Origin of the sequence: Geobacillus jurassicus NBRC 107829 (assembly GCF_001544315.1) — a bacterium.
Lineage (GTDB): Bacteria > Bacillota > Bacilli > Bacillales > Anoxybacillaceae > Geobacillus > Geobacillus jurassicus.
The window spans coordinates 1-115,343 of sequence record NZ_BCQG01000001.1; the positions used below are offsets into that span (position 1 = coordinate 1).

At 54.6% G+C, this 115,343-nt stretch carries 107 protein-coding genes, 8 pseudogenes, 1 riboswitch and 2 other annotated features (1 of these 118 running past the window's edge); of the genes and pseudogenes, 19 read left to right on the plus strand and 96 right to left on the minus strand.

The window, feature by feature from the left end; translation table 11 throughout:
* Window positions 1-8: 8 nt before the first annotated feature.
* The 13 genes from trxA to zapA all read right to left on the minus strand — a co-directional run bounded on the left by trxA (window position 9) and on the right by zapA (window position 12,570).
* Window positions 9-326: a thioredoxin gene (gene trxA / locus GJ1_RS00005; protein ID WP_066226748.1), complete on the minus strand. Its 318-nt coding sequence runs from the start codon at window positions 324-326 to the stop codon at window positions 9-11.
* 153 nt (window positions 327-479) lie between these two features.
* Window positions 480-1,457, minus strand: a complete 978-nt coding sequence (locus tag GJ1_RS00010; protein ID WP_011232160.1) for an electron transfer flavoprotein subunit alpha/FixB family protein — start codon at window positions 1,455-1,457, stop codon at window positions 480-482.
* A 66-nt stretch (window positions 1,458-1,523) separates the two neighbouring features.
* Window positions 1,524-2,300 carry an electron transfer flavoprotein subunit beta/FixA family protein gene (locus GJ1_RS00015; RefSeq protein WP_066226750.1) on the minus strand — a complete coding sequence of 259 codons (777 nt, stop codon included), beginning with the start codon at window positions 2,298-2,300 and terminating at the stop codon, window positions 1,524-1,526.
* 57 nt (window positions 2,301-2,357) lie between these two features.
* Window positions 2,358-3,131, minus strand: coding sequence for an enoyl-CoA hydratase (locus GJ1_RS00020; protein WP_066226751.1), 774 nt, complete (start codon window positions 3,129-3,131; stop codon window positions 2,358-2,360).
* A 25-nt stretch (window positions 3,132-3,156) separates the two neighbouring features.
* On the minus strand, window positions 3,157-3,744 hold the full coding sequence (gene fadR / locus GJ1_RS00025) for a fatty acid metabolism transcriptional regulator FadR (protein WP_066226753.1): 588 nt from the start codon (window positions 3,742-3,744) through the stop codon (window positions 3,157-3,159).
* Window positions 3,745-3,803: 59 nt separating this feature from the next.
* Window positions 3,804-5,504: a long-chain-fatty-acid--CoA ligase gene (locus GJ1_RS00030; protein WP_066226757.1), complete on the minus strand. Its 1,701-nt coding sequence runs from the start codon at window positions 5,502-5,504 to the stop codon at window positions 3,804-3,806.
* A 208-nt stretch (window positions 5,505-5,712) separates the two neighbouring features.
* Window positions 5,713-6,768, minus strand: coding sequence for an RNA-guided endonuclease TnpB family protein (locus tag GJ1_RS00035; protein ID WP_066226760.1), 1,056 nt, complete (start codon window positions 6,766-6,768; stop codon window positions 5,713-5,715).
* Between the two features lie 262 nt (window positions 6,769-7,030).
* A complete protein-coding gene (locus GJ1_RS18500; RefSeq protein WP_167346067.1) occupies window positions 7,031-7,195 on the minus strand; it encodes a hypothetical protein in 165 nt (54 codons plus the stop codon).
* A 13-nt stretch (window positions 7,196-7,208) separates the two neighbouring features.
* The gene (locus GJ1_RS00040; protein WP_066227082.1) at window positions 7,209-7,616 is read right to left on the minus strand and encodes a DUF350 domain-containing protein; all 408 of its coding nucleotides are present in this window, start codon (window positions 7,614-7,616) and stop codon (window positions 7,209-7,211) included.
* Between the two features lie 14 nt (window positions 7,617-7,630).
* On the minus strand, window positions 7,631-9,976 hold the full coding sequence (locus tag GJ1_RS00045) for an endonuclease MutS2 (protein ID WP_373278003.1): 2,346 nt from the start codon (window positions 9,974-9,976) through the stop codon (window positions 7,631-7,633).
* Between the two features lie 20 nt (window positions 9,977-9,996).
* Complete coding sequence (polX, locus tag GJ1_RS00050; protein ID WP_066226766.1) at window positions 9,997-11,721, minus strand: DNA polymerase/3'-5' exonuclease PolX; 1,725 nt, start codon at window positions 11,719-11,721, stop codon at window positions 9,997-9,999.
* A gap of 41 nt (window positions 11,722-11,762) precedes the next feature.
* Entirely contained in the window at window positions 11,763-12,302 is a 540-nt protein-coding gene (locus tag GJ1_RS00055) for a CvpA family protein (protein ID WP_066227087.1), read from the minus strand.
* A complete protein-coding gene (zapA, locus tag GJ1_RS00060) occupies window positions 12,295-12,570 on the minus strand; it encodes a cell division protein ZapA (RefSeq protein ID WP_083509901.1) in 276 nt (91 codons plus the stop codon). The genes GJ1_RS00055 and zapA overlap by 8 nt, the downstream gene beginning before the upstream one ends.
* 111 nt (window positions 12,571-12,681) lie before the next feature.
* Here zapA and rnhC point away from each other — a divergent pair, with 111 nt between their 5' ends.
* Both rnhC and GJ1_RS00070 read left to right on the plus strand, forming a co-directional pair.
* Entirely contained in the window at window positions 12,682-13,635 is a 954-nt protein-coding gene (gene rnhC, locus GJ1_RS00065; protein ID WP_066226771.1) for a ribonuclease HIII, read from the plus strand.
* Window positions 13,632-14,045: an Rpn family recombination-promoting nuclease/putative transposase gene (locus GJ1_RS00070; RefSeq protein WP_066226774.1), complete on the plus strand. Its 414-nt coding sequence runs from the start codon at window positions 13,632-13,634 to the stop codon at window positions 14,043-14,045. The genes rnhC and GJ1_RS00070 overlap by 4 nt, the downstream gene beginning before the upstream one ends.
* A gap of 221 nt (window positions 14,046-14,266) precedes the next feature.
* On the opposite strand, the pseudogene GJ1_RS00075 reads toward GJ1_RS00070, so the two are convergent.
* Window positions 14,267-15,234: pseudogene (locus GJ1_RS00075) on the minus strand (aldo/keto reductase).
* 373 nt (window positions 15,235-15,607) lie between these two features.
* On the opposite strand from GJ1_RS00075, the gene GJ1_RS00080 reads away from it, so the two are divergent.
* Window positions 15,608-16,156: a TetR/AcrR family transcriptional regulator gene (locus GJ1_RS00080; protein WP_066226777.1), complete on the plus strand. Its 549-nt coding sequence runs from the start codon at window positions 15,608-15,610 to the stop codon at window positions 16,154-16,156.
* Window positions 16,157-16,253: 97 nt separating this feature from the next.
* Here GJ1_RS00080 and GJ1_RS00085 read toward each other — a convergent pair whose 3' ends face one another.
* The 6 genes from GJ1_RS00085 to GJ1_RS00105 form a co-directional block, all read right to left on the minus strand.
* On the minus strand, window positions 16,254-16,625 hold the full coding sequence (locus tag GJ1_RS00085) for a DUF2255 family protein (RefSeq protein WP_066226780.1): 372 nt from the start codon (window positions 16,623-16,625) through the stop codon (window positions 16,254-16,256).
* Between the two features lie 10 nt (window positions 16,626-16,635).
* Window positions 16,636-17,049 carry a (R)-mandelonitrile lyase gene (locus tag GJ1_RS00090; RefSeq protein WP_174520084.1) on the minus strand — a complete coding sequence of 138 codons (414 nt, stop codon included), beginning with the start codon at window positions 17,047-17,049 and terminating at the stop codon, window positions 16,636-16,638.
* A 261-nt stretch (window positions 17,050-17,310) separates the two neighbouring features.
* A complete protein-coding gene (locus GJ1_RS00095) occupies window positions 17,311-17,976 on the minus strand; it encodes a type 1 glutamine amidotransferase domain-containing protein (RefSeq protein ID WP_066226783.1) in 666 nt (221 codons plus the stop codon).
* A gap of 131 nt (window positions 17,977-18,107) precedes the next feature.
* The gene (locus GJ1_RS18210; RefSeq protein WP_157068335.1) at window positions 18,108-18,275 is read right to left on the minus strand and encodes a hypothetical protein; all 168 of its coding nucleotides are present in this window, start codon (window positions 18,273-18,275) and stop codon (window positions 18,108-18,110) included.
* 209 nt (window positions 18,276-18,484) lie between these two features.
* On the minus strand, window positions 18,485-21,649 hold the full coding sequence (locus GJ1_RS00100; protein WP_066226786.1) for an MMPL family transporter: 3,165 nt from the start codon (window positions 21,647-21,649) through the stop codon (window positions 18,485-18,487).
* Entirely contained in the window at window positions 21,646-22,098 is a 453-nt protein-coding gene (locus GJ1_RS00105; protein WP_066226788.1) for a MarR family winged helix-turn-helix transcriptional regulator, read from the minus strand. Before GJ1_RS00105 ends, GJ1_RS00100 begins: the two co-directional genes overlap by 4 nt.
* A gap of 278 nt (window positions 22,099-22,376) precedes the next feature.
* On the opposite strand from GJ1_RS00105, the pseudogene GJ1_RS00110 reads away from it, so the two are divergent.
* A pseudogene (locus tag GJ1_RS00110) lies at window positions 22,377-23,656 on the plus strand (alkaline phosphatase).
* Between the two features lie 111 nt (window positions 23,657-23,767).
* Here the strand turns inward: GJ1_RS00110 and GJ1_RS00115 are convergent.
* The 4 genes from GJ1_RS00115 to modA form a co-directional block, all read right to left on the minus strand.
* On the minus strand, window positions 23,768-24,079 hold the full coding sequence (locus GJ1_RS00115; RefSeq protein WP_066226791.1) for a contact-dependent growth inhibition system immunity protein: 312 nt from the start codon (window positions 24,077-24,079) through the stop codon (window positions 23,768-23,770).
* 84 nt (window positions 24,080-24,163) lie between these two features.
* Window positions 24,164-24,514 (minus strand): fluoride efflux transporter CrcB, encoded by a 351-nt coding sequence (gene crcB / locus GJ1_RS00120; protein WP_066226794.1) that lies wholly within the window; start codon window positions 24,512-24,514, stop codon window positions 24,164-24,166.
* Complete coding sequence (locus tag GJ1_RS00125) at window positions 24,514-24,903, minus strand: fluoride efflux transporter FluC (protein ID WP_066226797.1); 390 nt, start codon at window positions 24,901-24,903, stop codon at window positions 24,514-24,516. Before GJ1_RS00125 ends, crcB begins: the two co-directional genes overlap by 1 nt.
* Before the next feature lie 45 nt (window positions 24,904-24,948).
* Window positions 24,949-25,011: riboswitch (Fluoride riboswitch) on the minus strand.
* 48 nt (window positions 25,012-25,059) lie between these two features.
* Window positions 25,060-25,851 carry a molybdate ABC transporter substrate-binding protein gene (gene modA / locus GJ1_RS00130; RefSeq protein ID WP_066226800.1) on the minus strand — a complete coding sequence of 264 codons (792 nt, stop codon included), beginning with the start codon at window positions 25,849-25,851 and terminating at the stop codon, window positions 25,060-25,062.
* 137 nt (window positions 25,852-25,988) lie between these two features.
* Between modA and GJ1_RS00135 the strand changes: the two genes are divergently transcribed.
* Window positions 25,989-26,912: a substrate-binding domain-containing protein gene (locus GJ1_RS00135; RefSeq protein WP_066226802.1), complete on the plus strand. Its 924-nt coding sequence runs from the start codon at window positions 25,989-25,991 to the stop codon at window positions 26,910-26,912.
* Window positions 26,913-27,213: 301 nt separating this feature from the next.
* Here GJ1_RS00135 and pheT read toward each other — a convergent pair whose 3' ends face one another.
* From pheT to GJ1_RS00165, 6 genes are all read right to left on the minus strand, one after another.
* Window positions 27,214-29,628 (minus strand): phenylalanine--tRNA ligase subunit beta, encoded by a 2,415-nt coding sequence (gene pheT / locus GJ1_RS00140; RefSeq protein WP_066226805.1) that lies wholly within the window; start codon window positions 29,626-29,628, stop codon window positions 27,214-27,216.
* 21 nt (window positions 29,629-29,649) lie between these two features.
* Window positions 29,650-30,684 carry a phenylalanine--tRNA ligase subunit alpha gene (gene pheS / locus GJ1_RS00145; protein ID WP_066226808.1) on the minus strand — a complete coding sequence of 345 codons (1,035 nt, stop codon included), beginning with the start codon at window positions 30,682-30,684 and terminating at the stop codon, window positions 29,650-29,652.
* A 40-nt stretch (window positions 30,685-30,724) separates the two neighbouring features.
* Window positions 30,725-30,962 (minus strand) — a binding site (T-box leader).
* Window positions 30,963-31,016: 54 nt separating this feature from the next.
* Window positions 31,017-31,388 carry a hypothetical protein gene (locus GJ1_RS00150; protein WP_066226812.1) on the minus strand — a complete coding sequence of 124 codons (372 nt, stop codon included), beginning with the start codon at window positions 31,386-31,388 and terminating at the stop codon, window positions 31,017-31,019.
* A gap of 41 nt (window positions 31,389-31,429) precedes the next feature.
* Entirely contained in the window at window positions 31,430-32,185 is a 756-nt protein-coding gene (locus tag GJ1_RS00155; protein ID WP_066226815.1) for a TrmH family RNA methyltransferase, read from the minus strand.
* Complete coding sequence (msrA, locus tag GJ1_RS00160; RefSeq protein WP_066226817.1) at window positions 32,182-32,706, minus strand: peptide-methionine (S)-S-oxide reductase MsrA; 525 nt, start codon at window positions 32,704-32,706, stop codon at window positions 32,182-32,184. Before msrA ends, GJ1_RS00155 begins: the two co-directional genes overlap by 4 nt.
* Before the next feature lie 134 nt (window positions 32,707-32,840).
* Window positions 32,841-33,584 carry an HI0074 family nucleotidyltransferase substrate-binding subunit gene (locus GJ1_RS00165; protein ID WP_066227092.1) on the minus strand — a complete coding sequence of 248 codons (744 nt, stop codon included), beginning with the start codon at window positions 33,582-33,584 and terminating at the stop codon, window positions 32,841-32,843.
* 127 nt (window positions 33,585-33,711) lie between these two features.
* Between GJ1_RS00165 and sspI the strand changes: the two genes are divergently transcribed.
* Window positions 33,712-33,921 carry a small acid-soluble spore protein SspI gene (sspI, locus tag GJ1_RS00170; protein ID WP_015375579.1) on the plus strand — a complete coding sequence of 70 codons (210 nt, stop codon included), beginning with the start codon at window positions 33,712-33,714 and terminating at the stop codon, window positions 33,919-33,921.
* A 31-nt stretch (window positions 33,922-33,952) separates the two neighbouring features.
* Here the strand turns inward: sspI and GJ1_RS00175 are convergent, their stop codons facing one another.
* The 25 genes and pseudogenes from GJ1_RS00175 to GJ1_RS00295 all read right to left on the minus strand — a co-directional run bounded on the left by GJ1_RS00175 (window position 33,953) and on the right by GJ1_RS00295 (window position 59,265).
* Window positions 33,953-35,038, minus strand: coding sequence for a M42 family metallopeptidase (locus tag GJ1_RS00175; protein WP_066226820.1), 1,086 nt, complete (start codon window positions 35,036-35,038; stop codon window positions 33,953-33,955).
* 88 nt (window positions 35,039-35,126) lie between these two features.
* On the minus strand, window positions 35,127-35,612 hold the full coding sequence (locus GJ1_RS00180; RefSeq protein WP_066226823.1) for a dUTP diphosphatase: 486 nt from the start codon (window positions 35,610-35,612) through the stop codon (window positions 35,127-35,129).
* 15 nt (window positions 35,613-35,627) lie between these two features.
* A pseudogene (locus GJ1_RS00185) lies at window positions 35,628-35,875 on the minus strand (DUF1294 domain-containing protein).
* Between the two features lie 58 nt (window positions 35,876-35,933).
* On the minus strand, window positions 35,934-36,293 hold the full coding sequence (rplT, locus tag GJ1_RS00190; RefSeq protein ID WP_011887944.1) for a 50S ribosomal protein L20: 360 nt from the start codon (window positions 36,291-36,293) through the stop codon (window positions 35,934-35,936).
* Window positions 36,294-36,318: 25 nt separating this feature from the next.
* Window positions 36,319-36,519 carry a 50S ribosomal protein L35 gene (gene rpmI, locus GJ1_RS00195; protein ID WP_011232191.1) on the minus strand — a complete coding sequence of 67 codons (201 nt, stop codon included), beginning with the start codon at window positions 36,517-36,519 and terminating at the stop codon, window positions 36,319-36,321.
* A 12-nt stretch (window positions 36,520-36,531) separates the two neighbouring features.
* Window positions 36,532-37,053 (minus strand): translation initiation factor IF-3, encoded by a 522-nt coding sequence (infC, locus tag GJ1_RS00200; protein WP_074044349.1) that lies wholly within the window; start codon window positions 37,051-37,053, stop codon window positions 36,532-36,534.
* A 55-nt stretch (window positions 37,054-37,108) separates the two neighbouring features.
* Window positions 37,109-37,242 (minus strand) — a sequence feature (ribosomal protein L20 leader region).
* A gap of 256 nt (window positions 37,243-37,498) precedes the next feature.
* A complete protein-coding gene (gene thrS, locus GJ1_RS00205) occupies window positions 37,499-39,454 on the minus strand; it encodes a threonine--tRNA ligase (RefSeq protein ID WP_066226827.1) in 1,956 nt (651 codons plus the stop codon).
* A gap of 320 nt (window positions 39,455-39,774) precedes the next feature.
* A complete protein-coding gene (ytxC, locus tag GJ1_RS00210; protein WP_066226830.1) occupies window positions 39,775-40,650 on the minus strand; it encodes a putative sporulation protein YtxC in 876 nt (291 codons plus the stop codon).
* A gap of 193 nt (window positions 40,651-40,843) precedes the next feature.
* Window positions 40,844-41,776, minus strand: a complete 933-nt coding sequence (gene dnaI, locus GJ1_RS00215) for a primosomal protein DnaI (RefSeq protein ID WP_066226832.1) — start codon at window positions 41,774-41,776, stop codon at window positions 40,844-40,846.
* A gap of 11 nt (window positions 41,777-41,787) precedes the next feature.
* A complete protein-coding gene (locus GJ1_RS00220) occupies window positions 41,788-43,173 on the minus strand; it encodes a replication initiation and membrane attachment family protein (RefSeq protein ID WP_066227095.1) in 1,386 nt (461 codons plus the stop codon).
* Window positions 43,174-43,277: 104 nt separating this feature from the next.
* Window positions 43,278-43,739 (minus strand): transcriptional regulator NrdR, encoded by a 462-nt coding sequence (nrdR, locus tag GJ1_RS00225; protein WP_013144522.1) that lies wholly within the window; start codon window positions 43,737-43,739, stop codon window positions 43,278-43,280.
* 67 nt (window positions 43,740-43,806) lie between these two features.
* Complete coding sequence (locus tag GJ1_RS00230; RefSeq protein WP_066226834.1) at window positions 43,807-44,205, minus strand: aminotransferase class IV; 399 nt, start codon at window positions 44,203-44,205, stop codon at window positions 43,807-43,809.
* 126 nt (window positions 44,206-44,331) lie between these two features.
* Window positions 44,332-44,706 carry an adenosylmethionine decarboxylase gene (speD, locus tag GJ1_RS00235; RefSeq protein ID WP_011232199.1) on the minus strand — a complete coding sequence of 125 codons (375 nt, stop codon included), beginning with the start codon at window positions 44,704-44,706 and terminating at the stop codon, window positions 44,332-44,334.
* 329 nt (window positions 44,707-45,035) lie between these two features.
* Window positions 45,036-46,064: a glyceraldehyde-3-phosphate dehydrogenase gene (locus GJ1_RS00240; protein WP_066226837.1), complete on the minus strand. Its 1,029-nt coding sequence runs from the start codon at window positions 46,062-46,064 to the stop codon at window positions 45,036-45,038.
* A 116-nt stretch (window positions 46,065-46,180) separates the two neighbouring features.
* Window positions 46,181-46,786, minus strand: coding sequence for a dephospho-CoA kinase (coaE, locus tag GJ1_RS00245; RefSeq protein WP_066226842.1), 606 nt, complete (start codon window positions 46,784-46,786; stop codon window positions 46,181-46,183).
* A 27-nt stretch (window positions 46,787-46,813) separates the two neighbouring features.
* Window positions 46,814-47,638, minus strand: a complete 825-nt coding sequence (gene mutM / locus GJ1_RS00250) for a DNA-formamidopyrimidine glycosylase (protein WP_066226844.1) — start codon at window positions 47,636-47,638, stop codon at window positions 46,814-46,816.
* Window positions 47,639-47,763: 125 nt separating this feature from the next.
* Entirely contained in the window at window positions 47,764-50,400 is a 2,637-nt protein-coding gene (gene polA / locus GJ1_RS00255; RefSeq protein WP_066226848.1) for a DNA polymerase I, read from the minus strand.
* A gap of 64 nt (window positions 50,401-50,464) precedes the next feature.
* Window positions 50,465-52,213: a two-component system histidine kinase PnpS gene (pnpS, locus tag GJ1_RS00260; RefSeq protein WP_066226851.1), complete on the minus strand. Its 1,749-nt coding sequence runs from the start codon at window positions 52,211-52,213 to the stop codon at window positions 50,465-50,467.
* Window positions 52,206-52,913: a response regulator transcription factor gene (locus tag GJ1_RS00265; protein ID WP_066226855.1), complete on the minus strand. Its 708-nt coding sequence runs from the start codon at window positions 52,911-52,913 to the stop codon at window positions 52,206-52,208. Before GJ1_RS00265 ends, pnpS begins: the two co-directional genes overlap by 8 nt.
* A gap of 204 nt (window positions 52,914-53,117) precedes the next feature.
* The gene (locus GJ1_RS00270; RefSeq protein WP_066226858.1) at window positions 53,118-53,585 is read right to left on the minus strand and encodes a MaoC/PaaZ C-terminal domain-containing protein; all 468 of its coding nucleotides are present in this window, start codon (window positions 53,583-53,585) and stop codon (window positions 53,118-53,120) included.
* A gap of 157 nt (window positions 53,586-53,742) precedes the next feature.
* A pseudogene (locus tag GJ1_RS00275) lies at window positions 53,743-54,813 on the minus strand (RNA-guided endonuclease InsQ/TnpB family protein).
* A gap of 145 nt (window positions 54,814-54,958) precedes the next feature.
* The gene (mdh, locus tag GJ1_RS00280) at window positions 54,959-55,897 is read right to left on the minus strand and encodes a malate dehydrogenase (RefSeq protein WP_066226861.1); all 939 of its coding nucleotides are present in this window, start codon (window positions 55,895-55,897) and stop codon (window positions 54,959-54,961) included.
* Between the two features lie 26 nt (window positions 55,898-55,923).
* A complete protein-coding gene (gene icd / locus GJ1_RS00285) occupies window positions 55,924-57,195 on the minus strand; it encodes an NADP-dependent isocitrate dehydrogenase (protein WP_066226867.1) in 1,272 nt (423 codons plus the stop codon).
* A 71-nt stretch (window positions 57,196-57,266) separates the two neighbouring features.
* Entirely contained in the window at window positions 57,267-58,385 is a 1,119-nt protein-coding gene (citZ, locus tag GJ1_RS00290) for a citrate synthase (RefSeq protein WP_066226870.1), read from the minus strand.
* Window positions 58,386-58,809: 424 nt separating this feature from the next.
* Window positions 58,810-59,265, minus strand: coding sequence for a DUF441 domain-containing protein (locus GJ1_RS00295; RefSeq protein ID WP_066226875.1), 456 nt, complete (start codon window positions 59,263-59,265; stop codon window positions 58,810-58,812).
* A 93-nt stretch (window positions 59,266-59,358) separates the two neighbouring features.
* On the opposite strand from GJ1_RS00295, the gene ytvI reads away from it, so the two are divergent.
* The gene (gene ytvI / locus GJ1_RS00300; RefSeq protein WP_066226878.1) at window positions 59,359-60,477 is read left to right on the plus strand and encodes a sporulation integral membrane protein YtvI; all 1,119 of its coding nucleotides are present in this window, start codon (window positions 59,359-59,361) and stop codon (window positions 60,475-60,477) included.
* 42 nt (window positions 60,478-60,519) lie between these two features.
* Here the strand turns inward: ytvI and pyk are convergent, their stop codons facing one another.
* From pyk to dnaE, 6 genes are all read right to left on the minus strand, one after another.
* Window positions 60,520-62,283 carry a pyruvate kinase gene (gene pyk, locus GJ1_RS00305; RefSeq protein WP_066227098.1) on the minus strand — a complete coding sequence of 588 codons (1,764 nt, stop codon included), beginning with the start codon at window positions 62,281-62,283 and terminating at the stop codon, window positions 60,520-60,522.
* A gap of 27 nt (window positions 62,284-62,310) precedes the next feature.
* Window positions 62,311-63,270 carry a 6-phosphofructokinase gene (gene pfkA / locus GJ1_RS00310; RefSeq protein WP_066226883.1) on the minus strand — a complete coding sequence of 320 codons (960 nt, stop codon included), beginning with the start codon at window positions 63,268-63,270 and terminating at the stop codon, window positions 62,311-62,313.
* 182 nt (window positions 63,271-63,452) lie between these two features.
* Window positions 63,453-64,430: an acetyl-CoA carboxylase carboxyl transferase subunit alpha gene (accA, locus tag GJ1_RS00315; RefSeq protein WP_011232215.1), complete on the minus strand. Its 978-nt coding sequence runs from the start codon at window positions 64,428-64,430 to the stop codon at window positions 63,453-63,455.
* Window positions 64,415-65,287, minus strand: coding sequence for an acetyl-CoA carboxylase, carboxyltransferase subunit beta (gene accD, locus GJ1_RS00320; protein WP_066226886.1), 873 nt, complete (start codon window positions 65,285-65,287; stop codon window positions 64,415-64,417). The genes accA and accD overlap by 16 nt, the downstream gene beginning before the upstream one ends.
* A 39-nt stretch (window positions 65,288-65,326) precedes the next feature.
* Entirely contained in the window at window positions 65,327-65,965 is a 639-nt protein-coding gene (locus tag GJ1_RS00325) for a FadR/GntR family transcriptional regulator (RefSeq protein WP_066226889.1), read from the minus strand.
* A 105-nt stretch (window positions 65,966-66,070) separates the two neighbouring features.
* Window positions 66,071-69,343, minus strand: coding sequence for a DNA polymerase III subunit alpha (gene dnaE, locus GJ1_RS00330; RefSeq protein ID WP_083509902.1), 3,273 nt, complete (start codon window positions 69,341-69,343; stop codon window positions 66,071-66,073).
* Window positions 69,344-69,461: 118 nt separating this feature from the next.
* Here dnaE and ytrH point away from each other — a divergent pair, with 118 nt between their 5' ends.
* Window positions 69,462-69,803: a sporulation membrane protein YtrH gene (gene ytrH, locus GJ1_RS00335; RefSeq protein ID WP_008880866.1), complete on the plus strand. Its 342-nt coding sequence runs from the start codon at window positions 69,462-69,464 to the stop codon at window positions 69,801-69,803.
* On the plus strand, window positions 69,800-70,303 hold the full coding sequence (ytrI, locus tag GJ1_RS00340) for a sporulation membrane protein YtrI (protein WP_066226892.1): 504 nt from the start codon (window positions 69,800-69,802) through the stop codon (window positions 70,301-70,303). The genes ytrH and ytrI overlap by 4 nt, the downstream gene beginning before the upstream one ends.
* Window positions 70,304-70,454: 151 nt before the next feature.
* On the opposite strand, the gene GJ1_RS00345 is transcribed toward ytrI, so the two are convergent.
* Complete coding sequence (locus tag GJ1_RS00345) at window positions 70,455-71,402, minus strand: DHH family phosphoesterase (protein ID WP_066226894.1); 948 nt, start codon at window positions 71,400-71,402, stop codon at window positions 70,455-70,457.
* A gap of 100 nt (window positions 71,403-71,502) precedes the next feature.
* Here GJ1_RS00345 and GJ1_RS00350 point away from each other — a divergent pair, with 100 nt between their 5' ends.
* The gene (locus GJ1_RS00350) at window positions 71,503-71,811 is read left to right on the plus strand and encodes a YtpI family protein (protein WP_066226897.1); all 309 of its coding nucleotides are present in this window, start codon (window positions 71,503-71,505) and stop codon (window positions 71,809-71,811) included.
* A 146-nt stretch (window positions 71,812-71,957) separates the two neighbouring features.
* Here GJ1_RS00350 and GJ1_RS00355 read toward each other — a convergent pair whose 3' ends face one another.
* Together GJ1_RS00355 and GJ1_RS00360 are read right to left on the minus strand one after the other, a co-directional pair.
* Window positions 71,958-73,265, minus strand: a complete 1,308-nt coding sequence (locus GJ1_RS00355) for a CBS domain-containing protein (RefSeq protein ID WP_066226899.1) — start codon at window positions 73,263-73,265, stop codon at window positions 71,958-71,960.
* Between the two features lie 115 nt (window positions 73,266-73,380).
* Window positions 73,381-74,061, minus strand: a pseudogene (locus GJ1_RS00360) (metal-dependent hydrolase).
* Between the two features lie 140 nt (window positions 74,062-74,201).
* Here GJ1_RS00360 and GJ1_RS00365 point away from each other — a divergent pair.
* A complete protein-coding gene (locus tag GJ1_RS00365; protein ID WP_066226904.1) occupies window positions 74,202-75,296 on the plus strand; it encodes a M24 family metallopeptidase in 1,095 nt (364 codons plus the stop codon).
* Window positions 75,297-75,358: 62 nt separating this feature from the next.
* On the opposite strand, the gene GJ1_RS00370 is transcribed toward GJ1_RS00365, so the two are convergent.
* The 4 genes from GJ1_RS00370 to GJ1_RS18505 all read right to left on the minus strand — a co-directional run bounded on the left by GJ1_RS00370 (window position 75,359) and on the right by GJ1_RS18505 (window position 79,148).
* On the minus strand, window positions 75,359-76,510 hold the full coding sequence (locus GJ1_RS00370) for an RNA-guided endonuclease TnpB family protein (RefSeq protein WP_245629310.1): 1,152 nt from the start codon (window positions 76,508-76,510) through the stop codon (window positions 75,359-75,361).
* 433 nt (window positions 76,511-76,943) lie between these two features.
* Window positions 76,944-78,059 (minus strand): alanine dehydrogenase, encoded by a 1,116-nt coding sequence (gene ald / locus GJ1_RS00375; RefSeq protein ID WP_066226907.1) that lies wholly within the window; start codon window positions 78,057-78,059, stop codon window positions 76,944-76,946.
* Between the two features lie 86 nt (window positions 78,060-78,145).
* Window positions 78,146-78,910 carry an SDR family oxidoreductase gene (locus GJ1_RS00380; protein ID WP_044736373.1) on the minus strand — a complete coding sequence of 255 codons (765 nt, stop codon included), beginning with the start codon at window positions 78,908-78,910 and terminating at the stop codon, window positions 78,146-78,148.
* A 97-nt stretch (window positions 78,911-79,007) separates the two neighbouring features.
* Complete coding sequence (locus tag GJ1_RS18505) at window positions 79,008-79,148, minus strand: hypothetical protein (RefSeq protein WP_167346068.1); 141 nt, start codon at window positions 79,146-79,148, stop codon at window positions 79,008-79,010.
* 112 nt (window positions 79,149-79,260) lie between these two features.
* Between GJ1_RS18505 and GJ1_RS00385 the strand changes: the two genes are divergently transcribed.
* On the plus strand, window positions 79,261-79,707 hold the full coding sequence (locus tag GJ1_RS00385) for a universal stress protein (protein ID WP_066226910.1): 447 nt from the start codon (window positions 79,261-79,263) through the stop codon (window positions 79,705-79,707).
* An 86-nt stretch (window positions 79,708-79,793) separates the two neighbouring features.
* Here GJ1_RS00385 and argH read toward each other — a convergent pair whose 3' ends face one another.
* Both argH and GJ1_RS00395 read right to left on the minus strand, forming a co-directional pair.
* Window positions 79,794-81,173, minus strand: a complete 1,380-nt coding sequence (gene argH / locus GJ1_RS00390) for an argininosuccinate lyase (RefSeq protein WP_066226912.1) — start codon at window positions 81,171-81,173, stop codon at window positions 79,794-79,796.
* A gap of 61 nt (window positions 81,174-81,234) precedes the next feature.
* The gene (locus tag GJ1_RS00395; RefSeq protein ID WP_066226915.1) at window positions 81,235-82,455 is read right to left on the minus strand and encodes an argininosuccinate synthase; all 1,221 of its coding nucleotides are present in this window, start codon (window positions 82,453-82,455) and stop codon (window positions 81,235-81,237) included.
* 185 nt (window positions 82,456-82,640) lie between these two features.
* Between GJ1_RS00395 and GJ1_RS00400 the strand changes: the two genes are divergently transcribed.
* The 5 genes and pseudogenes from GJ1_RS00400 to GJ1_RS00420 all read left to right on the plus strand — a co-directional run bounded on the left by GJ1_RS00400 (window position 82,641) and on the right by GJ1_RS00420 (window position 87,319).
* Window positions 82,641-82,985, plus strand: coding sequence for a hypothetical protein (locus tag GJ1_RS00400; protein ID WP_066226917.1), 345 nt, complete (start codon window positions 82,641-82,643; stop codon window positions 82,983-82,985).
* Between the two features lie 805 nt (window positions 82,986-83,790).
* A pseudogene (locus GJ1_RS00405) lies at window positions 83,791-84,054 on the plus strand (DDE-type integrase/transposase/recombinase); the annotation flags it as partial.
* A 259-nt stretch (window positions 84,055-84,313) separates the two neighbouring features.
* Window positions 84,314-84,773 (plus strand): annotated as a pseudogene (locus GJ1_RS18895) (transposase family protein); the annotation flags it as partial.
* Window positions 84,756-85,483 (plus strand): annotated as a pseudogene (locus tag GJ1_RS00415) (IS4 family transposase); the annotation flags it as partial. The pseudogenes GJ1_RS18895 and GJ1_RS00415, both read left to right, overlap by 18 nt.
* Window positions 85,484-85,660: 177 nt before the next feature.
* Window positions 85,661-87,319: an acetate--CoA ligase gene (locus GJ1_RS00420; RefSeq protein WP_066226923.1), complete on the plus strand. Its 1,659-nt coding sequence runs from the start codon at window positions 85,661-85,663 to the stop codon at window positions 87,317-87,319.
* Between the two features lie 97 nt (window positions 87,320-87,416).
* Here GJ1_RS00420 and GJ1_RS00425 read toward each other — a convergent pair whose 3' ends face one another.
* Window positions 87,417-87,935: a MogA/MoaB family molybdenum cofactor biosynthesis protein gene (locus GJ1_RS00425; protein ID WP_066226926.1), complete on the minus strand. Its 519-nt coding sequence runs from the start codon at window positions 87,933-87,935 to the stop codon at window positions 87,417-87,419.
* A gap of 217 nt (window positions 87,936-88,152) precedes the next feature.
* On the opposite strand from GJ1_RS00425, the gene GJ1_RS00430 reads away from it, so the two are divergent.
* Window positions 88,153-89,661 (plus strand): response regulator transcription factor, encoded by a 1,509-nt coding sequence (locus GJ1_RS00430; RefSeq protein WP_066226929.1) that lies wholly within the window; start codon window positions 88,153-88,155, stop codon window positions 89,659-89,661.
* Window positions 89,662-89,803: 142 nt separating this feature from the next.
* Here the strand turns inward: GJ1_RS00430 and GJ1_RS00435 are convergent, their stop codons facing one another.
* The 22 genes from GJ1_RS00435 to sppA all read right to left on the minus strand — a co-directional run bounded on the left by GJ1_RS00435 (window position 89,804) and on the right by sppA (window position 111,903).
* A complete protein-coding gene (locus tag GJ1_RS00435) occupies window positions 89,804-91,039 on the minus strand; it encodes a hypothetical protein (protein WP_066226932.1) in 1,236 nt (411 codons plus the stop codon).
* A 34-nt stretch (window positions 91,040-91,073) separates the two neighbouring features.
* On the minus strand, window positions 91,074-91,988 hold the full coding sequence (locus GJ1_RS00440) for a R2-like ligand-binding oxidase (protein ID WP_066226938.1): 915 nt from the start codon (window positions 91,986-91,988) through the stop codon (window positions 91,074-91,076).
* A gap of 13 nt (window positions 91,989-92,001) precedes the next feature.
* A complete protein-coding gene (locus GJ1_RS00445; protein WP_066226940.1) occupies window positions 92,002-93,492 on the minus strand; it encodes an aldehyde dehydrogenase family protein in 1,491 nt (496 codons plus the stop codon).
* Between the two features lie 216 nt (window positions 93,493-93,708).
* Window positions 93,709-94,137, minus strand: a complete 429-nt coding sequence (locus GJ1_RS00450) for a hypothetical protein (protein ID WP_044736794.1) — start codon at window positions 94,135-94,137, stop codon at window positions 93,709-93,711.
* A gap of 170 nt (window positions 94,138-94,307) precedes the next feature.
* On the minus strand, window positions 94,308-95,414 hold the full coding sequence (locus tag GJ1_RS00455) for a Zn-dependent alcohol dehydrogenase (protein WP_066226943.1): 1,107 nt from the start codon (window positions 95,412-95,414) through the stop codon (window positions 94,308-94,310).
* Window positions 95,415-95,441: 27 nt separating this feature from the next.
* Window positions 95,442-95,768, minus strand: coding sequence for a hypothetical protein (locus GJ1_RS00460; RefSeq protein ID WP_044736796.1), 327 nt, complete (start codon window positions 95,766-95,768; stop codon window positions 95,442-95,444).
* Window positions 95,769-95,783: 15 nt separating this feature from the next.
* On the minus strand, window positions 95,784-97,529 hold the full coding sequence (locus GJ1_RS00465; RefSeq protein WP_066226946.1) for an ABC1 kinase family protein: 1,746 nt from the start codon (window positions 97,527-97,529) through the stop codon (window positions 95,784-95,786).
* 245 nt (window positions 97,530-97,774) lie between these two features.
* The gene (locus GJ1_RS00470) at window positions 97,775-98,917 is read right to left on the minus strand and encodes a thiolase family protein (RefSeq protein ID WP_066226949.1); all 1,143 of its coding nucleotides are present in this window, start codon (window positions 98,915-98,917) and stop codon (window positions 97,775-97,777) included.
* Between the two features lie 72 nt (window positions 98,918-98,989).
* Window positions 98,990-99,832 carry an SDR family NAD(P)-dependent oxidoreductase gene (locus GJ1_RS00475; protein WP_066226954.1) on the minus strand — a complete coding sequence of 281 codons (843 nt, stop codon included), beginning with the start codon at window positions 99,830-99,832 and terminating at the stop codon, window positions 98,990-98,992.
* A gap of 15 nt (window positions 99,833-99,847) precedes the next feature.
* Entirely contained in the window at window positions 99,848-100,639 is a 792-nt protein-coding gene (locus tag GJ1_RS00480) for an enoyl-CoA hydratase/isomerase family protein (RefSeq protein ID WP_066226956.1), read from the minus strand.
* Window positions 100,640-100,747: 108 nt separating this feature from the next.
* Complete coding sequence (locus GJ1_RS00485) at window positions 100,748-101,962, minus strand: acyl-CoA dehydrogenase family protein (RefSeq protein ID WP_066226959.1); 1,215 nt, start codon at window positions 101,960-101,962, stop codon at window positions 100,748-100,750.
* Window positions 101,959-103,101, minus strand: coding sequence for an acyl-CoA dehydrogenase family protein (locus GJ1_RS00490; RefSeq protein WP_066226961.1), 1,143 nt, complete (start codon window positions 103,099-103,101; stop codon window positions 101,959-101,961). Before GJ1_RS00490 ends, GJ1_RS00485 begins: the two co-directional genes overlap by 4 nt.
* A gap of 20 nt (window positions 103,102-103,121) precedes the next feature.
* Window positions 103,122-104,657 carry a class I adenylate-forming enzyme family protein gene (locus tag GJ1_RS00495; RefSeq protein ID WP_066226963.1) on the minus strand — a complete coding sequence of 512 codons (1,536 nt, stop codon included), beginning with the start codon at window positions 104,655-104,657 and terminating at the stop codon, window positions 103,122-103,124.
* 73 nt (window positions 104,658-104,730) lie between these two features.
* On the minus strand, window positions 104,731-105,075 hold the full coding sequence (locus GJ1_RS00500) for an SCP2 sterol-binding domain-containing protein (RefSeq protein ID WP_066226968.1): 345 nt from the start codon (window positions 105,073-105,075) through the stop codon (window positions 104,731-104,733).
* Window positions 105,076-105,217: 142 nt separating this feature from the next.
* Window positions 105,218-105,736, minus strand: coding sequence for a hypothetical protein (locus GJ1_RS00505; protein WP_245629312.1), 519 nt, complete (start codon window positions 105,734-105,736; stop codon window positions 105,218-105,220).
* A 213-nt stretch (window positions 105,737-105,949) separates the two neighbouring features.
* Window positions 105,950-107,164, minus strand: a complete 1,215-nt coding sequence (locus GJ1_RS00510) for an acetate kinase (RefSeq protein ID WP_066226974.1) — start codon at window positions 107,162-107,164, stop codon at window positions 105,950-105,952.
* Between the two features lie 199 nt (window positions 107,165-107,363).
* A complete protein-coding gene (locus GJ1_RS00515) occupies window positions 107,364-108,353 on the minus strand; it encodes a class I SAM-dependent methyltransferase (RefSeq protein WP_066226977.1) in 990 nt (329 codons plus the stop codon).
* 162 nt (window positions 108,354-108,515) lie between these two features.
* Window positions 108,516-109,016, minus strand: coding sequence for a thiol peroxidase (gene tpx / locus GJ1_RS00520; RefSeq protein ID WP_066226979.1), 501 nt, complete (start codon window positions 109,014-109,016; stop codon window positions 108,516-108,518).
* A 123-nt stretch (window positions 109,017-109,139) separates the two neighbouring features.
* Window positions 109,140-109,601, minus strand: coding sequence for a GerW family sporulation protein (gene ytfJ / locus GJ1_RS00525; protein ID WP_066226981.1), 462 nt, complete (start codon window positions 109,599-109,601; stop codon window positions 109,140-109,142).
* 11 nt (window positions 109,602-109,612) lie between these two features.
* Window positions 109,613-110,302, minus strand: a complete 690-nt coding sequence (locus GJ1_RS00530; protein WP_066226983.1) for a DUF2953 domain-containing protein — start codon at window positions 110,300-110,302, stop codon at window positions 109,613-109,615.
* A 109-nt stretch (window positions 110,303-110,411) separates the two neighbouring features.
* The gene (locus tag GJ1_RS00535; protein WP_066226986.1) at window positions 110,412-110,882 is read right to left on the minus strand and encodes an RDD family protein; all 471 of its coding nucleotides are present in this window, start codon (window positions 110,880-110,882) and stop codon (window positions 110,412-110,414) included.
* Between the two features lie 13 nt (window positions 110,883-110,895).
* The gene (sppA, locus tag GJ1_RS00540; RefSeq protein WP_066226989.1) at window positions 110,896-111,903 is read right to left on the minus strand and encodes a signal peptide peptidase SppA; all 1,008 of its coding nucleotides are present in this window, start codon (window positions 111,901-111,903) and stop codon (window positions 110,896-110,898) included.
* A gap of 109 nt (window positions 111,904-112,012) precedes the next feature.
* Here sppA and GJ1_RS00545 point away from each other — a divergent pair, with 109 nt between their 5' ends.
* A complete protein-coding gene (locus GJ1_RS00545) occupies window positions 112,013-112,816 on the plus strand; it encodes an NAD kinase (RefSeq protein WP_066226995.1) in 804 nt (267 codons plus the stop codon).
* Between the two features lie 139 nt (window positions 112,817-112,955).
* Here the strand turns inward: GJ1_RS00545 and mbcS are convergent, their stop codons facing one another.
* The 3 genes from mbcS to thiI form a co-directional block, all read right to left on the minus strand.
* Window positions 112,956-114,548 (minus strand): acyl-CoA synthetase MbcS, encoded by a 1,593-nt coding sequence (mbcS, locus tag GJ1_RS00550; protein WP_066226998.1) that lies wholly within the window; start codon window positions 114,546-114,548, stop codon window positions 112,956-112,958.
* Between the two features lie 139 nt (window positions 114,549-114,687).
* Complete coding sequence (locus tag GJ1_RS00555; protein WP_066227000.1) at window positions 114,688-114,891, minus strand: alpha/beta-type small acid-soluble spore protein; 204 nt, start codon at window positions 114,889-114,891, stop codon at window positions 114,688-114,690.
* An 80-nt stretch (window positions 114,892-114,971) separates the two neighbouring features.
* Window positions 114,972-115,343: the end of a tRNA uracil 4-sulfurtransferase ThiI gene (thiI, locus tag GJ1_RS00560; protein WP_066227104.1), read on the minus strand. Its footprint extends 834 nt past the window's final position; the window shows 372 of its 1,206 coding nt (coding positions 835-1,206); the start codon falls outside the window, past its right edge — the gene reads right to left on this strand; the stop codon is at window positions 114,972-114,974.

Consider the following 115,343-nt stretch of genomic DNA (forward strand, 5'->3'; position numbering starts at 1 on the left):
TTCTTTCGTTATGACACATGTTTGCCAACCAACTGAACAAGCGCCTCTTTCGGCTGATAGCCGATCGCTTTATCGACGAGTTCGCCGTTTTTGAACACGAGCAGCGTCGGAATGCTCATGACCCCGAACTTCGATGCCGTTTCTTGGTTGTCGTCGACATTGACTTTGACAATTTTCACTTTGTCGCCCATTTCACGGTCGAGCTCTTCCAACACTGGGGCGATCATGCGGCACGGTCCGCACCATGGCGCCCAGAAATCAACAAGCGTAACGCCCTCTTTCGTTTCCGCGGCGAACGTTTGGTCAGTGGCGTTGACAATCGCCATGTCCATTCCCTCCCATATTCTAAAATGCTGCAAGCAAAGTATACCATGGAATGCAAGTCGGCGCGAATGTTTTGCTTCGTTTCTACTATTCGCTTTTGCCGCGAAATTTATCCATCAAAAAACGGGCGGCGACGGCCGCCCGTTTTTCTGCCATTATGAATGCACTTTCAGTTTTTTGAACTCTTCCGTAAGGAGCGGAACGACTTCGAACAAATCGCCGACAATGCCGTAGTCCGCGACTTTGAAAATGTTCGCTTCCGGGTCTTTGTTAATGGCGACGATGACTTTCGAGTTCGACATGCCAGCCAAGTGCTGAATGGCGCCCGAGATGCCGCAGGCGATGTAAAGATCAGGCGTGACGACTTTTCCGGTTTGCCCGATTTGCAAGGAATAGTCGCAATAGCCGGCATCGCACGCCCCGCGCGAGGCGCCGACCGCGCCGCCCAACACTTCCGCGAGCTCTTTGAGCGGCTTAAAGCCTTCGGCGCTTTTGACGCCGCGGCCGCCGGCGACGATCACTTTCGCTTCCGTCAAATCGACGCCTTCCGCCGTTTTGCGGACGACTTCTTTGACAATCGCGCGCAAGTCTTTAATCTCGACGGCGAGCGCTTCCACGCTGCCTGTGCGCGACTCGTCGCGCTCAAGAGGCGCGATGTTGTTCGGACGAACCGTCGCAAAAATGATGCCGCTTGTGACGATTTTCTTTTCAAATGCTTTGCCGGAGTAGATCGGACGCGTAAAGACGATGTTGCCGCCTGCCTCTTCGACCGCGACGACGTCGGAAACGAGGCCGGCGTCGAGCTTGATGGCCAATTTCGGCGACAAGTCTTTGCCGAGCGCCGTATGGCCGAAGACGATGCCTTCCGGCTGTTCTTTGTCAATCACGGCTTTTAACGCCTGTGAATAGCCGTCTGATGTATAAAATTTCAAATTCGGATGTTCAATGACGACGACGCGGTCCGCACCGCGGTAAATGAGTTCGTTGGCATGCGCCTGCACTTGGTCGCCGACGAGCACCGAGACGACTTCCCCGCCTTCGGCGATCGTTTTGGCCGCCGCGATTGCCTCAAAGGAAACGTTTCGCAGCGATCCGTCACGTACTTCCGCCAATGTCAAGACTTTGCGTGCCATTCTTTCAGTCCCCCTATCCTTTGATTCCCCGTTGTTTTTCATCCGAACGCCGACAGCGGTTCCGGCTTATACCACTTTCGCTTCAGAACGGAGCAGCTGAACGAGTTCCTTCACTTGATCGGCGATCTCGCCTTGCAAAATTTTGCCCGCTTCGCGCTTCGGCGGCAAAAACACTTCAATCGTTTTCGTTTTTGCTTCGACATCGTCTTCGTCAAGGTCCAAGTCATCGAGCTCGAGCTCTTCAAGCGGCTTTTTCTTCGCCTTCATAATGCCCGGCAGCGACGGATAGCGCGGTTCGTTCAATCCTTGCTGGGCGGTGACAAGAAGCGGCAGGGACGTTTCGATGATTTCCTCGTCCCCCTCGACGTCGCGCACGACCGTCACTTTGCCGCCATCGACAATATCAAGCTTCGTGATCGTCGTCACGTATGGAATGCCAAGCAATTCCGCGACGCGCGGGCCGACTTGCCCAGAGCCGCCGTCAATGGCGACATTGCCGGCTAAAATCAAATCCGGGTTTTTGTCTTTCAAATACTCAGCGAGCACTTTCGCCGTCGTATATTGGTCTTGCTCTTCGACATCATCGTCGATGTTGATGAGCACCGCTTTATCGCAGCCCATGGCGAGTGCTGTGCGCAGCTCTTTTTCCGCCTCTTCGCTGCCGACGGTGATGACCGTCACTTCACCGCCATGTTTGTCGCGGACTTGAATGGCTTCTTCAATGGCGTATTCGTCGTACGGGTTGATGATGAATTCAGCGCCTTCCTCGTTAATCTTGCCATTGACGATGGAGATTTTTTCCTCAGTATCAAATGTGCGTTTCATTAATACAAAAATGTTCACGTCGTTCCCCTCCTCGAACAATTGTTGTAGTTGCCAACATTCAGACATCATTGATGATTATTTTCCTTGAAAGACGGGCGGCCGTTTTTCCAAAAACGCCTGCACGCCTTCTTTTGCATCCTCGGATACAAACACGCGGCCAAACCATTCCGCTTCCTCACGCACGGCCTCGGCAAACGATTTTTCCTTCGCGGCGTTGAGCAGTTCAATCGTCGCGCGGACGGAAAGCGGACTTTTGGCGGCGATTTTTTGTGCCAGCTGTTTGGCCTCGTCAAGAAGCTTCTCTTCCGGCACCGCCTTGTTGGCAAGCCCCCATTCGACCGCTTCAAGTCCAGTGATCGGCTCGCTCGTCCACATCATTTCCGCTGCTTTGCCAAAACCGACATAACGCACGAGCCGCTGTGTGCCGGCAAATCCCGGAATGATGCCAAGCTGCAGCTCCGGCAGGCCGAGTTTTGCCGTTTCCGCCACAATGCGGATATGGCAGCTCATCGCCAACTCAAGCCCGCCGCCTAACGCGGCGCCGTGAATGGCGGCGATGACCGGTTTGGAGAACCGCTCGATCCGTTCCATCACCAGCTGGCCGTTGCGCGACAAGCTGGACGCCTCCTCGGCAGAAGCGACGGACGTGAACTCCTTAATGTCGGCGCCGGCCGAGAAAAACCGGCCTTCGCCATGCAGCAGCACGACGCGCACTTCCGGATCCGTCTCGAGCTCATCCAAAATGGTTGAAAGCTCTTTCAAAACAGCCGATGAAAGAGCGTTCGCCGGCGGCCGCGAAAACGTCACGACCGCGACGAACTCCTCTTTCGCCAAACGAAAAAAGTCCATGAAGCCTCTCCCCTTTCTGCCTTTCCTAACGTCCGGCGGCGCACCCTTTGACCAACAGTTCATACACCGGGTCGGCGAGGGCGGCCAAGTCATACTTTTGTTCGTTCATCACCCATGTCGTCACCGTTTCATCAAGGGTGCCAAAGATCATTTGCCGAGTGAGCCGGACGTCCAAATCGCGGCGAAATTCCCCTTTTTCCATCCCCTCCATGATGATGCGGTCGATGAGCCGCAAATATCCTTTCAGCACCTCATTGATGCGATGGCGAAGCTCTTTGTTCGACTGGCGCAGCTCAAGCTGCGTCACGACCGCCATATGCGGATCGGCGGCGAGGGCGGAAAAATGAGTTTTCACCAATACATACAATTTCTTGAGAGGGCTTGAAATTCCTTCTGTCTCTTGTTCAATTTTCTCGATGAACGCCCCCATCTTTTCCTGAAAAAGCGAAATTAAAATATCCTCTTTGTTTTTAAAATAAAGGTAGATCGTGCCGTCGGCGACACCGGCCTGCTTGGCGATTTTCGACACTTGGGCTTGATGGTAGCCATGCTCGGCGATGACGACGACGGCAGCGTCAATGATTTGTTTAAACTTCGGCTTTTCCCTGCGCAATATCGATTCTCCTTTTCTTCCTTTCCATCCGTCAAATGAATGAAGCATCATTCATATTTTCATTTTACAGGCAATTCTGCTGATTTGTCAAGCTTCTTTTTCTCCTCTTCGACCAGCACGCGGCGCAAAATTTTGCCAACCGCCGTCTTCGGCAATTCACTGCGGAACTCGTAGATGCGCGGCACTTTGTAAGCAGCCAGGCGCTGGCGCATAAACGCGTCAAGCTCCTCTTCACTGCACGCCTCCCCCGGCTTTAACACGACGAACGCTTTCACCGTCTCGCCGCGGTACGGATCCGGAACGCCGATCACGGCCGCTTCCTGCACTTTCGGATGCTCGTACAGCGCTTCTTCGACTTCACGCGGGTAAATGTTGTAACCGCCGGCGATAATGACATCCTTTTTCCGGTCAACGATATAAAAATAGCCGCGCTCGTCCATATATCCGATGTCGCCAGTGTACAGCCATCCGTCCCGCAGCACTTGCTCCGTCTCTTCCGGGCGGTTCCAGTAGCCTTTCATCACTTGCGGCCCGCGCACCACGATCTCCCCGATCTCGCCGGGCTTTACTTCTTCTCCGGTCTCAAGCGAAACGATTTTCGCCTCCGTATCCGGCCACGGGACGCCGATGCTTCCTTTCACCCGCTCCCCATCCCAAAGAAAGTTGCTGTGGGTGACAGGGGACGCCTCGGTCAACCCATATCCTTCAATCAATTTTCCGCCCGTCGCCCGTTCAAACTGCTCCTGCACCTCAACCGGCAACGGAGCGGAGCCGCTGATGCAGACGTTGATCGACGACAAATCATATTTCGGCAAATCCGGATCATTCAACAAGGCGATATAGATCGTCGGCGCGCCTGGAAACATCGTCGGCCGGGTGCGCTCGATTGCTTTCAATGTTTGCTTGACATCAAAGCGCGGGAGCAGCACCATTTTGCTTGCCATCATCACGGACAAATTCATCACCGTCGTCATTCCGTACACGTGGAAAAACGGAAGCACGCCGAGCACCGTTTCTTTTCCTTTTTCGCATTTATACACCCAATGGGCGCACATGAGTGTATTTGCAATCAAGTTGCGATGCGTCAACATGGCCGCTTTCGGATGCCCCGTCGTGCCGCCTGTATATTGCAGCAGCGCCACATCTTCCACTGGATCGATGTCCACCCCGATCGGCGCCGTTTCCTTCCGGCTGACAATCGAGCGGAACAAATGAACGGTTTCGCTTTCCTCGATGCGGACGATCGGCATGTTTTGCTTCCGCTGGACAAGCGGATACAGCCATTTCTTCACCGTGGGCAAATAATCTTGCATTCTCGTGACAATCCAATGTTTGACCGGCGTTCTCCCTTTCAATCTTTCCGCCTTCGGATACAAGATATCCATCGTCACGAGCACCGAGGCGCCGCTGTCGTTCAGCTGGTATTCAAGCTCATACTCGGTGTAAAGCGGGTTCGTCTGCACGACGATGCCGCCGGCCATGAGCGTACCGTAGTAGCTGATGACCGCCTGCGGGCAGTTCGGCAGCATAATCGCCACCCGATCCCCTTTTTTCAATCCGATCGTCCGCAAATAATGTGCAAATGTCAATGCTTGCTCGTACAGCTGGCGAAACGTCATCGTCTTCCCGAGAAAGTCAATCGCCTCATGGTTTCCGAATTGTTCAGCCGTCTCCCGCAAATAATCAGAAAGCGTTTTCTCTGGATAGTCAAGCGTATGCGGAATCTCCGGCGGATAATGAGCCAACCATGGTTTTTCCATTGAAATCCCCCCTTACTTCTATTTTATTTTATTTATTTTACTATTTTTGACACTCCACACGCCTAAAGGGCGTGGGATTCTTGGGTCGTTCGCGTCCTCATCCATTTCTGGTTCAGACAACGCCCAAGTTTAGGGGTGTGTCATCACCCCGTCCCATCGGGTTAAGATGTACCCCAATGGGCGGCGCACCTGTGACCAGTGCGCTAGGTTAGGCGGCGAAGCCCGAAATCGCTTTGGCGATGTTGATCGCGCCATTCAGATCGGCATGAATCGTATATCCGCATTTTTGGCATTGGAAGTGGATGCCGTTCCGGTTTCCTTTATCTCGATAGCCACAACGACAAGTTTGACTGGTGTAGGTGGGATTCACCCGCTCGACCCGAATGCCCGCCATTTCCGCCTTATAGGCAATCATCGTTTGCAATTGATGGAACGCCCAAGAATGAAGGCTTCGTCCCGCTTCTTTGGCCGATGCTGTCCGTTTCCGAATCCCCGCCAAATCTTCCATCCGAATCACGCCAACACCGTTGGCAAGGGCAAAACGGACGATTTGACGGCTGATTTTATGGTTCATATCCTTCATCCAGCGGGACTCTTTACGGCCGATTTTGCGAATCATATGAAGCTTCTTGGCTTTGCCCAACGTTCGCCGCAAAGCCGCATATCGTCGGCGCACAAAGGCGCATTGGTTCCCTTTGAAAAACAACGATTTCGTCCCTACGCTGGCAACGGCGATATAGCGAAGCCCAACGTCAACCCCCATCACCTTTGTTTCGTGTCGCGGCTTGACTTCAAATGTGATCGCGATCGCCAAGCACCATTTCTTTCGCTTTTTGTAGAGCTTAGCCGCCCCTTGTTTGGCGGTTCCATTGATCAGCCGATTCAGCCATGCTTCTTGATAGGGGCGCGTGACGACAGGCACGCCAATTCGTTTCTCCAGTGTGGGGAAGGAAACCGTGTAGAACTCTCCCTTTCGCTCGACGTTCCAATTTTGACTGTTGAAGCAACACCATAATGTTTTAAACCTTTTTGCCTTCTGATGTTTCCTTTGAGACTTGACATCTCGAATCGTCTGATTCACGACGGCAGAAGGGAACCGCTGCGACGAAAACTCTTTAAACAGTTTGCTCGTCGCTTGATTCAGCTTGGGATGATTCAACAGCCAATTCGCAAAGGCAGTATTCACTTCTGTCATCCGTTCATACATGTCTTGTTTGACTTTCGTTGGGTTGTGCAGTTCCAGCCTTAGTGTGATCGTGGGCATGGATTCACCCCCTTTTCTTTTGAGATTCCACATAGCGTTCAGTTGTTTTTGTTCTTCGATATTGTTGTTCCATATATCAATTATATCCGTTTAACGATTATACTGCGACACTTAAAAATAAAAATGGCTGCTCGAAGCAATCCGATTAAGGATTACCGAGCAACGCCGTCTTTCATCCCACGATTGAAACCGTGGGCTTTCAGACGTTTTTTTCTGTAATTTTTCATCAAGAAAAAAAGAACGCCGGGCTTGAACCCGAGCGTTACCAAAACCAGTACACCAAACCAATAAAGAAAAAGCACGCGCAGATGACAAACAAGATTTTCGCCAGCACATCGACCGACCGGTTGCGCACCGCCATATAGACGATGCCGCTGACCAAAAGCAGCCCGACCGCGATCAACAACCATTTCACTACTGCGTTCATTCGTTGTTCCCCTTTACTGAATGCCTTCTCCGATGACAAACGACAAGCCGACGGAAATGGACAGAGAAATGAAGCCGACCGCCCGGTTGTCATTGGCAATTTCGTCATCAATATTAAACTTGGGCGTCAAAAATTCGTAAATAAAGTACGCGGCGAGAAGAAGCAAAAACCCGTACAGCCCCCAGCCGATCATCGACAGCAACGATTCATGACGGGCAAGCGCGTAGCGGAAAATATTGGCGATGCCAAAAATTTTCCCGCCCGTCGCCATCGCCACCGCCACATTGCCTTTTTGAATTTCCTCCCAATTTTTGTATTTCGTCACCAACTCAAATACAGCTAAAAAGACAACGATGCACAACACGGCAACGCTGAAATTGGCCGCCGTTTTCACCATGTCGTGCTCCCAAAACGACGCCATTGCCATCGCCCCCATCATTTCAGTTCCACGATCGTCACCCCGGTGCCGCCTTCATTCGCCTCCCCGAATCGGAAGCTTTTCACCGCCCGGTGTTGTTTTAAAAACTGCTGCACTCCTTGGCGGATCGCGCCCGTCCCTTTGCCGTGAATGATCGAAACGCGCGGGTAGCCGGCGAGCACGGCATCGTCCAAGTATTTCTCAAGCCGAATGAGGGCGTCTTCGTACCGCTCTCCGCGCAAATCGAGCTCCAAGCCGACGTGGGCGTCTTTTCCTTTCACCGTCGCAATCGGCGTCACTTCTTTCGCCGGCGCGCTGCCGATGTACTCCAAATCGCGCTCATGAATTTTCATTTTCAAAATGCCGAGCTGCACTTGCCATTCGTCGTCCGACACTTTTTCGATCAAATAGCCTTTTTGGTTGAGGCTCGTCACCTTCACTTCATCGCCCGGCTGGAACGCATGGCGCGCCGCGGCCTTTTTCCGCTTCTCCACTTTCGGCATAGCGGCGGTAAGCCGCTGCTTGGCGGCGATGAGCTCGTGTTCTTTCACTTCCGCCTGCTTTTCTTTTTGCAGGCGGCGCAGCTCGTGAATGATCCGCTTGGCTTCGCGTTCGGCGGCGCGGATGATGTCCTCTGCCTTTTGTGCCGCTTCGGCAAGCCGCTCTTCTTTTTCCTCTTCCAGCGCTTCGAGCTTTTGCTCCCACTCGGCGCGCAGCCGCTCCGCTTCCTCAAGCGCGGCGCGCGCCCGCGCTTCCTCTTCCTCCGCTTGCTTTTTGCTTCGTTCCAGCGACGCAATCATGTTTTCGACGTTATGGCTTTCCGCGCTCACTTGCGCTTTCGCCCGTTCGATGATGCGTTCATTAAGCCCAAGGCGGCGCGAAATATCAAAGGCGTTGCTGCGGCCGGGGATGCCGATCAACAGTTTATACGTCGGGCGGAGCGTTTCGGTGTCAAACTCGACGCTGGCATTCACGACGCCAGGGCGGTTGTAGCCGTACGCTTTCAACTCCGGATAATGCGTCGTCGCCACCGTCCGCGCTCCGCGCCCGTGCACTTCATCCAAGATGGCGATGGCGAGCGCCGCCCCTTCCTGCGGGTCGGTGCCAGCCCCAAGCTCGTCAAACAGCACAAGGCTTTCACCATCGACATGGCGCAAAATGTCAACGATATTGACCATATGGGACGAGAACGTGCTCAAGCTTTGTTCGATCGACTGCTCGTCGCCGATATCGGCGAAAACGGAACGGAACACCGCCGCTTCCGATCCGTCGGCCGCCGGGATGAACAGCCCCGCTTGCGCCATGAGCGTCAACAAGCCGATCGTTTTCAACGCCACCGTTTTCCCGCCGGTGTTCGGCCCGGTGATGACGATCGTCGTATAGTCGCCGCCCAATTCAATATCATTGGGCACCGCCTTTTCTTGATCCAGCAGCGGATGGCGCGCCTGCAAAAAGCGGAGGTAACCGCAGCTGTTGACCGCTGGTTTTGTCGCCTGAATCCGGCGGGCGTATTTCGCCTTGGCGAACGCAAAATCAAGCGCCGCGAGCGCTTCGACCGCCCGCGCAAGCGGCTCGGCCTGCTCGGCGACTTTTGCCGAAAGTTCGCGCAAAATGCGTTCGATTTCTTGCTTTTCTTTCGCCCGCGCTTCGCGGAGCGCATTGTTCAACTCGACGACCGCCTGCGGCTCAATAAACAGCGTCGCTCCGGACGCCGACTGGTCGTGGACGATGCCGCCATAGGCGCTGCGGTATTCTTGCTTGACCGGGATGACGTATCGGTCATTGCGGATCGTAATGATGGCGTCCGACAGCCGCTTTTGCGCCGCCGGCGAGCGAATGATGCTCTCAAGCTTCTCGCGGATGCGCGCTTCCACTGCCCGAATTTGCCCGCGCAGCGTGCGAAGGCGGTCGCTCGCTGCATCGAGCACCTCGCCATGGTCGTCAATCGAGCGGCGAATGTTCTCTTCAAGCGCCGGCACCTCGACGAGCTCATCGGCATAACCGGCTAGGCGCGCCAACCCGCCGTACTCTTCATGCACATCCATAATCAACCGTTTCATCTGCCGGCTTGCGGCCGCTGTCGCCGCCACTTCAAGCAGCTCTTGTGGGCTGAGCGCGCCGCCGATCGCTGCTCGTTTCAAATGCGGGCGGATGTCGACCACCCCGTCAAGCGGCGCATAGCCGCGCATCCGCAAAACGGCGGCCGCTTCATCCGTCTCCTCAAGCCACGCCGCCACTTCCTCCAACCGAGGCGACGGTGCGAGAGCAGCGATTTTCTCGAGACCGAGCGCCGAGGACGCATGCTCAGCCAACTGCTCTTTCACTTTATCGAACTCCAAGGTGTGAAGCACTTTTTGTTGCACGTATCTGACCCCCAGCTGATTCATTTCTTTCGTTTGTCGCGCAAAAACTGTTGCAGCTTTTCAAGCGGCCATGTGTTGATGACCGTTTCCTTATGGATCCAACCTTTTCTTGCAGTCGCTGCGCCGATCGCCATATCCTCGAGCATGTCCAAATGGTGGGCGTCCGTGTTGATGGCAATGTACGCCCCCGCTTCCTGGGCTTTTTTCACGTAGGCCGCCGACAAATCGAGCCGGTTTGGGTTGGCGTTTAACTCAAGTACTGTGTTCGTCTCCGCCGCCAGCTCGATCAACCGTTCGACGTCGACGTCATAGCCGTCGCGCTGGCCGATCAGCCGCCCGGTCGGATGAGCGATGACATCGACGTACGGGTGGCGAAGCGCCGCTTCAAGCCGTTTCATGATCGTCTCGCGCGGCTGTTTGAACGCAGAGTGAATGGCGGCGATGACAAAATCAAGCTCCTTGAGCACGTCATCGTCGTAATCGAGCGTCCCGTCCGGCAAAATATCCATCTCAACGCCGGCCAAAATCGTAAAATCCGAATAGCGCGCGTTCAGCCGTTCAATTTCCTCGCGCTGGCGCCGCAATCGGTCAGGCGTCAAGCCGTTGGCGACTTTCAAAAATTGCGAATGGTCGGTAATGGCGATATAGCGGTAGCCGCGGCGGCGACACGCTTCGGCGAGCTCCTCGAGCGAACACGCGCCGTCGCTCCATGCCGAATGCATATGCAAGTCGCCTTGGATATCGTCAAAATGGACAAGTGGATCATCAGAAGAATATCGATCGACTTCCGTGCCATCTTCACGCAGCTCCGGCGGAATGTACGGCAGCCCGAAATGGGCGTAAAACGCCGCTTCATCACGGAATGTTTTCACTTCGCCTGTCGCTTCGTCTTCCACACCGTATTCGCTGATTTTCTCCCCGCGCTCTTTGGCGAGCTGGCGCATGCGCACGTTATGCTCCTTCGATCCGGTGAAATGATGAAGCGCGGTCGCAAACTCGTCCTCGCCGACGAGACGGAAATCAGCCGCGATTTCATCGTCATACTGAAAAAGAAGCGACACTTTCGTCTCCCCAGCGGCGAGCACCTCGCGGATGCGCTCAAAGCCGAGCAACCCGTCGCGCACCTCGGCCGGACGGTCGGTGGCGATGACATAATCCAAATCTTTCACCGTTTCTTTTAAGCGCCGCAAGCTGCCGGCTCGCGAGAAGCGAATCACGCCATCAAGACAAGCGAGCTGGCGTTCAATGTCCGCCGCGATCGCGAGCACCCGGGCGAGCGGCAGCCGCTCGGGGCGTTTGCCCGCCTTTTCAATGGCCGCAAGCAGCTTTTCTTCCGTTTTCGCGCCAAAACCAGGAAGCGCCCGCACTTTTCCGGCCAAGCACGCTTCTTTCAACCCGTCCATATCGACAATGCCAAGCTCCTGATGCAGCTTGGCGATTTTTTTGCCGCCAAGCCCCGGCAGTTTGAGCAAGGCAAGCAGCGTCTCTGGAACATCGCGTTTTAGCTCATTCAGCACCGACGACGAGCCGCTCTTGATAAATTCAGTGATGATCGCCGCTGTGCTTTTGCCGATGCCAGGGATGGCGGTAAAGTCGCCGATTTCCGTCAGGCTTCGTTCATCCGTTTCCAATGCGCTTGCCGCCTTGCGGAAGGCGTTCACCTTAAACGGGTTTTCCCCTTTAATCTCCATATACAACGCAATTGTCTCAAGCAGGCGGATGACCTCTTTTTTATGGACGCTCATCCCCGTCCCTCCCTTTCCCGAAAAACCGCGGCCGCGCTCCGTCAAACGCGGCCATGAATCCACCAGTTGCCAAGCATCTCCGACAACACCGGCGTATGTTTCACAATCACGGTCGCCATGAGCGAACGCTGCAGCTGTTCTTGGACGCTGTCAATCGGCACGAGCGCACCGATATACAAAAGCAAAAAGACAAGCAAATACACTTCCGCAAATCCGAGCGCCGCCCCGGCCAAGCGGTTGACGCTGCGCAACAGCGGCAGCTGGGCGACGAAATCAAGCATCGAGCCGATGATTTGGAGCACAATTTTGACGACAAAAAATAAGAGCGCAAACGAAATGGCGCGGTAATACGCATCATCTAAATGGGTGCTCTGAAACAGCAGCTTCATCGTCTCCGGATCGCCGAACGTCGGATATGGAATCCAAAGGCGCAATGTCGGTACAAGCCGCTCATAATACTTATAAGCAACGAAAAAGGCAATGAAAAACCCGGCCATATGAATGAATTGGAGAATAAAGCCGCGCTTGAGTCCGATCATCGCCCCCAGCAACAGGACAAACAGCAGCACGACATCAATCATCGCGTCCCCCATCCTTCTCCTTCTTCAGCTGTTCACGAAGCCTGTTGTATTCTTCCTTTAACTTCAAATACTCACTGGCAATATTGACGGCCGTCAAAACGGCCAGCTTCGGCACATCGAGCATCGGATTTTTCTCACTGAATTCATGCATTTTATCGTCAACGAACGCGGCCACGAGCCGGATATGGGCCGGGCTTTCCGTGCCGACGATCGTATAGTCTTGACCATAGATGCGGACGCTCACCCGCGTTTTTGGCTGCCCAGTCAAACTATTTCCCCCATTTCGCAAAATCCTACTGTTTATCATATCATGAATGCTGGTATAATGGAAAGATGCGACACAAACGGATCTAAAAGAGGATAAAGGAGAGAGCGAACGTTGTCAAACTATGTGATTCACGCGGATCCACAGTTGCTTAATGCGCTGCGCGCCCACTACCAAGACGCCTTATCCGACCGGCTTCCGGCCGGAGCTTTATTCGCCGTCAAGCGCCCGGATGTCGTGATCACCGCCTACCGCTCGGGGAAAGTGCTGTTTCAAGGGAAAGCAGCGGAGCAAGAAGCAGCAAAATGGATGGGGAAGAGGGGGGCTGATCCAGGCAAACGACAGGAGAGAGAGACCGCCTCGCCCCCATTGGAACATAGGCTCGAGAAGCTTTCTGCGATCGGTTCGGATGAAGTCGGCACCGGAGACTATTTCGGCCCGATCGTCGTCGCCGCCGCCTACGTTGATCGGTCGCATATCGCCAAAATCGCGGCGCTTGGCGTTAAAGATTCGAAGCAACTAACGGACGAGGCGATCAACAAAATCGCCCCCACCATCATGAAAACGGCGCCTTTAGCTGTCACCGTGCTTGATAACGCGGAATACAACCGCTGGCAGCGAAGCGGCATGCCGCAGACGAAAATGAAGGCGCTGCTTCATAACCGGACGCTCACCAAGCTGCTCGACGAAATCGCGCCTATCGAACCGGAAGCAATCATTATCGATCAATTTTTAGAACGTGACTCGTATTTCCGCTACCTCGCAGGGGAAGCGCGCATCGTAAGCGAGCGGGTGCATTGCCTGCCGAAAGCAGAAAGCGTGCACGTGGCGGTCGCCGCCGCCTCGATCATCGCCCGCTATGTGTTTTTAGAAGAGATGGAGCGATTATCCCGCACCGTCGGCCTTTTGCTCCCGAAAGGCGCCGGCGCCATCGTTGACGAAGCCGCGGCCCGGATCATCCGCGAGCGAGGGGAAGAGATGCTTGAGACGTGCGCCAAGCTTCATTTTGCCAATACGAAAAAGGCGCTTGACATCGCCAAGCATGGAAGAAACATCGGAGAGAAGTGAAGCAATCGCCGGAATGGCCGTGGCTGACGATGTTGTCGGCGGTGGACAGCCGAACAAAACGGATGGATGAAGAGATGTTTCGCGAATTGGAGGGAATCGCGATGACCGAGCAAGAGATTTTAGAAGCGTTAGAAGAATGGCAAAGTTTAAGCGTCGACCCTGAAAACCGCTACGCCTACGAAATGCGGCTCAAATGGCTCCTTGACCAACTCTCCAACATTCGTAGCAGTCGGGAGGAAGGACGGCAAGAGGGGTTAAAAGAGGGATTGAAAGAAGGGCTGAAAAAAGGAAGAGAAGAAGGAATCAAAGAAACGATCCGAAAAATGAGCGAAAAAGGAATGAGCATAGCACACATTGCGAATATTCTCGACATGACGGAAGAAGACGTGCGAGAACGGTTGGGCGACTAGTCTTGTTGGTTTTCAAAGAAATACCCTTGCGAATAGGCAAGGGTTTGTGTTATGCCTCATACTTTTCGCGCTTTTTTCTTTCGCCACGGTCTTGTATGAAGAAATGATAGAAACGAAAACCGGCGCCATCGCTTGAAAACACGCTGCATATGATCGTATTCCATGATTTTTCGCTACTCCAAAAGACCCGTTAGTTACTCTTTTTGGGCATCTTTTTCCCGTCATCGATGCCCAACGATTGGATGAGGCACATACGGCTCTTCCAAATAAGCCATTTCTTCCGGCGTCAACGAAACGGACAGCGCGCCGACCGCATCTTCGACATGGGACAACGATCGGCGCGGTGGACCGGTTCTTTATGCAGCAGTCAGGCTAGTGCGATTTGCGCGCGCTTCACGCCGTGTTTTTCGGCAAGCTCGGCGACGCGTTCAATAATCACCCGATCCGCTTCGGCCGTGGCGTCGTATTTCGACCATTGGATTTGGTCGGTTTCCGAACGATGCGTCTTTTCCGACGCATCGCGCGTCAATCTCCCTGACGCCAACGAGCTGTACGGGATCACGGCGATGTTTTCTTCTTTGCAAAGCGGCAACATTTCCCGCTCTTCCTCACGGTAAATGAGATTGTAATGATTCTGCATCGACACAAATTTCGTCCACCCGTGTTTTTCCGCTGTATAGTTGGCCTTCAAAAACTGCCATGCATACATCGAAGAGGCGCCGATGTACAGCGCTTTTCCCGCTTTCACCACATCGTGCAACGCTTCCATCGTTTCCTCAATGGGCGTATCGTAATCCCAACGATGAATTTGATACAGGTCGACATAATCGGTGCCCAGCCGTTTCAAACTTTTGTCAATCTCACTCATGATGGCCTTTCGAGACAGCCCTTTCCGATTTGGTCCTTCGTGCGCAGAGAAATACACTTTAGTGGCGATGACAATTTCATCTCGATTGGCATAGTCCTTCAAAGCCCGTCCTAAAATTTCCTCACTCGTTCCGTCGGAATACACATTGGCCGTATCAAAAAAGTTAATCCCTAATTCAAGCGCTTTTTTGATGATCGGACGGCTTTTCTCCTCATCAAGCACCCATGGATGAATCCAGCGATCGGCGATGCCAAAACTCATGCAGCCAAGGCAAATGCGCGAAACGTCCAAACCGGTGTTTCCGAGCTTTACATATTCCATGTGATCGTTCCTCTCTTTCCAGTGGCTTTTTTATTTTTTCAGACTGAGCGAATCTCCGCCATCGGCTCTCACAAGGCAGATAGACTCTTTGCTTTTTTGCAAACGTTTTCTAAAAACAGTGAAGACCCGACGAGCGAGAATCTTGTAAGGACTGCGCGATCATGCCATCTGTCCGCTTTTTCCTTTCCGCTCGCCTGTCGATCCCTCGCATGCCCGCCCTTCAAGATCGTGTGTCAACGACGCCTGTAAGACTCCATCTTCACGAAAAAATCAATATTGATTCATTAATCAACATATGTTAATAATGATAAAAAAGCACTTATTCTGTTCGGATACATAAGTCAGAACGAATAACAAAGGAGAGAGTGCAATCATGGCCAAAATCGACCGCCGCATTCTGAAAAGCCAAGAAGCCATCAAAAAAGCGGTCGTCGAACTAATGGCGGAAAAACCGTTTGACGACATTACAATCCAAGAGATCGCCGACCGGGCGAATGTGAATAGAGGAACGATTTATCTCCACTACACCGATAAATATGATTTATTGGACAAGCTGATCGAAGAACATATGGACAACTTGCGGCAGCTTTGCCGCGAAGCTTCCGACTTGACGTTTGAGGAAGGGAATTACATCTGGTACGAGTATTTTGAACGCCATCGTCTATTTTTCTCGACGATGTTATCGAGCAAAGGCGCCCCTCACTTCCGCAATCGGTTTTTACAGCTGGTGATCGAGGAATTCAAGCCGGAAGTCGACACGTCAAGCGGAAAAAACGAAGGGCTCGACGAAGACGTCGTCTTGCAATTTTTCGCCTCCGCCGTCGTCGGGATCGTCGAATGGTGGTTCAAACAAGGCATGCCGCTGCCGGCGCGCGTCATCGCCGAGCAGACGGGGCGGCTGTTGGACCGCAATTTTGATTAAGGCGCTACTCCGTCAAAATTTTAAATAACAAAAACCGTCATCGACGCCAGTCAGGAGGTTGGCGATCGGTGACGGTTTTCGTTTGGAAGAGAACTTCTCACCGAGGAATGATTTTCACCGTCGCCGCACGGGCGCGGCTGCTGATCATGGGAGCAAGATACGGACTTCCTTTGTACTTTTCCCGGTACGCGTCATCGATCAAGTCGTTGATCGGCCCGTCGACCGGTTCAAACGCGACTTCCTTCATCATGCCGGCTACGGTAATCCGCCCCTCTTTCTGTTTGACGGCCGCCTGATACCAACTGGAGCGTTGTCCGTTGTAGGCGCGCACATAAAGGGAATCACCGACGACCACCGACCAGATCCACGTCGGCGTCCCGTACGTTTTGCCGTCTTCACGGAACGGCGAAATGTGAAGATCATCAGCCGCGGCGATTCGGCGCAGCTCTTCGTCCGACCATCCGGCCATGTTTTCCCTCCTATTCATCCCGGCGATACTGTTCATCGCTCACTTTTTCGAGCCATTCGACCCCTTTGCCGTCCGCTACCCCTGTTAAGGCGATATGGGTCATCGCCGTCGTCGGCGTCGCGCCATGCCAATGTTTGACGCCCGGCGGAAACCAAACGACATCCCCCGCCCGAATTTCCCGAATCGGGCCGCCCCATTCCTGCACCCAACCGACGCCATACGTCACGATCAATCTCTGCCCGGTCGGATGGGTGTGCCATGCGGTGCGCGCCCCAGGTTCAAACGTGACGTACGCCGCTGAGTATGGGGCGAATTCGTTTTCTTGAAAGAGCGGATCGACGCGGACGTTTCCGGTAAAATACTCTTCCTGCCCTTTCGCCGACGGCTGGGCGCCGTTGCGGACGATCTCGATGGTTTCTCCCATTCTCGTTCTCTCCTTTCCGTTATAACTCGGGCGGCAAGCCCGAAATGGCCTGTCATTCCTCAATGATTTTGACGCCCGGCAACAAAAATCATCAACATTTGTTTATTATAATAACAAAGTTCAAATTCCAATCAATTGTGAAATCAAAGCGATTTGTTGATTAATGAACAACAATTGGAAAATCGTTCAAAAAACAAAAACAAGACGCTACCTCTCTTTTGGCGCGTCTTGTTATGGATAAACGAGTTCAGCTGATATTGTCTACGCTTGTTCTTCAAGAGCTGCGACGACTTTTTCCGCCGTGCTCCGGCTGGATTGCGGGTTTTGCCCGGTGATCAAGTTGCCGTCGCGCACCGAGAAATCGGTCCATTTCTCACCGCGGACGAAATTCGCCCCGCGCAGGCGCAAGGTGGACTCCAGCAAAAACGGCATATGGACGTCAAGCCCGACTTCGCGTTCTTCTTCGTCTGTAAACGAGGTGACCGTTTTTCCTTTCACAATCGGCGTACCGTCTTTGTATGTGGCGTTCACAAGCCCTGACGGACCATGACAGACAGCGGCGATGATGCGCCCGTCTTCGGCAAACTGCTGCAAGACGTATTGCAGCGTTTCGTTGTCCGGAAAATCGAACATCGTTCCATGTCCCCCGGGAAGGAAAATGGCGTCAAACCCGTTGGCATCGTCTTTGCTTAAGCGCGCCGTGTTTTTCAGCGCCGCTTCCGCCTCCGCCCAAGACGGATCTTTTTCGTTGATGCTGCGCGGATCAAGCGGCACATCGCCGCCTTGAATGCTCGCCACTTTCACATCATACCCTTTTTCTTTAAACACCAAATACGGTACGGCAAACTCCTCAAGCCAAAGCCCGGTTTGATGATCGTCGGTGATCGTCGTATGGTTCGTCACAACCATGAGCACTCGTTTCGTCATGCCCGCATTCCTCCTTTAGGTTCTGGTGTGTTCTCTACCACTCATCATACTTTACATTGGGCAAAAGCGGAAAAAATATGCTTGTGAAATCGAATCGCTCTTGATAAAAATAAGTGGAGGAAACGAAAACGTCATTCCTCCACTGCTTCTTTCACTCTCGCTTTGAACGCCTTTGCCTCTTCCGGCTTATAAAGATCAAGCAAATCTTTTTCTTTCGTTTTCAGTACAACTTTATCGTCACGGCGGACAGCACCATTTTTTTCATCCTCTTTTTCCTCCCCTTGGATAGATGAACCCATTAATATCTTGCATTTACGCCATTAATGTCATCCTGCTGTGGAGTATAGATGCGCGTCCGATATCGGTGAAAATGACCAGACGCGTCAAACAGAATATACGTTCCTATCGCTGGGAGGGGTGACATCCTTTCCGTTCTCCCTTCATTCCTAACATTCCTAAAAAAGAACGCCGCTTCCCCGATCTGTGGGAGCGGCGTTGGCTCGCCATCTTAACTGATTTTTTGTTGTTCCAGTCCGTCCGCTTCACTCACCGGCTGCCGGAACGGCCACCAGTTCGCGCGGCCGAACGTGCGGACCATGACTGGCACGAAGAGCGGCAGGACGACGAGGGCGTAAAGCAGAAGCCCCGTCAGCACAATCGTCGCGATTTGCAAGAGCGACAGGACGCCGGACGGATACATCGCGGCGAACGTTCCGCCTAAAATGACGGCGGCGGAGATAATGACCGTCCCCATATGGCCCATCGCCGACAGCATCGCCTCTTTCACCGGACGGCCCCGGTATTCGTTGAACCGGTCCATGAGGAAGATGCTGTAGTCGATGCCGAGCGCCAACAGCAGTACAAAGGCGAAGAACGACACCGCCCAGTTCAAACCGGCATAGCCGAGGCCGTTGACGAAAATGAGTTCGGTGACGGCCATCGATGTGTAGTATGTCAACACGAGCGACAAGATCAAATAGAGCGGCATGATAAGCGAACGGAGCAGCACCGCCAGCACGATGGCGATCCCGATTAACATGAGGACAGCTGTCCGCTTATAGTCCGCGTTCGAAATCGCCTGCAGGTCGGCGTACGTGCTTGTGACGCCGCCGACAGCGATGGTCGCGTCTTCCCATTTCGTTCCTTTCACCGCGCGTTCGGCGGCGGCGCGAATGTCATCGATGCGGCCGAGCGCCGATGTCGAATACGGGTTTTCGTTCAAAATGACATCGAACGTCACGATGCGGCGGTCTTTCGACATATACGCGTCTTTCGCTTGCGCGAACTCTTTGCTTTCAAGTGCCTCTTTCGGCATGTGCCAGCCCGCCATTTCTTTCTCCGGCGCAGATGACAAATCGGCTAAGTACGTCTCTGCCGTTCCGAGACCACCAGCCACTTTTCGAAGGCCGGACGCGCTTTGGTCCAGGCCGTCGACGAGCTGGCCGAGCTGGCCGTCAAGGGCGGAGAAATGTTCAAGCAACTGGCGCTGTCCGCTGTTCACTTTCTCAAGTCCGGCCGAGAATTGCGGCAATTTGTCCACCGCCTGTTTTTGGCCGTCGGCCGCTTTCGTCAATCCGGCTTCGAGCTCATCAAGCCCTTGGATCACTTGATCCAAGCCGCCGTTCACCGCCGCCTGGCCGGCTGCGAGTTGGGCGAACGGTTCGTTCGCTTTCGCCAAACCGGCGCGCGCCTGCTCAAGCGCCCCGTTCAACCGCGACAGGCCGTCTGCCATTTGTTTCGTCTGGCCGGACAGGGCGGCGACGGTCATTTTCGCTTGTTGGTATTGCCCATCTTGGCGGAGTTCCGGATGCGACTGCTCGACTTGCCCGAGCATCGTCTGCACGGCGGCGAGCTGATCGGCGACAGCCTTTAATCCCGCTTCGATTTGCCGGTACTGGCCGTTTAGCGCCGACAGTCCTTGTTCCGCCTGCTTGTAGCCGTCAAGCAACTGATTCGCGCCTTCCTGCAGCTTTTTCGCATTGTCGCGAAGCGTCACTAAGCCTTTTTTCAGCTCGCCGGCGCCCATCGCTCCCCGGCGCACCCCTTGTTCAATTTGGCTGAGGCCGGTTTGCAGCTGGCGCAGGCCGTCTTCAAGCCGCTCCGTTCCGGAGACGAGCTGGCCGATGCCGGATGACGCCTGCTTAAGCTGCGGAGCGGACGAGGACAACTTTTGGCTTGCCGTCTCAAGACCGGCACCGATTTTTTCGATCCCCTCTTTGCCGGCGCCAAGGCCGTTTTTCAGCTGTTTCGCCTGTTCCGTAACAAACAGCTCCTTAATCGGCTCACCCGTCGGGCGCGTCGCCGAGCGGACGCTCGCCACGCCGTCAACCGTTTCGATCTCGCGGCTAATTTTCTCAATCAACGCCAGCCCTTCTTCCGAATCAAGCGGCTCTTTGCTTTTCAATACCACTTGCGTCGGCATGGCATCTCCCGGATTGAAATGATCGGCAATGATGTCAAACGCTTTGACCGAGCGATAATGATCGCCGATCTCTTCCATGGAATCAAACGACAGCTTGCCATTGTACGTCGCCAACACCGGCACGGTCACGACGGCGACAATCGCCAGCGCCAGAAGCGGACGGGCGAACGCAAATCGGCCAGCCGCGAGCCAAAGCTGGCTTTGCCCATGCTCGAGCTTCCCCCGCACCGGCCAAAACAGCTTTTCGCCAAGCACCGCCATGAAAAACGGCACAAGCGTCACGAGCGCCACAAGCAGCACCGCCACCCCAACGGCAACGGCCGCCGCCGATTGGTACAGCTTAAACGTCGACAAACCGATCGCCGCAAAGCCGATCATGACGGCAATGCCGCTCGCTGCCACCGTTTTCCCAGCCGTCCGGTACGTGGCGACGATCGCTTCCACCCGATCACCGCGTTTCGCCAGTTCTTCTTTAAACCGGCTCAGCAACAAAATGCAGTAGTCGGTCCCGATGCCAAACAACACCGCGACTAAAAACGTTTGCGTGAACGTTGACAGCGGGAAATTCACCTGATCCACCAAAAAGGCAACGACCGACTGCGAGACGACATACGTCGCCCCGACCGCGAGCAACGGAATAAGCGGCGCCACCGGCGAGCGGAACACCGCCAGCAAGACAATTAAAATAAAGACGACGGTGATCCCTTCCGTTTTCTTCACGCCTTCCTGCGAGCTCGTCACGACATCTTCATCGATCATCCAGCCGCCGGTGAAATAATGCTCGACCTTGACGCCATCGACCGCTTTATACAGGGCGTCGGTCAATTGCTTCGCCGTCCGCCCGGCCGGGTCGATGCTTACCGAAATGAGCATCGTCGTCCCATCTTTGGAAACGAGTTCTTTTTCCAGCTCCCGGTTGGCAAACGGCGAGACGATGTTCGTTACATGAAGTTCCTCTTTTTTCTTTTCGAGCGCGTTTACCGCCCGTTCAATCTCTTTTTTATCGCCCGCCGTCAACCCGCCTTTTTTGTAAAAGACAAGCACCGCGGAGCGTTCATTTTGTTTGTTTTCCTGGCCGTTTGCCTCTTTGATCAATTTTGCCGCCAATGACGACGAGTAGCCGTCCGGCACGCTCAGCTGCCCTTTTTCGCGGACAAGCTCGCCCATGTTCGGCGCGGTCATCATGAGAACCGCCGCGATGATGATCCACGCCGCAAGCACGAACCATCTTCCTTTGATAATCGCCCTCATTTCGCTTCTTCCACCTCCTGCAGCACATGGGCCAACCGTTCATACGTGCGGATGAACGTTTCAATTTCTTCTTCAGGGAAACGAGCGATCACCTCTTCCACGAGCCGATAGACGTTTCGGTCCATTTCCGCGATCCATGCTTCCCCTTGTTCCGTCAGCGACAAAACGACGACACGCCGGTCTCTCTCATCGCGGTCGCGGCGCAGCCAACCTTTGTCGACGAGGCGGTTCGTCATCGCCGTCACCGCGCTTTTGTTCACGCCGAACATCGCCGCCAGTTCCGTCGACGTGCACGCCCCCCGCCGGCGGATATAGCGAAGCAAATAATATTGATCGTGCGTCATCTCTTCGCAAAGGCTGTCTTTGACAAGCGCCGCTCCGCGTTTCATCACAAGAAACGACACGGACAAATAGCGGTCAATCCACTCATCTATATTTCGTCCCGCCATTGATTCACCTCCGATGGTTCAATCATTGAACAATCGACCAGCTTCAGCAGTGGACGGAGGGCTGTCGTCCATTTTGTTCAACTGTTGAACTATTAGTAACGATACCAAGGAAGAAAGAAAAAGTCAACAAGGAATGTTGCCAAAGGAGAAACCATTCTGTCGTCCAATCTGAATAGAGAGGAAATTTTTTCAAAACCATTACATTGCATTCACGAACGCTTAACATCTGGCTTGTACGATAAAAATGACAAAATCATCTGAAAAGGGAGAGGAGAACGATGTTCCAATCGAAACGGCGCGCCGCCCTGCTCATTGCCGGGCTGAGCGCCGGACTGGCGCTGTACCACGCCGGACAAGATGCATGGGCCGCCCCAGCCAAGCCAACCAAACAACCCGCGGTGAAAAATGTCGTCCTTTTTGTCGGCGACGGCATGGGCACAGCCCATCGCAACGCCATTCGACTCGCCACGAAAGGGATCGCTGGAGAATTGGAAATGGACGACATGCCATACAGCGGGCTCGTCCATACGAACTCCGCCGACAGCAAATCGTTTATCACCGACTCCGCCGCGGCGGCGACCGCGATGGCGACGGGCGTGAAAACGTACAACGGCGCCATCTCCGTTGATTTGCAAGGAAAACCGGTGGAGACGATTTTGGAACAAGCGAAAAAAGTGGACAAAGCCACCGGGCTTGTCACGACCGCCAAGTGACGGACGCCACGCCGGCCGCTTTCGCCGCCCACACCGCCAATCGCTCCGCCCAAAGCGACATCGCCAAGCAATACATTGAACAAAGCCAAGTCGATGTCGTTTTAGGCGTCGGGGAAGATTACTGGTACCCCGCAGGAAATCCTGGCTATTACCCTGACCACCCGGCCGAAGATCCGGAAGAAGCAAGCAAAGGCACGCAAGGAAACTTGGTCGAACGCGCGAAACAATTAGGCTACACCTACGTCCGCACCGCCGACGAGCTCAAACAAGCATCGGGCCGCAAGCTGCTTGGACTGTTTGCCAACGAAGAAATATTCCAACAACGCCCCGAAGGAGAAGGAGATGTGTACAATCCTGTCGTGTCGCTGCCTGATATGACGAAAAAAGCGCTTGATGTGCTGCCGCAAAATAAAAAGGGCTTTTTCCTTGTTGTCGAAGAGGAAGCCATTGATGAAATGAGCCATGAAAACAACGGATCGCTCATGATCAAAGCGGGCCAGCAGCTTGACCAAGCGGTCGCCGTGGCGAAACAGTACGCCAAGCGCCATCCGGATACGCTCGTCCTCGTGCTCGCCGACCATGAATGCGGCGGCTTGACAATTGAAACGCCAGGCGGCACTGATGAGTCAGGAGACGGCAAAACGATCTCCGGTGAAGACGGTCCGTTTGCCATCGCCCGTTCTTCACAAACGTTCGCCCTTGACTGGACGACAACGAGCCACACCGCCGCCGATGTGCCGTTGACCGCCATGGGTCCGGGAGCGGAGCGATTTGTCGGCGTTTATGAAAACAAACGCATCCATGATATTCTCGAAGAGCTATTGTTTGGAAAAGGCAGAAGATGACACCATCTCCCTTTTGATCTCCGCCATTCATCGATCTCCTCACCCCTGCCAATGATCGTGGCGGGGGGATTTGTTGCATTCGTTGCCGACTATCTAGAACATTTCCCGCCATCAAGAAGACGGCTCATGATCGAGAATGCGCAGGACACGCTCAATGAACGCTTGGCCGTCATCGAATTCAATATACCGCAGACTGTTATGATGCAAAAAGACTTCGACTTTTCTGAAGGTGTCCCTGTCACCTTGATCGATGACTGTTTGCAAATCAGCCAACTCTCTTCGCAATGCGTTGACCAAGCTTTCCGGTTCACGATCGCGAAAATCGCGAATCCTATCATCAAACTCATCATCATCGATCGATTGGTTGTAGTAGCCATCAACAAAGTATCGCAACGTCTTGAACCTTTCTTCAATTTCTGCCATCTAGACCTCCTCCTCTCGATCAAAGAACAACGATCTCCTTTTCTCCCCCGATAAGAAATAGAGCCCGTTTTTCATTGTTGCCTGTCACCGCCCCGCGTGGTAACCGACCCATGCGAGCCACACTCCCAACAAGTACGTGACCGCCAAATAGACTGCAGATTTCGCCCATTGGCGTTGCTGGATCAGCTGCACGCTTTCCCATTTCAAGGTCGAAAACGTGGTGAACGCGCCCATAAAGCCGGTGCCGACAAGCAGTTTTGCGGCATCGGCGGCGCCGCTTCCAGCGAGCCAGCCGAGCAAAAAGGACCCAAGCAAGTTGACGATGAGCGTCCCGAGCGGAAAACGCGGCGAACGCCGAGCCGCCCAGCGGCTGACGATATAGCGGGCCATGGCGCCGAAAAAACCGCCGATCGCCACAAACAGCGGTGTGTACATTATCCAATCCCTTCCTTCCGTTCCGGTTGAGCGGCGGCATATCCAGCCCATGAGGCCAACAGGCCGCCAAACAGGCTGGCAGCGATATAAACAGCCGCCATGCCAAAGCGCCCTTGTTCCATCAATTCCACACATTCGACGCTGAGCGTCGAAAACGTCGTATACGAGCCGACAAAGCCGGTCGTCGCCGCTGTTTTGAGCCATGGCGGCCACGCGGGTCGGCGGGTGAAGAAGACGGTGAGCCAGCTGAGCAAAAACGAGCCTGTCCAGTTGATGAAAAGCGTCCCGAGCGGAAAGCCGCCGACGGCGGCGGCGGGAACAACCAAACCGAGGCCATAGCGGACAAGCGCGCCGATCATGCCGGCGATGCCGACAGCGAAATAGACCAATGAGGATCCCCCCTTCCAAAAATGAACAAACTCCTGCCGCTTCTATCCGCAGCAGGAGTCATCAGCCGGAAGCCGGCGGTTATGGCGAACTCCATCGCCTATTCGATTGGCATCGCCTTTATTTTACCATATATCCCCTCCCGATGGGAAGCAGATTCAACGGCTTGGTCGGAACCCGTGTTGTTCGAATATTTGGAGCGCCTGTTCGCTCGTCAAATAATCGTAAAACGCCCCCGCCTCTTTAAGATGTTGGCTTTGGTTCACGACGCCAAGCGGATAGACGATCGGGTCGTGCATGCCATCCGGAACGGCGGCGGCGATCTTGACTTTGTCCGACACGAGCGCGTCCGTCCGGTACACAAACCCGGCGTCGACGTTGCCGGTTTCAACATACGTCAACACTTGGCGGACATCTTTTGCGTAGACGAGCTTCGGTTTCACTTGCTCCCACAGCCCCGCCTTCTCCAACGTTTGTTTCGCGTACATGCCGGCCGGCACCGACTCGGGGATGCCGATCGCCACCCGTTTGGCGCGGGTGATGTCATCGAGCGACTGAATCGCCCCTTCTCCTTGTTTCGGAACGATGAGCACCAGTTCGTTGGCGAGCACGGTTTTTTCGTGTTTGGAATCGATCAGTCCTTCCTTTTTCAGTTCCTCAAACGGCTCGGCGGCCGCGGAGAAAAAGAGGTCGACCGGCGCCCCTTGGGAAATTTGTTTTTGCAAGGCGCCCGACGCGCCAAAATTATATTGGATGCGGATGTTCGGGTGCTTTCGTTCAAACGCCGTTTTCGCTTCTTCCAGCGCTTCTTGCAGACTGGCCGCGGCGGAAACCGTCAACTCTGCGTTCTCCGCCGGTTTCTTTTGATGGGCGCCCTCTTTTGGACCGGCGTCGCAGCCATACAAGCCGAACAACAAGAAAACCGCGACGAGCCATGCCATTTTTCGCATGTGGATCCCCCTTTTCTCCAACAATTTATGTTATATGTAATGATATCTAATTATAAATAACGATAAATAGTTAGGAAAGAAAAAATTTTTTCACATCTTTCTCTTTACGCTACAATGGAAGAAAGGAGGATCGAACGATGCCGGAACCGCGGTCATACACGATCGAAGAAATCGCTTCCTTATTAAAAGTGTCAAAACTAACGGTGTACGATTTAGTAAAAAAAGGGAAGCTGCCCGCCTTTCGCGTTGGGCGGCAAATGCGGGTCACTGCCGATGATCTCGAGCGGTACATCGCCGAGCAAAAAGGGGAGACAAGCACCGTTTTCCCTGCCGTTTCGCGGCCGACCGAAACCGCTTTTCGCTCCATCATCATCAGCGGTCAAGATATGGCTCTCGATTTGCTTGGCGTCCATCTCGAAAAAGGCGGCCCTTATCAATCACTTCGCACCTATACGAGCAGCCTCAACGGATTGATCGCTCTATACAAAGGACAATGTGACATCGTCAGCGTGCATTTGTTTGACGGGCAGACGGGCGAGTACAACCGTCCGTATGTTGAAAAGCTGTTGACAGGGCATGCGTACATCATGGCGAACTTGATGTGCAGGCCAATCGGGTTTTACGTACAAAAAGGAAATCCGCGCGGCATCCAAACGTGGAGCGACTTGGGAAGGAACGATGTCGTGATCGTCAACCGGGAAAAAGGAGCGGGGGCGCGCGTGCTCTTGGATGAACAGCTGCGCCTGCATGGGCTGTCGCCTTCCGCTATTCGCGGGTATGAACGGGAAGAGACGAGCCACTTAAGCGTCGCCTCAGCGGTGGCATCCGGCTTGGCTGATGTCGGCATCGGCACAGAGAAAGTGGCACGGATGGCCGGCGTCGAGTTCATCCCGCTCGTGAAGGAGCAGTATGACATCGTAATGCTGCGGACGCCGAAGAATGAACCGCTCATCTCCTCCGTCTTGGAGGTGCTTCGCTCCGATTCGTTCCGCGCCGAACTCGAAGCGCTCGGCGGATATGATGTGTCGCAAACCGGGCGCATCATGGCCGAGCGCGGCTGACAGGGCAGCACAACCGCATCTGTATCGATGCAACGAAAACGTTTACCATCTCCTTGACGGAAAAACCGCTTGTCCATTTTTTCGACTGCCAAGGCCTGCCTCCGTCACGTCTTGGCAGTCGATCAAATGCTTGGGAAAAGCGACAAATGTGAAAGCTTCAAATGGCATCTATATGTTTTGGACATCAGGCGATGATTCAGCGGAACCTTCCGAATCCCATTTCCTTGCTTCGATTCTATGCCATCCATCCAAAAAAGAAGCTGTTCCAAAAGCGAGTCGCTTTTTGGAACAGCTTTTCGTTTTACCCGCGCAAAACGGCGCCAAATTGCTTCTCGACCGCAGCGAGCACCCGCTCGTGGACGGCGGCGACTTCTTCGTCAGTGAGCGTCCGCTCTGGATCATAATAACGGAGCGAGAAGGCGATCGATTTTTTCCCGTCGGGCAGACGGTCGCCTTGGTAGACGTCAAAGAGGGAAACGTCTTTGACGAGCGGTTTCCCGGCTTCGGCGATCGCTTGCTTCAAGGCGCCGGCTTCGACGTTCTCGTCGACGACTAAGGCGATGTCGCGCACGACCGACGGGAAGCGCGGAATCGGCTCGTAGCGGATCGCTTCGCTTTCGGCGTTCAACAGCTCGGCCAAGGCGAGCTCGAAAACGTACGTTTCTTTCAAATCCCACTCTTTTTGCGTTGCCGGATGGAGCTGGCCGACAAAGCCGATGACCGTTCCGTCAAGCCAAATATCGGCCGTCCGCCCCGGATGCAAATCGGCGCGCTTCGCCGGGCGGTACGCGATGCGGTGGTCAACGCCAAGCAAGGAGAACAGGCCGTCTAAGATGCCTTTTGCGACATAAAAGTCAGCCGCTTTTTTCTCTCCTTGCCACAAATGGGTGTGCCATAAGCCGGTGATGACGCCGGCAAGCCGCTCTTTTTCCGCCGGCTGCACATTTTCTCCCTTCGATAAGTAGACAGAGCCGATTTCGTACAAGGCGACGTTCTCGACTTGGCGGGCCCGGTTGTAGCTCGCCGCTTCGAGCAAATGCGGAATCAAGCTTTGCCGAAGAACGCTCCGCTCTTCGCTCATCGGCAGCGCCAAGCGGATCGGCTCGGTCGTCTCGAGCGCAAAGCGCGCCACTTTGTCCGGGCTGGTCAACGAATACGTGATCGCTTGATACAAGCCGGCCCCTTCCAAATAGCGGCGGACGCGGCGGCGCTTCGCTTGATATGGTGTGAGATGGCCCGGTTTCGCCTCAGCCACCGGCAAGGTTGCCGGCAGATGGTCATAGCCGTACAAGCGGGCGACTTCCTCGATGATATCTTCCTCAATGGCAATGTCACGGCGGCGCGACGGGACATGGACGGTAAACGTTCCGTTGTCTTCCGTAAACGGGAATTGCAAGTTCGAAAGAATGGCGGCGACTTCCTCTTTCGTCATCGCTGTGCCGAGCACACTGTTGATGCGTTCAAGGGACACGGTTACGACAACCGGTTCCTCGCGCCACGCGTTGGCTTCGACGATGCCGCCGACGACCTCACCACCCGCATACTTGGCCATCAAAGCGGCGGCGCGCTCGAGCGCTTCTTTCGTCCGCGCCGGATCGATTCCTTTTTCAAATCGGGTGCTCGCCTCGCTGCGCAGCCCGTGGTCTTTCACCGCCTGGCGGATGACCGGGCTCGTAAAGTACGCTGCTTCGATGAAGACGGTTTTCGTGTCGCCGCGCACTTCCGAGTTCGCCCCGCCCATCACGCCCGCTAGAGCGACCGGTTCGCGGCCGTTTGTGATGACGAGGTGCTCTTCGCTCAGCTTCCGTTCGACATCATCAAGCGTGACGATCGTTTCGCCCGTTCTCGCCCGGCGGACGACGATCTCCTTCGAACCGAGGCGGTCGTAATCAAACGCATGGAGCGGCTGGCCGTATTCAAGCAAAATGTAGTTCGTGATGTCCACGACGTTGTTGTGCGGGCGAATGCCGGCAGCCATCAAGCGCGCCTGCATCCAAAGCGGCGACGGGCCGATCTGGACGTTTTTCACGATCCGCCCGGCGTACAGCGGATTGTCTCCCGGCGCCTCGACGCGGACGGAAATGTAATCACGGACATGTTCGCTGTTTTCGCTGACCGCCGCTTCCGGCAGCTTTACTTCGCGGCCGAGAATGGCGGCGACTTCATAGGCGACGCCGATCATGCTTAAGCAATCGGCGCGGTTCGGCGTTAAGGAGAGCTCCAACACCTCGTCATAAAGCCCAAGCCATTCCAATGCGTCGGCGCCGATCGGCGCATCGCTTGGGAAAACGAAAATGCCGTCGGCGTATTCTTTCGGCACAACTTTCGCCTCAACCCCTAACTCTTGGAGCGAACAAATCATGCCGTTGGACTCTTCGCCGCGCAATTTTGCCCGTTTGATTTTGAAATTGCCCGGCAGCACCGCCCCAACTTTCGCCACAGCGACTTTTTGCCCTTTGGCGACGTTCGGGGCGCCGCAAATGATTTGCACCGGCTCGCCTTCGCCTAGATCGACAAGGCATTTTCGCAGTTTATCAGCGTTCGGATGTTGTTCGCACTCGAGCACATGGCCGATGACGACTCCATTCATTCCGCGGTCTAGCGCCTCGACCCGCTCGACTTCGATGCCGCTTTTCGTGATGCGATTGGCGAGCTCTTTGGCCGTTACGCCCGTCAAATCAACGTACTCGTTCAGCCAACGGTAAGAAACGAGCATTCCCAACTCCTCCTTTTTCTGTTAGACACGCAAAAATTGCCGCAAGAATCGAAGATCATTTTGATAGAAATGACGGATGTCATCGATGCCGTACTTCAACATCGCGATCCGCTCCGGCCCCATGCCGAACGCAAAGCCGGTGTACGTTTTCGGGTCAAAGCCGGCCATCTCGAGCACGTTCGGGTGCACCATGCCGGCGCCTAAAATTTCGATCCAGCCCGTGCCTTTGCAGACGCTGCAGCCGTGCCCTTCGCAGCGGAAGCAAGAGACGTCGACTTCAACCGATGGTTCAGTGAATGGGAAAAAGCTCGGCCGGAAACGAATGTCGCGTCCTTCGCCAAACAGCTTGCGGGCAAATTCGCGCAGCGTCCCTTTTAAATCGCTCATCCGGATGTTCCGGTCAACGACAAGTCCTTCAATTTGCGTAAACTGATGCGAATGGGTCGCATCGTCGGTGTCGCGGCGGTACACTTTCCCCGGACAGATGATTTTCACCGGCCCGCGCCCGCGGTGTTTCTCCATCGTCCGCGCCTGCATCGGCGACGTATGGGTGCGAAGCAAAATCTCTTCGGTGATGTAAAACGAGTCTTGCATATCGCGCGCCGGATGCCCCTTTGGCAAGTTGAGGGCCTCAAAGTTGTAATAGTCAGTCTCCACTTCCGGCCCTTCGGCGACCGTATAGCCCATGCCGATAAACAAATCTTCAATTTCTTCAATGACGCGCGTGAGCGGATGTGGATTGCCAAGCCGCACCGGCCGGCCCGGCAGCGTCACATCGATCGCTTCGGCGGCCAATTTTCTCTCGACTTCTTCTTGCTCGAGTTTCGCTTGTTTCGCCTCGAGCGCCTGTTGGATCACCTCTCTCACTTCATTGGCCAGCGCCCCGATTTTCGGACGTTCCCCGGGCGGCAGCGCCCCCATGCCGCGCAGCACTTCGGTGATCGGCCCTTTTTTGCCTAAATAGGCGACGCGCACGTCATTCAGTGCTTTGACGTCTTTCGCCTCATCGATTCGGCGAAGCGCTTCTTGTTTCAGCTCGTACAGCCGTTCTTTCACTTGAGTCCCTCCTCTATCAAAAATAAAAAACCCGCCCCCGGTAAGGGACGAGTTGTTGCTCGCGGTACCACCCTTGTTAACAGCACAAATGTGCTGTTCGCTTCATTGCGATAACGGCACAAAGCCGGAACACCTTTACATCCCAAAAAAAGAGATGGTCCCGGTGCCAACTCGGGAGGTGAACTTCACTTGCGTCGGCCATAAAAACGCTCCCAGTCTACGGCGTTTTCTCCCTGGATGGCGAGCAGCAAGCTACTTTTCTCCGTCATCGTTGTTGTCCGTATGGGAAATTTCGCTATCCATTATACGCAAATAGGCAGGCAAAGGCAAGGTCAGGCGGAAATTTCTTTGCGCAGCTCATCGATTTCCGCTTCCTGCTCAATCGAACGGATGGCAAGGCGCTCCATAATCTTTTCCTGCCGCACTTGCCCTTCCTTGAGCGCCGCGACATCTTTTTTTACTCCAAACATGTCCTTTTTCATGGCATCCATATCTTTTTTCATCGCGTCCATATCTTTTTTCATCGCGTCCATATCCCGTTTCATCGTATCGACATCGTTTTGGATGCGGTCCACTTTGTCTTCGAGTTGTTTCACGCTTCCTTGCAGCTTGGCGATGTCCATGCGCATTTGTTCGATGTAGGCTCCTTGAACATCAAGACGCTCAAGCACCGCGTTCAACAATGCCCGCAGTTCGTCATCCATCCGTCTCCGTCCCCCTTGTCCGATTCATTTTCTTTTCTATTTTACCGCACCGCCTGCAAGGAATAAAGCAAAATTCCGGCCGCGACGGCGACGTTCAGCGACTCGGCTTGGCCATAAATCGGGATGTACACGTTCTCGGTCGTGAGACCCAGCAGTTCGGGACGGACGCCGCCTCCTTCGTTGCCGACAAGCAGGGCGAACGAAGACGATCGGGGGATGGTGCGGTAATCGACAGCGTTCTCCAAGGCGGTGCCATACACCGGAATGTCCTGCTCCTTCAAGCGCGCGATCCATTCCGCCACATCGCCTTTGACAATCGGAAGATGAAACAGCGACCCTTGCGTCGCCCGCACGACTTTCGGGTTGTACAAGTCGACGCATCCTTCACCGAGGATGACGGCATCGATGCCGGCCGCATCGGCGGTGCGAATCATCGTGCCGAGGTTGCCTGGGTCTTGCACAGCGTCAATGAGCAAAGCCGTCTTCACGCCCTTAAGCTCGTACGACAGCTGCCGGCAGACGGCGGCGATTCCTTGCGGGGTTTCCGTGCTGCTGATCGCCTTCATCACCGCTTCGGTTACGATCGTAACCGGGACGCCGGTGACATTCCAGACGGGCGGGACGTCCGTCCGCTCATCGACAATCAGCTCGACAAGCGGCGCGTTGCTTTTCACTGCCTCTTCGACGAGATGAAACCCTTCAAGCCAAAACCACCCGGTTTCGTCGCGCCCTTTTTTCGTCAACAATTTTTTCCATTGTTTGACGCGCGCGTTTTTCGGCGATTCGATCCGCTTCACCGCTTCGCCCCCCAATGTTTGGCGATAAACTCATCGCGTCCGGAGGCGGCGCGGTCTTGTTTGTAGTGCTCCGGATTTTTCTTATGGTAGTTTTGATGATACTCTTCCGCCGGGTAAAACGTCGTCGCCGGCAAAATTTTTGTCACGATCGGCTTCGAAAAACGCCCGCCTTCCTCGAGCGCCCGCTTCGACTGCTCGGCGAGCTGGCGCTGTTTTTCGTTATGGTAAAAAATCGCCGTCCGGTATTGCGGCCCGCGGTCGTGAAACTGGCCGCCGTCATCGGTCGGGTCGATTTGGCACCAATACAGCTCAAGCAGCCGCTCATACGGAAAGACGTCCGGGTCAAACGTAATTTGCACCGCTTCGTAGTGGCCGGTCGTACCCGTTTTCACTTGCTCGTACGTTGGATTTTCCACATGTCCCCCTGTATAGCCGGAGACGATGCCGTAAATGCCATCGAGCTCCTCAAACGGCGTCACCATGCACCAAAAGCAGCCGCCGGCGAATGTCGCTTTTTCCATTGTGTCGTCACCTCATGCGTCAAGTTTCTTCATTTGATTATAGCAAAAATGTGAGCCTCACGCCCAAGACCAAGCCGTGACTGCTTTCCACCATACGGCTAAGCGCCATCTCTTGTCGTCTGCCCATCAGCCGCTCATGTCGATGAGTCAAGCCGTTGTTTCATTTCGTCAAGCAAGCGGTCAAACAGCGGGATATAGTGTGTGCGAATGCGTTCGTAAATGTCCATCGCGGTTTCTTCGTCATACGTATGGGACGTCCGGTTGCGGTCTTCCAGCATGCGAAGCCATGTCTCTCCGTCTTGAATCAACCCTTCCCGAAACGCCTCGCGAATCGTTTTCCTCGGACTCGTCACTTCAGCGTATCCCTGATACTCCAAATAAAGTTTCATCCATTTCCATGCCAGTTCGTACGTGAATTCAAAACGTTGAATGGTCGCATCGACAACAAGGTCATCCGTTTGGGCGTCTCTTGCGGCACTTTGCCGGAGTTTGGAGAGCGCCCGTTCGAAATCGTAAAATCGATCCATCAGCCGGCTCATTGTGACCATCACCTTCCCGTGCTCGTTCGTTTGAAAAATCGTCTTTCCTTCTTGGTCAATATTCATTTTTAGCTGCTCGTTGTGAATTTGATTGTAATCAACAACATCGATCGTATAAATGATCGGAAGTTCATCCAAGTCCGATTGCAGGAGGTACAGCGGGCCTCCCGGTTTTCGAAATTTGATCGCCAAATCGATATCCGATCCTTCCTTATAATCGCCTCGTGCTCTTGAGCCGAACAAAATGACTTTTTCAATGACATCAGCATAACGGGAAAATAGATGGAGCAGTTGGCGAAACACCGTTCGTTCCAATCCATAGAGCGGTTTCGCGGCCATCGTCGCCATCACTCATTTCGGTCTAGTTTTTCCTCTATTATACCATATACGAGAGCCGCTCCATGTATAAATCCGCCGCCATTGGCAAAGGATAACGGTGTACAATACGGCCAACGAGGTGAGACATATGGATTTAAACTTGCGGAAGGCGATTATGCACAATGTCGCCAACAATTCGAAAGAGCAATTGGAAAATACGATCGAAGACGCGATCCAACGTGGCGAGGAAAAATATTTGCCCGGCCTCGGCGTCCTCTTTGAAGCCATTTGGACGCACGCCAATGAGCAGCAAAAAGACATGATGCTCACAACCCTCGAGCAGGCGGTTAAACAATGACAAACACCGGCCGATTCGGCCGGTGTTTCCATTAGTCAAACGTCAGTTGTTTCACTTTGTCGGCGTCAAGCCGTTTGATCACTTCGACTAATAGCTTGACCGTGTTTTCGTAGTCATCGCGGTGCAAAATGGCGGCGTGCGAGTGGATGTAGCGCGTCGGGATCGCGATCGTGAGCGACGGAACGCCAATGCCAGTTAAGTGAATGGCCCCGGCGTCCGTGCCGCCGCCTGGCATGGCGTCAAAATGGTACGGAATGTTCAGCTCTTCGGCCACTTCGATGACAAATTCGCGCAAGCCGCGGTGCGACACCATCGTCGCGTCGTACAGAACGATGTGCGGGCCGGCGCCGAGTTTGCCCATCGCCTCTTTTTCCGACACGCCCGGCGTGTCGCCGGCAATGCCGACGTCAACGGCAAACGCGATATCTGGCTGGATGAACTGGGCGGCCGTGCGCGCGCCGCGCAGCCCGACTTCCTCTTGCACCGTGCCGACGCCGTATACCGTGTTCGGATGGTCAACGCCTTTCAGCTGTTTCAGCACATCGATGGCGACCGCACAGCCGATCCGGTTGTCCCATGCTTTCGCCAGCAGCATTTTTTCGTTGTTCAATACCGTAAATTCAAAATACGGCACGATCATATCGCCCGGGCGGACGCCCCACTCCATCGCTTCCTCGCGGCTCGTCGCACCGATGTCGATGAACATATCTTTGATTTCCACCGGTTTTTTGCGCGCATCCGGCGGCAAAATGTGCGGCGGCTTCGAACCGATGACGCCGGTGATGTCCCCTTTTTTCGTCACGATCGTCACGCGCTGGGCGAGCATCACTTGGCTCCACCAGCCGCCAAGCGTCTGGAAGCGGATGAACCCTTTGTCATCGATTTGCGTCACCATAAAGCCGACCTCATCTAAGTGGCCAGCGATCATCACTTTCGGCCCGCCCGATTTCCCTTCTTTTTTCGCGATCAAGCTGCCGAGCCCATCGGTTGTCACTTCGTCGGCATATGGAGCTATGTATGTTTTCATCACATCGCGCGCTTCCCGCTCGTTGCCGGGGACGCCTTTCGCATCGGTCAGCGCTTTCAGCATCGTCAACGTTTCGTCCAGCTTGGCCATCTTTGACACTCCTTCCCGTTTTTGTCCACTTTTTATTATACTTCTAACAGTTGGCAACATTCAATCATTCGCCTTTCGAAAAAACGCGTCAGTACCGTTCATTTTGCCGCTTGTGGTTCACTTCATTTTTCCTCCGGTACGCCGCCTCGATGTCGTCGGAAGAAAACCCGAGCGCGACGCCAAGCCGCCAATATTCCGTAAACAGCGCATCGTACTCCGTCCGCTCCTTCACCGCCCCGAACCGCTCGGCGGCGCGAAACACGGCGAGAAACTGCTCGACAAGCGGCCGCGCTGCCGACGGGGCTTCCTTGCCTTCATAAAACAAGCCGCACTCAAGCCCAAGCGACAGCAAAAAATGCAAGCCGTCGACATACTCTTCAAGCACGCGTTCCGCTGGAGCCGGCGGTTTCACACTCCAAAATTTAAAACAGCGCGTCTCGTTTGCAAGTTCTCCCAGTTCGACGAGAAAGGCAAGCCGTTTGCGCTCAAACAAATCTTCATCCTCCAAGCCGTGCTCCGTTTCAATGCGCTTATCTAAAGCCTGCTGCATGTCATAAAGCAAAAGCCAGTCCATTCTCTCCTCCCCTTTCTACTGCATCCATTGCCAATAGAGGAACAGCTCCGCCGCCAATAGCGGCAAACCAAATCGAAATCGGCGGTGGCGCATTTTATGGCGGAATAGATACATTCCGGCCGCCGAACCGATGGCACCGCCAACCAACGAAAGCAGCCAAAGCGTCCGCTCGGCGATGCGAAGCCGACGGCGCTTCGCCTTATATTTGTCAAGCCCCATCACAAAAAAGCGAGAAGGTTGATCACTATCCCGTATTGTATCATATCGATCCCTTTCCTTGATAAGAAAAACGGCCACCCCAATTCAGGATGGCCATCGTTGTTACTTATTCAAGTTGGCTTTTGCCAAATCGGCGAGTTGGGCGAATGCCGCTTGGTCGTTCACCGCCAAGTCGGCGAGCATTTTCCGGTTCACTTCGACGCCCGCTAATTTCAAGCCGTGCATGAGGCGGCTGTAGGACAAGCCGTTTTGGCGGGCCGCCGCGTTGATGCGGGCAATCCACAACTTCCGGAAGTCGCGCTTCCGTTGACGGCGGTCGCGATACGCGTACATGAGCGATTTCATCACTTGTTGGTTGGCCACTCTATATAACGCGTGTTTCGCGCCGAAATAGCCTTTTGCGAGTTTTAGCACTTTTTTGCGACGTCTGCGCGTCACTGGTCCACCTTTTACGCGTGGCATAATCGTTCCCTCCTATAGTCGGTCGTTATTTCAAGTTGTCGAGCATTTGGCGGATGCGTTTGAAATCGCCAGGCGAGACGAGCGTCGCTTTGCGGAGATGACGTTTTTGTTTTTTCGTTTTATTGGCAAACAAGTGGCTCGTATACGCATGGCCGCGTTTTAATTTGCCGCTCGCCGTTTTTTTGAACCGTTTCGCCGAGCCGCGGTGAGTTTTCATTTTTGGCATCGTAGTTCCTCCTTACTTGTTGTCGTTTTTCGGTGCGAGCACTAAAAACATGTTGCGCCCGTCCATTTTCGGCGCCGTTTCGACGACGGCAATGTCGGCGCACGCTTCCGAGAAGCGGTCAAGGACGCGCTGCCCGATTTCTTTATGGGTGATCGCCCGCCCTTTAAAGCGGATCGTTGCCTTCACTTTATCGCCTTTTTCGAGAAACTTGCGCGCGTTGCGGAGCTTCGTGTTGAAATCATGCTCTTCGATCGTCGGGCTGAGGCGCACCTCTTTGACGTTGATCACTTTTTGCTTTTTGCGCGCTTCTTTTTCTTTCTTCTGCTGCTCGAAGCGGAATTTGCCGTAGTCCATGATGCGGCAAACGGGCGGTTTGGCGTTCGGTGCGACAAGCACAAGGTCCAAATTGCGTCTTGCCGCAATCTCAAGCGCTTCCTGCTTCGACTTGATGCCAAGCTGTTCGCCGTTTTGGTCGATCAAGCGCACTTCCCGGGCACGAATTTGTTCGTTGATGATAAAATCTTTGCTAATAATGAGCCACCTCCAAGGTTTTTTCCGACTGGCTTGTTTGCCGGCAGAGCCCCACTTCCAGCCAAAAAAAGCGCGGATGCACAAAGCACCCGCGCAGTACGTCCTTACACTCGCATTGACGAACTGTAACAACCTGCCAACAGCCGTCTTGGCGTCGGCCAGGTGAGAAGCGGGGTGCTTCTGCTTTTGTTACAAACAAGCAATCATTCCACTCTATACAATATACCACCTTGGCAATGGCATGTCAAGGAGCGGCTCTTGATAAACACAACGTCCTTTATTATAGCGGATTGACGTCGAATTGGCAAGAGAAAATTTTTTATCGTTCCTCGCGGCGCGAAATTCCGCTGTTTTCCCTTCTCTTGAACCGCTCATGACTTTGGCCATCGCCGTCGTTTTTTCCTTCAGTCTGCCAGTTGCACTCGAGTTTCGCCTGTTGGCTGTTTCATTATGCTTTCCCAGATCTTGTCCGTTTTTCCCGCACATCGTCAGCGAGCAAGGCAGCAAACTCATCAAGCCCCATCGTCCGGCTCTCTTTTTCGCCGTAGCGGCGGACGTTGACCGCCTGCTCGGACACTTCTTTGTCGCCGACAACAAGCATATACGGGATTTTTTGCATTTGCGCTTCGCGAATTTTATAGCCGATTTTTTCGTCCCGCTCGTCCACTTCGACGCGGAAGCCGTTTTCTTTCAGCAACCGCTGCACCTCATACGCATAATCGAGATGCGCCTCCGGCGACACCGGAATCACTTTCACTTGAACCGGGGCGAGCCATGTCGGGAACGCGCCTTTATACTCCTCGATGAGGAACGCGACAAACCGCTCCATCGTCGAGACGACGCCGCGATGGATGACAACCGGGCGATGCGGTTTGCCGTCTTCGCCGATGTACGTCAAATCAAACCGCTCAGGCAAAAGGAAGTCCAGCTGGACAGTGGAGAGCGTTTCGTCCTTGCCGAGCGCTGTGCGCACTTGCACATCGAGCTTCGGCCCGTAAAACGCCGCTTCCCCTTCTGCTTCGTAATAGTCAAGCCCAAGCTCGTCCATCGCCTCACGCAGCATGCGCTGGGCTTTCTCCCACATTTCATCGTCGTCGTAATATTTTTCTTTGTCATGCGGATCGCGGTACGACAAGCGGAACGAGTATTCCTCAATGCCAAAATCCTTGTACACTTCCAAAATCAAGTTGACGACGCGCTTAAACTCTTCTTTGATTTGGTCCGGGCGCACGAAAATGTGGGCGTCGTTGAGCGTCATGCCGCGGACGCGCTGCAGGCCGGTGAGCGCTCCAGACATTTCATAGCGGTGCATCGTGCCGAGCTCGGCGATGCGAATCGGCAGCTCGCGGTAGCTGTGCAGCTTGCTTTTGTAAATCATCATATGGTGCGGGCAGTTCATCGGACGAAGCACGAGCTGTTCGTTATCCATCTCCATCGGCGGGAACATGTTTTCTTTGTAATGATCCCAATGGCCTGATGTTTTATACAGCTCGACGCTGCCGAGCACCGGCGTGTACACATGGTCGTAGCCAAGCGCGACTTCTTTGTCGACAATGTACCGCTCAATGATGCGGCGGATCGTCGCCCCTTTCGGCAGCCAAAGCGGCAGCCCTTGTCCGACTTGTTGCGATGTCGTAAACAGCTCGAGCTCTTTGCCGAGCTTCCGATGGTCGCGCTCTTTCGCTTCTTCGAGCAGGCGCAAATAACGGTCCAAGTCTTCCTTTTTGAAAAAGGCGGTGCCATAGATGCGCTGCAGCATTTTGTTGTTGCTGTCGCCGCGCCAATAGGCGCCGGAGATGCTGAGCAGCTTGAACTCTTTGATTTTTCCGGTCGACGGCACGTGCACGCCGCGGCAAAGGTCGAAAAACTCGCCCTGCTCATAAATGGAAATCGTTTCGCCTTCCGGAATGTCGTTGATGAGCTCCAATTTCAGCTCATCGCCGATGTCTTCATACAGACGAATGGCTTCTTCGCGGCTCACTTCTTTGCGGACGATGTCCAAATTTTCTTTGACAATCTTGCGCATTTCCGCTTCGATTTTCGGGAGGTCGTCCGGCGTCAGCTTATGCTCCATGTCGATATCATAGTAAAAGCCGTTTTCAATGACCGGACCGACGCCAAGCTTGACGTTGGCATACAGCCGTTTGATCGCCTGCGCCATTAAATGGGCGGTGCTATGGCGCAAAATGTCAAGCGCCTCCGGCATGTCTTGGGTGATGATGACAAGCTCGCCGTCTTCCTGAAGCGGCGTGCGCAAATCGACGAACCGCCCGTTGAGTTTCCCGGCGATCGCTTTTTTCTTCAGCCCCGGGCTGATCGAGGCGGCGATGTCTTCCGTCGTTGTTCCGCGCGAAAACTCCTTTTCCGCCCCGTCCGGGAACGTAATGCGAATCACATCTGGCATCGGTAATCACTCCTTTGTCATGATGAAAAATAAAAAAACTCCTCCCTCACAAAGGGACGAGTTTTCGTCGTGGTTCCACCCTTCTTCCCATGGCGGCATCGCGCCATGGCTCAACAAGAATAACGGCTGTGCACCGGCGGCAACTACTGGACGTCGCGTTCGCTGCCGCAGCTCTGAGGGGGTAAGCGCATTTTTCGTGTTAGGAAGGTTCCAGCCGCTGCCTTCCCTCTCTGGAAACCGTAAAAATGCGCCCGTGTCCTCATCATTGCTTGTTTTCGTTCATTTTCATGACGACATTATAGCGAAAACAGCCAGAAAAATCAAGCTTCTCCCCCATTTCCGACGTTGGCGGCAAACGGACGGAAGAAATCGGCGCGTCGATGAAGGCGAAGCCGTTCTTGAAACACGTTTTGCAATGTTTGCACCATGCCGTCATCCGGATCATCGGTGTACAGCTCGATTTCTGCTGGTGCAAGCGACACGAGCGGCGCCAGTACGGATGAGTCGATGTACATCGGTTGGCTGACGACGAGATGGCGGTCAACCGCCTGTTTCACCTCATCGGCTGACAGCTGACGCCGCTCGCTGTCGTAAAAGATGAACTGCGGCGGATCATGCACCAAATACAGGCTCGGCCATTGCGGCGCCCGGACAGCCAAGCAGTCGCGCAGCATTTGCACAAAATTTTGATACTCCTGCTCGAGCTTGTATTCATCAATCGCCAGTTCGACATAATGCTGGAGGCGCTCCATGTACGGCTTCAGCCGGAACGTAACAAACGAGGAAAACGAAAACGACAAGCCGTCGCGCAAAAAGGAAGCGAAAGCGTCGCGCAACATCGCTGTGCGCGAGGCGGCAAACGCCGCGCTTTTCCGGTAATCGCGCCGCTCGCCGTCCAAAAACGAATGAGCGAGGGCCAAAATTTGCTGTTGCTCTTCGACGTCGCGGAAATAAAAAACATTGGCAATGATGGATAGCAGCAGCCGGTCTTCCATCACCTCTTGCATAAACGCCGTCATAGCCGGTATGATATGCGCCTCAAGCACATGCTTCTCTTCGCCGTGTATGTAAACCGCCACGGTTTTGTGTCCGTCATAAGCGGCATGAAACAGCGGACCGTCATCCGGTTGCCGGTGATGCAGCAGCCAAACGAATTTTTCCGCCTCGCTTGCCTCGTCAAAATGGATTTCGATCACCCGCTGTCCCCCCTTTGGTTTGAAAGGAATGCTTGGTTTATATATATGGGGGCAACCGGCTGTTTAGACTAAAAAAGCGCAAAACAGGCGAACAGAAACGAAACAATAACCAAGCTGTCCGACGAGCGGCGGGCGCTGGCGCGCAAAAAAACGGCGCCTGAATCAAGCGCCGTTCGTTCGTTGACGCCGACCGCTATTGCCGGCGGTTCGGCCCGGTAATTTCGATCGGATAGGCCAAATAGCGGATCCGTTCCATAATGCGCGCCGCTTTCACCTTCTCTTCTTCGCCGCGCTGCGAATACGTCAAATGGTGGGCGAGCTGCTGCATATCAAAGTTCGATGTAAAAAACGTCGGCAAGTTTTCAAACATTCGGTATTGCAAGATCGGACCGAGCACATCATCGCGCACCCAGCTTGACATCGCCTCCGCCCCGAGGTCATCGAGCATAAGCACTGGCACTTTTTTGATATAATCGAGCTTTTCGTTCATCGTCTGGTCTTGAAGAGAATGTTTCATCTCGCGAAACAGCTCTGGCACGTAGACGATCAGCGACGGGACGTTTCGCTTCGCCAGCTCGTTGGCGATCGCTCCAAGCAAATATGTTTTGCCCACCCCAAACGATCCGTGCAAATACAAGCCTTTCATTTTTTTCCCTGGCTCGTATTCCGCCACAAACCGCTCGGCAAACCGGATCGCTTTAATCCGTCCGTCGTCATTGAGATCGACGTCAGAGAGCGAAGCCCGCAAAATTTCACGCGGCATGAACATGCTTTGAATGAGCGACTCTTGCCGCTTCCTCTCGTCGTATTGCACTTTTTTCGGGCAACGGTCGTACTCAACGTCGATCCTTCCGCCGTTGATCACCAAATTTGGATGGTACCCGGGCAACATGTTTGGACACCGCTCAAGCCCCGGACATTGGCGGCAATTTCCGTGTTGCTCGATAAATTCGTACAGCTTCATCAAGCTCCCATCGACCGCATCCGCCGACAGCTGCTGCTTGTGCGCCTGCAAAAACGACTGCACGTCCGGATGCTCCAAAATGTAGCGCTTCATTTGTTCGTAGCGTTGTTTAAACCGTTGATTGCCAAGCAACCGTTGCAATAGGTGATTGACTCGTTCCATGGCTTTTCCCTCTACGATTCATCACGGTATTTTTTCAGCCGCTCCTCGAGCTCTTTACGCGCCTGTTCGACGTCAAAATCATCATCCTCCGGCTGGCTGTAGTCCATGTTCAGCCAGTCCGGAACGATTTCCGTGCGCACGACTTTGCGCACCGTCCGCGTTCCTTTTTCCTTTTCGTTCGCCCAGTTTTGGTACGTCTTCGCCTCTTCTTTCGCCAGTTCCATCGCTTCTTTCACCGTTCGCACTTTTTTGCGCGCCCAATGGCTGGCGATTTTTTCGACATATTTTTTCGATAGCTTCATATTCGTTCGCAGCATGACGTAATAAATGAGCACGTTGACAACCCCTGGAAGCAGCTGCTGCTGGAACATAATATCTTCGATCAACTGCAAATCGGCAAGCGACGGCTCAACGCCGCCTGAGATTTCCTTGAGCAGCTGGCGCGGGGAAATCGTTTCCAGCTGCTTCATCAGCTGCTCCTCTTTTGTGCGCGGTTTGACGTGCTCCATCGTCCGGTAGGCGAGCGGCTGCACTCGCTCGACAAGGCGCGGCTCGACACCGCCATGCTCAAGCTCATACCACTCGCGCGCCGCCTGGCGCAGCGCGTCAATATCAATATGGTACGCCGGGTCGATGACACCGAGAACGATTTTTTGCATCTCAAGCGGCGGGATGCCGTACAAAAACGCGAGCTTTTTGATCGCTTCTTTCACTTTCGCCGTGACAGCCCGGCGCGGCACAAGCTGTTTGGACAGCCCGGCAAAAAACAGTTCAAAGTCAAATACATCATCATCGAGTGCATACGACGCCTCATCCCGCCCAGTATGCTCGTTTCCTCCTAAAGGAACGGGTCCGTCTTCTTCACTGAAGCCAGCGACGATTTGTTCCGCGGGCACGGCCGAAAACACGTCGGAAAACGACCGCGTCACCGGAGTGAACTTCGTTTCGTCAATGAACGGACGGGCAAACACGTTGCTCAGCTGGATAAACAAGCGGCGGCCGACTTGTCGGCGCAAAAAAACGCTCAGCATCTCGTCGCGGAAAAACTGATCCGGCGCCAGCGGCGGACGCAGCTCATAAAGAAACAGCTTTGGTTCATCCACCTCTGGAGCGTGGACGTACGTGCTAAGCAGCCCAATTCCTTCGAGTTTCAACCGTTCGCTGTAAATGTCCGGCAGCCCGCACTGCATGAGCGCCATGAGCCGATGATGGGTCGCTTCTTGGCCGCCAAGCAACTCAAGCTCCCCCCAAAGCGTCATATAAAGCGCCAACGCCCGGCAGCCGATGAGCGGCTGGTAAAGCAGCGTCAGCACTTTTCGGTCCACCTCATGCAACACGTCACGGCTTTGCACGGTATAACGGTCGACGGCAATCAGCTCTTTCCAATGGTGCTGCATCGCTCCGACCTTCCATTCCACCGTATTCGTTTCAAATCGGCTCTCTCCTTTCATGCCGAAAAGACGTTGAAAAAAGGGCTTGCCGCATGCCGCCAAAGCCCTTTTTACCGCTGCCCTTTTTTGATCAACTCTTTCAGTTCTTCAATGAACACATTAATGTCTTTAAACTGCCGATAGACGGAAGCGAAACGGACATAAGCCACCTCATCGATGTGCGACAGGCGTTCCATCACCATTTCGCCGATCGTTTCGCTTTTCACTTCCGAGACGCCTTGGTTGCGCAGCTCGCGCTCGATTTCCTGCGTCACTTTTTCCAGCTCCTCGAGAGCCACCGGCCGCTTCTCGCACGCTTTGATCAAACCGCGCAAAATTTTCTCCCGGCTGAATTCTTCGCGCGTTCCCTCTTTTTTCACAACAATCAGCGGCGGCTCCTCGATCCGCTCAAACGTCGTAAACCGATAATGACACTGCTCGCACTCCCGCCGGCGGCGGATCGAACGCCCCTCTTCGACCGGGCGCGAGTCAAGCACGCGCGTGCCTTGATGATGGCATGACGGACATCGCATAGCATCCACTCCGTTTATCTTCTTATTTTCTATCATACCGGAATGGGCAGGAAGAGACAAGATACAGTTAGCTATTCAGTCCAGAACCGATATATGGCAGGCAGACGTTCAACTTCCTGTACAAATCGAGAATGACCGCCCGGCTATGCCCAAAATCAAACGGCAATAGCTTCGTGTCGGTCGTCACGGAAAAATCGACCGCCGTCTCAAACGGCCGCACGGAAATGACGGTGGCGACGATGAACAGCTTTTTGCCGCGCCGCGTTTGGGCGCAAATTTCCCCGCGCTCTTCGGAAACAGAAACGATCTCAGCGCCGGGCAGCGACGAGAGCAGCTCTTTGACGGCATCGATGACGGCGCGGTTCGTCGCTTTGTAATAATGGCTCCTTAGCTCTTCATCTTCATGATTTTCCCGCGTTTCACAATGGTTTGTGAAGGTGTATTTTAGTTTTTTCCACATGCTCATTGCCACGTCTCCCTAGCTCATTCTTTTTCTTCCATCATACCATGATTTTCGCCGCCGTTGTACCGCCGAAGGCGCAAAAAAAGGAGCGTTTTGCCTACGCTCCTTTTGGCTTCATCATTATACCAATTACAGCGCTTGCGCCTTTTTCACTTCAATCGGGCGCATGCCGCGCGGAAGTTCAATCGTTTCCCGCGTTTGCGCGCCAAGCATTTCCGCGATGTAATCGGCGGCAATCGTCGGGTCTAAATGGCCGCATGTATACACATCAATGCTCGCATAGCCGTGTTCGGGAAACGTATGAATCGTCAAATGCGATTCCGAAATAATGACGACTCCGCTTACGCCTTGCGGAGCGAATTTATGGAACGCCACTTCGCGAATCTCCGCTCCCGACTTTAACGCGGCGTCAACGAACGTTTTTTCAATAAAATCAATATCATTCAGTTTGTCAAAGTCGCATCCCCAAAGTTCCGAGATAACGTGACGACCCATCGTATCCATGAAAAGAATCCCCCTTTAACCAATTTTCTCAAACAAATAAAAAAACAAAAGGTGAGTTGCAAAATGGCATGTATAACTACCACGGGGGAAAGTTAGTCCTAAGAGGTCCTAACCCTTTAAGTAGTCACATTACCCTTGCCGTTAAGAAGTTCACGAGACATAGTATACTTTGTTTAGTTTTTTTTTGCAACAGGCTTTTTTAATTTTTTTTGCATGAAAAAGAGAAAAGCGCCCACGCCTGCGCCGCGGCCCGATCCGTTTGTGCGGATCACAGGCCGCAGCGCGGGCGGCGCGCTTTATATCGGACCGCCGCCAAGGCGGCGCGTCCGTTACGCATTGACGCTGAGACGCTCCTTCATTTTGGCTGCAACAAGATGGGCTAAATCAACGACGCGGCACGAATAGCCCCACTCATTGTCATACCAAGCGAGCACTTTCACTTTTCGCCCTTCCATGACCATCGTCGATAAGCCGTCGATAATCGCCGAATGCGGGTTCGTGTTGAAATCGATCGATACAAGCGGCTCCATCGTGAAATCTAAAATGCCTTTCAACGGACCATTGGCCGCGCGGATGAACGCCTCGTTCACTTCATCAACCGTTACATCGCGCTTCAAGTCGACGACCAAATCAACGAGCGAGACGTTCGGCGTCGGGACGCGGAGCGCCATGCCATGAAGTTTCCCTTTTAAATGCGGCAGCACCAGGCCAAGCGCTTTCGCCGCTCCCGTTGTCGTCGGGATGATCGACTGTGCGCACGAGCGGGCGCGGCGCAAATCTTTATGCGGGTTGTCGATGTTTTTTTGGTCGTTCGTATATGCGTGAACCGTCGTCATCAGCCCGTTTTCAATCCCGAACGCTTCATCGAGCACTTTGACGACTGGAGCCAAGCAGTTCGTCGTACATGAAGCGTTTGAAATGATGAAATGGCGGTCGATGTCAAGCATATGCTCGTTGACGCCGACGACGATCGTCACATCTTCATTTTTACCCGGGGCGGTTAAAATAACGCGCTTCGCCCCTGCCTCAAGGTGAAGGCTCGCCTTTTCGCGATCGTTGAATTTGCCGGTCGCTTCAATCACAATATCGATATCAAGCTCTTTCCACGGCAGCTGCTTCGGATCGCGCGAATGGAGAAGCTTCACTTTTTTGCCGTTGACCAGCAGGCCGTCTTCTAAAGCGATGACCTCACCGTCAAATTTGCCGTGGTTTGAGTCGTATTTCACTAAATGGGCTAACGTTTCCGGCGGATAGCTGGCATTCACCGCCACAATATCGAGATCAAGGGAATTAATGGCGCGCCGGAACACCATCCGTCCGATTCGTCCGAAACCGTTAATCGCCACTTTCGCCTTCATTCACTTTGTTCTCCTCTCATATATGTTATACTATTTTCTTATATTCACATAAATAGTATATCATATTTTTAGGAAATGTGGAGAACAAAATGACCAAAAGCCAACAAAAAAGACGCCTACTTTTCCAAGGCGTCCCATTGCTCCAAAATGACCAACAGCTGACGGCGTGTCTCTTCCCTCGTTCCGTTATTGTTGATGACCGCATCAGCCTGTTTGATTTTTTCCACCAGCGGCCATTGAGCGCGGATGCGGGCCCGCGCTTCTTCCTCGGTGAAACCGTTTCGCTCCATCAGCCGGCGAAGCTGGACGTCATCATCGACGTATACGACCAATATTTTATCAACCCAGGCGGTCAACCCGCTTTCAAATAAAAGCGGAATGTCCAATACGACCGTTTTCGCCCCGGAACGGACGAGCGCTTCTTTCTCCGTAAGCATTTTCCGACGCACCGCCGGGTGGACGATGTCATTTAGCTTTTTCCGTTCCTCTTCGTCGCTGAACACGATCGCCCCGAGTTTCGCTCGATCGATCTCTCCGTTTGTCTGCAAAATGTCCGGACCGAAGGCGGCGACAATTTGGCGGTAGGCGTCTTCCCCCGGTCGGACGACGGCGCGCGCCGCTTCATCTGCATCAATGACCGGAAGGCCGAGCTCGCGCATCATTGCGCTCACCGTGCTTTTGCCGCTTGCGATTCCTCCGGTCAATCCGATCGTCAACGTCATAGAACCTCTCTCCTTTTTACGCGCCGCCTAGCGCTGGCAGCGCGGGCAATAATGCGTGCCGCGGCCGGCGACGACCGTTTTTTCAATCGGCGTGCCGCATCGTTTGCACGGTTCGCCTTTGCGGCCGTACACGTACAAATGATGTTGGAACGCGCCAGCCTCGCCTTGCGTGTTCACGTACGTACGCACCGTGCTTCCCCCTTTCATGACCGCCTCGCCGATCGTCGCCACCATTTCCTCGTGCAGGCGCTCAATCTCTTCTCCAGAGAGCGAGGCGGCCGGCCGTCTAGGAAGAATACCGGCGCGAAACAGCGATTCGTCGACATAAATATTGCCAAACCCAGCCACGACCGTCTGGTCAAGGAGCAGTGCTTTCACCGGCCGTTTCGTTTTCGCCGCCCGCTCGGCCAATACAGCCGGGGAAAACGCCGGGGAAAGCGGCTCCGGCCCGAGCTCGCCAAGCGGCGGCCGGCGGTCGGCTTCCTCTTTGGCATAAACGTGCATCGTTCCAAACTTGCGCACGTCGCGGTAGCGAAGCTCGCTGCCGTCCGTGAAGCGAAACACGACGTGCGTATGCGGTTCAAGCGGCTCGAGGACAGAAGCGACGGCGTAGCGCCCTTCCATGCGCAAATGGGAAATAAGCGCATCGCGGTCAAGAAGGAATTTCAAAAATTTTCCGCGCCGCTCCACACCGCGCACCGTCTGTCCGATCATTCTTGCCGCAAACGCCTCGGGGTCTTGCGGATGGCGGATGATGTTCGGCCAAAAGACGCGCACGTCCCCAATCGTTTTGCCGACCACCAACGGCAAAAGCGTGCGGCGGATCGTTTCCACTTCCGGCAATTCCGGCATGGCTTCCCCTCCTTTCCTTCCTCCGTTTGCCCGCATCATTCCAGCGGGCTAGCCAGCCGACGCTTTCGCCTTGGCGCCGACTCATCTGCGGAAAGAAAAAACGGCTCAGGCGCCAAGGGCGTCAGTTATTTGGCGTCATACCACGTCGGGCCGTAATGGTAATCGACTTTAAGCGGCACACTGAGCGCAACGGCTTGCTCCATCACTTCCGGAACGAGCCGGCACAGCCGCTCAATCTCTTCTTTCGGCGCTTCCAAAATAAGCTCGTCATGCACTTGCAGCAAAAGGCGCGCTTGCAGCCGCTCTTCCTTCAACCTTGCGTTCAAATCGATCATCGCCTTTTTAATAATGTCAGCCGCGCTCCCTTGAATCGGCGTGTTCATCGCCGTCCGCTCGGCAAAGCTGCGAACGTTGAAGTTGCGGCTTGTGATATCCGGCAAATAGCGGCGCCGGTGCAAAAGCGTCGTCACATACCCTTTTTGTTTCGCCTCTTGCACAATGTTTTCCATATACCTCTTCACGCCCGGAAAGCTGGCGAAATAGCGTTCGATAAATTCAGCCGCCTCTTTGCGCGAAATATTTAAGTTTTGCGCCAGGCCGTAATCGCTGATTCCGTAAACGATGCCGAAGTTGACCGCCTTCGCCTGGCGGCGCATATGGGGCGTCACTTCGTCCTCGCTCACATGGAAAATATCCATCGCCGTTTTCGTGTGGATGTCCAAATCGCGGCGGAACGCTTCAATTAAGTTGTCATCTTCAGCAATATGGGCAAGAACGCGCAATTCAATTTGCGAGTAGTCGGCGGCAAAAATGAGCCAGTCGGGCTCCGACGGCACGAACGCCTGACGAATTTTCCGCCCTTCTTCCAACCGAATCGGAATGTTTTGCAAGTTCGGCTCCATCGAGCTGAGCCGTCCGGTTTGCGTCAGCGCCTGATTGAAAATCGTATGCACCTTCTTTGTATCGGAGCGCACGACTTTCAACAATCCTTCAATATACGTCGACTGCAGCTTGCCAAGCTGGCGGTAATGCAAAATGTTTTCCACGATCTCATGATAAGGCGCAAGTTTTTCAAGCACGTCCGCCGACGTCGAGTAGCCGGTTTTCGTTTTTTTCAAGACCGGCAGTTGCAGCTTTTCAAATAAAATGACGCCGAGCTGTTTCGGAGAATTGATGTTAAACTCCTGGCCGGCGAGCTCGTAAATGCGCCGCTCGACCGTACGCAGCTGCCCGGCGAGCTCTTCGCCCATCTGCTCGAGCCGCTTCGTGTCCACTTTAACCCCCAAAAATTCCATTTCCGCCAAAATCGAAGACAACGGTTGCTCGAGCTCGACGAGCAACCCGTCTTGTTCGTTGCGGCGCAGCTCATCCAAAAACGGCTGCTCAAGCGCCCAAATCGCCGCCGCCTTGCGAACGAGATGCTCGGCAAGCACTCGTTCGTCCGGCACAGCCCGCTTCGTCCCTTTGCCATACACCGCTTCATCCGGACGCACCGCTTCGTATTGTTTCATGTTGGCTGCCGCAGCCACATCATCGGCGCCTTGCGCCGGATCAAGCAAATAGGCGGCCAGCAATAAATCAAATGAAACACCGCATAACTCAATTCCTTTCCATTTTAAAGCGACGATCGCCCGTTTCGAGTCAAACATGCTTTTTTTCTTCGTTTCATCGCCAAGCCAGGCGACAAACTGCGGATCGGCGAGCGCCATCTCCGGGCGCAAGAAAAACCGTCCATGTTCGTTGACCAGAGCGATGCCAACGATCGGAGCATCGTGATAATTTTCCTCGACCACCTCAACGACAAGCGCCGCCTTGTCGGCGAGCATCTCCTCCGTAACGCGGTCAGCGACCGTGAACGTCATCTCCGCAAGCGGTTTTTCCTTTGCATCCGATGGCGAATCCATTTTCTCTAAAAACGATTGAAAGCCAAGCTCTTTAAATAAAGCGATCACTTTCTCCCGGTCTTCGCCTTGATAGGCGATATCATCAAGCGACAGCTCGACCGGAGCGTCGCGGCGAATGGCGGCCAACTGCTTGCTTAAAAGCGCCGCATCGCGGTGTTGGCGCAGCGTTTCTTTCAACTTTTCCCCTTTGATCTCGTCAATGGACGCGAGCACGTTTTCGACCGTGCCGAATTGCTTCAGCAGCTTGACCGCCGTCTTTTCCCCGATGCCCGGCACGCCGGGGATGTTGTCCGATTTGTCGCCCATCAATCCTTTCAAATCGACGATTTGTTCCGGGGTCAAACCGTATTTTTCACGAATCGTCTCCGGCGTGTACGGTTCGATATCGGTGATCCCTTTTTTCGTAATGTCCACCGTCACGCGGGGCGAGGCGAGCTGAGTTAAATCGCGGTCGCCGGAAATGACTTTTACTTCAAACCCTTCCTGCTCAGCGCGGGCGGCGAGCGTTCCGATAATATCGTCCGCTTCGTAGTTGTCGAGTTCATAGGCGGGAATGCGATACGCTTTCAGCAGCTCGCGCAACAGCGGGAACTGTTCCGACAGTTCCGGCGGCGTCTGCTGCCGTCCGCCTTTATACTCTTGAAACGTTTCATGCCGAAACGTCGTTTTCCCAGCGTCAAACGCGACAAGCATATGGGTTGGCTGCTCTTCCGCCAAAATTTTGTTCAACATCATCGTAAACCCATAGACAGCGTTCGTATGAATGCCTTTGTCGTTATGCAACAGCGGCAAGGCGAAAAAAGCGCGGTATGCCACGCTGTTGCCGTCAATTAAGACCAACTTTTTCTTCAATCTCATCCCTCCTCGAATGCTCCTTGTTCTATTGTACCATGCCCGCCGCCTGCCATAAAAAAGAGGCCGGCTACCGCTCCGGCTTCGGAAAATGAATCGTAAACACTGTGCCGCGCCCCACTTCGCTCGCTACGGTAATATATCCGTGGTGAGCCTCAACCAAATGTTTCACAATCGCAAGACCCAACCCCGTTCCGCCGGAGTCGCGGCTGCGCGCCTTGTCAACGCGGTAAAAACGTTCAAAAATACGGGGAATTTCTTTCTCTTCAATGCCGATGCCGGTGTCTTTCACATGAATCAGCACTTCTCTCTCCGTCTCTTCCGCCTCGACGGCGACCCGCCCGCGCTCTGGCGTATACGCGATGGCGTTGGCGAGCAAGTTCAGCAAAATTTGCTTCAGCCGGTTCGCATCGCCGCGGATGACCAGCCCGGGCGGTGATGCGATATGCAAGTCAATCTGTTTTTCCGACGCTTTTTGGCGAAACACAGCGGCCGCTTCAGCGATGACTTGGGCGGCGTCGACATCGCTCAGCTGAAGCTGAAACCCATGCTGCTCAATTTTTGACAAGTCCAACAGTTCCTCGACGAGCGTTTGCAGCCGTTCGCTTTCTTTCAAGATGATGGTCAAAAAATGTTCGAGCGCTTCGTCGTCTTTCATAGCGCCATCCAGCAACGTTTCGGCAAATCCTTTGATGGACGTCACCGGCGTTTTCAATTCGTGCGAAACGTTGGCGACAAAATCTTTGCGGATTTGCTCAAGCCGCTTCAGCTCCGTAATGTCGTGAAATACGACGACAATCCCTTTCCATTCGGCGTTCGTGCCGATGATCGGGGCTCCGTACACATCGAAATGTCTCCGCTCGATGCCAATCGTCAGCCGCATATGCCGGCGCATCGTCGTTTCGGTGATGAAAATATCGTCGATGAAGCGAACGACCTCGCGGTGCGGCAGCACATCGGCATACGGGCGGTACAAACAGTCAGACGGCTCGATATGAAACTGGGTTTGGAACGCCCGGTTGATGAGATGGACATGCCCGCGATGGTCAATAAACAACAAGCCGCTGCCGACGTTTTCAATGAGCGTATGAAGCCGGTCGGTCTGAATTTCCCGCGCCCGGCTCATTTCTTGCAAATGGCGGGCCAACCGGTTGATCGAGCGAACGAGCATGCCAGCTTCGTTATACTCGCCATCGGGCACCCGGGCGGCGTAATTGCCTTTTTCCAGCTCAAACGCCACTTTCGTTGCTTCTTCAATCGGCCTCATATATTGATTGGCGATTTTCCAGCCGAGGGCGATGATGACAACGAGCGCCATCCCGAGGCTGCTAGTAAGCACGCCCCAAATTTGCTCATTTACCTTTTTGAGCGAGCTCGTCGGCGTGCTTAAAATGACGTACCCGCTCCGTTCGCCGCGCCCGTACGGGGCGATGTAGTAGTACACATCGTTCGTTTTTTCGATCACGGAAAAGCGGGGGAACTGCTTTTTGCGCAAAATCGCGCGGACGATGCGCTCATGGTCCTCATCGCTGATCGCCGCCACCCGCCCGCTGTCAAACTGCATCCGCTCTTCTTTATCGAGCACGGTGACGCGCGACGACAGCTCGTCCCCCATTTCCCGCAAGTCGCTGCGAATTTGCTCGAGCGGTTCGTTTTCAAGCAAAATGGCAAGGGCTTTTGCCTCTTTTTCCATCCGTTTGTTCATCGTCTCGGCGTAAAAATCTTTCAGCAATTGCCCAAGCAAAAGCCCGAGGGCGATCAACACCGTGGCGATGAGCGTCACGAGCCAAAACAAAAGGCGGGTGCGGAAGCTATTCATGCCGCTTCGGTTCCTCCAATTTATAGCCAAGGCCGCGCACCGTTTTAATATACATCGGCTTTTTCGTATCGGTTTCGATCTTCTCGCGCAAATGGCTGATATGGACATCGACGATGCGGGTATCTCCGGCAAACTCATAGTTCCACACTGCACTGAGCAGTTGGTCGCGCGTCAACACCCGCCCTTTATGGCGCGCCAAATAAAGAAGCAACTCAAACTCTTTCGGCGTCAGCTCAAGCGGCTTGCCGCCTATGGCTGCCTCATAGCGATCTGGAAAAATTTCCAACTCGCCAACGACCAGCCGCTCGCTCGATTCAGCCGTCGGCTGGGCAAGTTCGGTGCGGCGCAAAATCGCCTTGACGCGCGCGACGACTTCTCGCGGGCTGAACGGCTTCGTCATATAGTCGTCGGCGCCAAGCTCAAGGCCAAGCACTTTGTCAAATTCATCATCGCGAGCCGTCAACATTAAAATCGGCGTCATGATTTGCTGCTGGCGAAGCCGCTTGCACACTTCAACGCCGTCAAGCTTCGGCAGCATCAAGTCCAAAATAATGAGCGCCGGCTGCTCGGACGCTACTTTAACGAGCGCCTCTTCGCCATCGTGAGCGGTCACGACGTGAAATCCGGCTTTCTCCAAATTGTACGACAAAAGAGTCACAATCGGCTGTTCGTCATCGACAACTAAAATTTTTCGTCCCATGCCGCTCCTCCATCCCGTCCAATGGTTTCTGCCTTTATGATACCACAATTGGCGCTTTGATTCGGACAAAAAAAGAAAAAAGGGGGCCCTGCGGACAGGTCGCCCGCGGGAAACGGCCCATGCGTTTTGTTGGCTTCTTTTGGCGGAAAAGCGGCATGAAACTTACCCTTCGTTTCGAAGTGGGGGACTTCTTGCAAAATGAGGTTAAAAGTTCTCGAGCACGCGCCCGTCTAAGCGCGGCAACGTATGCGGCGGGAAGACGGACAACGCCCCTTCCAGCACCGTCTCCGCACCGCGCGTCGCCATGACGGACAACATCACGCAATGGCTCGCCTCATCGACATCGGTGACTTCCAGCAAAAACTCGAGCGTTTCATAATGATAAACTGGGCGGAGAAAGCGGAGGTCCTGCCGCGTAATGTAGCTGCCTGGGCCCGGCAAATATTTGGAGACCGCGGAAGTGATCATCCCCGTCAACATGACCGGCGGAACAACCGGTTTTCCAAACGGCGTCTGCGAAGCATAATCGTGCTGGATATAGAGCGGATTGGCATCATCGGTCAGCCCGAGGTAAAGAAGCAAGTCTTTATCTTCGATGGCGGCTTGGAAAACGAGCTTTTCCCCCGCTTGAATTTCCCCGATTCTTCTCCCGAGCTTTCGCTTTTTCAACATGTTCCCACCGTTACGCAAAACTTACAAAACTCTGCAAGAAGATTGCAGAAGTTTCCGTTTGCTTCCTTATTCATCGCACCCGATTTCGCCGAAGCTACTTTCGTTTGGTGTAGTGCTCCGAAGGCTTCGCTTCCCGTGTAACTCACGGTACGGATGGTCAAGCGCCATATTGCGACAAGTTGATGCTTGCGTTTAAGTCTCTGTCCATCGTTGTTCCGCACGAATCACAGACAAACGTTCGCTCGGACAAAGACAACCTCGGTTTGACATATCCGCACGAATGACACCTCTTCGACGATGGATGCCATCTGTTCACTTCCACAAATTGAATGCCGTACTTCCCGCACTTATGCTCGATTTTTTTCTTAAACGAGTATAAGCGTTGTTGTTGAATCGATCTCGCTAAATGGCGGTTTTTCATCATCCCTTGAATGTTCAACTGCTCCATCACGATCCGAGATGGCTTGGTTCTCACCAACTCGGTCGAGACTTTTTCCTGGCAGTCGTTGCGGATATGGAAGAGGCGCCGCATCCACTTCCGAATCTTCTGTTCGAGTTTTGCGATATTGCGCGTTTTTGCGTAACGGATGGCACCTCCTTTTCTTGAATTTTGTTCATTTCATATTTCCGTGAACATTGGCGCTGCAGCCGGCGCAAACGTTTTTCGAGTTTCTTCACTCTCTCACGTTGGTTGATGTTCGGATATACCCTCCCCTCCGAACAAACCGCTAAATACTTGACATCTCAACCCCCACGGAAATGTACCAATGGACGCCATCGAATGTCACCCGTGGATTTTGATGCTTGCCGTTCGTCGGAATTTTTCCTCGTTCAGAAAGACGAATCCATCCGACTTTTTCGATATACACATGCGTGTCGGTGAATTGGATTTTTTCTGTATCTTGATAAAACGATGGCTTGCTTTGTTTTTTGCTTTTAAACCTCGGTTTATTTGCTTTCCCTTGAAAGAAACGTTTGTATGCCTTGCATGCGTCTTTGACCGCTTGTTTTGTGATGTTGTTGCTGTAGTTGATTCTCTCGTTCGTTTTAAGGCAGTAAGCCGTTTGCGCAAATCTTCGTGAGAAATGAATGTGCCGCCGTTTTTGCCGTTCGTTTCTTGTTGTTCAAGCGCCCAATTGTACGCCCAACGAGCCACCCCTGCGCAAGCAAACAGTTTCGTCCGCTGTTTGTTGTTCGGTTCAAGGCGAATTTTCCTTGCCCGAATCATCCGCCAACAGCTCCTTTACGGAGTTTCCAAGAGGTGTTTATATAAAAATTTATTACTAACAGTTCAGTCCCCTTTGCCACCAAGAAAACGCTTTCATTTGTTGCAGGCAAAAACTCGGGCGTTGGCCCGAATTTTTGCTTTGCGGTTATTCCAACACGCGCATGACGTTTTTCACCGATTCGACCGATTTGGCGAGCGCCGCTTTTTCCTCTTCGGTCAGCTCGAGCTCGATCACTTTCTCGATGCCGTTGCCGCCGAGGATCGTCGGCACGCCCAAATAAATGCCTTCATAGCCGTATTCGCCTTCAAGGTAGGCGATCGCCGGCAAAATGCGGCGCTGGTCTTTCAAAATCGCTTCAACCATTTCGGCGAGCGACGCGGCTGGCGCGTAGTAGGCGCTGCCGTTGCCGAGCAGGTTGACGATTTCGCCGCCGCCTTTGCGCGTCCGCTCAACGATGGCGTCCAAACGATCTTTCGGAATGAGTTTTTCAAGCGGAATCCCGCCGGCGTACGAGTAGCGGACGAGCGGCACCATGTCGTCGCCATGGCCGCCTAAAACAAACCCGGTGACATCTTTTACCGAAATGTTCAGCTCTTGAGCGACGAACGTGCGGAAGCGCGCCGTATCCAAGACGCCCGACTGGCCGATGACGCGGTTTTTCGGGAACCCGGACTCTTTAAACACCGTATACGTCATCGCATCGACTGGGTTCGTCAAGACGATGATATAGCAGTTCGGCGAGTATTTGACGACTTCTTTCGTCACTTGCTTCATAATTTTTTGGTTCGTCGTCACCAAATCGTCGCGGCTCATGCCTGGCTTGCGGGCGATGCCTGCCGTGATGACGACGATGTCGGAATCGGCCGTATCGGCATAGTCCGACGTACCGATGATGTTCGCGTCAAAGCCGAGCACCGGGCTCGACTCGAGCATATCGAGCGCCTTTCCTTTCGTTGGGTTTTCGAGCTGCGGAATATCGACCAGCACGATGTCGCCGAGCTCTCTTTGCGCCAAAAGGAACGCCGTCGTCGCCCCCGTGAATCCGGCGCCGATCACCGAGATTTTTTTTCGCTTCATCGCCATCGTTTGCCATCCCTTTCTTTAAAAGGTTAATCCATATTGCGGATGAGCGCATCAGCAAATTCGGAGCATTTCACTTCCGTCGCTCCTTCCATCAGGCGGGCGAAGTCATACGTAACGATTTTCGCAGCGATCGTTTTCTCCATCGCTTTGATAATCAATTTCGCTGCTTCGTTCCAGCCAAGATGCTCAAACATCATGACGCCAGACAGGATGACGGACGACGGATTGACTTTATCGAGCCCTGCGTATTTCGGCGCCGTGCCGTGCGTCGCTTCGAAAATGGCGTGGCCGGTTTCGTAGTTGATGTTCGCCCCCGGCGCGATGCCGATGCCGCCGACTTGGGCCGCAAGCGCATCGGAAATGTAGTCGCCGTTTAAGTTCATCGTCGCGATGACATCAAATTCGCGCGGGCGCGTCAAAATTTGTTGCAAGAAGATGTCGGCGATGACGTCTTTGATAATGATTTTGCCGGCCGCTTCCGCATCAGCAAGCGCTTTGTTCGCCGCTTCTTTGCCTTCCGCTTCAACGATTCGGTCGTATTGCGCCCATGTGAACACTTTGTCGGCGAATTCTTCCTCCGCCAATTCATAACCCCAGTTTTTAAACGCACCTTCGGTGAATTTCATAATGTTCCCTTTATGGACGAGCGTCACCGACTTGCGGCCGTGTTCGATCGCGTAATTGATCGCCGCGCGCACGAGCCGTTTCGTCCCTTGTTCGGAAATCGGCTTAATGCCGATGCCGGACGTTTCCGGGAAGCGGATTTTGCGCACGCCCATTTCGTTTTGCAAAAAGTCGATCACTTTTTTCACTTCCGGCGTCCCTTTGGCATATTCAATGCCAGCGTAAATGTCTTCCGTGTTTTCGCGGAAAATGACCATATCGGTATCTTCCGGACGTTTCACCGGCGACGGAACGCCTGGGAAGTAGCGGACCGGGCGCAAGCAGACAAACAGGTCAAGCTCTTGGCGGAGCGCCACGTTCAGCGAGCGGATGCCGCCGCCGACCGGCGTCGTTAACGGCCCTTTAATGGCGATTATGTATTCGCGGATCGTCGCAAGCGTTTCGTCCGGAAGCCAGTTGCCCGTCAGCTTGTACGCTTTTTCACCAGCGAGCACTTCCTTCCAGACGATTTTTTTCTCGCCTTTGTACGCTTTTTCCACCGCTGCTTCGAGCACGCGCGAAGCGGCCGCCCAAATGTCCGGACCGGTTCCATCCCCTTCAATGAACGGAATGATCGGGTTGTTCGGAACATTTAATACGCCATTGGTGACTGTAATTTTTTCCCCTTGCGTCACGTGTAAAACCCCCAATGCGATGTTTTATTGAAAAGGCGTGAAGGCTTGCCTTCACCGCCTTATTCACTTGATTAGCCGCGCTCGTCGATCGGCACGTACGCCCGTTTGCCCGGGCCGGTGTACTCGGCGCGCGGACGGATGAGACGGTTGTTGTCGTATTGCTCCAAGATGTGGGCCAACCATCCAGAGGTGCGGCTGACCGCAAAAATCGGCGTAAACAAATCATGATCGATTCCTAAACAATGGTAAACCGAGGCGGAATAAAAGTCAACGTTCGGCGGCAGCGCTTTTTCCGATGTAACGATTTCTTCAATCTTCGTCGACATTTCATACCAGTGCGGCTCGCCGACGAGTTTCGTCAATTTTTCCGACATTTTTTTCAAATGTTTGGCGCGCGGGTCGCCTTTCCGGTAGACGCGATGGCCAAAGCCCATGATCTTTTCTTTGTTGGCCAGTTTGGTGCGGATGTATGGCTCGACATTGTCGACTGTGCCGATTTCCGTCAACATTTTCATGACCGCTTCGTTCGCTCCGCCGTGAAGCGGCCCTTTCAAGGCGCCGATCGCCGCGGTGATGCCGGAATAAATATCGGACAGCGTGGCTACACAGACGCGCGCCGTAAACGTCGATGCGTTCAGCTCATGGTCGGCATGCAGCACAAGCGCCTTGTTGAACGCTTCCGTTGCGATGTCGTCCGGTTCTTTGCCGGTCAGCATGTACAAGAAGTTCGCGGCAAAGCTCAAATCTTTGCGCGGCGCAACCGGTTCCAATCCTTTGCGCACGCGGGCGAACGCCGTTACAATCGTCGGGATTTTCGCCTGCAGGCGGATCGCTTTCCGGTAGTTCGCCTCTTTCGTCATAACATCCGCCTCTTCATCATACAAGCCAAGAAGCGATACCGCGGTGCGCAAAGCAGCCATCGGGTGCACTTTGTCAATCGGATAGAGCTTGAAGTGTTCAATGATTTCGTTCGGAATTTCAGCGTTTTCCGCCAATTGCCGCGTTAATTCATCGAGCTGCTCTTTCGTCGGCAGTTCGCGATGCCAAAGCAAGTAAATGACTTCTTCAAAGGAAGCGTTTTCGGCTAAATCATCAATGTCATAACCGACATACGTCAACGTGTCATCGATGATCGAGCTGATGCTTGAAGTCGTAGCCACAACTCCTTCTAAACCGCGGGTTGCTGTCATGTTCATCTCCCCTTCTTTTCATAAGTTCCTGTCATAGCGCTCGATGGCCGGTGAGCGCCTGCTCGAAATGGAGGCAAAAACAAACGCGCGCGAAAGTGCTTACATGGCGATAACGGCCGCCGCCCCACCGCAGCGGCTGCACAATGCTTGGCCCGAAAACTCACTCACGTTTATTATTATAAACAATTCTCTGACTTTTGTCAGCTGTCATCCACGAAAAGAAACGGCTTGCAGGAACAAAAATGGAAATTCGTTCATTTAAAGGTTCATCACCAAAAGATGTACTTGACTTTTAAAGACAAACATGATAGCAATGTGGCTCAAATGAGGTGTATGGTATAAAAAGGAAAATCGCTATTTTAGTTTTCTTTCACTATCATGAACGTCTTTCTTCGTCAAGTACATTTTGTGGTGAAGAGCCCATTTAAAAATGCCCCACCATTTTCATGATCATGCAGGCGATGCCCGCCCCGATCAGCGGCCCGACTGCCACTCCGTGAAACAGCGAAACAGCAATGATGGTGCCAAACACAAGCGCCGCCGTCATATGCGGGTCATTGGCGAGCAGCGCAACTCCCTCTTTGGCGATCAAGGCGACCAAAACGCCGGATAAAAGAGCCACCCAAGCCGACAACGACTGGAGCGAGCCGACAAGCTGCTTAAAGCCGATGTCCCCGGAAGCGATGGGAGCGAGCACTGCGATCGTAATGACCGTCACCCCCCAGTTGATCCCTTTTGCCTGAATGATCGGCAGCACCTTTTGATCCAAGCCGACAAGTTTAATGGCCAACAGCACGGCGACAGCGACAAGGAGCGACTTGTTTTTCGCCAACAGGCCAAGCGCAAGCAATAGAAGCAAAAACAACACCGGTTCGTTCACGGTCGTCCGCCCTTTCCTATGAAACTTGCCTTTTTGCTTCCCCGTAAGAAAACGTGTAATATATCAATATGGAACATCGTTGGAGGTGAAACATTGTCCCGAACGTACGTTGATCGCTTTTTGCGTTTTTTTCTTGTCGTCGCCGCTGTAGTGCTTGGCATCATCGCTGCGTACTACATTTCAACGGTGACGTATCCGTTCATCATCGCCTTTTTCATCGCGCTTCTCATCAACCCGCTCGTTGATGTTTTGGAGCGGAAAGCGAGAATGCCGCGTTGGCTCGCCGTCAGCGTCACGCTCATCATTTTGTTTGCCGCCGTCGCCGGTTTGGTCACGCTTCTCGTTGCTGAGATTGTTTCGGGAACGCAATATTTGGCCAACGTCGTGCCGGAAAAATTCCAAACGTTGATCGCTTACATTGAGACGTTCGTCGCCGACCAAATCATCCCCATTTATAAAGATTTGGCCGGGCTGTTTAAAAGTTTGAGCGCAACCCAACAGGATACGATTATGCAAAACATTCAAGCTGTCGGGAAAAAAATTGGGACGACCGTTGGCGAATTTATCCAAAGCATACTGCAAAATATTCCGCAGCTTCTCGCCTGGCTGCCGAATGCGGCGACCGTGTTTATTTTCTCGCTGTTGGCGACGTTTTTCATCAGCAAAGACTGGCACCGGCTGATGCGCATGGCGCAGCAATGGCTGCCAACGAAAGCCCGCACAAGCGGAAAAACGGTGTTTCTTGATTTGAAGCGGGCGCTGTTTGGCTTTATTAAAGCACAGGCGACGCTCATTTCGATTACGACTGTCATCGTGTTGATCGGCTTGCTTATTTTGCGCGTCGATTACGCGATTACGATCGCGTTGATCATTGGATTCGTCGATATTTTGCCCTACTTAGGGACGGGAATTGTATTCGTTCCATGGATTATTTACGCAGCCGTCAGCGGCGACATTCCGTTTGCCATTGGGCTTGGCGTGCTGTATATCGTCGTGCTCGTCCAACGGCAAATTATGGAGCCGAAAGTGCTTTCCTCATCGATCGGCCTTGACCCGCTTGCGACGCTCATCGCCTTGTTTGTCGGCTTCAAGCTGCTCGGTTTTCTCGGTTTGATCGCTGGGCCGGTTGCGCTCGTCATCATCCGCACGCTCCATAGCGCGAATGTCTTTCGCGATATTTGGCGCTTTATTATCGGCAAGCCCACCTCGTAATGCAAACAGCCTTGGCGGATGCCAAGGCTGTTTGGCTTTGTCTTACAACACGCTCGCATGGCCGCGGTAGACGGCGCCAAAGCCGCCATCGACCGTGATCTCTTGCCCATCTTTAAACAAGCTTGTGGCATTTTCCACTCCGACGACGACCGGAATGCCAAGGCTTAAACCGACGACCGCGGCATGACTGGTCAGCCCGCCTTCTTCGGTGATGATGGCCGCCGCTTTTTCGATCGCTGGCATCATGTCGGCATCAGTGCTCGTCGTCACCAAAATGCCGCCATCGACCATTTTTTGACACGCTTCTTCCGCCGTTTTGGCCACAACGGCCTTGCCAAACGCCGACTTGCGGCCGATGCCTTGCCCTTTGGCGAGCAAGTCGCTAATGACGTGCACTTTCATTAAGTTCGTTGATCCCGTTTCGCCGACCGGCACGCCAGCGGTGATGACGACCAAGTCGCCGTGCTTCACCAAGCCGGAGCGCACGGCCGCATCGACCGCCACATCGAGCATTTCATCAGTTGTGTTCACATGCGGTGCTTCTTTTGTATACACGCCCCAGATGAGCGCCAACCGGCGCGAGACCGCTTCGTTCGATGTCACCGCGATGATCGGCGCTTTCGGGCGGTATTTCGCCACCATTTGCGGCGTTTTCCCGCTCACGGTCGGCGTGACGATCGCCGCTACGTCCAAATTGAGCGCCGTATGGGCAACCGATTGGCCAATGGCGTCAGTGATCGTCGTTTGGCTCTCTTTCGTGCGCTGGGACAAAATATCGCGATGTTCCAGCGCCTGCTCCGTGCGGAGCGCGATTTGGTGCATCGTTCTTACCGCTTCAACCGGATACTGGCCGGCTGCCGTTTCCCCGGAAAGCATGACGGCGTCCGTTCCGTCAAAAATGGCGTTGGCGACATCGCTCGCCTCGGCCCGCGTCGGCCGCGGATTGCGCTGCATCGAGTCGAGCATTTGCGTCGCCGTGATGACCGGCTTGCCAAGCATGTTGCACTTTTTAATGAGCATTTTTTGAATGAGAGGCACTTCCTCAGCCGGAATCTCAACGCCAAGGTCGCCGCGCGCCACCATGAGGCCATCGGCCGCTTCCAAAATTTCATCGATGTTGGCGACGCCTTCTTCATTTTCAATTTTCGCGATAATTTGAATATGCAAGGCGTCATTCGCCTCAAGCAGCTCGCGGATTTCGAGCACATCAGACGCCCGACGCACGAATGAGGCAGCGATGAAGTCAATTCCTTGGCGGATGCCAAATAAAATATCGGCTCGGTCTTTCTCGGTGATGCCCGGCAAATTGACGCGCACGCCGGGGACGTTGACCCCTTTTTTGTTTTTGAGCACGCCGCTGTTTAAGACGGTCGTGACAATTTCTCCAGCTTGCTTGTCGACCGCATTGACTTCAAGGCCGATCAACCCGTCGTCCAGCAAAATTTTCGCACCAACGGACACATCATCGATCAGCCCCGGGTAGGTGACAGAAATTTTTTCCGGCGTGCCGAGCACTTCGCTCATCGAAATGATGAGCTTTTCCCCTTCCTTCAGCTCGATGGCGCCGTTTTCCATATTGTGGGTGCGGATTTCCGGACCTTTCGTATCGAGCAAAATGGCGACCGTTTGGCCCGTCCGCCGCGCCGCCTCGCGAATGTTGGCGATGCGCCGCCCGTGTTCTTCATGATCGCCGTGCGAAAAGTTGAGGCGCGCCACGTTCATCCCCGCTTCGATCAATTGCACGAGCTTGTCCACGCTCTCGCTTGCCGGCCCGATCGTACAGACGATTTTCGTTTTCCGCTTCATCACTTCTTCTTCCTTTCCCATCGGGAATTAAATCGACAGCTCTTTCGACAATGTATACATCCGCTGATCGACCGTATGTGTTTTCGCCAACGCTTCGGCAATGTCATGATCGACGATTTGGTTGTTTTGAATGCCGACGCAGCGGCCGCCTTTGCCTTCAAGGAGCAGCTCGACCGCGCGGGCGCCGAGGCGGCTTGCGAGCACGCGGTCAAACGCCGTCGGCGATCCGCCGCGCTGCACGTGGCCAAGCACCGTCACGCGCGTCTCAAAGCCGGTCGCCTCTTGAATTTGCCGGCCGAAGTCGACACCGCTGCCGACTCCTTCAGCGACGATGATGATGCTATGCTTTTTGCCGCGTTCATGGCCGCGCTTCAAGCGGGCGATGATGTCATCCATGTCGTAGTCCGCTTCCGGAATCAAAATCGTCTCCGCCCCGCCGGCCAGCCCCGACCATAGCGCAATATCGCCGGCATGGCGGCCCATCACTTCGATGACGTACGTCCGTTCGTGCGACGTCGCCGTGTCGCGGATTTTGTCAATGGCGTCAATGACCGTATTGAGCGCTGTGTCAAAGCCGATCGTAAAGTCGGTGCCTGGAATGTCGTTGTCGATCGTCCCGGGCACGCCGACGCACGGGAAGCCGTGCTCCGTCAATTTTTTCGCCCCTTGATACGACCCGTCGCCGCCGATGACGACCAGCCCTTCAATGCCGTGCTTTTTCAGCTGTTCGATCCCTTTTTTCTGTCCTTCTTCCGTCTTAAACTCCGGGCAGCGCGCGGTGTAAAGGATCGTGCCGCCGCGATGGATGATGTCCCCGACATCCCCGACTTCCAACTTTTTGATGTTTCCGGCGATCAACCCAGCATACCCGTGGTAGATTCCATACACTTCCACCCCATGGTAAATCGCTTTGCGGACGACGGCGCGAATGGCCGCGTTCATGCCCGGCGAGTCGCCGCCGCTTGTTAACACACCAATCCGTTTCATCATTTCCACCTCATTTGCATCGAATTGCACACGTCCGACCTCATACGTCTGTCACCCTTGAACATCCCTAATGTACCATGAACAACAGTGGAACACAATATGGAAGCCTTCGCTGAAACGGCTTACACGCGCTGGTTTTTTCACACACAAAAGCTGTCTCTCAGACGGAGACAGCTTTTTCCTTATCTTGCCCGAATCGTTTCCGGCAAAAACGACACTTGGCCCATTTGTTTAAATTTTTCGTAGCGCTGCCGGACGAGCTCTTCGCCGTCAAGCGCCAACAGCTGTTTGAGCGAACGGCGCAGCACGCGGTCAATTTCTTTTGCTTGCTCGTCGGCGTTGCGATGAGCGCCGCCTTTGACTTCTGGAATGATTTCATCGATGACGCCGAGCGCCTTTAAGTCATGAGCGGTGATTTTCATCGTTTCCGCCGCCCGCTGCGCCAATGAGGCGTCTTTCCACAAAATCGCCGCCGCCCCTTCCGGCGAGATGACCGAGTACGTCGAGTTTTCAAGCATATGGATATGGTTGCCGACGCCAAGGGCAAGCGCCCCGCCGCTTCCGCCCTCTCCGATGACGATGCAGACGACAGGCACCGTGAGCCCAGCCATTTCAAACAAGTTGCGGGCGATCGCCTCGCTTTGCCCGCGCTCTTCGGCCGCTTTGCCCGGGTAGGCGCCTTTCGTGTCGATAAAGCAGATGATCGGCCTCGAAAACTTTTCTGCCTGCTTCATGAGCCGCAACGCCTTCCGGTATCCTTCCGGATGCGGCATGCCGAAGTTGCGGCGCAAGTTTTCTTTCGTATCTTTGCCGCGCTGGTGGCCGATGACCGTCACGGGGAGTCCGTCGTATTTGGCGATGCCGCCGACGATCGCCTCGTCATCGCCAAAGCAGCGGTCGCCGTGGCACTCAAGAAAATTCGTAAACAGCCGCTCGATGTAATCGAGCGTCGTCGGCCGCTGCGGATGGCGGGCGATTTGCACGCGGTCCCACGGCGTCAAATTCGCATAAATCTCGTTTTCCAGCTTGGCGAGACGCGCTTCGAGCTTTTCGATTTCCGCCGATAAATCGACGTCCGCCGTTTTCATGAACTCTTTCAACTCTTGAATTTTGCGGCGCAGCTCGACAAGCGGCTTTTCGAATTCTAATTCCGCCACCATCCCTCTTCCCCTCCTTTTCTATGAATATCCAAGACGACCGCGAGCGTTTCTTTCAGCTCGTGGCGGTGAATGACGGCATCGAGCTGCCCGTGCTTCAACAAAAACTCCGCCGTCTGGAAATCGTCCGGCAGCTCTTCGCGCACCGTCTGCTCGATGACGCGGCGGCCGGCAAAACCAATGAGCGCCCCTGGCTCGGCAAAATTATAATCCCCAAGCGACGCGAAGCTCGCCGATACGCCGCCGGTCGTCGGATGGGTCATGACGGAGATGAACAAGCCGCCGTCGTTGCTGAATCGTTTGAGCGCCGCGCTCGTTTTCGCCATTTGCATGAGGCTCAACACTCCTTCCTGCATGCGGGCGCCGCCGGAAGCAGTGAAAATGAGAAACGGCAGCTGCTGTTCGCGCGCCCGCTCGACGGCGCGGGCAATTTTTTCGCCGACAACCGAGCCCATGCTGCCCATGCGAAACGATGAATCCATGACGGCAATAACGAGCGGATGGCCGTCAAGCTCTCCTTCGCCGGTGACGACCGCCTCGTTCAGCCCCGACTTGCGCCGGTCTTCTTCCAGTTTCTCTATGTAGCCGGGAAAGCCGAGCGGATTGACCGAGACCATATCGGCGTCATACTCGCGGAAGCTGCCGTCATCAAGAAGGCTTGCAATCCGTTCGCGCGCCGGCATCGGATGATGGTAGCCGCAGCTTAAACAAACACGCAAATTTTTGATGAGCTCTTTCGTATACATAATTTTTTTGCATTGCGGACATTTCGTCATCACGCCTTCCGGCACTTCATGCCTTGCTTGTTCCGAAGGAAGCGGTGCATACTTTTTCTTTTTCACAAACAAGTCTTTCCACACGAGGGAGCCCCTCCTTTGCGTTTTCGCCTCTCTACTACTTTATCGAAAATGGGCATCATTGTTTGTCAAACGATGTCCGGCCCGTTTCGACAATGACGAAGGCCGATGCGCCTCCCAAACAGCAGCGGCCTTCGCTGAATCTTGCCTTTCCAACGCGGCGAGCATCTGTTCATATCCAGCGTCGGCAAGAGACGGCGGGGGCGCAAACGAAGCGGCAAATCCCGACAGCACCCGCCAAATGCGGGCGAGCAAAAAGTTGCCGGACGCTTCGGCCACCGTCTGAAAAAACCGCACGAAATCAATCGGTTTTTGACGAACAATTTTTTTCAACTCGTCTACGTCCTCCGCGCTCCGGCGGCGGCACGCAAGTTCAAGCAGCAGCCGCTCGATGAGCCATTTCGTCTCTGCTAAATCAGCCTTCGCTCGTTCGTTTTCTAACAAAAACATCGCCAACAAGTCGATCAGCTGGTGGCTGCCGACTTCACGCATGTATGTTCCTTCACCGCGCCGGGTTTCAATCAATCCGAGAAATTCAAGCGCCCGCAGCGCCTCGCGCACCGATGAACGCCCGACGCCGAGCCGTTCGGCCAGCTCGCGCTCCGATGGCAGCTTGTCGCCGGGGGCGAGGTTGTCTTCGACGATGATGCGGCGGATGTGTTTCAACGTTTCGGCATACACTTTCGCATCTTTGATACAATAACCCCTCCCCTTCGACTCATCCCACTGGTCTGACCACCTAATGGTTATACGATATAACAAAACAGCGAAATAGTAAAGGGCGATTTACTTGACAGCGATGCGTCCAGCGCCGAACAGGGAGAGCAATTCGTCGACAAGCGGCGCGGTGAGGGCGATGGCATACTGCTCCGGCAGCCGGAGAAGCTTTCGCCTCGCTTCGTCGTACAAATACACCGGCGTGCTGCCGCAGTGTTGTTCAAGCAGCTGCTTCAGCGCCGCAAGCCGAGATCCATCCGCACGGCTTGCGTTAATATACAGCGCCGACGGCATCAGGCGCTCCGCGCGGCGGACGACAAGCTGACGCCGTCCGCCGCGTATGTCGACTGTTCCGGCAAGCAGCACGAAATGCCCTTCCCTCAGTTCGGCGGCCGCGCGGCGGTAGACGGCCGGAAAAGCGACCGCCTCCAATTCCCCGCTTTCATCGCTCACCGTGAAAAACGCCATCTCTTCGCCCCGTTTCGTTCTCGTTTTCCGCATACGGGCGAGCGCTCCGCCGACAACAGCAGACGGCCCTTGCACATCAGCGGCGAACACCGCCCCGGCCGCTTGCAGCAACGGGCGGCACACCGCCGCGGGGTGCGGGGTGACGGCAAAGCCAAGCAGCTCCGTCTCCCGCCTCCGCCGCTCGGACGGCGGCCACGGACGGGCGGCGGCGTATTTCGGTTTTAACGACAGCCCCCCGGCTTGCAGCGCCTCGAGCCATTGCACATGTTCGATCGCAATATCGATGCTGGCCAAAAGGGAAGCTCGTTCCGCGCCGAACTCGTCAAACGCCCCAACGGAAATGAGCGCCTCCAGCGCCGTGCGACCCAGCCCTTTTGGGAGCAGGCGGGCGGCAAAATCAAAGAAATCGGCGAACGGCCCGTTCGCTTTCCGCTCCTCGACAATCAGCTTCGCCGCCGAGCCGACTTGCTTGACCATCGCCAACCCGAGGCGGATGGCGCCCCCTTCGACCGAAGCATGAAAACTGCTTTGGTTGACCGACGGCGGAAGGACGTTGATTCCTTTGCGCGTTGCTTCCCGATAGTACACCGCCGCTTTTTCCCGGTCGCTGGAAGCGTTTGTGAGCATGACCGCGTAAAAGCAAAGCGGATAATGAGCTTTCATGTAAGCCATCGCGTACGACACCAGCGCATAACTGACCGCATGGCTCCGGTTGAAGCCGTAATCGGCGAAGCGGACGATGTGTCGATACAGTTCCTCGGCGACTTCTTTCGAATAGCCGTTCGCCATGCAGCCGGCGACAAACGCCTCACGCTGCCTAGCGAGCAGCGCTTTTTCTTTTTTCGCCACCGCCCGGCGGAGCACATCCGCCTGTCCAAGCGAAAATCCGGCGAGCTGCGCCGCGATTTGCATAATTTGTTCTTGGTAGATCAAAACCCCGTATGTCGGCGCCAAAATCGGCGCAAGGTCGGGATGAATGTACTCGACCGGCTCCTCGCCGCGCTTGCGCCGGATATAAACAGGAATCATTTGCATCGGCCCCGGCCGGTACAGCGCATTGACGGCGACCAAATCTTCAAATTCCGACGGTTGCAATTGAACAAGCACTCGCTTCATCCCGTTTGATTCCAGCTGAAAAATGCCGTTCGTATCCCCGACGCCAAGCAGCGCGTACGTTTTTTCATCATCGAGCGGCAGCGTACGAATGTCAAACGGCTTTCCGGTCTGCCGCTCGATCAAACGCACGATCTGCCCGATCAACGTGAGCGTGCGCAAGCCGAGAAAGTCAATTTTCAGCAATCCGAGCGCTTCAAGCGCCCCCATAGCGTATTGGGTCAGCGGCCATTCGCCATGGCTTGGCTGCAGCGGCACGAAGCGAACGAGCGGCTCCGGGCTGATGATGACGCCGGCGGCGTGAATCGACGTATGGCGCGGCAATCCCTCGAGTTTTTGGGCGACAGCCAGCCACTCTTTCCCTTGAGGAACGGCCGCCACCGCGCGGCGGAAAGCAGCGGACTCGGCATGCCATTGACTGAGCGCCACACCTTGCCGGTTCGGCAACAGCTCCGTGACCCGGTCCGCTTCGCGCTCGGGAATGCCGAGCGCCTTGGCTGTATCGCGCAACGCCGCTTTGGCGCCGAACGTGCCGAACGTGATGATTTGCGCGACGCGGTCGCGCCCGTATTTGTCCGCCACATAGCGAATCACTTCCTCGCGCCGGTCATCAGGAAAATCCAAGTCAATATCGGGCACCGACACGCGCTCCGGGTTTAAAAACCGTTCAAACAAAAGCCCGTACTTGATCGGGTCAACATCGGTGATCGACAGCGCATAGGCGACGAGCGACCCGGCCGCCGAACCGCGGCCCGGGCCGGTCAGAATGCCGCGCCGGCGGGCGTAGGCGAGCACATCGGCGACGATCAAAAAATAATCGCTGAAGCGAAGCGATTGAATGATATCAAGCTCATGCGAAAGCCGCCGCCAGTAACGCTCATCGGCCGACGGCACGCGTTGGGCGAGCCCTTGTTCCGATAAGCGGCGCAAATAACGGTCGGCCGTCTCTCCGTCCGGAACGGGGTATGCCGGCAGCCGCCAGCCGCCAAACTCGATCTGCAGCTCGCATTGATTGGCAATTGCTAAGCTGTTCTCGAGCACCTCCGGCAAGTCCGCAAACCGCCGCGCCATCTCCTCCGGCCCCGCCAAATAGCGGCCGTCATCGTCTTCGATGCCGGCGAGCGCTTCACCGCGGCCGATCGCCTGCAAGCAGCGCCACGCCATGGCATCGCCGCGCTCAATATAGCGAACATCGTTCGTCGCGACAAATGGAACGCCCATCACTTCCGCCAAACGACGGAGCTCATCTTCATACGAGGTGCGCGTTTGCTCGCGGCGCTGAATGGCGACATACAGCCGTCCTGGAAACAACCGTTGGTAGCGGGCGAGCGCCTCTTTCGCCCGCTCCCATTCCCCAGCGGCAACAAGCGACTCGACGCGTCCCTCGCTTCCAGGAGTGATGGCGATGATGCCGCCGCTTAAGCGCAAAAGTGCCGCTTCCTCAATATGCTTTGTTTCCCCCATTTGAATCATTGTGCTGATTTCAAGCAAATGGCGATACCCCTCTTCATTGGCGGCCAACAGCACGAGCGGAAACGCTTCCTCCCCAGAAAGAGCGACATCGGCCGTCATGCCGATGATCGGGCGGACGCCGTTTTGCATGCATTCCCGGTAGAACGGAACGGCGCCATACAGCACATTCCGGTCAGTAAGCGCCAGCGCTTGATATCCAAGCTGTTTCGCCTTCGCCACAAGCGCCTCAACCGCCGCCGCACTTTGAAACAAACTGTATCCGCTCAACACATGCAAGTGGACGAACATAATGACCATCCCTCCCTCATCCGTGCGCTTGACGGGCGAAAACTTTTCGTTCGGCTACATACTCCGTCCACCCAATTGATATACATAGATAAGAGAGAAAAGAAGGGCGGGGAAACACATGAATGAAAAAGTCGCCTTTTTGCCAGCATTTATTCAAAGCTATTTTATCGCGGTCGGCGTGCTGCTCGGCGGCGCCATCATCGGCGCGCTCGGCGCGTTTTTGAGCGGCGGCCAGCCGTTGACAGCCATGTACCGATTTGCCGGCGATTTGCGCATTTGGGCGGTCGTTGCCGCCATCGGCGGGACGTTTGACACATTTTACGTCGTTGAGCGAGGGCTGTTTTTAGGGGAAACGAAAGACATCGTGCGGCAATTTTTGCTCATTTTGTCCGCCATGGGCGGAGCACAGACAGGAGTGGCGATCATTACGTGGCTGACGCAGGAGCACATTTCGCCATGAGAATTCCTCCGTATTACCAATATCCGTCATGGCAACGCTTTTTCGCCGGCGCGGCGATCGGAGCGCTCATCAGCTGGTTTGTCTTTTTGTATATTTTCGGCGTCTTGCAGGAAAAACAAGTGCGGCACGTCAATGAGCTCAACGAACAGATCGCCGACTTGCAAAACGAAATTCGCATTTGGCAAGAAGACTATACTCATTACAATAAGGAAATGAAAAAAAAGCTGACCGTGCAGGACGTTTCCGTCCATCTCACCAATGCCGAGCAATATAAACTTGATTCGTACACAACCTTTCGCATTGAAGACAGCGTCAAAGAAGATTTGTCCCATTTGATTACGAAAGACATCGAAACCGTGTACAACAGCCGCGAACTGATTGAACGAGCGATTGAAAACAAAACGTATACGATCCACAAGAAGCAATACCGGCTTGAACTTCACACGCTCACGATCTTCACCTTGTTGGCCGTCGAAGTCAAACTGACGCCGCTTCCGTAGCAACGCGCCTTGCCGCATCATGTCGCCGCAGCGAATGCCAAACCAACGAGTCTTGTGGGAAAAGAGGGTGTCCCAAACGTCTTCGGGACACCTTCTCTTATCCACACGGCGCTTCACTCCAACAACTGCTGTTTGAAACCGTCCGTTTCCGTCACCGCTCGGCCCGGCAGACGGCTTTCACATCCTCAATCACGCGATCCGCTTCTTCCCAAGAGGCAATGGACGCGCCGGCTGCAAGCGGATGGCCGCCGCCGCCATAACGTTTGGCGACCACATTGATGATTGGCCCTTTTGAGCGGAAGCGGACGCGGATTTCCCGTTCTTCCTCAATGAAAAACACCCAGGCGACAATGCCGTCAATATTGCCGAGCAAGCTGACGAGCTGCGACGCCTCAAGCGGGGGGACACCGTATTCCTCAAGCAGCGCCCGCGTCATTTTCACCGCCGCCACCCCTTCGTCAATCGTAAAGTTCGACAGCACATAGCCGCTTAAGCGGGCAAGCGGCAGGCTTGTCCGGTACAGCCCGTCATACAGTTCCGAGAGCGAAAAACCGTACGAAATGAGCTCTCCGGCGTAGCGGAACGTTTTTTCGCTCGTGCGCGGAAACAAAAAGCGGCCCGTATCGCCGACAATGCCGGCGTAAATGAGGCGCGCCGCCTCCGCGTTCATCGTCAGCCCTTCATCTTTCCCCGCCAAATAAAACTCATAAATCATTTCGCTCGTTGAGCTGGCGGTGGTATCGACCCACATAATGTCACCGTATGGCGTGTCGTTCGGGTGATGGTCGATTTTCACCAGCTTCCGCCCAAGCCGGTAGCGGCTGTCGCAAATCCGTTCTTCGTTGGCTGTATCGCAGACGATCACAAGCGCCTGCTCGTACACCGAATCATCAATGACATCCATTTTCCGCAAAAATGATAACGATGGATCATCCGTTCCAACCGCATACACCCGCTTGTCCGGAAACGATGCCTTCAGCAGCGCCGCCAATCCCCCTTGCGACCCGTACGCGTCCGGGTCCGGACGCACATGGCGGTGGATGATGATCGTATCAAATTGCCGAATCAAATCCAAAATTTCTTTGCATCGTTCTCTCATTGCTCTTCCCCTTTGAATGGCCTGTCATTTTCAACCGCTGGCATTTTTCCCTGCTTCTATGTACAATGGAAAAAGAAAATGGACAACGGAGGGATCTTTAATGCCAGCATTGGTTATTTTCATTATATTTTCCTTTTCGTTTTACGTCTATTATAAAATCCGCTATGTCCGTTCCCAGCGCCCGATGGAACGCCGCTTTCTCTCGGCGAAATCGAGCATCGCGCTTGGACTGTTCGTTGCGTTATTCGGGATCAACCAGCTGTTTTTATATCAGACAACCGTGACCTATATCATCTGCGCCATTTTTATCGCCTTAGGCTTCGGGAGCGTTTGGGCCGGCTACCGCGCCTACCGCTACTACTTGCCACAGGCAGTGCAAGAGGCGGAACAAATGGCAAAGCACAGATAAAAAGCGGTGTGGTCCCCACACGGCAAGGAAAGCCGCCTAAGCCGCCGTCTGCGAAGTTACGCATCGCCTCCAAACTTTCCAGCGGCGGAAAATAACGAGGATGTCCGAATCGTTCAGACGGACATCCTTTTCGTCTTCCTCCCCGCTTATCGGTCGATGAGCTGGCACATCATCATCGCCTTGCCGACAAGATCGCCTTCGTTATACACTTCGACATCCACTTTCCCGAACTTGCGCCCGAGCTCAAGCAGCTTCGCCCGCACGTCGACCGTGCTGTCGATTTGCACCGGCTTGATGAAGTAAACGGTGATGTTTTCCATCACCAAATCGCCGCGTTTGTACGCGCGAAGCATCCGCGCCGCCGCTTCGGTGACGATCGTCGTAAACACGCCGTACGAGAGCGTCCCTAAATAGTTCGTCATCTGCGGGGTGATCGTGCAGCGAAACAGCGTCTCTTTATCGCCCGCCTCGCGAAACTGGGCGGTGATGAGATCGTCGATCGTCTCCCCGACTTGCGGTTGGCGCTGCGCCATTTGCAACGCTTTTAACACGTCTTGGCGGCTGATAATCCCTTGCAGCCGGTTATAATCATCCACTACTGGGAGAAGCTCAATTCCTTCCCATACCATAATGTGAGAGGCAAACGCCACCGATGTTTTTCCGGTCACCGTAATCGGCTGCTTCGTCATCACCTTTTCGATCGGAAGCGTCCGCTCCACATCAAGCACGTCTTTCGCCGTGACAACCCCTTGCACTTTCAGTTCATCGTCGACAACTGGAAAGCGGCTGTGGCGCGTTTCTTTGTTCAATGCATACCACCGCTCGACGGGATCATCAACATGCAGGTACGCTGTTTTTTCAAGCGGAATGATAATATCCTCAACCAATACGATCTCTTTTTTAATCAGCTGGTCATAAATCGCCCGGTTGATCATCGTCGCAACCGTAAACGTGTCATAGCTCGTCGAAATGATCGGCAGCTGCCGCTCGTCGGCGAGCTTTTTCACGTGATCGGCCGTATCAAACCCCCCGGTGATGAGCACCGCCGCTCCGGCTTCGAGCGCCAGCTCATGAGCCTTCGTCCGGTTGCCGACAATCAGCAAATCCCCTGCGCCCGTATAGCGCATCATCGCCTCCAGCTGCATCGCCCCGATGACAAAGCGGTTGAGCGTCTTATGCAGCCCTTCTCTCCCGCCGAGCACCTGCCCGTCGACGATGTTGACGACTTCGGCGTAGGTGAGCTTCTCAATGTTTTCTTTCCGCTTCTTCTCGATCCGAATCGTGCCGACGCGCTCAATCGTGCTCACATACCCTTTGTTCTCAGCGTCCTTGATCGCCCGGTACGCCGTCCCTTCGCTCACGCCCATTTCCTTGGCAATCTGCCGGACGGAAATTTTTTCGCCGATCGGCAGCCGATGGATGTATTCCAAAATTTGTTCGTGTTTTGTCGCCAACGATTCTTCACCCTTTACGCGTTGTTACTTTCTATTATAACGGCGGAGGCGGCGGGGGTTCAACGGGCAGGCAGCACGGACAGTGGAGAGCTGTGCAGGGCAGCTACAATACGAATTACAGCTCGATGCTTTCCCCCGGTTTCAACGCGCGGCCGACGCCCGGCGGAAGGAGCGAGACGAACCGCTCGGGGTCTTGGGCGATCGGCGGGAACGTGTTGTAATGGATCGGTACGACAAGTTTCGCCCCGAGCCACTCGGCGGCAACCGCCGCGTCTTCCGGCCCCATCGTGAAGCTGTCGCCGATCGGCAGGAAGGCAACGTCAATGGAATGGCGCTCGCCAATCAGCTTCATGTCGGAAAACAGCCCGGTGTCGCCGGCATGATAGATCGTTTTGCCTTCAGCCGTGAACAAAATGCCGGTCGGCATGCCTAAATAAATAATTTGCTTGTCGTCGGTCACAAACCCAGAGCTGTGAAACGCCTGCGTGAACTTGACGGTGCCAAAGTCAAATTCGCGCGCGCCGCCGATGTTCATGCCAAACGTCTCGACGCCTTACCAGCTTAAATACGTCGCCAGCTCAAATGTGGCCACGACAAGGGCGTTGTTCCGCTTGGCGATCTCGACCGTATCGCCGACGTGATCCCCATGCCCGTGCGTCAACAAAATGACATCCGCTTTCACATCCGCTGCGTTCAAATCGGTCGTCGTATTGCCGGTGATGAACGGATCGATCAAAATCGTTTTTCCGTTCGTCTCAATGCGGACGACCGAATGGCCATGGTAGCTGATTTTCATCGTGACATCTCTCCTTTCCATATACACATGATTCGCCGCCGCCTGCCTATTTCCTTCTTTTCCCGCCTGCCCATTTACAATTGGCCCGTTTCTTGGTACGCTCAAAATGGACCATCGCGAAAAAAGGAAGGAAGGGAACGATGAACCAACGGCTGCAAGCATTTTCCTCTTGGCTTCAACAACAACATAGTTCATTCGCCTTCATCACGTCAAGCGCGAACGTTTTTTATTTGAGCGGATTTTGGTGCGACCCACACGAACGACTGCTGGCGCTTTTGGTCTTCCCTGACGGCGAACCGGCGCTCGTCTGCCCGCAAATGGAAGTCCCGCGCGCCCGCCGGAGCGGCTTTGGGTGTACGGTGATCGGCTACGACGACAGCACCGACCCATGGGAAGAGATCCGGCGCCATCTCGAAGCGCGCGGCATAAAACCTGTCTCGATTGCCGTCGAGAAACACCATTTGTCGTTCGCCCGTTTCGAACGGCTCTCGGCGTTGTTTCCAAACACCAAGTGGCATGACGCCGAAGAAAAGCTGCGCCAGCTTCGCCTGATCAAGGATGAGCAGGAAATGAAGGTGTTGCGCCAAGCGGCGGAACTAGCCGACAAAGCGATCGAAATCGGCGTATCGGCCATCCGCCCGGGCGTGACGGAGCTCGAGCTTGTCGTCGTTATTGAATATGAGCTGAAAAAACTCGGCGTTGAAGGGATGTCGTTTCCAACGACCGTGCTCACGGGCGCAAAATCAGCCGATCCGCACGGCGTGCCGGGAACGGCGGCGGTCGCACCAGGCGATTTCGTGCTGTTCGATTTGGGCGTCATCGTCGATGGGTATTGCTCCGACATTACCCGCACCGTCGTCTGTCAGACGGCAAGCGACGAACAGCGGCTCATTTACGATACCGTCCGGCGCGCCCAGCAGTCGGCAATCGATGCCTGCCGCCCGCAAACCGCGATGGGCGAGATCGACCGCGCCGCCCGAAACGTCATCGAACAAGCCGGCTACGGCCCGTTTTTCACCCACCGCGTCGGGCACGGCTTAGGGATCGAGATTCATGAATACCCATCGCTTCATGGCGCCAACAACGAACCGCTCGCCCCCGGCATGGTGTTTACAATCGAACCGGGCATTTACGTCCCATCCATCGGCGGCGTGCGCATTGAAGACGACGTCGCGGTCACGAATGATGGCGTCGAAGTGCTGACATCGTTTTCAAAGGAATTGCTCATTGTTTGACACTCCACACGCCTAAAGGGCGTGGGATTCTTGGGTCGTTCGCGTCCTCATCCATTTCTGGTTCAGACAACGCCCAAGTTCAGGAGTGTGCCATCACCCCGTCCCATCGGGTTAAGATGTACCCCGATGGGCGGCGCACCTGTGACCAGTGCGCTAGGTTGGGCGGCGAAGCCCGAAATCGCTTTGGCGATGTTGATCGCGCCATTCAAGTCGGCGTGGATGGTGTATCCGCACTTTTGGCATCGGAAGTGGATGCCGTTTCGGTTCGCTTTCTCCCGATGCCCGCATCGGCATGTTTGACTGGTGTAGGTCGGATTCACCCACTCCACCCGAATGCCCGCCATTTCGGCTTTGTAGGCAATCATCGTTTGCAGTTGATGGAACGCCCATGAATGAAGATTTCGTCCTGCTTCTTTGGCCGAAGCGGCTCGTTTCCGAATCCCCGCCAAATCTTCCATCCGAATCACGCCAACACCGTTGGCAAGGGCAAAACGGACGATTTGACGGCTGATTTTATGGTTCATATCTTTCATCCAGCGGGACTCTTTATCGCCGATTTTGCGAATCATATGAAGCTTCTTCGCTTGGCCCAACGTTCGCCGCAAAGCCGCATATCGCCGGCGCACAAAGGCGCATTGGCTCCCTTTGAAAAACCACGATTTCGTTCCCACACTGGCAACGGCGATATAGCGAAGCCCAACGTCAACCCCCATCACCTTTGTTTCGTGCCGCGGCTTGACTTCAAATGCGACCGCGATCGCCAAGCACCATTTCTTTCGCTTTTTGTAGAGCTTGGCCGCCCCTTGTTTGGCGGTTCCATGGATCAGCCGATCCAGCCATGCTTCTTGATAGGGGCGCGTGACGACAGGCACGCCAATTCGCTTCTCCAGTGTGGGGAAGGAAACCGTGTAGAACGCTCCTTTCTTTTCCACCTTTATGTTTTGATTGTTAAAGCAACACCAAAATGTTCGGAACTTCTTTGCCTTTTGTTTTTTCTTTTGGGACTTCACTTCTCGAATCGTCTGATTCACGATAGCAGAAGGAAACTTTTGTGACGAAAAGTCTTTGAATATCTTGCTCGTCGCTTTGTTTAATTCAGGATGATGCAATAGCCAATTCGCAAATTCTGTGTTCCATTCTGTCATTCGCTCGTACATTTCCTGCTTGGCTTTCGTTGGGTTGTGCAGTTCCAGCCTGAGTGTGATCGTGGGCATGGATTCACCCCCTTTTCTTTTGCGATTCCACATCGCGTTCAGTTGTTTTCGTTCTTCGATATTCTTGTCCCATATATGAATTATATCCGTTTAACGATTATACTGCGACACTTAAAGATAAAAATGGCTGCTCGAAGCGATCCAATTAAGGATTGCCGAGCAACGCCGTCTTTCATCCCACGATTGAAACCGTGGGATGAAAGACGTTTTTTCTGTAACGGAGCGAAACGCTAGGAGACATCAGCGTGTTTGTCACTAAAGACGAAAGAAAGGTCGTTGGCAAAGGCTATCGCGAATAAGCGCATTAAAACAGCTGTCCGCCGGCGTGCCACAAGGCCGGATTGGACAGCTTTGCTCTGTTGATCGGATGGAGCGTTTGCTCGGGCTTGCGCCTCCTTGCTGGCAAATCGCTGCGCTCCCACCGGTCTTTTCGTCACTGCAACAACTGATGAACATCCGTATACGGCATGTTGTGCGCCGCCGCGACCGCTTCGTACACGATGTGCCCGTCGAGCGTGTTGATCCCTTTTAACAGCGCCGGGTTGTCGAGGCAGGCGGCGCGGTAGCCTTTGTTGGCGATTTGCAAGGCGTATGGGATCGTGACGTTCGTCAAGGCAAACGTTGACGTACGCGGCACAGCGCCCGGCATGTTCGCGACGGCGTAATGGACGACGCCGTGTTTGACGTATGTCGGATCGTCGTGCGTCGTGACGCGGTCGGTCGTTTCGAAAATGCCGCCTTGGTCAATGGCGACGTCGACCAACACCGAGCCTGGCGTCATCGAGCGCACCATCTCTTCCGTCACCAGTTTCGGCGCTTTCGCCCCCGGGATCAAGACGGCGCCGACGACCAAATCCGATTCCCGCACGCATTCGGCGATATGGTACGAGTTGGACATCAACGTCGTCACTTGGTCGCCGAACAAATCATCCAGCTCGCGCAGCCGCTCGGCGTTAATGTCCAAAATCGTCACATCCGCTCCGAGGCCGACCGCGATTTTCGCCGCGTTCGTCCCCGCTGTGCCGCCGCCGATGATCGTCACTTTGCCGCGCCGCACCCCGGGCACGCCGCCAAGCAAAATGCCTTTCCCGCCGTGCGGCTTCTCGAGAAACTGGGCGCCGACTTGCACCGACATGCGGCCGGCGACTTCACTCATCGGCGTCAACAGCGGCAGCGAGCCGTTCTCAAGCTGCACCGTCTCGTAAGCGATGCCGACCACTTTTTGCTCGACGAGCGCTTTCGTGAGCGCCTCAGCCGCCGCCAAATGCAAATACGTAAACAAAATCAATCCGGGGCGAAAATAGCGGAACTCCTCAGGCAACGGTTCTTTCACTTTCAACACCATCTCCGCCGCCCAAGCGTCTTCCGCGTTCGGCACGATCACTGCCCCGGCTTTTTCATATTCCGCGTCCGAAAACCCCGAACCGGCGCCGGCTTCCGTCTCCACGTACACGTCATGCCCCGCTTTGACGAGCGTCATCACGCCAGCCGGGGTGATGGCGACGCGGTTTTCGTTGTTTTTGATTTCTTTTGGAACGCCAATTTTCATGGCCGCTTTTCCTCCTTTTTCCTTTCCGTTCTTCCCTTATTGTTCCCTGTTCAACCGGAAAGCAATCAGAAAAGCGGCTGAAGATTCTACTGGAAAAAATGGCGGTAGATGACGTTCTCTCCGCCGGTGACGTCAATGACGGCGCCGGTGATGAAATCCGAGTCGTCCTCGCATAAAAACGCGATCACGCGGGCGATATCTTCGCCAGTTCCCGGGCGCCCGACCGGCGTTTCCGCATCCCGCCTGGCGCGGGCGTCGGCGATCCCCGCCTCTTTCATGGCGCCGACAATGTTGCCTGGGCACACCATATTGGCGGTAATGCCATATTCCGCCTCTTCAAGGGCGATCGTTTTCGTCAGCGACACAAGCCCCACTTTCGCCGCCCCGAACGCCGAGCGGTGCACCCAGCCTGGGGCATCCGCCGCTCCTTGAAACCCGTACGTAATGATGCGGCCAAACCGCTGCTTTCGCATAATCGGGATCGTCCGCCTCACTAAATGGAACACCGAGCTCAAATTGCCTTCAATCATTTCGTACCATTCGTCTTCCGTATAATCGGCCAGCTTTTTCCGCTCGAAAATGTACGGCCCCGCGTTGTTGATGAGGCAGTCAATGCGGCCGAACCGCTCCATGGCGGCGTCAACAAGCGCCGCCAAATCGTCTTTGTTCGTCACATCGCCGCGCACAAACTGGAGGCGGTCAGCGGCGCCGCGGTACTTCTCCGCAAGCGAGCGCACCGCCTGTTCATCGCTCCGGTAGTTCACCGTCACCGAATAGCCTTTTTCAAGCAGCAGCTCCGTCACTTTTCTCCCCAACCCTTTCGCTCCAGCCGTAATCAAAGCGTGCCGCACCGTTTCCCCTCCTTCTCGTCATTCGCTGTCTTCATTTTTACTTTACTACAAACAGGAGCGAATACAAAAAAAGAACCATAGCTCGTTGGCGCTATGGCTATTCGCCGACTTCCCGGCGCGGGTCGTAATATGATTCATCCTTGTCAACAATGCCGCTCTCATACGACTCGGTAATTTGTTCCGTGATCGTCCGCACTTCTTCCTCGTCATATTGCCATCCGTCGTACCGCTTTTCCATCGTCCTTCCTCCCTTGTTCACAAAATCTCAATATATGGCCTAGTTTCCCGCCAAATCAAGGAGGGTATACTATATATAGAAACAACATTTTTATCCAAAGGGAGTGGAGAACATGACGATGACGTACAAAACGATCGTCGTCGCCGTAGACGGCTCGAAAGAAGCGGAATGGGCGCTGAAAAAAGCCATCCAAATCGCCAAGCAGAACGGGGCGAAACTCATTTTGTCCCACATCATCGATTTGCGCGGGTTCACGACCGTTGAAGCGCACGACTACGCTCTTGCCGAACGGTCGGAACAGTATGCGAACGAGCTGCTCGAACGGTATAAAAACGAGGCCATTGCCGCTGGGCTCAACGATGTGGAGACGGACATCGAATTCGGCTCGCCGAAAGTGAAAATCGCCAAAGACGTCGCTCCGAAATACAAAGCCGATCTCATCGTTTGCGGGGCGACCGGTTTAAACGCGGTCGAACGGCTCTTGATCGGCAGCGTTTCCGAAAACATCGTCCGCCACGCGAAATGCGACGTGCTCGTTGTCAGGACGCCGAAAGAATAATGTCTTCGTCTCACGAAGCAGATGAACCGAAAAACTTCCTTGTCCGATGCGAAAGCACGTGACGGTCAAAAAAGAACACCCCGCCGTTACGGGGTGCCAAGCAACTGTTTCGCTTTCGCAAGCGCCGCGCGCACTTCGGCAAAACCGGTGCCGCCGGCGCTGTTGCGGCGGTTGACCGCCGTGCGCGGGTTCAAGGCGTCATAAATGTCTTCTTCAAAGAGCGGCGATGCTTCTTTGTACACCTCAAGCGGCAAGTCGGCCAAAAAGACGCCTTGTTTGATGCAATGCAAGACGAGCTTGCCGACGATTTCGTGCGCCTCGCGGAATGGGACGCCTTTCGCGGCCAAGTAATCGGCGAGCTCGGTCGCGTTCGAAAAATCTTGTTTCGTCGCCCGCTCCATCACATCAGCACGAACGTTCATCGTCTCGATCATGCCGGTGAAAATTTTCAACGAACCGACGACCGTCTTCACCGTATCGAACATGCCTTCTTTATCTTCTTGCATGTCTTTGTTGTAGGCGAGCGGCAATCCTTTCATCACCGTCAAGAGAGCCACTAAGTGGCCATACACCCGGCCGGTTTTGCCGCGGATGAGCTCGGCCATGTCCGGGTTTTTCTTTTGCGGCATGATGCTGCTGCCGGTCGCGAACGCATCGTCAAGCTCAATGAACTGGAACTCTTGGCTGGACCAAAGGATGAGCTCTTCGGCGAGCCGCGATAAGTGCATCATGAGCATCGAGCTGTTGCTCAAAAATTCGATGATGAAGTCGCGGTCGCTCACCGCGTCCAAGCTGTTTTCGTAAATATCGGCAAAGCCGAGGAGCTCCGCCGTCCGCTTCCGGTCGATCGGAAACGTCGTCCCGGCGAGCGCCCCGGCGCCGAGCGGCGACTTGTTGATGCGTTTTTGCGATTCAGAAAACCGTTCATAATCGCGCTCGAGCATCCAAAAATACGCCAGCAGATGATGGGCGAACGAAATCGGCTGCGCCCGCTGCAAATGCGTATACCCCGGCATGATCGTTTCGACATGCTTCTCCGCTTGCTTGATGAGCGCCCGCTGCAGCCCGCGGATGAGGCCGAGAATCTCGGTGACGCGCTTATGCAAATACAAATGCATATCGGTCGCCACTTGATCGTTCCGGCTCCGTCCGGTGTGAAGCTTGCCGCCGACCGGGCCGATGTCGTCGATCAACATTTTTTCAATGTTTAAATGAATGTCTTCGTACGCAACGGAAAATTCGAGTTCCCCTTGCTTCGCCTTTTCCAACAGGCGGATCAGTCCGCCTTTGATCTTCTCGACGTCTTCCGCCGGCAAAATGCCGCACTCGCCGAGCATCGTCACATGGGCGAGGCTGCCTTCGATGTCTTCTTCCACGAGCTCTTGGTCGAACGGGATCGACGCGCCAAACTCATCGACCCATTCTTCCGCTGTTTTCGTAAACCGTCCGCCCCAAAGCTTTTTCACGAATCTCGCCGCAGAGGAATGCGACTTCCTCCTTTCCCTTTATGAAGTGTCATTCCTTGATTCATTGTCCAGTCGGCACCGACGCCTTGTTTTGCTTGTTCACGATGCTGTGCACTTTCGTCGGCAAGCCGTACAGCGAGATGAACCCGACGGCCGCTTGATGGTCAAACTCGTCTTCCGAAGTGTACGTCGCCAATTTTTCATCATAGAGCGAGAACGGCGATTTGCGCCCTTCGACGATCGCATGGCCTTTAAACAGCTTCACACGCACGACGCCGGTGACGTGTTTTTGCGTTTCTTTCAAAAACGCGACAAGCGCGTCTTTGAGCGGCGAGAACCAAAGGCCGTTGTAAATGACCTCGGCGATTTTTTGCTCGATCAGCGGTTTAAAATGGGCGACTTCTCTCACCAATGTCAAGTCTTCAAGTTCTTTATGCGCTTTAATGAGCGTGATGGCGCCTGGGCATTCGTACACTTCGCGCGACTTGATGCCGACGAGGCGGTTTTCGACATGGTCGATGCGCCCGACGCCGTGCTTGCCGGCCAACGCGTTCAGCTCCAAAATGAGTTGCGCGAGCGGATACGCCTTTCCGTTTAACGTCACCGGCACGCCTTGTTCAAAGCCGATTTCGATCACATCCGGCACGTCCGGAGCGTTCTCGAGCGAAGCGGTCAGCTCATACGCCTCTTCCGGCGGCGCGGCCCACGGATCTTCCAAAATGCCGCATTCGTTGCTTCGGCCCCACAAGTTTTGGTCGATCGAAAACGGGCTGTCAAGGTCAACCGGAATCGGAATGCCGTGCTTTTTCGCGTATTCGATTTCTTCCTCACGCGACCAGCTCCACTCGCGCACCGGGGCGATCACTTCCAAATCCGGATTGAGCGCTTTGATCGACACTTCAAAGCGCACTTGGTCGTTCCCTTTCCCCGTGCAGCCGTGGGCAACGGCGACCGCGCCTTCGAGCTCGGCGATTTCAACGAGTTTTTTCGCGATGAGCGGACGCGACAGCGCCGAGACAAGCGGATATTTCCCTTCATACAGCGCATTCGCCTGCAAGGCGATGAGCGCATACTCGTTCGCAAACTCGTCTTTGACGTCGATCACGTACGATTTGATCGCGCCGACTTTGAGCGCTTTTTCTTTTACAAAGTCAAGGTCTTTCCCTTCGCCAAGGTCCAAGCAGCACGCGATCACATCATAACCGCGCTCTTGGAGCCATTTGATCGCCACCGATGTATCTAAACCGCCGGAATAGGCCAACACCAATTTTGGATTTGCCATGGTCGTTCTCCTCTCCTGTCACATAAATATACTTTAATATAAATAAATATTCATCGTGATACATTATCACTTTATCAGCTTTCGGATGATTTTTCAATATGTATTCATGAAAAAGCATAAAAATTCCACCATGCCCTGCGGGGACATTTAGTATAATATGAAGAAGAAAAGGGGGCCAATTGAGGATGAACGGCATCTTCATCGAAGACAAACGGCTCGGCATCCGCCTGCCGCATCTGGACAAGCCTTGGGAGGACTACAGCCCGAACGAACAAGAGGCGATTTTGCTTGAATGGGAAGCGATCCGCGGCTTGATCCCCGACCGCATCGCCGCGCTGGAGCGGGAAATCAACGAAAAACAAGACGCGCTCGGACAAGAAGCGGATTTCGCACGTTCGTGCCAGCTCAACGCTGACATCGCCGAGCTCGCTTCGATCGTCAACGATTTATGGATTTGGTATCGCGCTGCTCCATCCGTTTCATCGCTGGCAGAGAAAAAAAGCGGGTCGAAAACCAATGACACCCCATAATAAATGAGCGCCGATGCCGCTTATCCCCTTTTTGAAGACGGCAGACAAACCGCTTTTCACATGCGGCCGCAACGATTTTGACCAGAAGATCGGGGGGAATGGATTGATGCGGCGGATTCCGCCGCGATGACGAAGGATACGCTGGCGCAAACGAAAACTTTCTTGGGATTGATGAAAGATAAAGAGGAGCGCTCAAGCTGGGGAGCTCCTCTTCAGTGTTTTCATCCCCCTCGCACGAAGAGCCTATAAGGCGGGTGATTTAACGGGAAATACTGCTCTCCAACAATGTTTCTCAAATTGAGAAACTTTGCAACACCATAACTTTATTCCTAGCGATTTTTCGCAAATCGGGCGAATCTGTTGTTTTTCACCAGCCTTCTATAGCAGGGTGTGTGATCCGGCTCTTTTCGGAACTTGGAATCGCCCGTCATCATCCTTTTATCCGCCTAGACGAAATGTATGTCCCCCACTGGAGTAAAAGGAATATATTCCCAAAAATAACAATATAAAAAATAACACAATGACAGAAATGAAAATCATTATCCGTTTTCTCTTCAAATCGTTCCCCCCTAGAGCGTTATTCTCATTATTTAATTTGTTCTAGTGTAAAAATATCCATCCTCTACACCGTTTTGATTTCCTACAACGCCAATATATACATTTCCCAACTGGACAATTCCAATGATTTGGTATTGTCAAAAGTTAATCCTCCACACTCGCGGTTTTCCCTTGAGTTTCAACGGTTGGAAGAAAACAGCTAGCCACCCCCGTTGGTTTCGGCCATCATTGAGGTAACGACACCACCCATGGCGTCTCGATCTCCCATCAAACGGTGCTCAACTATGCCAACAGCGTCGCTCTCTTGGTCAAGCCCTTGATCGACCGGTTGTACGAGCTGTCCGGCTCGTTCTGCGGAGACGAGACGTATATTCGCGTCAAAGGGCGATGGCATGACTTGTTCTTTCTGTTTGACGCCGTGAAAAAGGTCGTGCTGTTCGATCGCATCCCATCCTACCGGGACACTCTCTCGGCCATCGATGATGTGTTGCGAAAGCTGTCGTCCCACCCATTGTCGATATTTATCATTAACTACTTGATGAAGATATCATTGATTCCGTCCTTTTTCACCAAGTAGTTAATGCGAAAACTGAAAAACTTCTTTTCTGCATTTAGCATAGACCGAAATTCTAATATTTTTCTAATGTTATTGGTATATATTTTTTATACCCATGGTGCTAGATAAACTCAAACAAGCATAAAAATAGCCCTTGCTGGCGGATCTCCTGTAGAATGAAAGTGCTACCTACCATTCGAAAGGAGAGATCCCCTTGCAAGAGCACTTTCATTTTACTACAGATCAAGCCAAACTGCAAAAGCAATATGCCGCTATTTTCTTGTTTGTCTCTGCTCAACTGTCGTTGATTCAGGCGCATCTTCATCGTCGCAACCGCCACTTGGTCAAGCAAGAAGATGATGTGGTCATGGCTATTCATATTTTAGGAAAGCTGCTTGGTTTTTCTTCCGAACGGGCCTGGCATCGCTTTGTCACCGGCAATTTGTTCACCGACGGCCAGTTTCTCCAACGTTCCCGGTACAACCGCCGCTGCCGCGCGCTTGGCTTCGCGTTGAAATGGATCCGCCGTCGTGAGCGGACATGGTCAACACCATGCCTATGCCGTCGTCGACAGTATGCCGCTTCCGTTGTGCCCTCCCGGGAGAATGGAGCGCGTCAAACGATTCCGTGGGATCGCGGATATGGGCTATTGCGCTTCCAAAAAACAATGGTACGACGTCATGAAACGCTTATTGGCCCTGATCGTTTCCAAGTGCAACCGCCAAACCCGCCGTTCCCTTCGGTTTCCCACACCGCTTCGGGTGGTGGATTCGACCACGGGGTCACGGTCGGGAAAAACCGCCTCCCATGGGCTCCGTATCACGGCGAACGCGCCGGAGTGAAGCTGCACGTCGCTTATTCGCCGGAATCCTCATCACCGGCAGACGTGGTGGAAACGATCGGGCTGCGTCACGATGTCCCTGTGGGAGAACAACTGACGAACCTCCAACAGGTGCTGGTGGAAGACCGAGCGTATTTCAAAATCGAACGCATCGACCGATTTGCCGAGCAGCATCAGTTGTTTGTCATCCGGATGAAAGACAACCGTCGAGATTCATCAGAAAAAAGCTTGAAACGCCTTCCATGTGCATCATCATCGGTTCAAGCCGATTTCACGCGCCAGCTGGGAACGAAACAATGCCGCTCCACCAAGCGTCACCGGGTGGTGATCTTTCGAGATGCGAACGGCCACGACATTCGCGTCGTGACGAACATCTTGAATGCGTCCACTGAAACGATCGCTGACATCTATCAAGAACGTTGGACTGTCGAAGTGTTTTTCCGTTGGGTAAAACAATATCTCAATGTCCCGACCTTGTTTGGCACCACCGAAAACTCGGTATACCATCAATTTGTTTCGGCGTTCATGGCGTATGTGTTGTTGAATTAAGCATCGGAATCAAAAATCCTTTCGATTTTTATCGAGAGGGTGCGAAATGTCAGTTGTTGTATTCAAACAGATTCACTTGCTATGACACTGTTCTTTAACAATGTATTGAATTTTACTTCTATTTCAATTATTATTAATTTGACTCCTTTTCACACAACGGAGGGATCAGACATGACTAACAATCCATCACCTGTCTCAATCATCCAATCGTTTTCCTGGGATCAGGCATTCGCTCACTACGACGGGGATCCGCGCGGCCGATTCAACGCCGCCCATGAAGCATGCGACCGGTATGCCGAGGATCCGAACCGCATTGCGCTGTTTTATGAAAACGCTTTAGGAGAGCAAAAAACGATCACCTATCGGCAGTTGCGCGATTGGTCCAACCAAATGGCGAACGTGTTCCGCCGGCTCGGCGTGAAAAAAGGGGATCGCGTCTGCGCGCTCATGCCAAAAAACCCGGCCCTTGTCGTCTACATTTTGGCGGCTTGGAAAGTCGGCGCTGTGTATGTGCCGCTCTTTACCGCGTTTGGCCCGCAGGCGATCGAATATCGCATCAACCATTCCGAGGCGAAAGTCCTCTTGACGAACAACGAACAGCGCGCCAAACTGCCGCCGCGGGAGAACATGCCGACATTGGAACACATTTTTGTCATTGACGGATCATCGGATGGTCAAGACCACCCATTTTGGGAAACGCTTTCAAAAGCGCCGACTGAGCACTCGATCGAGGAAACGACGGTCGACGATCTGCTCGCGATTCAGTACACGTCCGGGTCGACCGGGATGCCAAAAGGCGCCATGTGGCCGCACAACGTGCTCATCAACATTTATCCGTATATGCGCTATGCGATTGGCCTGCGCGATGACGATATCTTTTTCGGCGGAGCGGATCCGGGTTGGGCGTACGGACTCATCTTTTGCACCTTTGCGCCGATGGCCTTTGGGGTGCCGATCGTCTTTTACGAAGGGCCGTTCAAACCGGAAACGTGCTATTCCTTGATGGAAAAGTACGGCGTCACCAACTTTGCTTACGCCCCGACCGCGTACCGGGCGATGGCGGCGGCCGGCGCGGACATCATCCGCCGCTATCAACTGAACGTGCGCGCCATGAGCTCGGCCGGCGAGCCGCTCAATCCAGAAGTCATCCGCTTTTTCCAAGAGCACTTGGGCGTCACGATCCATGACCATTATGGGTTGTCGGAAACGTTGATGCTGATCGGGAACTTCAACGCCGCCGAGATGGACATCCGGCCGGGTTCGATGGGATGGCCGCTGCCGGGCTTTGACGTCGCCCTGCTCGGCGAGGACGGGACTCCGGTCGCCGACGGCGAAGTGGGACAAATTGCCTTTAACACCGATTCGATCCCGAACGTCTTTAAAGGGTATTGGAAAGATCCCGAAAAAACAGCCGAGCGGCTCGTCGGCAAGTGGTTTTTGACCGGCGACTTGGCGACAAAAGACGAAGACGGGTATTTCTGGTTCCAAGGGCGGGCGGACGACATCATCTCGAGCGCCGGCTACCGCATCGGGCCTTTCGAAATCGAAAGCTGCCTCCTTGAGCATCCGGCCGTCGTCGAAGCAGCCGCCGTCGGGAAGCCGGATCCCGTCAAAGGAGAAATCGTCAAAGCGTTTGTCGTGCTCGCAGAAGGCTTTGCGCCGTCGGACGAGCTGGCCGAAGAGCTGTCCTTGTTCGTCAAAACGCGCTTATCGAAGCATGAATACCCGCGCGAAGTCGAATTTGTCGCTGAGTTGCCGAAAACGCCGAGCGGAAAAATCCAGCGGTTCATCCTTCGCAATCAAGAAAGGGAAAAGCAGATCAAGGCCTAACCGACAAAGAGGATGCCCCGGCAACGGAGCATCCTCTTAGCCGTTATTTCTCATCTTTTCCGATGCCCAACATCTCCTTTAGCCGGGGCAGCTTCCGCTACTTCTTCCCATCTTTCCGCACTTCCCTCACCACATGCCCCAATTCCGGCAAAATGAGCTTCGTCATCGCCAGCCGCACGGCGCCGGTGGAGCCGGGGGTGCAAAAGATGGCGGTATCCATCGCCACGCCGGCGATGGCGCGCGACAGCATGGCGGCCGGGCCGATGTCTTCGGTGTAGCTTAGGAAGCGGAACAGCTCGCCAAAGCCGACGAGTTCTTTCTCAAGCAGCGCTTTCACCGTTTCGATCGTCACGTCGCGCTTGGCGATGCCGGTGCCGCCGTTTGTGAGCACCGCATCGACATCGGCGTGGCGGCAGCCGGCAAGCACCGCCTCGCGAATAGCGTCCTCTTCGTCTTTGACAATCTCATAGTCGACCACCTCATGCCCGGCCTCGGTGAGCAGCTCGATCATCAGCCGGCCGCTCCAGTCGGTTTCCTCGGTTCTTGTGTCGCTGATGGTGATGACTTTGCAGCGGACGGTTTTGGGAGCTTCTTGTTTATGCGCAAATGTGCTCATCGATTCGTGCTCTCCTCTCCTCATTCTGTTTCTATCGTACAATGACGAAATGTTCTTCGCAAACCATTTGTCGAGTAATAGACAGAATTGTTATAATATTAACACATATATTTAAAAAACCGCCTGTTCTTTCGCCTTTCTAGCCATGTTCAATGGACTCCCTATCCATGTACGACAAAGAGAAAGCAAAGGCAGTGGAAAAAGGAGGGAAAAGCGAATGCGCCTTAGCTTATCCGACAAATTAGGGACGATTTTGCAAGAAGGCTGGATGATTATTCAGCAGCACCGGGACGACATCCTGTCCGCTTGGCTGGATCAATGCGACGAATTGCAAGACAAGCAGCACGCAGCCGCCCGACCTCTGAAGCTTGCCATCGATGCTTTCTCTTCCCAATGGTTGCATCCAGTCAATGACGCCGGCGAGTGGCTGGCCGCATTGCGGCGCGAGTGGGAAATCAAGGTGGGCGAACTGTCGCCCAACCAAACGACCGTCATGTTGACCATGATGGAAAATGCGATCCATGAAACGATTCAGTCGTCAGGCATCACAGAATTCCGTTCCCACCAAGCCATTCAATACGTTTTTTCGAAACTTCATGAGTTGATCAACTCTTCCGGCTGTATGGAACCTGATTGGGACCGTTTTCTTGAACAGCTCGCTTCCTTCAAGCAGCTCCCGGTCGCGTGGATCGCCCGGCTCGCGAAATCCGCGGACGGAAGCTTATATGTGGAAAAATGGTACGGCGATGCCAGTCCCTCTCTCGTCGAGAGCGTGAAGCAAGGGGAAACGATGTTTTCGCTGTGTGAGCACATTCTCTCCTGTATGGGAGAAGAAGGAAAACGCTGGCGCCTCGTCCCCCTTCCTTGGGGCGATGCCATGTTTCTCGTGTGCGCGGAAGAAGAGGAGCGCCTCGTCATTCCGTTTCTTTTGCACGCTCTCGAACAGTTCCATACTACTCAAGCGGCAACGGCTCGTACAAAAGAGCAAACGCTTTGGAAAGACGCGGCTCTTTTATTCGACCAATGGATTATGCGTGCCAAATCGCTGCACGAAGCGATTGAATACATTTCATCGGGGTTTGTCGCGTACTTGCCGTTTGAACGATGCGCGCTGTTCGCCTACTCGAGCGCTGATGAAAGCGGTTTCGGATTGTACGGCTATCAGCTGGACAATAACCAAATCAAAAGCATTCATGAACATATTGACCGCCTTCCCATTATCAAGCAGTACATTCAACGGCTGCAATGGCTTGGGCGCCATATGACGAATGTGCCGCCCATTTATGTGCCCCGCGCCTCTCAAGGGCTGCCGGCGAAATATGTAGAGCAATTTCAGCTCGAGTCGATCGTCATCGCCCCGATCTATGTTCCATCGGAGAGCCGTCTCATCGGCGCGGCCATCTTGGATTGCGGCCCAGGAACGTCGTTTCAATTGTCAAACGATATTTACACCGCTGTCATGAAATTCGGCCAAAGCGCTGGGGAAATGTTGGCAAAATTCAGCGGCGGGCGTCCGGAGCTGGTTCAATCGACGCCGCATTTATCACCGAGGGAAATCGAGGTGCTAAAGCTGGTCGCTGAAGGAGCGTCGACCTACGAAGCGGCGAAGCGTCTCCATTTGAGCGAGTATACGGTGCGCGACTATGTGTCGGCCATTTTGCAAAAAATGAATGCCAAAAATCGAACCGAAGCGATTGTAAAAGCCATCCGCGACGGCATCATTTGAATCGTCTTCCCCTCTGGGGCCAAGAAAAAAGGCAAGCGTGCTGCTTTTTATTTTGCACGTCACGCTCCGCAAAAAAGGGCGGAAATCGCCCTTTTTTGCGGCTTGCGCAACATGTCCGTTGATTCGGCGCACCCCTTCCCACTTATGGCAGCGCCCGCAGCCAGCTTTTCAGCTCTTTTTTCTGTTGTTCCAGCTGTTGTTTCACTTTCTGCAGCTGTTCAAGCTGCGCTTCATACTGTTGAACGCGTTCCGCTGCCTCTTTGATCGTCTCCTTTACTTCTCCCGCATCGGGAAGCGGCGCGGGCAGCCCTCGCGTTGGCAACAGTTGTCCACCCCATGCCCCATCCGTTTGCTTCTTCTGATCCAGCTCCTGTTGCATGTTTTTCAACTGTTCGTTTGTCTGCCGCAAGATGGCATCGATTTGTGCCAGCTGTTCAGTCAGCTGCTCCGTCTGGCTGCGGATCATCTGCTCGATGCCATCGAGCGTCTTCCCGCTCACCCCGGATTGCACCGCGTCGCTGATTTGGTCGATCAGCTCGCTTGTTTTCTTCTGTTCTTCTTTCACTTCCTCGATCAACCCGCCCGCCGGGTCAGGCGATGGAACGGTGATGGTTGACGGCGGCTCGGCGGGAGCAGTTGGGATCGATGGCATCTCTTCTTTCTCAGGTGCCGGTTTTGCGGATGGCGGATCGTTTCCGTCCCCCGCCCCATTGCTGCTTCCATTCGTCGGCCCACTGGGCGCAGCGGAAGATGGTTCATCCGGCGATGCGCTCGGTTCCGATGGCGCGGTTGGCTTTTCTCCTGATGACGGCGCAGCCGGCTGATCGGTTTCCGTTGACGTCTCTGGCGGTTGGCCCCCATTCGATTTCATCGAGCTGCCATTATCCACTGAAGCCGTTCCGAACGCCGCAGCAGCGGATAACTGCGGAATGGTAAGCTCATCCGCCGTCAGTTCTGTCGCGACTACCGTTACATCTTTCAAACATTGCTCGACAAGCGGCACGCCATCCATGCACAGCCCGCCGATTTCCATTTTTTTCACTCTCATTTTCATCCATTTTGTCCGCGCAACTTGATCGGTATGGAACGTAAACGACACGGTGTGCCCCGCGATCGTTTGTTGTTTCGTCAATGTCATCCCGTATATTTTCGCTTGAATAAAGGCGATGGGCATATCTCCCGTGAAAACGACGGGGACTTTTAGAATGATTCCTCCTAAATCGATCGTCCCAACCACTTTATCTGCATGTATGACAAATCCGGACGGTTCCTGTCCTTCTGCCGCCGCCCGGCCGGCGCCGCCCAAAAGCCAGCCAACAACGGCAGCCAAAACGGTCACAACGGAAAGGGCAACAAGTTTTCTCAAGCGTTCAGCCATCTTCATCCCCCTGTCAGCAACCCTGCGCCGATTTTCAACGTTCCGCCTCACTCAACGTTTTTTCGAGCTCCTCAACGCTGTCATACCGTTTCGCTCGGCTGATTTGTTTTTTGCGAATGTTGAATTGTTTGACGACATAGTTGTTCAGCAGCTCATAGTCAATTTCCAACGCATACGTGCGAGCGAGCTGCTGCTGGCGTTGTCCAAGCTCGGTCAAATAGGCGACGTAGCCGACGACGTGCGGCCATAATTCATCCATATACTTGATGAACAAATCGTAATACCGCTCGTTTTCGTTGACGAGCCGCTGAATCGTATAAATGCCGAACTGAATATGGCGGCCTTCGTCCATGTTCAAGTAATCGATCCCTTGCAAAAGGCCTGGGAACAGCCCGGCTTTTTTGTAAATTTGCCGGAACGTGTAATAGCCCGATTCGGCGAGCGTCCCTTCGACGATCATGTTGTAGACGGTGGCGGCGCGAATGATCGCTTCCGGGGAATCGTCGGTGTACAGCCGGTTCATCGCCTCCGGCAGCGCCTCGTAAAAAATGCGTTTATAATGGTCATTATGGAAGACGGATAAATCCATTTGCCCGATGCCGACGGCTTGCTGCCAGCGGGAAAACATCTCGACATGTTTCGCTTCATCATGCATAAACGTCGTCAAAAACATCACATCTTCGAGCCGCCCTTGGCGCGCGAGGGCGTTCGTCATCGGCAAAATATCGAGCGTCACCGCTTCCTCTCCAGCGGAAAATCCGGCAACGAGCGGCAATGCCGCAATTTTTTCTTCGCTCGTCAGACTGGCGAAATCTTTTTGATCCTGGCTGAAGTCGATGTCCGCGGGATTCCATTTCCCATTCCGCTTTGCTTTTTCGTACAGTTTGTACATCGGATGCTCCCAATCGATCGTTCCTTTCACCGTTTGAAATCCATTATGGTGGACCATCGGATTCCCCTCCTTAAAACAATGTCATTGGCCGTTCGTTGATATCGCAAATGATCGTTTTCGTCTCCATGTACGGCTCGAGCGCCTGCATCCCGAGCTCGCGGCCGAGGCCGCTTTGCTTGTAGCCGCCAAACGGGGCGGTCGGGGACAGCACTTGGTACGTGTTGATCCACACAGTTCCGCTTTTCACCCGCTGCGCTAAGCGGAGCGCCCGTTTGATATCGTTCGTCCAAACAGCGGCAGCCAAGCCATAAATCGTATCGTTGGCGATGCGAACCGCTTCCTCTTCATCTTGAAACGGAATGACAGCGGCGACCGGCCCGAAAATTTCTTCACGGGCGATGCACATCGATGGCGATACATCGGCAAAGACAGTCGGTTCGATAAAATAGCCGCCGCCAAGCCCATCTAAAGCGCTCCCTCCTGCAACGAGCTTCGCCCCTTCCTGCTTGCCGATGTCGATATAGCGGAGCACTTTGTCGTATTGCTCCCGGCTGATGACGGGGCCAAGGTCGCTGCGCGCATCCGTGCCGGGCCCGACTTTCAGCTTTTTCGCCCTGTCGGCAAGCTTCACGACAAACTCCTCATAAATGGGCTGTTCGACTAAAATGCGGCTTCCCGCTTGGCACACTTGCCCTGAATTGTAGAACACGCCAAACAGCGCGCTTTTCGCCGCCTGTTCAAGATCCGCGTCCGCAAAGATGATATTCGGCGACTTCCCGCCGAGCTCGAGCGTCACCCGCTTAATATGGGGGGCAGCCGCTTGCAAGATATGGCGCCCGGTTTCCGTCTCGCCGGTAAACGCGATTTTCGGCACGCCCGGATGGCGGACGAGCGCTTTGCCGGCCTCATCCAGCCCCGGCAAGACGTTGACGACCCCCTCCGGCACGCCGGCCTCATGGCAAATCTCCGCAAGCTTCAACGCCGTAAGCGGCGTTTCCGGCGCCGGTTTTAACACCATCGTACAGCCGGCCGCCAACGCCGGAGCGATTTTCCACGTCGGCATAAGCAACGGAAAGTTCCACGGGGTGATGAGCCCGGCAACCCCGATCGGCTCTTTCACCGTCCACGCCACATAATCGGGCGCCGAGCCGGCGACGGAAAACGGCAGCACGTCCCCTTGCGGCTGGACGACGAGCGAGGCAAAAAAGTCAAAACAGTCGGCGGCAAGCGGAATTTCGATAAACAGCGCTTGATTCATCGGCATGCCGTTTTCTCGTGTCATCAGCTGCGCCAGTTCGTAATGGTGCTGGCGGATCAACTCGGCAATGCGCCGCAAGATGCGCCCGCGCTCGAGCGGCGGAATCGACAGCCAGCGCCGGTCCGCAAACGCCTCTTCGGCGATGGCGACCGCGATGCTGACATCTTTTTCCCCGGCGTTGGCCACACGGGCCGTCACTTGGCCTGTCGCCGGGTCGATGACGTCAAACATGGCGCCGTCCGCCGCCGGCCGCCATTCGCCGCCGATCCATAAGTGAGCTTCTGTCGCTTTCGCGGAAATCATCATCGTCTCCCCTTTCCAAAGCTCCCCCTTCCTTCCAGCAAAGGGAGGAGAGGCCGCTTGAGAATGCTCCTAATGAATGAGCCGCCTCAAATGTCAGGCAACGTTTCGAACGGTCTACCCATTTCTGTTCGGTTTCGTGCTATATCGGGCGCACGGCGAGGCGCCGCTTCGCCCGATCCGTCTTCGCGGCGGCCAGGCCGCCGTCAGCCCTGCCCGCTACAGCAGCAAGTCATTCCGCCCGATTTCCTGCAAATATTCGCGGTACGCCGGGTAAATGGCGTCCAGCTGCGGCAGCACTTTCAAGGCGTTCACAAGCGGCCCTCGCACTTTGATTTGCTGGCGGGCGAGCGCCTGCTGCAAGTCGAGCCGTCCTAGCCAAAACTTATGCCCGACATCAGCCGTCTGCTCAAAAATGAGCTCCGGGCGCAATTCCGTTTCGCCGCAGACGATTTTCAACTTTCCGTTTTCTTCGGTCCATGTGATTTTCGCTTCCGGCTTATGAAAAATATATTGGACATACGCGTCATAGCCGGGGCCTAGCTCCGTCGATGCGATCAATTCCTTTGACTCTTCCGTCTCCGCCACCCTCTCAAAAAAGCGGCCGAGGACGTCGTACAATTCTTGCTCGCTTTGAAACACCGGCATGCATATCCCCCTCTCGTCTCGATCGTTCAACGTTTTTCGATCCCCTCGTTTGCTCGCCAAAACACCGGTCTTCCCGTTTTCGGCCAAGGGCAGATGGAACGCCCTCTTTCCAGCCGCCCAACAGATCCTCTTGTTTGTTCGCCCAAGCGTACGTGGGGCGGCTTGTCGTCTTATTCCTCAAAGCGGATGAGGCCGCGAATGTTTTGCCCGTTCTTTAGGGCGGCGAACCCGTCGTTGATTTGCTCGAGCGAATAGACGGCGCTGATGAGCGGTTCGAGCTTCAGCTTGCCCGCCGCGTACAAATCAAGCAGCTTCGGGTAGTCAACCGGCGGGTTGCCTTGGCCGAGCCACGAACCGGTCAACGTTTTTGATTGGGACGGCAGCGAAAAGGCGTTGATTTCCACCGTCTCATGCGGGGCGGCGATGCCGACGATGACCGTCGTTCCCGCTTTTCTCGTCATGTTATACGCATCGGCCATCGTCTCCGGACGTCCGATCGCTTCAAATGCATAGTCGACGCCAAGGCCGTCAGTCAAGTCGAGCACGGCGCTGACGGCATCCTCCTCGTGGGCGTTGACGGTGTGCGTCGCCCCGAACGTTTTCGTCATCGCCAACTTTTCCTCAATGACATCGATGGCGATAATTTGTTTCGCCCCGGCTAACGCCGCCCCTTGGATGATGTTGAATCCGACGCCGCCGGCGCCAATCACAGCGACCGTGCTGCCCGGGCGAACGCGGGCGGAATGAATGACCGCTCCCACCCCGGTCATGACGCTGCAGCTGATCAACGCCGCCAGCTCAAACGGCACATCGCGGCGAATCGGGATGGCCGCCTGTTCCGGCACGACGGTGTATTCGCTGAACGCTCCGGCGGTTAAAAATTGATAGACCGGCTTTCCCCGTAGCGAAAAGCGCGTCGTCCCATCCGGCAGTGTTCCGGTCGCCGTCAGCCGAGCCGCCTCCTCGCACAGATCGGGCCGTCCGGTGCGGCAGTAATGGCAAACGCCGCATGACGGCACCCAATTGAGCACCACATGATCGCCTTGTTTGACACTTGTCACTCCTTCCCCGACTTCCTCGACAATGCCCGCTCCTTCGTGGCCGAGCACAATGGGAAGCGGGAGCGGCAATTGCCCTTGAACCACATGCCAATCGCTATGGCAAAGGCCCGCCGCTTTCAGTTTCACTTTGACTTCCCCGCGCCGCGGGCGCGCCACATCCACTTCTTCGATCGCCAGCGGCTCCCCGTAGCGATGCAATACTGCGGCTTTTGCCATGTTGTTCCCTCCTTTTCCATCCGCCCATTACGCCCGCTTGCCGGCCATATCCTCTTCCTCTTCACGGGTGCCGCGGCCCCGCAATGCATCCAAATAGGCGTCCCATTCCTGCTTGAGCGCTGATTTCAGCTTAAAAAAACCGAGAATAAGCGAGCGTGTTGAATGATCTTGCAAAAACACCTCACGAAACGCGTCTTCGAATTCTTCCCGTTTTCCTGGAATGCCATGATCCTTTCCATAAAGCAAATGCCTATCAAGCAGCCTCCGGATCGTCGGATTGCCCGGCCCTCCGCTTTGCCGGTAAAACGCCTCGATGCGCTTTGACATCGTCAGCTCTTCTTGTTCCTCGCGCACGTTTTTCCCCCCTCTTTAAAATCGCGGCCGCTGTCTGCGCGTGCGGAACAGCCGCCAGCCAAGGAAAACGACCAAGATGACAGAAGCGGCCAAGCCGATGTTGGCGATCGTCGTTTTCTCCATGCCGAGAAACGTTCCGCCCGGGATGCTGGCGACAATAAACCCGGTGGCCATAATGATGGCAAACGTAATAAGGGAAAGCGCCAGCCGGTTGGCGATTTGATTGAGCATATTGCGCGTCACCGGGTCGGTTTGGACTTGCACGGTCATGCGCCATTTGTTTTCCGAAAGCGTCTCAAGCACTTTGTTGAATCGGCGCGGGAAGGTGGCGATCATTTCCGCCGTTTCAGCGACAAAGCTGGCGTTGGCGCGGAAATTAAAGCGCTTTCCGAGAATGCTTTTTAAAATCGGAATTTCATACGCCTCAACGACCTCGCCGTACGAGATTTCCGGACAGATCCAGCGCGCCGTCCCTTCGGTGGCGGAAAATCCTTTCGCCCAAAGCGCCAAGCCGTTGGGCACTTTGCAGTAGTTGCGGAGCCCGATCGCCGTCGCTTCGAGGACGAGGCGGCCGTAGTTGTAGCGGCTGCTTCCTTGGTGGGCGGAGACGTAGTTTAACGTCAACGTCCGCAGTTCATCTTTCAGTTTGGTGACATCGGTGTAAATGGTGGGCGACATGAGTTCCATAAACACTTCAGCTGCGTCTTCCGCCTGATTGAGCTGGATGTGCAAAATGACGCGCATTAAAATTTGCGCCATGATGCTGTCCATCCGCCCGGTCATACCCCAGTCGATGATGACCGCCTTTTTCGTCCGCTTGTCGATCATAATGTTGGAGCCGTGGGCATCCGCATGGTAGTGACCATCAAGCATCGTTTGCACGTAATGATGGACAAGGTCGATCATAATGTTGACCCGTTCTTCAAAGGTGAGAAAATCGACGGGAAAATCTTTAATGAGCCAACCGTCAATGTACTCCATGATCAATACGCTTTTCGTCGCTTCATACACGTGCGGAACCGTGACATGTTCAGCCCTCCTTTCGTACTTTTGCTTCATTTCTCGCATTTTTCTTGCTTCTTCCGTCATGTCAAGCTCATCCATGGCGCTGCTGTAATAATCTTGCACGAGGCCTCCCAAGTCGAGAGCAGCCTGCAGTTCGGGCGGCAGCCGCTTTTGCAGGCGGGCGGCCATGTTTTTGATGATGGCGATATCGGTCTGAAACAGCTTTTCGACCGTCGGGCGCACGACTTTCACGGCCACAACAGGTCCGTCTTTCAACTTTGCTTTATATACTTGCGCAAGCGACGCCGAACCGAGCGGCTCTTCTTCGATCCATTCAAACGTCTCGAGGCCGTCGGGCAGTTCCCGCTCCAAAATGTACTCGATTTTGGCAAACTCAATGGGCGGCACGCGGTCAAGTAATCTTTCAAGTTCGAGCGTAATCGGTTCCGGCAATAAGTCTTGCCTTGTGACGAGCACTTGCCCGAGTTTGATGAACGTCGGGCCGAGCTCCTCGAACGCCAAGCGCAGTCGCCGGCCAATATGGCGCCAATAGTCATGGTCTCCCTTTTTCCCCCGCAGCTTATGGGCGATGGCGTCGCCAAGCACCATGCCAAGCCCGTTTTTGACGAGCGTGGCGATGATTTTCCGCCGCCGTTTTCCCGCCGTAATGGCAGCCAGCTCCTCCTCAATGGCGGCGCCGACCGCTGCCCAGTCGCGCTCCGGTTTCGGCTTTGCCGTTTCAATCGACGCGTGCAAACAGCTTCCCTCCTTTCCGGCTCAGTCTAAAAGCTGCGAACAACAACCATTCCCCTTTAAATCGATGGTTCTCAAGTGAAGAGAAAAGAAAGATCTATAAGGCTTTTTTATGTTTTCGACGGCCGCCGGCCTTGAAAAGAAAGATCTATAAGGTTTTTCCATTTGAGAAACACCCATGTTGAACTGCATTTTCCGTTAACTCACCGGCCTCCTAGAGCGATGCGCACTGGCGTTGTTCCTTTTGTTTACAGCCGTTCAATCACGGTGGCGGTTGCCATGCCAAAGCCGATGCACATGACTTGAAGCCCATATTTCCCGTTCATATCCTCAAGCTCATGGAGCAGCGTGGTCATCAACCGGGCTCCGCTCGCGCCAAGCGGATGGCCGAGGGCGATCGCCCCGCCGCGCGGGTTCACTTTCGTCATATCCGGCTCAAGTTCTCGCTCCCATGCTTTGACGACCGAAGCAAACGCTTCATTGACCTCGATCGCATCCATTTGATCGAGGCGCAAACCGGCCTTTTGCAAAACGCTTCTCGTCGCGGGAATAATGCCGGTGAGCATCATGACCGGATCTTCGCCGACGACGGTGCGGGCGACGATGCGGGCCCTAGGCCGCAAGCCAAGCGCTGCCGCCTTTTCTGCGGACATAAGCAGCACGCCGGCCGCTCCGTCGCTCACTTGGCTGGAATTGCCGGCGGTGATGACGCCGCCTTTCGGCTGAAACGACGGCGTTAACGCCGCTAACTTTTCGAGCGAGGTGTCGCGCCGAATCCCTTCGTCGCGGGTGAAGGACACCGCCCCCTCCTCGCCCGGCACGTCAAGCGGAATGATTTCCCGCTCAAACATCCCGCGGTCGGTTGCCGCCGCCGCTTTTTCATGGCTTTGCAAGGAAAACTCATCAAGCTCTTCCCGCGACAATTCCCATTTTTTTGCAATCATCTCCGCCGAAATTCCTTGCGGCACAATGTTGTACCGGCTTGTCAGCTGGCGGCTGAACCGCCCCATGTCGCTTCCCATCGGAACGCGCGTCATGCTTTCGACCCCAGCGGCGATGGCAATGTCGATGTCGCCGGCCAAAATGGCCTGCGCCGCGTTATGGATGGCTTGCTGGCTCGAGCCGCACATCCGGTTTAACGAAAACGCCGGAACCTCCACCGGGAATCCGGCGGCGAGCACCGCCTGGCGGCCGATATTGCCGCCTTGTTCCCCGGTCATCGTCACGCAGCCGACGACAACGTCTTCCACCAAGCTGGCATCCAGCCCATTTCGATCGACAAGCGCCCGCAGCACCGGAACAAGCAAATCGACCGGATGGACGTTCGAGAGCGCCCCTTTTTTCTTGCCGATCGCCGTGCGCACAGCGTCGATAATAACGACTTCCCTCATGCCCCTCCTCCTGTTCTTTGTGAAAATCGAATCTCCTCCGATGGCACGCCTCAAAACGCAGCGGCCGTTTCGTCAAAACGTAAACAATTCAATGCCGCCTGATACGTTCAACCCGATCCCAGTAATGTATTTCGCTTTATCCGAGCAAAGGAACACGATGGCGTTGGCCACATCTTCCGGCTCGCCCGGGCGGCGGAACGCCGTGCGTTGGATCATCCGCTCGTTCATTTTCGGGTTGCCCATGCGGAACGCTTCCGTATTGATGATGCCCGGCACGATGGCGTTGACGGTGATGCCGTAGCGCGCCCCTTCAAGCGCCATGCTTTTCGTAAAGCTCAACACCGCTCCTTTTGTCGCCGAATAGCTCGCCTGGCCGAAGCCGCCAAGCGTCCCGGCAACCGACGACATGTTGATGATCCGCCCCCATCCTTGCTCTTTCATATACGGCCATACCGCTTTCGTGCAGTTGTACGTGCCGGTCAAGTTCACCCGCAAATCGCGCTCCCAAAAGTCGTCGTTTTGCTTTTCAATTTGCGAAACGTGGTCGAGCGTGCCCGCATTGTTGACCAAAATATCAATCGAACCGAACTCTTCCTTGACGCGGGCGAATACTTCCTTCACCTGCTGGCGGTCGGTGACGTCCATTTTGAGAGCCAGCGCCCGCCGCCCCATGGCGCGGATTTCCTCGGCCGTTTTTTCGGCATAGACAACTTTCGTGCTTTGCATCACTTGCGAGAGCGGCCCATATTTTTGCGCCGTCTGTTTGCTTTCTTCATCCGATTCAAGCAAAATATCGGTAATGACGACATCTGCCCCGGCTTCCGCGAGCGCCAAGGCGTCCGCGCGCCCGAGCCCCCGCGAAGCGCCGGTGACGACCGCCACTTTTCCTTTCAGCAGCTCCGCCCATGACGACATCGGTGATCCCTCCATTTACCGTAAAAATTGCGGTTGTTTCTTTTGGAAAAACGCCGCCAGCCCGATCGCCGGCTCTCCCGTCTTAAACGTGGCCGCAAATGACGCCGCTTCGATGCCAAAACCGTCGTCCGGGAGCGCCTCGGCCGCATAGATGGCCCGCTTGGCAAGCCCCATCGCCCGCACCGCTCCTTCCGACAGCTGTTCGGCCAATGCCGTCGCTTCCTCTTCGAGCCGCTCCGGGGACGTGACGCGATGAACGAGGCCGAGTTCAAGCGCTTCTTGCGGGTCCAACCGTTTGGCGAGAAAAATGAGTTCGGTCGCTTTCGCCCGCCCGATGAGGCGCGTCAGCCGCTGCGTGCCGCCCGCGCCAGGGATCAGGCCGAGCGATACTTCCGTCAGGCCGATTTTTCCTCCGCCCATGATGCGGAAATCGCACGCCAAGGCGAGCTCGCAGCCGCCGCCAAGCGCGTAGCCGTTAATGGCGGCGATGACCGGCTTCGGCATCGTGGCAAAGCGGTCGAAGCAGCGCTGCATGCGGGCGCTTTGTTCGGCGATGCCGGATTCGTTGCCGGCAAACTGGGTTCCCCGCTGAATCATGTCCTTTAAATCCGCGCCGGCGAGAAACGTTTTCGGATGCGCCGACGCGATGACGACAACGCGCACGCCGCGGTCGGCTTCCAATTCATCGGCCGCTTGTTCCAACTCTTCCATCAGCCGCTCGCTAATGGCGTTCGCCGGCGGGTTGTCGATGATGACCCAAGCCACCCCTTTGTCCCGCCGTTCTAGGCGCAACGTTTCATAAGGCAATGGAATTCCTCCTTTCGCTCGGTCAGATCGATGATTTCACAAGCCATCGCGCTTGATTGCCATCTTTCTCAAACAGAGTGACGATTTTTGCCTGACGACACCAGCCTTCTATACGTGCACGCCGTATGGCGCATACAGCCGTCTTGCTGTGACAAGTCGCTGGATTTGCTGCGTGCCTTCGAAAATGTCAAACACTTTCACATCGCGGTACAATTTCTCGACCAAATGTCCGTCAAGGCCGACTGGTCCGAGCAGCTCGAGACACATCGCACACACATGAAGCGCCATGTTGCCGGCTACTGCCTTGCAGACGGCCGCTTCCATCGCATTCGGCTCGCCGATGTCGGCTTTCCACGCCGCTTCCCATGTTAAAAGACGCGCCGCATTGATTTCTTGCTCCGCCTCGGCAAGCAGGGCGGCTGCTTCATAGTACAACCGTCCTTGTTTCGGGTACTCGCTGCGAACGATGTCAAGCGTATATTCATAGGCGGCGCGGGCGATGCCGACGGCCATGGCGGCGACGATCGGGCGTGTGCTGTCAAACGTTTTCATCGCCACTTGGAAGCCGGACGGTTGATTCGCGTTTGCGCTATACAGCTCTTCACCGCCAAGCAAATTTTCATTGGGAACAAAGCAGTCTTCAAACAAGAGCTCCGCGGTTTCGTTGGCGCGCAGGCCCATCTTATGAACGACGCGCGTCGCACTGAAGCCTGGCGTCCCTTTTTCGACGACAAATGCCCGGTGACCGGCGCGCCCGAGTGTCGGATCGACGGTGGCGAACACGACGACCCAGGAAGCGCGGGCGCCGTTCGTGATGAAAATTTTTTGCCCGTTTAAGATATAACCGCCGTCGACTTTCCTCGCCGTCGTGCGGATGCCGGACGCGTCCGATCCGGCTTCGGGCTCCGTCAGCGCGTAAGCTCCCCAGCGCGGCTCCTCCTTCATGAAAATGGACAAAAACCGCTGCTTCTGCTCCGGCGTGCCGCTCGATTGAATCGGCGGTCCGCCAAGGCCGGGGCCGGGAAGGGACAGAGCAATGCCCGGGCAGCCCCACGCAAGCTCCTCGGCGGCGATGACCGCCACGCGGTTGCCTTCGCGTTCTTTTTTCTCTTTTTTCCCTTCCGAATGAGACGGCGGACGCCCCCCGCTGAACGAGGACGTATTCAGCTGAATGCCCATTTTGTTGACTTTCTTGAGCCATTCGTCCGGCACCCGTCCGAGCCGGTCGGCCTCAAGCGCAATCGGGCGCATTTCATGTTTGGCGAACCAATGGACGAGCTCTTTGATTTGTTTTTGCTGCGGCGAGAATTCAAAGGAAATCATGGCGCCACCCTCTCTTTCCGTTTGCCCAGCAGCTGTTCGCCGCGGCGGATGAGCCAGTCCGTTTCCCGGCCGTACAGCATCACTTGCGCCTGGGCGTCGCGCATCCATTTTTCGACTGGATATTCTTGCACGTACCCGTGCCCGCCGAGCATTTGCACGGCCTGATCGGTGACATAGCGCAGCGAACGATGGGCCCGGGACAACGCGCTCCAGGCGCAGCCGTCCGCCTGTTCATCCCCTCGGTCAACCGCAGCGGCCGCTTGCCATACAAGCAGTTTCGCCCCGCGGCAGGCAAACGCCATCTCTGCGATCGTAAACGACACCCCTTGGAACTTGGCGATCTCTTGGCCGAACGCTTTTCTTCCAGCCGTATATTCGACCGCGTAATCGAGCGCCGCCTCCATCAAGCCGACTTCCTTCGCCGCTTCGATGACTTGATTTCGCGCGCGCACGCGGTTGAGCAATGTTTCCGCTTCCGGGCCGCGGGCGACGAGTTGTTCCGGACCGGCGTACACTTCCGCAAACCGAAGGCGCGCGATGCCGGAAGCAAGCAGCCCAAGCCTGATGTCCCCTTCTTCGATCTCCCATGCTCGCTCATCAAAGGCGAGCAATATCGGTTCCTCTTCCTCGTCCCTAGCGGCGATGACCACCCAGTCGGCTTTTGACGCCAAGCGGACTGGAGACGACACCCCGTCCACAATATATCCGCTGCCGCGCCGGCGCACGCGAATCGCTTGCTTCAGCGGTTCCTTTTGTCCTGCTTCATCGATCCACGCGACGGTCGGCCCTCCTCCTTTCGCCATTTCCCGATACCGATGCCATACGCGGTGTTCAGAAGAGAGGCGAAAAAGGGATGATGCCTCCCCAGCCCCCGGAAGCCCTTGAACGACGCCCAAATCGCCGTAGCTGAGCCCTTGCCAAATGAGCGCTTGCGACAGAAGCGGCAGTTCCAGGCCTCCCCACGATTCCGGGAGCTCGAGCGCCGACAAGCCGAGTTCGTCCACCCGGGCAATCAAGTCAGCTGAAACGGTCCGGCGCTTCTCGCACTCCCTCGCAGCCGGGCGAATTTTCTCGACGGCAAGGCTGCGGGCGACTTGAAAAAACGCCTGTTCTTCTTCAGTCGGTTGAAACGAAATCACCTTGTCCCTCTCCTTTTCCTTTACGATTGAACAGCGGAAATAAACTCGCTGGCCCATTCACGCAGCTTCTTTTTGTCCACTTTGCCGATCATGTTTTTCGGCAAGTAGCCGACCTTTTTCAAGAAGCGCGGGCTTTTGTATTTCGCCACCCGCTTTTGGCAAAACTCGATCAGCTCCTCTTCGGTCACTTGGGCCCCGCGCCTTACGACGACATACGCGGCGACTTCTTCTCCCATTTTCGGCGAAGGGACGCCGACGACGCCGGCTTCAAGCACATCGGGGTGAGACATGAGCAATTCCTCGATATCGCGTGGGTAAATATTGAATCCGCCGCGGATGATGACGTCTTTTTTCCGGTCGACGATAAACACATACCCATCTTCATCGATGAGCGCCATATCGCCGGTGTACAGCCATCCGCCGCGCAACGCCTGGCGAGTCTCCTCGTCTTTTCCGTAGTAGCCTTGGAAAACGTTCGGGCCGGAAACAATCAGTTCTCCGACTTCGTTCGGCGGCAGGCGGTTGCCATTCTCATCAACGACCGCCACCTTGACGCCGGGCAGCGGCAGCCCGACCGACCCCGGCTTGATCGGCTTCGTCGGATCGGTCGCCGTCACGATCGGCGCTGCCTCAGACAATCCGTACCCTTCCAAAATCAAGCAGCCGAACTTGCGCTGAAACTGACTAGCGAGCGAAGGCGGGAGCGACGCTGAGCCGGACACGCAAGCCGCCAGACTCGATGTATCGTATCGGTCGGCATCCGGGTAATGGCATAACGCGTGGAACATCGCCGGCACCATCGCCGTATGCGTCACACGATACCGTTCGATCGTCTCCAGCACTTTTTTCGGCTCGAAATACGGCAAAAGAACGACGCGATCGCCCAATAACAGCGCGACGTTCATCATCGTAAAGCCAAACGCGTGCGAGATCGGCAGCACCCCAAGCCCGACGCGGTCATATTCGGTTGGCAGCCGCTTCGCCATCTCGGCCGCAGCTTCGGCGTTCGTGTACAAGTTGCGGTGCGTCAGCACGACCCCTTTCGGCTGGCCGGTCGTTCCCGAAGTGTAAAGCAAGGCGGCCGGATCGTGTTCGCTGATCGCCACCTGCGGCATGCTGGTTGGAGCCTGCTCCATTCGCGTCCGCAAAGAACGCGGTGAAGCGGCGTCATCCAGCGTCACGATCACCGGCGGGGACGGCAGCTCATGGGCGGCCTCTTTCACCTTTGCCCACAGCATTTCCGCCGTCAGCACGACTTTCGGTTCGCAGTCTTTGAAAATGTAGCGAAGCTCTTGCGCCTGCAGCAGCGGCAGCACCGGCACGACAACCGCCCCTGCCTTCAAGACGCCGCTGAAGGCGACGATGGCTTCCGGGCTGTTCGGCATCGTTACAACAACGCGGTCGCCCGGCTTGACCCCAAGTTCGATCAAAACATGAGCCAACTGAGAGGAACGGGCATCGCAGTCGACATTCGTATATTCCCGCCCTTCAAAGATGAGCACCGGATACGCGCCATATTGCTCCATATTGTTCTTCCAAATCGCCCGCAAGTCCATTTTCCTGTCCCCTTTACCCAAATTCCGCCGGCCGGGGCTCCCCCGCCGGAAGTCTCGGCCGGCAGCCGTCCGTTCACTGTTTAGCGCTGTTATAAGCCCCCAACACTTCTTGAAGCCGCAGCGCCAACCCCATATCTCCGTCAATGCGGAGCCGCCCGCTCATAAACGCTTCCGTTCCGTTGAGCTCGCCGTCCACCATTTTTTTAAAATCTTCGCTGTCCATGCTGAGCGTGCAATCCGGCGCCTCTTGCTCCCCCTCGATGACAAAGCCGGCATCAGGGCGAAGAACGACTTGGTACACCCCTGCATCAGCGCCGCTTAAATTGAACTGGTACACGGCAACAATCCCTTCAGCTCTGGAAATGTCTTCTTTCAATTGTTGATCGATCAGCGCAAACACTTCTTTGACACTAGGCATCATTGTACCTCCTGACTATTTAGAATGATCAGAATTTTTGTTGTGCACTTTTACTATAAAACGCTTTCAAACAATCATCCATCCCGACCTTTTTCGGAATTTTTCCTCATCGTTATGGCTGTGCCCCCGACGTTTCTCCCTCCTAACGCCGCAACGCACGAAGCAAATCTTTCTCCCCGATCAGCTCCAAATACCGCCAATAAAGAGGGAAAGCAGGCACGATGCGCGGCACAAGCTGCAGCGCCTTCATTTTCGAACCTTTCGCCTTCATTTTCCCTGTCAGAAGGGCGAACGGAAGCTGAATGTTTCCCCCCCAAAATTGGTGGGCAACATCGCCGCTCGTTTCAATGCGAACATCGGGGCGCGTGATTTCTTTGCCGAGAAGGACTGTGTATTTCTCTGTCTCCTTCGCCTGTTTCGCGTCAATGCTGATGATCGCTTCCGGATGGGTAATGGCAAACACAACGGCGATGCGGGAGCGGCTGATATCGGTTCCAATCCGGTTGATTTGCGCCAATTCATCTCCGTGTTCTTGATAGGACGGATGGCTCCCCCACCATGAGCGCAGCTCCTCCCATGTCCGTTCGCGCGCCGGAATCATCATAAATTCGCCGATGACGCGGTACAAATGATCCGCATCGCGGAAAACCGGCACAGTCATCCCCCCTTTTTCTTCCGTTCTCTCTCCTTACCATAAAGGAAAGCACCTCTACTCACAATTCCGAGTTTTGACGGGGAGAGGGACGCAATGTTCGCCCTGCCATCCTAGCCGCCTTTCCTTTTCTCATCGCTTTCTGTCCGGCTTGCCAAAGAAAAAAGGCTGTTCGCAAAAGATCGTGTTTTGATCTTTTGGAACAGCCCTTTGCTCGCTGCTTCATGAAGCTCTTTGGCTTGTCGTTTCCAAATTCGCCAGCCGCATGACATCGCGGGCGATCATCAACTCTTCATTGGTCGGGATGACGAGCACTTTGACCGGCGAGTGCGGATAGCTGATGAACGCTTCTTTGCCGCGCACTTTGTTGAGCGCCGGATCCCAGTACACCCCCATGAACTCGAGGCCGCGCAGCACTTTGGCGCGCACGACTTCGCTGTTTTCGCCGATGCCGGCGGTGAAGATGATGGCATCGACCCCGCACATGCGCGCCGCGTATGAGCCGATGTATTTATGAATGCGATTCGCAAACACTTCAAGCGCGAGTTCCGCGCGCTCATTTCCTTCGGCTGCCGCCTTTTCCAAGTCGCGCAAATCGCTCGAGATGCCCGACAGGCCGAGCATGCCGCTCTTTTTGTTCAGCACCTCAATCACTTCATCAGCGGTCATTCCCGTTTTTTCCATAATGTACGGGATGAGCGCCGGGTCGATGTTGCCGGAGCGCGTCCCCATCGCCACGCCGGCTAATGGCGTAAAGCCCATGGACGTGTCGATCGACTTGCCGCCCTCGACCGCCGCAATGCTCGCCCCGTTGCCTAAATGGCACGAGATGAGGCGCAGCTGTTCGATCGGCCGGCCGAGAAGCTCCGCCGCCCGCTGGGTGACGTATTTGTGCGACGTGCCGTGGAAGCCGTACTTGCGGATGCCGAACTTCGTGTAATACTCATACGGCAAGCTGTATAAAAACGACTGTTCCGGCATCGTTTGGTGGAACGCCGTGTCAAACACCGCCACCGCCGGCACGTCCGGCAGCACTTCCTGAAACGCCCGGATGCCGACGAGGTTGGCTGGGTTATGGAGCGGGGCGAGCTCGGACACTTCTTCAATTTGCTTGATGACGTCCTCGGTGATGAGCACCGAATCGCTGAACTTCTCCCCGCCGTGAACGACGCGGTGGCCAATGCCGTCAATTTCGTCAAACGAACGGATAACGCCGTAGCGAATGAGCTTATCAAGCAGCATTTTGACGGCGGCGGCATGATCCGGAATGGCCGTCACTTCTTGATGTTTTTCGCCGTTCACGACGATGGTGAAGATCGCATCGTCAAAGCCGATCCGTTCGACGACCCCTTTGGTCAACACCGTTTCCGCCGGCATCTCAAACAACTGAAATTTCAATGAGGAACTTCCCGCATTAATGGCTAACACTTTCGCCATCGAAAACACAGCTCCTTTTTTTGCCAAAATCCGATCGCGCTTACCGTTAGTGTGCGCGATTGGGCGCCGTTTCACTATGCCTTTTTCATTGTATTCCTCCCGTTTCTGCGTTTCAAGCGCGGCCTTGTTTCGCAACCGGTTGCAAAAAAAAGTTTTTATGTTGCGAAAAATACAAACGGCCTCCGAAAAGCGAAGGCCGTCAACTTTCTTTTTCCGCGGCGATCCATGCGTCGATTTTCGCCATCATCGCCTGCATCGCCGACTTGTTTGAAAAACGAGGAAGCTCAACAAGCAGCACGTGTTTTGGCTTTTTGACATTCGGTCCTTTCTTTTGCAAAATAAACACGCTTTTTGCCGCCTGTTCGTTTTTAAACATCGACAGCGGCAGCTGCAAGACTCCTTGGACGATGGCCGCCTCCTTTAAAAATTCGTTCAGCTGCCCTGCCTGCGGGCTCGAGAACAGCGTATTCGGGATGAGGAAAAACAAGTAGCCGCCCTCTTTTGTATAGCGCAAGCTTTGCTCGATGAACAAATGGTGGGCATACGACCGCCCTTCCTTCGCTTTTAAGGCGAAGCGGGCGGCATTGTCCTCATCCGGGTAATAGCCGACCGGCAAATCGCAGACGACGACATCAACCAGCTCGACAAACAGCGGCCTTAGGCTGTCTTGGTTAAACAGCTGCACCGGATGCTTTTGCAAGTTCGCGTTGACATAGGCCAATTTGACGAGCAGGTCGTCGACATCGACGCCGTAGCTAGCCGCCTGTTTTCCACGAAGGCCATTTAACACCGCCGTCAATAAATTCGCCGTGCCGACGGCCGGGTCGAGGATCGTCAGCGCCAAATGCGAGCGCGTAAACTCGCGGACTAAATAGGCCAAAAACAAACTGACCGCATCCGGGGTCATTTGATGATGCGGCTGGACGTGTTTGCGCATCCCTTTTAACACCGCAAGCTGAAACGCCTTGCGGATCTCTTCGTTTTGAAACCGTTCAAGCATCAGTTCGCGATACTGCTTTTTCAGCCGTTTCGCGTTCAATTCACTCACTTCGCTTTGCAGCACGTCGCCGTGGAACAAATTTTCCCCCGTCTCCGCGACGGCCTCCAAATACGTGCATTGCAATTCTTCTTGCAAAATCTGGGCCGTTTCATCCAAAACCGTAAACATTCGTTCGACCGGCGTCATCATGTCAGGGCTTCCCTCCTTTCTAGCCGCTCCCCTGCTCCTTATTGTACGCCCGCCTGACTTCACAGGCAAGAAAGGGCGGCGGAAACGAAACGACCCCGAACGAGTCGGGGCCGCTGTGATCAAAGCGTGCAACCTATGCAGACGGATGTCCGCCGCTCATCGTTATTTCGCCGCTTTCGCCGCTTCAATCGCCGCTTCGTAGTTCGGATGGTTCGTCACTTCCGGCACGTATTCGACGTACGTCACCGTGTCATTGCTGTCGATGACAAACACAGCGCGGGCGAGCAGGCGCAGTTCTTTGATCAAGACGCCGTACGCTTGTCCGAACGAGACGTCGCGGTGGTCAGACAACACTTGCACGTTCTCGATGCCGGCGGCGCCGCACCACCGTTTTTGCGCGAACGGCAAGTCGACGCTGATCGTCAGCACCTTGACGTTGTCGAGCTTCGCCGCTTCTTCGTTGAACCGGCGCGTTTGCGCGTCGCAAACCCCGGTGTCAAGCGACGGAACGACGCTGATCAGGCGGACGTGCCCTTTCGTATCCGCGAGCGTCACTTCCTGCAAGTTTTGATCAAGCACGGTGAAATCCGGCGCTTTGTCGCCGACTTTCACTTCCTTGCCGACGAGCGTGACCGGGTTTCCTTTAAACGTCACATTAGCCATGGGTTCTCTCCCCCTTCGGAAAAAATATGTACTATTTCCATAGTAAAATGGGGAAGGAAATTTTTCAACGATTTTGTCCGTTCGCGCCAGCTGACAGAAAAACGCCGGACGCAAACGGTCCGGCTAAATATCAAAGTCGTTCGTTGTTTCGGATGCCGCGCCGTCTTTCTTATTTTTCTTCAGCATTGCCTGAATCTTCTCGAACGCTTGCGGAGCGACATCGAGAATTTTTTCATACAAGTGCGTGCTTTCGTCCAAATGGAGCAGCTTCACCCCGGACGAGTTGACGACGAGAAACGCAATCGGCGTAATCGAGACGCCGCCGCCGCTGCCGCCGCCAAACGGATGCCCATGGCCTTGAGCCTGCCCGTTCCCGCCGGGTTGCGCTCCTTGGCCGTTTTGTTGGCCGTCCAGCATAAACTCGCTGCCGCCCGCGGCAAACCCGAACCCGACTTTCGAGACGGTCAAAATGACGCTGCCGTCAGGCGTCTCCACCGGGTCGCCGATAATCGTATTGACGTCGATCATTTGTTTTAAGTTTTCCATCGCTGTCGTCATCAACCCTTGGATCGGATGGTTCGTCATGCTCATTCCTCCTAGTAGCCTTCATTTGCCTGCTTGGCAGCCAACGGTTTTCGCTTTGGCAACCGCCGTCCGCGCCAATGTTTGATCACCCGCAATCCTGCTACCATAGCATGCCCGATTCGAAACTGAATCATACATAAAAACGCCGTTTCCGAAGCGGCCCGATCGTAGGCCGGAACGATGGCGACAACGGGCGTTGTTTTCATGTTCATATAGCGGCTCGCGGCTCCGATGATCATGTATTTCAACGACCAACCAAGCCCTGCGAGCAAGCCGGTCGATGCTGCGTCGCCAGTGCCAATCGTCGTCTTCCATTCCCATTGCATAATCGTCACGTGACGGTAAAATTGTTTCATAATTTCATGCAAGTCGACGACTTGCTCGAGAAACCGCTTCAGCTCTCGAAACAGGTCGGCGATTTTTTTTACGGTCAATTTCCCTTTCTTTTCCTCTTTCCCGCGCGTTCCCTCCACTCCTTTTTTCTGGAGAAACGCCACTCCCGGCGCATCTGAATCCATGTCCAGCTTGATGAGCGGAATGCGGACGGTGTAGCGGAGGAGGCCAAACAGCGTGCGCACCACGATTTTGCATTCATCGTCGTCTTTCATATGGCGAAACACGACCGTCACCGATACTTTCATCCAGGCGACGAGAAGAAGCAAAAGAACAACCGTTGCGATGACCGCGATGACTGCTTTCAATGTCCGCCCTCCCTTTCACCATACATTGTCGCCATCTGGAAAAAAAATAAACCTGCCGTTTCGGCAGGCGGACATCGGTTAGCGGTCCGTTCTTGATGCGGGCGGACGATCACTCGCGGACGACGATCGTATCGGCGAACTGGTCGTGCATCCCTTTTTTCTTTTCGGAAAACGCGACGAACAAAAAGCCGATGAAGAATAGTGTTTTGGAAATAAACTTGCCAATAACTTCTCGGAACAGCACGGTCAGCCATGTCAACGGCGCGCCGCGCTCATCGACCACTTTTAAGCCGAACACCATTTTGCCAAGCGTTTGCCCAAACGCTTTCGTCATCAAAACAAAGTAAGCGTAAAAGACCGCCGCAGCCGCGATCGCCGCCGGGGCGAACAAGCCATCCCGCTCAAGCGGCCAATCGAACAGGCGAAAGAGCGGCCAGATGATGAGGCGGTTGAGGCTTGAGACGACGATCACATCAAGCCAATACGCCCAAAAACGAAGCCAAAAGCCGCCGTAGCAGAGGGGGCGCTCAGCCGGCGGAAAATGGTCCGCCGGCGGCGCTGTCGCTTGCATTTCCGTCATGCTCTCACTTCCTTTACTCGGCATATAAATACATGAGCCGCGGCGAGGACGGGCGCGACAACAGGCGGATGAGCCCGGCTGCCTCGCTGTCCGGTTTGGACCAGTTCGACAGGAGCCCGAACAGCGAGCTCCACGGCGTGCTGCCCGTATATTTCACCACTTGGGCGCCAGCGAGCCGATGATCTTTTTTCAGCGCCGCAATCACATCGTCTAAATAGCCGAATTCATCAATCAAGTGAAGCGACTTCGCTTGGCGGCCGTCATAAATGCGTCCGTCCGCCAGCTTGCGCACAGTCTCTTTCGGCAATTTTCTCCCGCTGGCGACCACATCGACAAATCCCTCGTACGACTGATTGATCAGCTTCTGCAAAAGCTCCCGCTCCGCCTCGGTCATTTTGCGCGCTGGATTCATGATGTCTTTGTACGGCCCGCTTTTGATCGTAACGAGCTCGACGCCGTACTTTTTCGCCAGCCCTTCGTAGTTGATGCTTTGCATGATGACGCCGATCGAGCCGGTGATCGTCTCCGGACTGGCGAAAATTTTATCGCCGGCTGCAGCGATGTAATAGCCGCCGGAAGCCGCCATCGCTCCCATCGATACGTAAATCGGCTTATGGGTTTTCTTTTTCAGCTTCATCAGCTGATCGTAAATTTCCGCACTTTCCGCGACCCCGCCGCCCGGCGAATTGATGCGCAAGATGATCGCTTTGACGTCTTGATCCTCTTTCGCCTGTTTGATCATTTGCAAAAACGTTTGGTGGTTGTACTGCGATGAGGAAAGAAACGACTCGGCTTCTCCCGCATCTTGAATCAATCCGTTCACTTCCAATACGGCGATTTTTTTCAACGGGTCGCCCTCGGCGATGACTTCTTCGCTAAATGGCGACTCCATGAGCGCCAACCAGCTTTCCGACCAGCCGCCGGCCTTGTCGGACAAGAGAACGCCAACAGCTTGAACAAGCACCGAGATAATGAACAAGGCCGCAGCGATGGCCAACGCCGTCCATCGTTTTCGGTTCATGGTTTCCCCCCTGCGTCGATTTCCATATTTTTAGAATCATGGCAAACGTGGTACAATATTCATTGTACATCGTTCGATCAGATGATGCCATTAGGAGGACGAAAAAAAAATGGATATGGAACGCAACCGTCTTTATTTTTTTTATAAGCGCGACGACGAGCTCGTCAAACGAGTAAAGCCGCTCATTGCCCTGGCGGAGCGCGGTTCGTTTGTCGTTGTCGACGACTGCCGGGAAGCGAACATCATCGTCAGCATCGGCGATGACGGGGCGTTTTTGCAGGCGGTCCGGCAGACGGGATTTCTTCCTGACCGTTTATACGTCGGCGTGTCGATCTTGCCTGCGCGCGGATTTTACTGCGATTTCCATATTGACGACATCGATCATATGGTGAAAGCAGCAAAAAATTGGAAACTTGAAGTGCGGCGGTATCCGATCATCGAGGTAACGATCGACGGTGCAGCCTCGTTTTTCTGCTTAAACGAATGTTCGATCCGCTCGCAAATCATTAAAACGATGGCGATCGACGTCTTCATTGATGACTTGCATTTCGAGACGTTCCGCGGCGACGGCATCATCGTTTCGACGCCGACTGGCAGCACTGGCTACAACAAATCGGTGCACGGGGCGGTCGTCGATCCGCTCTTGCCGTGCTTCCAAGTGAGCGAGCTCGCCTCGCTCAACAGCAACCGCTATCGGACGCTCGGCTCGCCGTTCATTTTGAGCGGCTCACGGACGTTGACGCTGAAAATGTCGGAAGAAACGAGCCATTTCCCGATCATCGGCCTCGACAATGAAGCATTGAGCATCCAGCATATCGAGCGGATTGACATTCGCTTAAGCGATCGCGTGGTCAAAACGGTGCGTTTGAAAGACAACTCGTTCTGGGATAAAGTGAAGCGCGTCTTTTTGTAACACGCAGGAAAAAGGGGTGCTCTGCCTGAGCAGAACACCCTTTTCGTTTGCCGAGCGGCTTATACTGAACCGCCGTTTTTCGCAACCCGGCTATCGCACCGCCCCGACAGCAGCCAGCTCGGCAAACAGCCCGTTCCGCTTACGACGACCGGCCGGCAAGGCGTGCTTCCCGCTCGCGCAGCTCGACGCGGCGGATTTTCCCAGACGCCGTTTTCGGCAAATCGTCGACGAATTCGATTTTGCGCGGATATTTGTACGGCGCAGTCAACTGTTTCACATGTTCTTGCAGCGCCGGGATCAACGACGGATCGTCTTTGTCGACGCCATCGCGCAACACGACGAACGCCTTAACGACATGGCCACGCACTTCATCCGGGCTGGCGACGACGGCGCATTCTTTCACGGCCGGGTGCTTGACGAGCGCGTCTTCCACTTCAAACGGGCCGATCGTGTAGCCGGCGCTGATGATAATGTCATCCCCGCGGCCTTCAAACCAGAAATAGCCGTCCTCGTCTTTGCGCGCTTTGTCTCCCGTAATGTAGTAATCGCCGCGGAACTGCATCGCCGTCCGCTCCGGATCTTTGTAATAATATTTAAACAGCGCCGGCGTTTCGATATGGACGGCGATGTCGCCGACCTGGCCGACTGGGCACGGCTCGCCGTTTTCGTCAATGATTTCGACGCGGTTGCCCGGCGTCGGTTTCCCCATTGATCCCGGCTTGATTTCCATCCCTTTCATGACGCCGACAAGCAACGTATTTTCCGTCTGCCCGTATCCGTCGCGCACTTCGACGCCGAAGTGCTTGGCGAACGTGTCGATCACTTCCCGGTTGAGCGGCTCACCGGCGGACACGGCGCTGTGCAAATGGGATAAATTGTAGCGGCCGATGTCCGGCACTTTCGCCATCAGGCGGTACTCGGTCGGCGTGCAGCAAAGCACATTGATTTTGTATTTTTCCAACAGCTGCAAATATTTTTCCGGCTCAAAGCGGCCGTAGTAGACGAACCCGGTCGCTCCCGAGCCGAGCACCGATAAAAACGGGCTCCAAATCCATTTTTGCCATCCCGGCCCGGCCGTCGCCCAAACAAGATCGCCGTCTTCAATGCACAGCCAGTTTTTCGCCGCGGTGCGCAAATGAGCGTACGCCCAGCCGTGGCAATGGACGACCCCTTTCGGATTGCCGGTCGTCCCGGACGTGTATGACAAAAACGCCATATCGTCGCGCGAGGTGTCTGCCGCCGTCAGCGTTTCGCTCTCCTTCGCCATGGCGTTTTCAAGCGGAATCCATCCGTCTCGGGGTTCCCCGATGACAAACTTTGTCAAGCGTTCGATGCCGTCAATCGGCGCAAATTCGTCAATATACGGCTCATAAGCGACGACGGCTTTCGCCTCGCTATGAACGAGCCGGTATTGCAAATCTTTCGTCCGCAGCATCTCCGAGCTAGGGATGACAACAAGCCCGGCTTTGAGCGCCCCTAAGTACACTTCGTACGTTTCAATGAGTCGCGGCATCATGACGAGCACTTTATCGCCTTTTTCAAGCCCGTGCGACAAGAAAGCGTTTCCAATTCGGTTAGCGCGCGCCATCAGGCGGCTGTATGTAATCTCTTTCGTCTCGCCTTGCTCGCTTTCCCATGTCAAAGCGATGCGATCCGGGTGGACGGCCGCATGCCGCTCCATTTCAGATGTTAAATTGTAGCGCTCAGGAGCAATCAAGTCTTCCCGCCTCATTGTTCCTCTCCCCCTCTGTATGATTGTTTCGCCACTATCGGCATTTCTATTATACAAAATAGTCATTCTGTTTTGAATACTATTCCCCATATAGAAACGGCGGGGGATGACCCCCGCCGCGCAAGCCATTATTATGAAATTAGAATTGGCGTGCGCCGCCCAATTGTTGTTGCGCCATGGCTACGAGACGTTTCGTGATCTCGCCGCCGACCGAACCGTTGGCGCGCGAAGTCGTGTCAGCGCCCAAGTTCACGCCAAATTCTTGAGCGATCTCATATTTCATTTGCTCCAGCGCTTGTTGCGCGCCCGGAACAAGCAGGCGATTGTTGTTGTTGCGTGCCATCAGTTTTCACCTCCTTGTACCTATAGAATGTGTGAAAACAGATGGCGATATGCAGTGATGCTTTTGGTAAATTTTGAGATTCAAAACAGCTCGGCAAACTCATCCGCCTGTCCGTTTTCTTCGTCAATGACGAGCGTCTCCGTTTCATTGACCGCCTTTTCGAGAAGCGGAGCAAGATTGAGCTGGTTCTCATAATGGAGCACTTTTTCTTTTTTCGGTTTCGTTTTCGGCGCTCTTGGTGTAAAAATGGTGCAACAATCTTCATATGGAAGAATGGAAATATCGTGAGTGTCGATTTGTTTCGCCAGCTCGATAATTTCCATCTTATCCATGGAAACAAGCGGGCGCAAGATCGGGGTATTCGTCACTTCATTGATGACATACATGCTCTCAAGCGTTTGGCTCGCAACTTGACCAAGGCTTTCGCCAGTGACAATCGCCAATGCCCGCTG

Coding starts and splice junctions, on each gene's coding strand:
- trxA (WP_066226748.1), bottom strand. CDS start 326: ATGGCGATTGTCAACGCCACTGACCAAACGTTCGCCGCGGAAACGAAA.
- GJ1_RS00010 (WP_011232160.1), bottom strand. CDS start 1,457: ATGGCACGCAAAGTCTTGACATTGGCGGAAGTACGTGACGGATCGCTG.
- GJ1_RS00020 (WP_066226751.1), bottom strand. CDS start 3,131: ATGGACTTTTTTCGTTTGGCGAAAGAGGAGTTCGTCGCGGTCGTGACG.
- GJ1_RS00030 (WP_066226757.1), bottom strand. CDS start 5,504: ATGGAAAAACCATGGTTGGCTCATTATCCGCCGGAGATTCCGCATACG.
- GJ1_RS00035 (WP_066226760.1), bottom strand. CDS start 6,768: ATGCCCACGATCACACTAAGGCTGGAACTGCACAACCCAACGAAAGTC.
- GJ1_RS18500 (WP_167346067.1), bottom strand. CDS start 7,195: ATGAACGCAGTAGTGAAATGGTTGTTGATCGCGGTCGGGCTGCTTTTG.
- GJ1_RS00040 (WP_066227082.1), bottom strand. CDS start 7,616: ATGGCGTCGTTTTGGGAGCACGACATGGTGAAAACGGCGGCCAATTTC.
- polX (WP_066226766.1), bottom strand. CDS start 11,721: ATGAGCGTCCATAAAAAAGAGGTCATCCGCCTGCTTGAGACAATTGCG.
- GJ1_RS00055 (WP_066227087.1), bottom strand. CDS start 12,302: ATGATTGATGTCGTGCTGCTGTTTGTCCTGTTGCTGGGGGCGATGATC.
- GJ1_RS00080 (WP_066226777.1), top strand. CDS start 15,608: ATGGCCAAAATCGACCGCCGCATTCTGAAAAGCCAAGAAGCCATCAAA.
- GJ1_RS00085 (WP_066226780.1), bottom strand. CDS start 16,625: ATGGCCGGATGGTCGGACGAAGAGCTGCGCCGAATCGCCGCGGCTGAT.
- GJ1_RS00090 (WP_174520084.1), bottom strand. CDS start 17,049: ATGGGAGAAACCATCGAGATCGTCCGCAACGGCGCCCAGCCGTCGGCG.
- GJ1_RS00095 (WP_066226783.1), bottom strand. CDS start 17,976: ATGACGAAACGAGTGCTCATGGTTGTGACGAACCATACGACGATCACC.
- GJ1_RS18210 (WP_157068335.1), bottom strand. CDS start 18,275: ATGGGTTCATCTATCCAAGGGGAGGAAAAAGAGGATGAAAAAAATGGT.
- GJ1_RS00100 (WP_066226786.1), bottom strand. CDS start 21,649: ATGAGGGCGATTATCAAAGGAAGATGGTTCGTGCTTGCGGCGTGGATC.
- GJ1_RS00105 (WP_066226788.1), bottom strand. CDS start 22,098: ATGGCGGGACGAAATATAGATGAGTGGATTGACCGCTATTTGTCCGTG.
- GJ1_RS00115 (WP_066226791.1), bottom strand. CDS start 24,079: ATGGCAGAAATTGAAGAAAGGTTCAAGACGTTGCGATACTTTGTTGAT.
- crcB (WP_066226794.1), bottom strand. CDS start 24,514: ATGTACACACCGCTGTTTGTGGCGATCGGCGGTTTTTTCGGCGCCATG.
- modA (WP_066226800.1), bottom strand. CDS start 25,851: ATGCGAAAAATGGCATGGCTCGTCGCGGTTTTCTTGTTGTTCGGCTTG.
- GJ1_RS00135 (WP_066226802.1), top strand. CDS start 25,989: ATGCCGGAACCGCGGTCATACACGATCGAAGAAATCGCTTCCTTATTA.
- pheT (WP_066226805.1), bottom strand. CDS start 29,628: ATGCTCGTTTCTTACCGTTGGCTGAACGAGTACGTTGATTTGACGGGC.
- GJ1_RS00150 (WP_066226812.1), bottom strand. CDS start 31,388: ATGGATGACGAACTGCGGGCATTGTTGAACGCGGTGCTTGAGCGTCTT.
- msrA (WP_066226817.1), bottom strand. CDS start 32,706: ATGGAAAAAGCGACATTCGCCGGCGGCTGCTTTTGGTGCATGGTGACG.
- GJ1_RS00165 (WP_066227092.1), bottom strand. CDS start 33,584: ATGGCCGCGAAACCGCTCTATGGATTGGAACGAACGGTGTTTCGCCAA.
- sspI (WP_015375579.1), top strand. CDS start 33,712: ATGGATTTAAACTTGCGGAAGGCGATTATGCACAATGTCGCCAACAAT.
- GJ1_RS00175 (WP_066226820.1), bottom strand. CDS start 35,038: ATGGCCAAGCTGGACGAAACGTTGACGATGCTGAAAGCGCTGACCGAT.
- GJ1_RS00180 (WP_066226823.1), bottom strand. CDS start 35,612: ATGGACTGGCTTTTGCTTTATGACATGCAGCAGGCTTTAGATAAGCGC.
- rplT (WP_011887944.1), bottom strand. CDS start 36,293: ATGCCACGCGTAAAAGGTGGACCAGTGACGCGCAGACGTCGCAAAAAA.
- rpmI (WP_011232191.1), bottom strand. CDS start 36,519: ATGCCAAAAATGAAAACTCACCGCGGCTCGGCGAAACGGTTCAAAAAA.
- thrS (WP_066226827.1), bottom strand. CDS start 39,454: ATGCCAGATGTGATTCGCATTACGTTCCCGGACGGGGCGGAAAAGGAG.
- dnaI (WP_066226832.1), bottom strand. CDS start 41,776: ATGGAACGAGTCAATCACCTATTGCAACGGTTGCTTGGCAATCAACGG.
- GJ1_RS00220 (WP_066227095.1), bottom strand. CDS start 43,173: ATGCAGCACCATTGGAAAGAGCTGATTGCCGTCGACCGTTATACCGTG.
- nrdR (WP_013144522.1), bottom strand. CDS start 43,739: ATGCGATGTCCGTCATGCCATCATCAAGGCACGCGCGTGCTTGACTCG.
- GJ1_RS00230 (WP_066226834.1), bottom strand. CDS start 44,205: ATGAGCATGTGGAAAAAACTAAAATACACCTTCACAAACCATTGTGAA.
- speD (WP_011232199.1), bottom strand. CDS start 44,706: ATGGATACGATGGGTCGTCACGTTATCTCGGAACTTTGGGGATGCGAC.
- GJ1_RS00240 (WP_066226837.1), bottom strand. CDS start 46,064: ATGAAGGCGAAAGTGGCGATTAACGGTTTCGGACGAATCGGACGGATG.
- coaE (WP_066226842.1), bottom strand. CDS start 46,786: ATGACGTTGACGATCGGATTGACCGGAGGAATCGCAAGCGGCAAAAGC.
- mutM (WP_066226844.1), bottom strand. CDS start 47,638: ATGCCGGAATTGCCGGAAGTGGAAACGATCCGCCGCACGCTTTTGCCG.
- polA (WP_066226848.1), bottom strand. CDS start 50,400: ATGAGATTGAAGAAAAAGTTGGTCTTAATTGACGGCAACAGCGTGGCA.
- pnpS (WP_066226851.1), bottom strand. CDS start 52,213: ATGAATAGCTTCCGCACCCGCCTTTTGTTTTGGCTCGTGACGCTCATC.
- GJ1_RS00265 (WP_066226855.1), bottom strand. CDS start 52,913: ATGGGACGAAAAATTTTAGTTGTCGATGACGAACAGCCGATTGTGACT.
- GJ1_RS00270 (WP_066226858.1), bottom strand. CDS start 53,585: ATGTTGAAAAAGCGAAAGCTCGGGAGAAGAATCGGGGAAATTCAAGCG.
- mdh (WP_066226861.1), bottom strand. CDS start 55,897: ATGGCGATGAAGCGAAAAAAAATCTCGGTGATCGGCGCCGGATTCACG.
- citZ (WP_066226870.1), bottom strand. CDS start 58,385: ATGACAGCAACCCGCGGTTTAGAAGGAGTTGTGGCTACGACTTCAAGC.
- pyk (WP_066227098.1), bottom strand. CDS start 62,283: ATGAAGCGGAAAACGAAAATCGTCTGTACGATCGGGCCGGCAAGCGAG.
- pfkA (WP_066226883.1), bottom strand. CDS start 63,270: ATGAAACGGATTGGTGTGTTAACAAGCGGCGGCGACTCGCCGGGCATG.
- accA (WP_011232215.1), bottom strand. CDS start 64,430: ATGGTGGCGGAATTAGAATTCGAAAAGCCGCTTGTCGAGCTGCGCCGC.
- dnaE (WP_083509902.1), bottom strand. CDS start 69,343: ATGTTCGTCCACTTGCATGTGTTGAGCGGATACAGTTTGTTTCAAAGT.
- ytrH (WP_008880866.1), top strand. CDS start 69,462: ATGAATGAAAAAGTCGCCTTTTTGCCAGCATTTATTCAAAGCTATTTT.
- ytrI (WP_066226892.1), top strand. CDS start 69,800: ATGAGAATTCCTCCGTATTACCAATATCCGTCATGGCAACGCTTTTTC.
- GJ1_RS00345 (WP_066226894.1), bottom strand. CDS start 71,402: ATGAGAGAACGATGCAAAGAAATTTTGGATTTGATTCGGCAATTTGAT.
- GJ1_RS00350 (WP_066226897.1), top strand. CDS start 71,503: ATGCCAGCATTGGTTATTTTCATTATATTTTCCTTTTCGTTTTACGTC.
- GJ1_RS00365 (WP_066226904.1), top strand. CDS start 74,202: ATGAACCAACGGCTGCAAGCATTTTCCTCTTGGCTTCAACAACAACAT.
- GJ1_RS00370 (WP_245629310.1), bottom strand. CDS start 76,510: ATGCCCACGATCACACTCAGGCTGGAACTGCACAACCCAACGAAAGCC.
- ald (WP_066226907.1), bottom strand. CDS start 78,059: ATGAAAATTGGCGTTCCAAAAGAAATCAAAAACAACGAAAACCGCGTC.
- GJ1_RS18505 (WP_167346068.1), bottom strand. CDS start 79,148: ATGGAAAAGCGGTACGACGGATGGCAATATGACGAGGAAGAAGTGCGG.
- GJ1_RS00385 (WP_066226910.1), top strand. CDS start 79,261: ATGACGATGACGTACAAAACGATCGTCGTCGCCGTAGACGGCTCGAAA.
- GJ1_RS00395 (WP_066226915.1), bottom strand. CDS start 82,455: ATGGCAAATCCAAAATTGGTGTTGGCCTATTCCGGCGGTTTAGATACA.
- GJ1_RS00400 (WP_066226917.1), top strand. CDS start 82,641: ATGAACGGCATCTTCATCGAAGACAAACGGCTCGGCATCCGCCTGCCG.
- GJ1_RS00420 (WP_066226923.1), top strand. CDS start 85,661: ATGACTAACAATCCATCACCTGTCTCAATCATCCAATCGTTTTCCTGG.
- GJ1_RS00425 (WP_066226926.1), bottom strand. CDS start 87,935: ATGAGCACATTTGCGCATAAACAAGAAGCTCCCAAAACCGTCCGCTGC.
- GJ1_RS00430 (WP_066226929.1), top strand. CDS start 88,153: ATGCGCCTTAGCTTATCCGACAAATTAGGGACGATTTTGCAAGAAGGC.
- GJ1_RS00435 (WP_066226932.1), bottom strand. CDS start 91,039: ATGGCTGAACGCTTGAGAAAACTTGTTGCCCTTTCCGTTGTGACCGTT.
- GJ1_RS00440 (WP_066226938.1), bottom strand. CDS start 91,988: ATGGTCCACCATAATGGATTTCAAACGGTGAAAGGAACGATCGATTGG.
- GJ1_RS00445 (WP_066226940.1), bottom strand. CDS start 93,492: ATGATTTCCGCGAAAGCGACAGAAGCTCACTTATGGATCGGCGGCGAA.
- GJ1_RS00450 (WP_044736794.1), bottom strand. CDS start 94,137: ATGCCGGTGTTTCAAAGCGAGCAAGAATTGTACGACGTCCTCGGCCGC.
- GJ1_RS00455 (WP_066226943.1), bottom strand. CDS start 95,414: ATGGCAAAAGCCGCAGTATTGCATCGCTACGGGGAGCCGCTGGCGATC.
- GJ1_RS00470 (WP_066226949.1), bottom strand. CDS start 98,917: ATGAGGGAAGTCGTTATTATCGACGCTGTGCGCACGGCGATCGGCAAG.
- GJ1_RS00475 (WP_066226954.1), bottom strand. CDS start 99,832: ATGTCGTCATGGGCGGAGCTGCTGAAAGGAAAAGTGGCGGTCGTCACC.
- GJ1_RS00485 (WP_066226959.1), bottom strand. CDS start 101,962: ATGATTTCCTTTGAATTCTCGCCGCAGCAAAAACAAATCAAAGAGCTC.
- GJ1_RS00495 (WP_066226963.1), bottom strand. CDS start 104,657: ATGGACTTGCGGGCGATTTGGAAGAACAATATGGAGCAATATGGCGCG.
- GJ1_RS00500 (WP_066226968.1), bottom strand. CDS start 105,075: ATGCCTAGTGTCAAAGAAGTGTTTGCGCTGATCGATCAACAATTGAAA.
- GJ1_RS00505 (WP_245629312.1), bottom strand. CDS start 105,736: ATGACTGTGCCGGTTTTCCGCGATGCGGATCATTTGTACCGCGTCATC.
- GJ1_RS00510 (WP_066226974.1), bottom strand. CDS start 107,164: ATGGCGAAAGTGTTAGCCATTAATGCGGGAAGTTCCTCATTGAAATTT.
- GJ1_RS00515 (WP_066226977.1), bottom strand. CDS start 108,353: ATGATGACGCCGGTCGAACGAATGTTTACGGTTTTGGATGAAACGGCC.
- tpx (WP_066226979.1), bottom strand. CDS start 109,016: ATGGCTAATGTGACGTTTAAAGGAAACCCGGTCACGCTCGTCGGCAAG.
- ytfJ (WP_066226981.1), bottom strand. CDS start 109,601: ATGACGAACCATCCGATCCAAGGGTTGATGACGACAGCGATGGAAAAC.
- GJ1_RS00535 (WP_066226986.1), bottom strand. CDS start 110,882: ATGACGGAAATGCAAGCGACAGCGCCGCCGGCGGACCATTTTCCGCCG.
- sppA (WP_066226989.1), bottom strand. CDS start 111,903: ATGAACCGAAAACGATGGACGGCGTTGGCCATCGCTGCGGCCTTGTTC.
- GJ1_RS00545 (WP_066226995.1), top strand. CDS start 112,013: ATGGATATGGAACGCAACCGTCTTTATTTTTTTTATAAGCGCGACGAC.
- mbcS (WP_066226998.1), bottom strand. CDS start 114,548: ATGAGGCGGGAAGACTTGATTGCTCCTGAGCGCTACAATTTAACATCT.
- GJ1_RS00555 (WP_066227000.1), bottom strand. CDS start 114,891: ATGGCACGCAACAACAACAATCGCCTGCTTGTTCCGGGCGCGCAACAA.